Source organism: Methanococcus voltae, from assembly GCF_017875395.1.
GTDB classification, from domain to species: domain Archaea; phylum AGJL01; class Methanococci; order Methanococcales; family Methanococcaceae; genus Methanococcus; species Methanococcus voltae_C.
The window spans coordinates 57,672-173,014 of sequence record NZ_JAGGMO010000004.1; the positions used below are offsets into that span (position 1 = coordinate 57,672).

Annotated in this window: 105 protein-coding genes, 1 tRNA gene and 1 CRISPR repeat array (1 of these 107 only partly in view); of the genes, 55 read left to right on the forward strand and 51 right to left on the reverse strand. The window is 28.6% G+C overall.

Annotated elements, in window-relative coordinates; translation table 11 throughout:
- Positions 1-385: 385 nt before the first annotated feature.
- A CRISPR array of direct repeats spans positions 386-1,539; the repeat unit is 37 nt; unit sequence GTTTCAATCCTTGTTTTAATGGATCATGCACTGTGAC.
- 885 nt (positions 1,540-2,424) lie between these two features.
- Both J2127_RS05410 and J2127_RS05415 read right to left on the reverse strand, forming a co-directional pair.
- A tRNA-Ser gene (locus J2127_RS05410) sits at positions 2,425-2,509 on the reverse strand.
- 138 nt (positions 2,510-2,647) lie between these two features.
- Positions 2,648-3,181, reverse strand: a complete 534-nt coding sequence (locus J2127_RS05415; RefSeq protein ID WP_209732551.1) for a hypothetical protein — start codon at positions 3,179-3,181, stop codon at positions 2,648-2,650.
- A 211-nt stretch (positions 3,182-3,392) separates the two neighbouring features.
- Here J2127_RS05415 and J2127_RS05420 point away from each other — a divergent pair, with 211 nt between their 5' ends.
- A complete protein-coding gene (locus J2127_RS05420; protein ID WP_209732552.1) occupies positions 3,393-3,944 on the forward strand; it encodes an HNH endonuclease in 552 nt (183 codons plus the stop codon).
- A gap of 92 nt (positions 3,945-4,036) precedes the next feature.
- On the opposite strand, the gene J2127_RS05425 is transcribed toward J2127_RS05420, so the two are convergent.
- Positions 4,037-4,912 (reverse strand): DUF2334 domain-containing protein, encoded by an 876-nt coding sequence (locus J2127_RS05425; RefSeq protein WP_209732553.1) that lies wholly within the window; start codon positions 4,910-4,912, stop codon positions 4,037-4,039.
- A gap of 188 nt (positions 4,913-5,100) precedes the next feature.
- Here J2127_RS05425 and J2127_RS08520 point away from each other — a divergent pair, with 188 nt between their 5' ends.
- A complete protein-coding gene (locus tag J2127_RS08520; protein ID WP_281063937.1) occupies positions 5,101-5,226 on the forward strand; it encodes a hypothetical protein in 126 nt (41 codons plus the stop codon).
- Between the two features lie 204 nt (positions 5,227-5,430).
- Here J2127_RS08520 and leuS read toward each other — a convergent pair whose 3' ends face one another.
- Together leuS and J2127_RS05435 are read right to left on the reverse strand one after the other, a co-directional pair.
- Positions 5,431-8,376 carry a leucine--tRNA ligase gene (leuS, locus tag J2127_RS05430; RefSeq protein ID WP_209732657.1) on the reverse strand — a complete coding sequence of 982 codons (2,946 nt, stop codon included), beginning with the start codon at positions 8,374-8,376 and terminating at the stop codon, positions 5,431-5,433.
- A gap of 286 nt (positions 8,377-8,662) precedes the next feature.
- The gene (locus J2127_RS05435; protein WP_209732554.1) at positions 8,663-9,874 is read right to left on the reverse strand and encodes a radical SAM protein; all 1,212 of its coding nucleotides are present in this window, start codon (positions 9,872-9,874) and stop codon (positions 8,663-8,665) included.
- 329 nt (positions 9,875-10,203) lie between these two features.
- Between J2127_RS05435 and J2127_RS05440 the strand changes: the two genes are divergently transcribed.
- Entirely contained in the window at positions 10,204-11,097 is an 894-nt protein-coding gene (locus J2127_RS05440) for a radical SAM protein (protein ID WP_209732555.1), read from the forward strand.
- Between the two features lie 30 nt (positions 11,098-11,127).
- Here J2127_RS05440 and J2127_RS05445 read toward each other — a convergent pair whose 3' ends face one another.
- A complete protein-coding gene (locus J2127_RS05445) occupies positions 11,128-11,421 on the reverse strand; it encodes a putative quinol monooxygenase (protein ID WP_209732556.1) in 294 nt (97 codons plus the stop codon).
- 345 nt (positions 11,422-11,766) lie between these two features.
- On the opposite strand from J2127_RS05445, the gene J2127_RS05450 reads away from it, so the two are divergent.
- Complete coding sequence (locus tag J2127_RS05450; RefSeq protein WP_209732557.1) at positions 11,767-12,777, forward strand: glycine betaine ABC transporter substrate-binding protein; 1,011 nt, start codon at positions 11,767-11,769, stop codon at positions 12,775-12,777.
- A 294-nt stretch (positions 12,778-13,071) separates the two neighbouring features.
- Entirely contained in the window at positions 13,072-13,941 is an 870-nt protein-coding gene (locus tag J2127_RS05455) for a MerR family transcriptional regulator (RefSeq protein ID WP_209732558.1), read from the forward strand.
- 79 nt (positions 13,942-14,020) lie between these two features.
- On the opposite strand, the gene sepS is transcribed toward J2127_RS05455, so the two are convergent.
- Positions 14,021-15,733 (reverse strand): O-phosphoserine--tRNA ligase, encoded by a 1,713-nt coding sequence (gene sepS, locus J2127_RS05460; RefSeq protein ID WP_209732559.1) that lies wholly within the window; start codon positions 15,731-15,733, stop codon positions 14,021-14,023.
- Between the two features lie 245 nt (positions 15,734-15,978).
- Between sepS and taw2 the strand changes: the two genes are divergently transcribed.
- The 4 genes from taw2 (at position 15,979) to J2127_RS05480 (ending at position 19,620) form a co-directional block, all read left to right on the forward strand.
- Positions 15,979-16,797, forward strand: a complete 819-nt coding sequence (taw2, locus tag J2127_RS05465; protein ID WP_209732560.1) for a tRNA(Phe) (4-demethylwyosine(37)-C(7)) aminocarboxypropyltransferase Taw2 — start codon at positions 15,979-15,981, stop codon at positions 16,795-16,797.
- Positions 16,798-16,916: 119 nt separating this feature from the next.
- Positions 16,917-18,146, forward strand: a complete 1,230-nt coding sequence (locus tag J2127_RS05470; protein WP_209732561.1) for a hypothetical protein — start codon at positions 16,917-16,919, stop codon at positions 18,144-18,146.
- A 247-nt stretch (positions 18,147-18,393) separates the two neighbouring features.
- Positions 18,394-19,119, forward strand: a complete 726-nt coding sequence (locus J2127_RS05475; RefSeq protein WP_432442927.1) for an AzlC family ABC transporter permease — start codon at positions 18,394-18,396, stop codon at positions 19,117-19,119.
- 93 nt (positions 19,120-19,212) lie between these two features.
- Positions 19,213-19,620, forward strand: coding sequence for a hypothetical protein (locus J2127_RS05480; RefSeq protein WP_209732562.1), 408 nt, complete (start codon positions 19,213-19,215; stop codon positions 19,618-19,620).
- 311 nt (positions 19,621-19,931) lie between these two features.
- Here the strand turns inward: J2127_RS05480 and selD are convergent, their stop codons facing one another.
- The 4 genes from selD to J2127_RS05500 form a co-directional block, all read right to left on the reverse strand.
- Positions 19,932-21,026, reverse strand: a complete 1,095-nt coding sequence (gene selD / locus J2127_RS05485) for a selenide, water dikinase SelD (protein ID WP_209732563.1) — start codon at positions 21,024-21,026, stop codon at positions 19,932-19,934.
- A gap of 234 nt (positions 21,027-21,260) precedes the next feature.
- Positions 21,261-21,845 carry a pyruvate kinase alpha/beta domain-containing protein gene (locus J2127_RS05490; RefSeq protein WP_209732564.1) on the reverse strand — a complete coding sequence of 195 codons (585 nt, stop codon included), beginning with the start codon at positions 21,843-21,845 and terminating at the stop codon, positions 21,261-21,263.
- 119 nt (positions 21,846-21,964) lie between these two features.
- Positions 21,965-22,963, reverse strand: coding sequence for a ribonuclease Z (gene rnz / locus J2127_RS05495; RefSeq protein WP_209732565.1), 999 nt, complete (start codon positions 22,961-22,963; stop codon positions 21,965-21,967).
- Between the two features lie 180 nt (positions 22,964-23,143).
- Entirely contained in the window at positions 23,144-23,704 is a 561-nt protein-coding gene (locus J2127_RS05500) for an MBL fold metallo-hydrolase (RefSeq protein ID WP_209732566.1), read from the reverse strand.
- A 405-nt stretch (positions 23,705-24,109) separates the two neighbouring features.
- On the opposite strand from J2127_RS05500, the gene J2127_RS05505 reads away from it, so the two are divergent.
- On the forward strand, positions 24,110-24,985 hold the full coding sequence (locus J2127_RS05505; protein WP_209732567.1) for an RlmE family RNA methyltransferase: 876 nt from the start codon (positions 24,110-24,112) through the stop codon (positions 24,983-24,985).
- 136 nt (positions 24,986-25,121) lie between these two features.
- Here J2127_RS05505 and J2127_RS05510 read toward each other — a convergent pair whose 3' ends face one another.
- From J2127_RS05510 to J2127_RS05525, 4 genes are all read right to left on the reverse strand, one after another.
- On the reverse strand, positions 25,122-26,702 hold the full coding sequence (locus tag J2127_RS05510) for an MATE family efflux transporter (RefSeq protein ID WP_209732568.1): 1,581 nt from the start codon (positions 26,700-26,702) through the stop codon (positions 25,122-25,124).
- 247 nt (positions 26,703-26,949) lie between these two features.
- Positions 26,950-27,555 (reverse strand): hypothetical protein, encoded by a 606-nt coding sequence (locus tag J2127_RS05515; RefSeq protein WP_209732569.1) that lies wholly within the window; start codon positions 27,553-27,555, stop codon positions 26,950-26,952.
- A 244-nt stretch (positions 27,556-27,799) separates the two neighbouring features.
- The gene (sucD, locus tag J2127_RS05520; protein ID WP_209732570.1) at positions 27,800-28,663 is read right to left on the reverse strand and encodes a succinate--CoA ligase subunit alpha; all 864 of its coding nucleotides are present in this window, start codon (positions 28,661-28,663) and stop codon (positions 27,800-27,802) included.
- Between the two features lie 181 nt (positions 28,664-28,844).
- The gene (locus J2127_RS05525; RefSeq protein ID WP_209732571.1) at positions 28,845-29,777 is read right to left on the reverse strand and encodes an EF-Tu/IF-2/RF-3 family GTPase; all 933 of its coding nucleotides are present in this window, start codon (positions 29,775-29,777) and stop codon (positions 28,845-28,847) included.
- Between the two features lie 646 nt (positions 29,778-30,423).
- On the opposite strand from J2127_RS05525, the gene J2127_RS05530 reads away from it, so the two are divergent.
- On the forward strand, positions 30,424-30,798 hold the full coding sequence (locus tag J2127_RS05530; RefSeq protein WP_209732572.1) for a 30S ribosomal protein S6e: 375 nt from the start codon (positions 30,424-30,426) through the stop codon (positions 30,796-30,798).
- Between the two features lie 167 nt (positions 30,799-30,965).
- Here J2127_RS05530 and J2127_RS05535 read toward each other — a convergent pair whose 3' ends face one another.
- Together J2127_RS05535 and J2127_RS05540 are read right to left on the reverse strand one after the other, a co-directional pair.
- On the reverse strand, positions 30,966-31,304 hold the full coding sequence (locus J2127_RS05535) for an AzlD domain-containing protein (RefSeq protein ID WP_209732573.1): 339 nt from the start codon (positions 31,302-31,304) through the stop codon (positions 30,966-30,968).
- A 158-nt stretch (positions 31,305-31,462) separates the two neighbouring features.
- Positions 31,463-31,843 (reverse strand): carboxymuconolactone decarboxylase family protein, encoded by a 381-nt coding sequence (locus J2127_RS05540; RefSeq protein ID WP_209732574.1) that lies wholly within the window; start codon positions 31,841-31,843, stop codon positions 31,463-31,465.
- Between the two features lie 558 nt (positions 31,844-32,401).
- Here J2127_RS05540 and J2127_RS05545 point away from each other — a divergent pair.
- The gene (locus tag J2127_RS05545; protein ID WP_209732575.1) at positions 32,402-33,646 is read left to right on the forward strand and encodes an aldo/keto reductase; all 1,245 of its coding nucleotides are present in this window, start codon (positions 32,402-32,404) and stop codon (positions 33,644-33,646) included.
- Positions 33,647-33,688: 42 nt separating this feature from the next.
- Here J2127_RS05545 and J2127_RS05550 read toward each other — a convergent pair whose 3' ends face one another.
- From J2127_RS05550 to J2127_RS05575, 6 genes are all read right to left on the reverse strand, one after another.
- On the reverse strand, positions 33,689-34,069 hold the full coding sequence (locus J2127_RS05550; RefSeq protein ID WP_209732576.1) for a hypothetical protein: 381 nt from the start codon (positions 34,067-34,069) through the stop codon (positions 33,689-33,691).
- Positions 34,070-34,071: 2 nt separating this feature from the next.
- The gene (locus tag J2127_RS05555; RefSeq protein WP_209732577.1) at positions 34,072-36,024 is read right to left on the reverse strand and encodes a hypothetical protein; all 1,953 of its coding nucleotides are present in this window, start codon (positions 36,022-36,024) and stop codon (positions 34,072-34,074) included.
- A 42-nt stretch (positions 36,025-36,066) separates the two neighbouring features.
- Positions 36,067-37,779 carry a hypothetical protein gene (locus J2127_RS05560; RefSeq protein ID WP_209732578.1) on the reverse strand — a complete coding sequence of 571 codons (1,713 nt, stop codon included), beginning with the start codon at positions 37,777-37,779 and terminating at the stop codon, positions 36,067-36,069.
- 77 nt (positions 37,780-37,856) lie between these two features.
- Entirely contained in the window at positions 37,857-38,285 is a 429-nt protein-coding gene (locus tag J2127_RS05565; protein ID WP_209732579.1) for a hypothetical protein, read from the reverse strand.
- Between the two features lie 161 nt (positions 38,286-38,446).
- Positions 38,447-38,623: a hypothetical protein gene (locus J2127_RS05570; RefSeq protein WP_209732580.1), complete on the reverse strand. Its 177-nt coding sequence runs from the start codon at positions 38,621-38,623 to the stop codon at positions 38,447-38,449.
- Positions 38,624-38,627: 4 nt separating this feature from the next.
- The gene (locus J2127_RS05575) at positions 38,628-39,062 is read right to left on the reverse strand and encodes a hypothetical protein (protein ID WP_209732581.1); all 435 of its coding nucleotides are present in this window, start codon (positions 39,060-39,062) and stop codon (positions 38,628-38,630) included.
- A gap of 372 nt (positions 39,063-39,434) precedes the next feature.
- On the opposite strand from J2127_RS05575, the gene J2127_RS05580 reads away from it, so the two are divergent.
- The 10 genes from J2127_RS05580 (at position 39,435) to J2127_RS05625 (ending at position 48,493) form a co-directional block, all read left to right on the forward strand.
- Positions 39,435-39,674, forward strand: coding sequence for a hypothetical protein (locus J2127_RS05580; RefSeq protein ID WP_209591443.1), 240 nt, complete (start codon positions 39,435-39,437; stop codon positions 39,672-39,674).
- A gap of 163 nt (positions 39,675-39,837) precedes the next feature.
- Positions 39,838-40,605: a hypothetical protein gene (locus J2127_RS05585; RefSeq protein ID WP_209732582.1), complete on the forward strand. Its 768-nt coding sequence runs from the start codon at positions 39,838-39,840 to the stop codon at positions 40,603-40,605.
- A gap of 192 nt (positions 40,606-40,797) precedes the next feature.
- On the forward strand, positions 40,798-41,136 hold the full coding sequence (locus tag J2127_RS05590) for a hypothetical protein (protein WP_209732583.1): 339 nt from the start codon (positions 40,798-40,800) through the stop codon (positions 41,134-41,136).
- A gap of 114 nt (positions 41,137-41,250) precedes the next feature.
- On the forward strand, positions 41,251-42,024 hold the full coding sequence (locus J2127_RS05595; RefSeq protein ID WP_209732584.1) for a hypothetical protein: 774 nt from the start codon (positions 41,251-41,253) through the stop codon (positions 42,022-42,024).
- Positions 42,025-42,143: 119 nt separating this feature from the next.
- Positions 42,144-42,440, forward strand: coding sequence for a hypothetical protein (locus J2127_RS05600; RefSeq protein WP_209732585.1), 297 nt, complete (start codon positions 42,144-42,146; stop codon positions 42,438-42,440).
- Positions 42,433-42,771: a hypothetical protein gene (locus tag J2127_RS05605; protein WP_209732586.1), complete on the forward strand. Its 339-nt coding sequence runs from the start codon at positions 42,433-42,435 to the stop codon at positions 42,769-42,771. Before J2127_RS05600 ends, J2127_RS05605 begins: the two co-directional genes overlap by 8 nt.
- Positions 42,772-42,794: 23 nt before the next feature.
- Positions 42,795-43,499, forward strand: coding sequence for a hypothetical protein (locus tag J2127_RS05610; RefSeq protein WP_209732587.1), 705 nt, complete (start codon positions 42,795-42,797; stop codon positions 43,497-43,499).
- 179 nt (positions 43,500-43,678) lie between these two features.
- On the forward strand, positions 43,679-46,522 hold the full coding sequence (locus tag J2127_RS05615) for a phage distal tail protein (RefSeq protein ID WP_209732588.1): 2,844 nt from the start codon (positions 43,679-43,681) through the stop codon (positions 46,520-46,522).
- 146 nt (positions 46,523-46,668) lie between these two features.
- On the forward strand, positions 46,669-47,532 hold the full coding sequence (locus tag J2127_RS05620; protein ID WP_209732589.1) for a hypothetical protein: 864 nt from the start codon (positions 46,669-46,671) through the stop codon (positions 47,530-47,532).
- 10 nt (positions 47,533-47,542) lie between these two features.
- Positions 47,543-48,493 carry a Gp37-like protein gene (locus J2127_RS05625; RefSeq protein ID WP_209732590.1) on the forward strand — a complete coding sequence of 317 codons (951 nt, stop codon included), beginning with the start codon at positions 47,543-47,545 and terminating at the stop codon, positions 48,491-48,493.
- A 168-nt stretch (positions 48,494-48,661) separates the two neighbouring features.
- On the opposite strand, the gene J2127_RS05630 is transcribed toward J2127_RS05625, so the two are convergent.
- The gene (locus tag J2127_RS05630) at positions 48,662-51,028 is read right to left on the reverse strand and encodes a beta-propeller domain-containing protein (RefSeq protein WP_209732591.1); all 2,367 of its coding nucleotides are present in this window, start codon (positions 51,026-51,028) and stop codon (positions 48,662-48,664) included.
- Between the two features lie 658 nt (positions 51,029-51,686).
- Between J2127_RS05630 and argF the strand changes: the two genes are divergently transcribed.
- Positions 51,687-52,613: an ornithine carbamoyltransferase gene (gene argF, locus J2127_RS05635; RefSeq protein WP_209732592.1), complete on the forward strand. Its 927-nt coding sequence runs from the start codon at positions 51,687-51,689 to the stop codon at positions 52,611-52,613.
- 220 nt (positions 52,614-52,833) lie between these two features.
- On the opposite strand, the gene J2127_RS05640 is transcribed toward argF, so the two are convergent.
- The 7 genes from J2127_RS05640 to glmM form a co-directional block, all read right to left on the reverse strand.
- Positions 52,834-53,214 (reverse strand): hypothetical protein, encoded by a 381-nt coding sequence (locus J2127_RS05640; RefSeq protein ID WP_209732593.1) that lies wholly within the window; start codon positions 53,212-53,214, stop codon positions 52,834-52,836.
- A 400-nt stretch (positions 53,215-53,614) separates the two neighbouring features.
- Complete coding sequence (locus J2127_RS05645; protein WP_209732594.1) at positions 53,615-54,250, reverse strand: class I SAM-dependent methyltransferase; 636 nt, start codon at positions 54,248-54,250, stop codon at positions 53,615-53,617.
- Between the two features lie 152 nt (positions 54,251-54,402).
- Entirely contained in the window at positions 54,403-55,305 is a 903-nt protein-coding gene (locus tag J2127_RS05650) for a DMT family transporter (protein WP_209732595.1), read from the reverse strand.
- Between the two features lie 343 nt (positions 55,306-55,648).
- Positions 55,649-55,840, reverse strand: a complete 192-nt coding sequence (locus J2127_RS05655; protein ID WP_209591458.1) for a 50S ribosomal protein L24e — start codon at positions 55,838-55,840, stop codon at positions 55,649-55,651.
- Positions 55,841-55,973: 133 nt separating this feature from the next.
- Positions 55,974-56,204, reverse strand: coding sequence for a 30S ribosomal protein S28e (locus J2127_RS05660; protein WP_013179782.1), 231 nt, complete (start codon positions 56,202-56,204; stop codon positions 55,974-55,976).
- Between the two features lie 85 nt (positions 56,205-56,289).
- Complete coding sequence (gene rpl7ae / locus J2127_RS05665) at positions 56,290-56,643, reverse strand: 50S ribosomal protein L7Ae (protein WP_013179781.1); 354 nt, start codon at positions 56,641-56,643, stop codon at positions 56,290-56,292.
- A gap of 389 nt (positions 56,644-57,032) precedes the next feature.
- On the reverse strand, positions 57,033-58,418 hold the full coding sequence (gene glmM / locus J2127_RS05670; RefSeq protein ID WP_209732596.1) for a phosphoglucosamine mutase: 1,386 nt from the start codon (positions 58,416-58,418) through the stop codon (positions 57,033-57,035).
- A 242-nt stretch (positions 58,419-58,660) separates the two neighbouring features.
- Here glmM and J2127_RS05675 point away from each other — a divergent pair, with 242 nt between their 5' ends.
- Positions 58,661-59,680: a hypothetical protein gene (locus J2127_RS05675; RefSeq protein WP_209732597.1), complete on the forward strand. Its 1,020-nt coding sequence runs from the start codon at positions 58,661-58,663 to the stop codon at positions 59,678-59,680.
- 111 nt (positions 59,681-59,791) lie between these two features.
- On the opposite strand, the gene J2127_RS05680 is transcribed toward J2127_RS05675, so the two are convergent.
- The 4 genes from J2127_RS05680 to J2127_RS05695 all read right to left on the reverse strand — a co-directional run bounded on the left by J2127_RS05680 (position 59,792) and on the right by J2127_RS05695 (position 63,784).
- Positions 59,792-60,877 (reverse strand): M42 family metallopeptidase, encoded by a 1,086-nt coding sequence (locus J2127_RS05680; RefSeq protein WP_209732598.1) that lies wholly within the window; start codon positions 60,875-60,877, stop codon positions 59,792-59,794.
- A 319-nt stretch (positions 60,878-61,196) separates the two neighbouring features.
- On the reverse strand, positions 61,197-61,928 hold the full coding sequence (locus tag J2127_RS05685; RefSeq protein ID WP_209732599.1) for a rhodanese-like domain-containing protein: 732 nt from the start codon (positions 61,926-61,928) through the stop codon (positions 61,197-61,199).
- A 213-nt stretch (positions 61,929-62,141) separates the two neighbouring features.
- Positions 62,142-62,801 carry a selenouridine synthase SelU-like subunit gene (locus tag J2127_RS05690; RefSeq protein WP_209732600.1) on the reverse strand — a complete coding sequence of 220 codons (660 nt, stop codon included), beginning with the start codon at positions 62,799-62,801 and terminating at the stop codon, positions 62,142-62,144.
- Positions 62,802-63,055: 254 nt separating this feature from the next.
- The gene (locus J2127_RS05695) at positions 63,056-63,784 is read right to left on the reverse strand and encodes a HesA/MoeB/ThiF family protein (RefSeq protein WP_209732659.1); all 729 of its coding nucleotides are present in this window, start codon (positions 63,782-63,784) and stop codon (positions 63,056-63,058) included.
- A gap of 95 nt (positions 63,785-63,879) precedes the next feature.
- On the opposite strand from J2127_RS05695, the gene thpR reads away from it, so the two are divergent.
- Positions 63,880-64,527, forward strand: coding sequence for an RNA 2',3'-cyclic phosphodiesterase (gene thpR / locus J2127_RS05700; protein WP_245326475.1), 648 nt, complete (start codon positions 63,880-63,882; stop codon positions 64,525-64,527).
- Positions 64,528-64,693: 166 nt separating this feature from the next.
- Here the strand turns inward: thpR and J2127_RS05705 are convergent, their stop codons facing one another.
- From J2127_RS05705 to J2127_RS05715, 3 genes are all read right to left on the reverse strand, one after another.
- Positions 64,694-65,116 carry a winged helix-turn-helix transcriptional regulator gene (locus J2127_RS05705; protein WP_209732601.1) on the reverse strand — a complete coding sequence of 141 codons (423 nt, stop codon included), beginning with the start codon at positions 65,114-65,116 and terminating at the stop codon, positions 64,694-64,696.
- A gap of 477 nt (positions 65,117-65,593) precedes the next feature.
- Positions 65,594-66,352 carry an ABC transporter ATP-binding protein gene (locus J2127_RS05710; RefSeq protein ID WP_209732602.1) on the reverse strand — a complete coding sequence of 253 codons (759 nt, stop codon included), beginning with the start codon at positions 66,350-66,352 and terminating at the stop codon, positions 65,594-65,596.
- A gap of 165 nt (positions 66,353-66,517) precedes the next feature.
- Positions 66,518-67,279, reverse strand: a complete 762-nt coding sequence (locus tag J2127_RS05715) for an ABC transporter permease (protein ID WP_209732603.1) — start codon at positions 67,277-67,279, stop codon at positions 66,518-66,520.
- A gap of 478 nt (positions 67,280-67,757) precedes the next feature.
- Here J2127_RS05715 and J2127_RS05720 point away from each other — a divergent pair, with 478 nt between their 5' ends.
- Complete coding sequence (locus tag J2127_RS05720; RefSeq protein ID WP_209732604.1) at positions 67,758-68,606, forward strand: PLAT/LH2 domain-containing protein; 849 nt, start codon at positions 67,758-67,760, stop codon at positions 68,604-68,606.
- 237 nt (positions 68,607-68,843) lie between these two features.
- Positions 68,844-69,713, forward strand: a complete 870-nt coding sequence (locus tag J2127_RS05725; protein WP_209732605.1) for a PLAT/LH2 domain-containing protein — start codon at positions 68,844-68,846, stop codon at positions 69,711-69,713.
- A 170-nt stretch (positions 69,714-69,883) separates the two neighbouring features.
- Here J2127_RS05725 and J2127_RS05730 read toward each other — a convergent pair whose 3' ends face one another.
- The 3 genes from J2127_RS05730 to J2127_RS05740 all read right to left on the reverse strand — a co-directional run bounded on the left by J2127_RS05730 (position 69,884) and on the right by J2127_RS05740 (position 72,524).
- On the reverse strand, positions 69,884-70,804 hold the full coding sequence (locus J2127_RS05730) for a damage-control phosphatase ARMT1 family protein (RefSeq protein ID WP_209732606.1): 921 nt from the start codon (positions 70,802-70,804) through the stop codon (positions 69,884-69,886).
- Positions 70,805-71,091: 287 nt separating this feature from the next.
- Entirely contained in the window at positions 71,092-71,799 is a 708-nt protein-coding gene (gene rpiA / locus J2127_RS05735; RefSeq protein ID WP_209732607.1) for a ribose-5-phosphate isomerase RpiA, read from the reverse strand.
- Positions 71,800-72,062: 263 nt separating this feature from the next.
- Positions 72,063-72,524 carry an FKBP-type peptidyl-prolyl cis-trans isomerase gene (locus tag J2127_RS05740; RefSeq protein WP_209732608.1) on the reverse strand — a complete coding sequence of 154 codons (462 nt, stop codon included), beginning with the start codon at positions 72,522-72,524 and terminating at the stop codon, positions 72,063-72,065.
- Positions 72,525-73,331: 807 nt separating this feature from the next.
- Between J2127_RS05740 and mch the strand changes: the two genes are divergently transcribed.
- The 5 genes from mch to J2127_RS05765 all read left to right on the forward strand — a co-directional run bounded on the left by mch (position 73,332) and on the right by J2127_RS05765 (position 78,871).
- Complete coding sequence (mch, locus tag J2127_RS05745; RefSeq protein WP_209732609.1) at positions 73,332-74,306, forward strand: methenyltetrahydromethanopterin cyclohydrolase; 975 nt, start codon at positions 73,332-73,334, stop codon at positions 74,304-74,306.
- A gap of 308 nt (positions 74,307-74,614) precedes the next feature.
- Positions 74,615-76,198, forward strand: coding sequence for a Na+/H+ antiporter NhaC family protein (locus J2127_RS05750; protein WP_209732610.1), 1,584 nt, complete (start codon positions 74,615-74,617; stop codon positions 76,196-76,198).
- A 351-nt stretch (positions 76,199-76,549) separates the two neighbouring features.
- Positions 76,550-77,110, forward strand: a complete 561-nt coding sequence (locus J2127_RS08545) for a winged helix-turn-helix domain-containing protein (RefSeq protein WP_209732611.1) — start codon at positions 76,550-76,552, stop codon at positions 77,108-77,110.
- A gap of 119 nt (positions 77,111-77,229) precedes the next feature.
- Positions 77,230-78,192, forward strand: coding sequence for a DMT family transporter (locus tag J2127_RS05760; RefSeq protein WP_209732612.1), 963 nt, complete (start codon positions 77,230-77,232; stop codon positions 78,190-78,192).
- A 178-nt stretch (positions 78,193-78,370) separates the two neighbouring features.
- On the forward strand, positions 78,371-78,871 hold the full coding sequence (locus J2127_RS05765; RefSeq protein ID WP_209732613.1) for a DUF61 family protein: 501 nt from the start codon (positions 78,371-78,373) through the stop codon (positions 78,869-78,871).
- A gap of 37 nt (positions 78,872-78,908) precedes the next feature.
- On the opposite strand, the gene J2127_RS05770 is transcribed toward J2127_RS05765, so the two are convergent.
- Both J2127_RS05770 and J2127_RS05775 read right to left on the reverse strand, forming a co-directional pair.
- Positions 78,909-79,103: a helix-turn-helix transcriptional regulator gene (locus J2127_RS05770; RefSeq protein WP_209732614.1), complete on the reverse strand. Its 195-nt coding sequence runs from the start codon at positions 79,101-79,103 to the stop codon at positions 78,909-78,911.
- A gap of 53 nt (positions 79,104-79,156) precedes the next feature.
- Entirely contained in the window at positions 79,157-79,609 is a 453-nt protein-coding gene (locus J2127_RS05775; protein ID WP_209732615.1) for a DUF2178 domain-containing protein, read from the reverse strand.
- A gap of 382 nt (positions 79,610-79,991) precedes the next feature.
- Here J2127_RS05775 and tfrB point away from each other — a divergent pair, with 382 nt between their 5' ends.
- Both tfrB and moaC read left to right on the forward strand, forming a co-directional pair.
- Positions 79,992-81,620 (forward strand): fumarate reductase (CoM/CoB) subunit TfrB, encoded by a 1,629-nt coding sequence (tfrB, locus tag J2127_RS05780; RefSeq protein WP_245326476.1) that lies wholly within the window; start codon positions 79,992-79,994, stop codon positions 81,618-81,620.
- A 129-nt stretch (positions 81,621-81,749) separates the two neighbouring features.
- The gene (gene moaC / locus J2127_RS05785) at positions 81,750-82,229 is read left to right on the forward strand and encodes a cyclic pyranopterin monophosphate synthase MoaC (RefSeq protein ID WP_209732617.1); all 480 of its coding nucleotides are present in this window, start codon (positions 81,750-81,752) and stop codon (positions 82,227-82,229) included.
- Between the two features lie 169 nt (positions 82,230-82,398).
- On the opposite strand, the gene purF is transcribed toward moaC, so the two are convergent.
- From purF to J2127_RS05805, 4 genes are all read right to left on the reverse strand, one after another.
- Positions 82,399-83,775: an amidophosphoribosyltransferase gene (purF, locus tag J2127_RS05790; protein WP_209732618.1), complete on the reverse strand. Its 1,377-nt coding sequence runs from the start codon at positions 83,773-83,775 to the stop codon at positions 82,399-82,401.
- Between the two features lie 338 nt (positions 83,776-84,113).
- The gene (gene tpiA / locus J2127_RS05795) at positions 84,114-84,779 is read right to left on the reverse strand and encodes a triose-phosphate isomerase (RefSeq protein ID WP_209732661.1); all 666 of its coding nucleotides are present in this window, start codon (positions 84,777-84,779) and stop codon (positions 84,114-84,116) included.
- A gap of 330 nt (positions 84,780-85,109) precedes the next feature.
- The gene (locus J2127_RS05800; RefSeq protein WP_209732619.1) at positions 85,110-85,940 is read right to left on the reverse strand and encodes a 2-amino-3,7-dideoxy-D-threo-hept-6-ulosonate synthase; all 831 of its coding nucleotides are present in this window, start codon (positions 85,938-85,940) and stop codon (positions 85,110-85,112) included.
- 547 nt (positions 85,941-86,487) lie between these two features.
- Positions 86,488-86,670 (reverse strand): hypothetical protein, encoded by a 183-nt coding sequence (locus J2127_RS05805; RefSeq protein ID WP_209732620.1) that lies wholly within the window; start codon positions 86,668-86,670, stop codon positions 86,488-86,490.
- Between the two features lie 260 nt (positions 86,671-86,930).
- On the opposite strand from J2127_RS05805, the gene J2127_RS05810 reads away from it, so the two are divergent.
- The 8 genes from J2127_RS05810 (at position 86,931) to J2127_RS05845 (ending at position 95,645) form a co-directional block, all read left to right on the forward strand.
- Entirely contained in the window at positions 86,931-88,403 is a 1,473-nt protein-coding gene (locus tag J2127_RS05810) for a NosD domain-containing protein (RefSeq protein WP_209732621.1), read from the forward strand.
- A 201-nt stretch (positions 88,404-88,604) separates the two neighbouring features.
- Positions 88,605-89,864, forward strand: coding sequence for a right-handed parallel beta-helix repeat-containing protein (locus J2127_RS05815; RefSeq protein WP_209732622.1), 1,260 nt, complete (start codon positions 88,605-88,607; stop codon positions 89,862-89,864).
- Between the two features lie 9 nt (positions 89,865-89,873).
- Entirely contained in the window at positions 89,874-91,172 is a 1,299-nt protein-coding gene (locus tag J2127_RS05820) for a right-handed parallel beta-helix repeat-containing protein (RefSeq protein WP_209732623.1), read from the forward strand.
- Between the two features lie 294 nt (positions 91,173-91,466).
- Entirely contained in the window at positions 91,467-92,198 is a 732-nt protein-coding gene (locus J2127_RS05825; RefSeq protein ID WP_209732662.1) for an METTL5 family protein, read from the forward strand.
- 233 nt (positions 92,199-92,431) lie between these two features.
- The gene (locus J2127_RS05830; protein ID WP_209732624.1) at positions 92,432-93,280 is read left to right on the forward strand and encodes an AAA family ATPase; all 849 of its coding nucleotides are present in this window, start codon (positions 92,432-92,434) and stop codon (positions 93,278-93,280) included.
- A gap of 35 nt (positions 93,281-93,315) precedes the next feature.
- Positions 93,316-93,750 (forward strand): Rrf2 family transcriptional regulator, encoded by a 435-nt coding sequence (locus J2127_RS05835; protein WP_209732625.1) that lies wholly within the window; start codon positions 93,316-93,318, stop codon positions 93,748-93,750.
- The gene (gene cyaB, locus J2127_RS05840; RefSeq protein WP_209732626.1) at positions 93,747-94,346 is read left to right on the forward strand and encodes a class IV adenylate cyclase; all 600 of its coding nucleotides are present in this window, start codon (positions 93,747-93,749) and stop codon (positions 94,344-94,346) included. Before J2127_RS05835 ends, cyaB begins: the two co-directional genes overlap by 4 nt.
- 549 nt (positions 94,347-94,895) lie before the next feature.
- Positions 94,896-95,645: an exodeoxyribonuclease III gene (locus J2127_RS05845; RefSeq protein ID WP_209732663.1), complete on the forward strand. Its 750-nt coding sequence runs from the start codon at positions 94,896-94,898 to the stop codon at positions 95,643-95,645.
- Positions 95,646-95,788: 143 nt separating this feature from the next.
- Here J2127_RS05845 and J2127_RS05850 read toward each other — a convergent pair whose 3' ends face one another.
- Positions 95,789-96,277, reverse strand: a complete 489-nt coding sequence (locus J2127_RS05850) for a peptidylprolyl isomerase (protein ID WP_209732627.1) — start codon at positions 96,275-96,277, stop codon at positions 95,789-95,791.
- Between the two features lie 398 nt (positions 96,278-96,675).
- On the opposite strand from J2127_RS05850, the gene J2127_RS05855 reads away from it, so the two are divergent.
- Both J2127_RS05855 and J2127_RS05860 read left to right on the forward strand, forming a co-directional pair.
- The gene (locus J2127_RS05855; protein ID WP_209732628.1) at positions 96,676-98,175 is read left to right on the forward strand and encodes a DUF2193 domain-containing protein; all 1,500 of its coding nucleotides are present in this window, start codon (positions 96,676-96,678) and stop codon (positions 98,173-98,175) included.
- A 309-nt stretch (positions 98,176-98,484) separates the two neighbouring features.
- On the forward strand, positions 98,485-99,204 hold the full coding sequence (locus J2127_RS05860; protein WP_209732629.1) for an MIP/aquaporin family protein: 720 nt from the start codon (positions 98,485-98,487) through the stop codon (positions 99,202-99,204).
- Positions 99,205-99,372: 168 nt separating this feature from the next.
- Here J2127_RS05860 and J2127_RS05865 read toward each other — a convergent pair whose 3' ends face one another.
- Positions 99,373-101,349, reverse strand: coding sequence for a DNA topoisomerase VI subunit B (locus J2127_RS05865; protein ID WP_209732630.1), 1,977 nt, complete (start codon positions 101,347-101,349; stop codon positions 99,373-99,375).
- Positions 101,350-101,603: 254 nt separating this feature from the next.
- Positions 101,604-102,104, reverse strand: coding sequence for a 6-carboxytetrahydropterin synthase (locus tag J2127_RS05870; protein ID WP_209732631.1), 501 nt, complete (start codon positions 102,102-102,104; stop codon positions 101,604-101,606).
- A gap of 316 nt (positions 102,105-102,420) precedes the next feature.
- Here J2127_RS05870 and J2127_RS05875 point away from each other — a divergent pair, with 316 nt between their 5' ends.
- Positions 102,421-102,981, forward strand: a complete 561-nt coding sequence (locus J2127_RS05875) for a cupin domain-containing protein (RefSeq protein WP_209732632.1) — start codon at positions 102,421-102,423, stop codon at positions 102,979-102,981.
- 112 nt (positions 102,982-103,093) lie between these two features.
- Here the strand turns inward: J2127_RS05875 and J2127_RS05880 are convergent, their stop codons facing one another.
- On the reverse strand, positions 103,094-103,729 hold the full coding sequence (locus tag J2127_RS05880; protein WP_432442928.1) for a CatB-related O-acetyltransferase: 636 nt from the start codon (positions 103,727-103,729) through the stop codon (positions 103,094-103,096).
- A gap of 341 nt (positions 103,730-104,070) precedes the next feature.
- Between J2127_RS05880 and J2127_RS05885 the strand changes: the two genes are divergently transcribed.
- From J2127_RS05885 to J2127_RS05930, 10 genes are all read left to right on the forward strand, one after another.
- The gene (locus J2127_RS05885) at positions 104,071-104,631 is read left to right on the forward strand and encodes a KH domain-containing protein (RefSeq protein ID WP_209732634.1); all 561 of its coding nucleotides are present in this window, start codon (positions 104,071-104,073) and stop codon (positions 104,629-104,631) included.
- A gap of 553 nt (positions 104,632-105,184) precedes the next feature.
- Entirely contained in the window at positions 105,185-105,814 is a 630-nt protein-coding gene (locus tag J2127_RS05890) for a helix-turn-helix domain-containing protein (RefSeq protein ID WP_209732635.1), read from the forward strand.
- 414 nt (positions 105,815-106,228) lie between these two features.
- A complete protein-coding gene (locus J2127_RS05895) occupies positions 106,229-106,885 on the forward strand; it encodes a CBS domain-containing protein (RefSeq protein WP_209732636.1) in 657 nt (218 codons plus the stop codon).
- A gap of 210 nt (positions 106,886-107,095) precedes the next feature.
- Positions 107,096-107,941, forward strand: coding sequence for a CBS domain-containing protein (locus J2127_RS05900; protein WP_209732637.1), 846 nt, complete (start codon positions 107,096-107,098; stop codon positions 107,939-107,941).
- 681 nt (positions 107,942-108,622) lie between these two features.
- The gene (locus tag J2127_RS05905) at positions 108,623-109,135 is read left to right on the forward strand and encodes a hypothetical protein (protein ID WP_209732638.1); all 513 of its coding nucleotides are present in this window, start codon (positions 108,623-108,625) and stop codon (positions 109,133-109,135) included.
- A gap of 759 nt (positions 109,136-109,894) precedes the next feature.
- Positions 109,895-110,293, forward strand: a complete 399-nt coding sequence (locus J2127_RS05910) for a translation initiation factor IF-5A (protein ID WP_209732639.1) — start codon at positions 109,895-109,897, stop codon at positions 110,291-110,293.
- A 278-nt stretch (positions 110,294-110,571) separates the two neighbouring features.
- Complete coding sequence (locus J2127_RS05915) at positions 110,572-111,648, forward strand: sodium:calcium antiporter (protein WP_209732640.1); 1,077 nt, start codon at positions 110,572-110,574, stop codon at positions 111,646-111,648.
- A gap of 228 nt (positions 111,649-111,876) precedes the next feature.
- Positions 111,877-112,494, forward strand: a complete 618-nt coding sequence (locus tag J2127_RS05920) for a TetR/AcrR family transcriptional regulator (RefSeq protein WP_209732641.1) — start codon at positions 111,877-111,879, stop codon at positions 112,492-112,494.
- Between the two features lie 421 nt (positions 112,495-112,915).
- Positions 112,916-114,082: an efflux RND transporter permease subunit gene (locus J2127_RS05925; protein WP_209732642.1), complete on the forward strand. Its 1,167-nt coding sequence runs from the start codon at positions 112,916-112,918 to the stop codon at positions 114,080-114,082.
- A 144-nt stretch (positions 114,083-114,226) separates the two neighbouring features.
- Positions 114,227-115,343 carry the 5' portion of a COG1361 S-layer family protein gene (locus J2127_RS05930; RefSeq protein ID WP_209732643.1) on the forward strand. It continues 461 nt past the right edge of the window, so 1,117 of the gene's 1,578 nt are visible here — the first part of the coding sequence; the start codon lies at positions 114,227-114,229; its stop codon lies off the right edge, out of view.

The window sequence follows — 115,343 nt, forward strand, 5'->3', positions numbered from 1 at the left end:
ATTATCCTTGTTTCAATGGATTATACCAAACCCTTTTATTCACTTCGTTCATAAAACAAACCCTTTTTACTCGTTACACTCGTAAAAATCCTTTATACTAAAATCATAGATTTTAGGTATTTTAAAAACCGTAGGTTTTTAAGATGATGGACTCGAAATGTAATTAAAATATCAAATCTCCGATTTGACATGAAGCCGTTCGCCCATCGACAATGTAAGTTGTCGAGCTATAAATCTGAAAGATTTATTTAAAGGCAGTTGGGCTTTCAACCAAACCCTTTTTACTCGTTTTACTCGTAAAAATCCTTTGATGGGAATTTAATAAGAAAATAAAAATATCAAATCTCCGATTTGACATGAAGCCGTCCGTCCTAAGGCAGTTGGGCTTTCAATCCTTGTTTTAATGGATCATGCACTGTGACGGTGAAAAAATGATATATCAACTACATTGCCCACATTGGTTTCAATCCTTGTTTTAATGGATCATGCACTGTGACAGTAACATTTGAAAATTTTGATAATAGTGAAAGTATGTTTCAATCCTTGTTTTAATGGATCATGCACTGTGACATATTTTATAAAACGGTGTAATAAATGCCAAGTGTAGTTGTGTTTCAATCCTTGTTTTAATGGATCATGCACTGTGACATAGGAGATAAATATGGTTCAAGTGCTTTAGCTTGTTTCAATCCTTGTTTTAATGGATCATGCACTGTGACATTTATATGGGATATTGACGTACCTGACAAATGTAGTTTCAATCCTTGTTTTAATGGATCATGCACTGTGACTAGTCGATAGATTATACACTAAAATGTTTAAATAGGGGGGTAATATGGAGTTTCAATCCTTGTTTTAATGGATCATGCACTGTGACCCTCGACTAGTTTGGTCATTTTTGTGTAGGGCTTGAAGTTTCAATCCTTGTTTTAATGGATCATGCACTGTGACTTTACGCTCATGGAACTTCAAGCAATTTCCGGAAGTTTCAATCCTTGTTTTAATGGATCATGCACTGTGACTTTCTTTAAATGTATGCTCCTCTTCTTTGAACATATCAGTTTCAATCCTTGTTTTAATGGATCATGCACTGTGACTTCTTTAATGTTTGCAAGACCTACAATTTGTTCAAGTTTCAATCCTTGTTTTAATGGATCATGCACTGTGACAAATAAGTATCTGCCTCATCGGTACAATGTAGTTCTGGTTTCAATCCTTGTTTTAATGGATCATGCACTGTGACAGCTACTATATCAAATAATAACGCTTTCGATATCAAGTTTCAATCCTTGTTTTAATGGATCATGCACTGTGACTGTTAATAATTTATTTAATACAGTATGATCAATTTGTTTCAATCCTTGTTTTAATGGATCATGCACTGTGACTCAATAACTTGCTTAGTCTTACCTAATCCTTGCTGATCGGAGTTTCAATCCTTGTTTTAATGGATCATGCACTGTGACTAGATGTTAATGCTACCCGTATACTATATAATATAGGTTTCAATCCTTGTTTTAATGGATCATGCACTGTGACACCAAACTAAATTATTACTCATCAATAAGCATTTAAAACAGCTTATGGATAAAACAAAGCTTTATTTAACCGTATCACAAAATTTATTCAATCTGACAATATATAGTTTGTTTTAGGCCCTATATAAAAGTTATCATTTGTATTTTAAAAATATAATTCGGGGTTAGTTGAATAAGTAAAAAGTAACTCATTTAATAAACAGAAAGTAATTACTAATTGATAATCAAAGGATATAGAATTAATTGAGCACATGAATAACACCATAGATTAAACAAAGCTTATAAAGAACTCCAAATTTTATAACCCTAAAAAAAGGAGCTCAGAATGGGCTTAATAATTTTGGATTTTGAAATGCGTTATTACAAAGGTCATCTAAAAATCATACTAAGTATTACTATAATGTTATAAAACTGTCTAAAAATACCCTTTTAGTTATAGGACTAAAATGTATTTTTCTTTTATAGATATATTGCCCCATATATGATATTAATCTATTTTTTTATACGTAGGACCACCCTATTTTACGAGGTCCTGCGCCCGAAAACGTAGGACCACATATATCGAAGGACTTCAATATATTGAAAATTCCCGAAATAGGACCCTAGTCCTGCAACCTGTCAATCAACTTTACGGGTCCTTTTTGCCATATGCTCTTTATAGCCCCAACGGCGGATAGTTTACTTGGTGCCTTTTTGAGATTTTCTTTAAAAACTCTTTAAATTAAAAAATAAGTTCAATAAGCCCGTAGATAGATTTTAAAAAAATAAGCGTATAACGTACTTAAATAAAGCTATAAAACTATAAAATAACCATATTAAAAGAATAACAAACTTAAATAAAACATATTTTAAAACTAAGCTTAAATAAAACTTCAATAAAAGAATACGCGGAGACCGCGATTTGAACGCGGGTTGAGCAGAGCTCAACGGGATTAGCAGTCCCGCGCCGTACCAGGCTGGGCCATCTCCGCACCGTATAATTAATAGTTGACTTCAATTAGTCACAAATATAGGATGGTGATTCTACTATATAAACATTTCGGTTAAATTTATAAATTTAGATTTTTAGAGATTCTATACGCCATAGGATAAAAATTTAAAATTATTTATTATTTATTTTTAAATCTAGATACTGCATATAGTATGAAAAACAAAATTACTCCCAATATAATTATATACGACTGGTAATCTTGGAAATTGTACATATTTATTAATAATTTTGGAAATCCTGTAACTATGAGTAAAAAATATATCAAATATTTTGATAATTTGTAAGTATTGTTATTTTTAACATTTTTTATGTCATCTGCATCATTTTCATTGCTTTTTTTATCATTGCCAATATTATATTTATAATTTTCATGTAATATACATAATATACTGAATAAAAATATAAATTGACCGAGTAGTGCTACAAAAAATCTTAAATCTAGCCCTGCAATTTCATACATTGATAGGTAAGAATAAAAATCATAATAAGCTATTAAACCTAATAAAAACCCCAATGGTAATAATATATAGCTTTTATATGTATATAATGGCTTTATATCACGTTTAATATAATTTCCAGTTATTGTAAAGTAAAAATCCACTATTGCGAAAAGCAACAGCCCTATAATCATAAAACTTGAAATATATTCCATAATTCCCCTCAAAAAATTTTTATCAAAATCCCCGTAATTAGTAATATATTTTTCTTATTTTTTATTAGTATCATATTGCCCTATTAATGGCGTGTAATATAGAATAATTTATATAATATGTAAAATAATATTAACATAATGAAAATATATGTAATTTAATATGTAATTTATAAAGTAATAATTCATGGAAATCAAAAAAGTAAGTGATTAGATGCCAGACAAGGAAGTAAAAACCGTTGAAGATATGATATATTACCAATATGCCAAAATAATGGCCAAAAGTGCCTCTAGAAATGGTAAAAAAATGGGTTATGGCTTTATAAAAACTAAATTTAGGAACTTAAAAAGTGGTAAAATTTCATGGTCCAGTATAATGAGAGAAGACTTACAGTTTGTAGGGTCTGAAAAGAAGTGCATATACTGTGGTTGCACTGAAAACCTGACTAAAGACCATATTATTCCCAAATCCATCAACGTAAATGAGAGATGTAAAGATTGTGACAACGTTCAAGGTATTCATAACATAATTTGGGCTTGCAAATCTTGCAATAGTAAAAAAGGTAAAAAAGGACTTTATGAGGTATATGACCGAATTTATCCCGATGATGATAAATTTTTTGATAAAATACCTTCATTGGTAGAAAAAAAGTATTTAAAACTAGTATATAGATGTTGTAGTTGTGCAAACAAGTTGGATTATGAAATTGATCCAAAAGACGGTTCGGTATTGGATATAGATTACTGTTTAAAAGAATTTAAATAAAATATGGTAAAAATTATAATTTATAATTATATTGTATTATCTTATAATATATTATAATTTTATAATAGCTATATTATTTTAAAATATTACAATTATTGATAGTAATCCAAAATTTCTTTATTTGATTCAGCGAGGAAATAATCCAAAAATTCAATACCATTACCATAATTCACTGCTTTTGGGTGAATTGACAGGGTGAATTGCTTATTTTCTTTTAAACTATTTCTATAATCAATTAATGAAATATTCTTTACCTTTTCGGTACAATTTTCCGGAGTATACCAAGTATATTCCTTATTAGTAATTATAACTTTTTCAAAATATGTTTTATTTTGATTATTTTTAGTTTTTAAGATGTAATAGTCCATAATTATTGTAAAGTTTCTTTTTAAAAAGTTATCTTCTGAATCCTTAGATAGCTTATATCTTGGAGTAATAACGTAATTTATCTTCTTTGTATCAAAATTACAGTCTTCTAGGATTTTAAGAGAATTATCGGTTTTTTCATTTGCTACAGCTTCGCTACAATTGTATTCGCCACCAATATGGTCATAGCCGTGATATTGGATGTGATATCCCCTATCATCCAATTCATGCAGATATTCTACGAATTTGGGATAATTTGACAGCTTATTATCGCCTGCGTGGTTAGTTATAACAAATAAATAAGTCCTAGTAGAATAATGATTATTGTCTAATACTTCAATTATTTCTTCCATTTCTTTAAAATAGACTGGACTTACATCATGTATCAAAACTATAGGTGTTGAAGCGCTATAAATTTGTTTATCATTTGATACATCTTTCAAAGGATCGTATTTTGTGTGATAATTGTTAAAAAACATTAAAGTGGTAAATAATACCAAAAATAACAATATTATACAATATTTAGACGATAATTTAAATTTAGATTTAGAGTTATATTCGTTAGATTCTTTAGGTTTTTTAGAGTTTTTTACTTCTTTCATAGTCCACCCTTATTTTAATATAATGCAAAGGACTATTATAGTAAAATTAGTATAAAAATATATACACATTGAATTAATAAAAAAAGATGTAAAATGTGTAATTTGTTAAATTTGTTAAATAATTTAATTTAATTTAATTTTTACTTTCGTTTTTCGGATGCTTAACACAGCACACTAATCGGAATATGATGTCAACAGTGAATATAATTAATAACAATACGGCAAATAATAACGCAGATATTTCTGTTTCAAGGTATTTGGAAATCAGCCAAGCTATTAAAAGCACGGAAAGAAGCCCAACTACCCTTGCATAGTGTGATTTATCGATTTTGTTCATAATACCCCCTTTATTTCCTGTAATTAAATTATATTTATTATCCTATATATAGTTAAATTATTAAATATATGGATATATAAAAACTAAAAAAATATAAAAAATAAATATAAAATAAAGATAAAATAAAAGCTAAAAACTAAGATAAAATAAAAAAATAATAATAAAAAATAATATGGAAAAATTATTCCATATAAATTGCTATTTTATAAGGAATTGCGAATTTCTTTTTATTCATTATATCTTCGCCATTTACGATAATTTCAGCGTCAAATTCTGAAGATAAAAATTCTTTTGCATTTTCAAGTATTTCTTCTTCATTAATTGTATTTTTAACACCGATTTTCATAAATTCGTTAATTAATTTTACAACTGCTTTTCCTTGTTGTTTAAATTCTACGTTTTGCATTACAAGTGGAATTATCTGCTTAACGTTTTTATCCTGGTTATCGTGCATAAATTCCATTAAATTATATTTCCAGTCGTCTGCAGTATATACGTATATTTTAGATGGCTGAATTTTTGCAACTGATAAGATACTTCTTATATCTTCCATTGTTGACTTAATAAATTCTTCTCCACGTTCTAAATCATTGTTAAGGAATTCTTGTTTAATGATTGGGAATTTTTCGAGAGATACGAATCCTTCATATCCCAATTCTTGCCAAATTTCTTCACACAAGTGTGGAGTTACGGGCATTAAAAGCTTGTTCCATATTACAACTACTTCTCTAAGCACGCTTTTATTTTCTCCGCCTCTTCTCTTGTACCATCTTAAGTCGTTCATCAATTCATAGAATAAGATGCTAATTTTTCTAAGTTGGAAATCGTTGTAGGCTTCGTCTGCGACACTAACTGCATTGTAGAGTTTATGTAATAACCACAAGTCAATTCTTGATAATTTGGTTTCTTCAACTCTAGTATTTATTTCTTTTAAATCTAAAGCCATTTCGTAGAATTTTGTTAAGTTGTCTCTTGCTTTTTCCATTTCTTTAAATTTAATATCTGCGTCTTGTGGCAATTCTGCACAAGTTGTGATGTAGAATCTACCAACGTCAGCACCGTATTTTTCGGCAACTTCCATAACTGGTAAAACTGGTCCTTTTGACTTGGATAGCTTCTTACCCTCAATTGTAACGTAACCGTTTACCTCAATTCCTCTTGGCCATAAACCTTTATTCTGTTCTCCGAATATTGCAGCGTGGTTGAATATCATAAAGGTCAAATGGTTAGGTACAAGGTCTTTTGCGGAACATCTCCAATCTAACGGGTAGAAATAAAGGAATTCCCTTCTCATATCAAGTATTGTCTCTTTTGATATGTTTGTAAGTTCTGAAACGCTTTCAACGTCGCCTTTTCCTAAGAATACATAATCTAATAATTCGGGCTTTAACTGCTCTGTTGATATATTTTGAACGTTTATGAATCTTGCAATTGTATAGTACGCCATGTAAATGGTACTGTCAGATAAACTTTCAATCATCCATTCGCTATCAAATGGCAATCTTGTACCTAAACCTTTTCTTCTTGCACAAGCTTTATCTTTCATCCAGTCAACTTTATTGTGGAATTCTTGCCTAAAGCTTTCAGGTTTAAAGTTCATATCGTCAATACATTCGTGAGCTAGTCTCTTCCATTCATCGTCTGAATAAGTGATGAACCATTGACCTTTAACGGTTTTTATGATACATTTTTGACCGCATCTACATACAACGTTTTGTTCTGAAAACTCATACATCACTTCTGCAAGTCCGTTTGCAATGTGGTCTTTTGTTAATTTTTCCTTAATATCCTTTACAGGGATTCCTTCGTAAATTCCACAGTTTTCGTTTAATTTTCCCTTGTGGAATTCATCTTTATAAATTTTACTTGTAGCTTGTTCTAATAATTCATCATCATCTTGATTTTTAATTCCCATTTTTTCAACGATTTCTTTTGCAGGGAATTTTCCATAGCCATCAATACTAATAAGACCAATTAAACTTACTTTTCCGTTTTCTTCGTCACCAGGTATTTCAGCAATTGCGTCAAGGTCTTTTAATGCGATATAATCGTAAGGAGCGTGAGCTGGTACACTCATAACGCAACCGGTACCGATACCCATTTCTACAAAATTAGCAGGGAATAATGGAACCAATTTTTGGGAAATAGGGTTTTTAAGCATTACTTTATTATCAATAAGCTCGCTACCTTTCATTTCTTTTATTATATCAATTTTTTTGTCTTGTTCTGATAATTTATAAGCACATTCTTTGCCCATTATCCAGTAACCGTTAAATTGCGTGTTTATTTCTTCGCTATCCATTTTTTGGATTTCATCGTAAACTTCGGCGATTATATATGTTTCATTAGGGTTTACCCAGGCGTTAGTAACTCCAAATACGGTTTCAGGTCTAAGGGTAGCCATTGGTACAATACATTCTTTGCCATCATATTGAGTTGTAAATTTGATGAGTGTGTATTCTACGGTTGTAGCTTCCTCACCGTGTAATAAATCGTGGTCTTCAACCGGGTTATCACAGCTAGGGCAGTATCTAACTGGGTGAGAACCTTTTGAGATGTATCCTTTTTCTTTTAAGGTGTAGAATTGCCATTCGATGAATTTAGAAAATACTTCGTCATCAGTTTTGAAATTTCTTCTCCAGTCTAATGAGAAACCCATTTTCTTAAATGCTTCGGTTGCTTTTTCTGAAAAACAATTTACGATATTTTGGGGCGTATTTAATGTTAAAAGCTCTTCCATAGGTATTTTGTGAAGATTGTTGTATGCCCAAAGTGTGTGCTCGTTTCTGTTTTTGATTAATTCTGCAAGTCCCAATATTGGCGTTCCTGTAACGTGATATCCGAATGTCCAGAGTACGTTTTTACCTTTCATTCTGTTGTATCTTGCGAGTGTTTCTGGTATTGTAAATGTCCTTAAGTGTCCTGCGTGTAATACACCGTTTAAGTATGGAAATGCGGCAGTTATAAAGAATTTTTCTTTTGAAGGGTTCCCATCTGCATCTGCGTATCTGTTGTATTCTGTTTCAAATATTTTATTATCTTCCCAGCTTTTTTGCCATTTATCTGCAATTGCTGTAAAATTTAGCTCTTTTCTTTCTGTCGTATTAGTTTTTTCCGTATTCAAAATTTCACCATAATGAACATTTGATAAAAATAATAGTGGTAATAGTAATAATTATTATAATTATTATGGTATTATAGTATTATATTATTATATTATTATAGTATTATAATTATAGTAATCACAATAATAGAATGATATGTCATATATACCATTCAAATAATACGAATTTTCGATTATATCCGATTAATAGTATATAATTCATTAAAATATAAAAATATACCCTTTAAATTTATTTCAATGAAAGGAATTATAAAAGAATTATAAAATCATATCTAAATTAAGAATATGATTATTTTAAATTCTTCTTCCTACGTTTAAGATTTAATTTAGGCTTTTTTGTTACTAAAGGTGTTCTTTGCACCTCTAATTTATCAACGGTAGGGTAATATTCGGATATATATGCCCTAAACTCGCCAAACTCGTTTTCAAGTTCAGCATTGTCTTCATTGTCTTTTAGGTAATCAATAATTTCTTCCAATAAAATTGGGTTTAAGTAAATTTCAGACTTGCAAATATTAATTTCATAATCAATACCTAATTCTAACTCGTTATACTGTAAAAACTGCACGAAAGGATTATTTTCTATATTAGCTTCTACATTACTTTCATCAGTACCTAATTCTAACTCGTTATACTTTACAATTCCCTTAATCAGTAGTCCTTCGTCGGTGATTAGTTCGTACTCTTTTGCTACGTTTTTAGCCCTATTAATTAATCTATTTTTCATCTGCACGCTATCTTTAAGTGTAGAGGGACAGTAGTGCATTTTAATAGCTAAATTATTATTTTCATCAAGGATATGTTTTTTTGCTCGATTAATAGCATTTAAAGCCGTTTCCTGGCTTCCTTCCATACGTGATGAATAATCGTTCTTTTCGTTAAATCCTTTTTCCAATAAATTATTATAATTTGTTTCAGAATACTCTAATTCATTTAAATTAATAAAATCTACAGGTATTTCATTAATTTTTTTGATTATAAGTGATATTTCATCATCCATATTTGGAATAGCAGGAATTTCAACGCCTACTTTGTTTATATATTTTTTACATAGTGTTAATTTTTCAATGAGTTTATTTAATTCTAATTCCTTTTTATTTTCGATTTTATTATTTTTATTATTTTTATTTTCGGTTTTATCTTCATTTTTTAAGTTTTCCATCCTTGGATGAAGTCTTATTTCATCTAGTCCCGCTTCTTTTAACTTTTGAAGGTGTTCTTCAGTTATTTCCAAAGTAGTATATAGATGTGCGTGGAAATCCTTTCCAAAATGGTCTTTTAAAGCTTTTAAGTATTTGCATGTCCTATCTATCTTTAAAATTGGATTTCCCCCGGTTATACCAACTCCCTTACTCCCACATATTTCAGCCTCTTCAATTGCTTCATCTATGCTATTAATCTTCCTCTCATTTGCATAGATTACATCCTTATTCTTACGATTTTCGGAAAGGGGGCAGTAGTAGCACTTTCTATTGCAGGTTCCAGTTATAAAAAGCACCATTTTTTCGCCCAAAATGCAGAATTTGCAACCTTCGGTTAATTCACTACATTTTAATTCGTAATCTTCAAATTTAATGTTTTCAAGATTATTATTTTCAATTTTACTAATGATATCACCAAATAAACAATTAACAAATAAACAATGAATATATGAGATTAATATATTTTTAATATATTTTAATATATTTTTAACTAAATTAGTATAAATATAACTGTTCTAAATGTCCTATTCAATTTAAACCCATATGATATATATAGTTTAAAATTAAAGTAGGAATTAATTGCAATTAAAAATTTCACAAAATAATAAATTGGTATTTAGGTGTTTTAATGAATCAAAAAATGTCAAAATTTGCTCATATAACGAAAGTACATCCTTGTTATAACGAAAAATTGCACGATAAAATCGGTAGAGTACACTTACCCGTAGCTCCAAAATGTAATATTGCCTGCAGATACTGTAAAAGATGTTTAGGTGCAGAATCCCTCTGTGAAGAAAGACCCGGGGTGGCTCACCACATCATGAAACCTGCAGAAGTGGAAGACTACTTAACAGATTTGCTCAAAAAAATGCCTAACATTAAAGTTATTGGTATTGCAGGACCTGGAGACAGTTTATTTAACAAAGAAACCTTTGAAACTCTTGAAATATTACAGGATAAATTCCCTGAAATGGTAAGATGTTTATCCACAAACGGTTTATTACTTCCAAAATACGCAAAAAAACTTGCAGACCTTGGTGTAAAAACAGTTACCGTTACAGCAAATGCTGTAGACCCTAAAATACAGGCGCAAATGTGTGATTGGATATATTACGAAGGTAAAGTTTTAAAAGGCGAAGAAGGAGCAAAAGTTTTAATCGAAAACCAACTTGAAGGAGTTAAAAAGGCGTACGATTACGATTTAGCAGTTAAAATAAATACCGTTCTGGTACCTGAAATAAATATGGACCACATTGTAGAAATTGCAAAAACATACTCTGATTACGCATTTGTTCAGAACATCATTCCACTTATACCAATGTACAAAATGGAAAACTTAAGAAGACCAGATTGTGGAGAAATTAGCAGCATTAGAGATAGCGCTGAAGAATTTATGACACAATTTAGAGCTTGCCAACAGTGTAGGGCAGATGCTGCAGGATTATTGCACGAAAAGAAACATATGGAACAAACAAAAGGAAAAAATTTAGATATATATGATTTAAAGCATTTTTCACATTAATATGTGATTTATATAATTTTAAATCTTATTTTAAATTTCCCTATAGAAATTTACCTCTGCTTTTTTCGAATAATATTTTGATAATGAATCTGTTATTTCTTTAAAATCATTTGAAGCTACATACTTTTCTAATTTATCCATATTTTCCCATTCTGCGGTCATTACTACTATTTTTTCGTCTACGACATCTTGAAAATATCGTACAGATATATAACCATCGCCTTTTTTGGCTTTCTTTTTGGCCTCGTTACATCCTTCAATATACTCATCCAAATTTTCTTTTTTAATATAATGTTTTGCCATAATTTTTATAGGATTTATCACTTGCTCACCCAAAAACTAGTAAAAATTCTAATAGTTAAAATCCAATAGTTAAAATCTAACAGATAAATTATAATATTTATATATTTAATATAATCCATATTTCAAATTAATTTATAAAATTCATTCTTTTTATGGGTGCTTGTTGAAATTTATTCCCTGGATTTCAGAACCATACAAAATCGTTAAATACATATATAAATATTATAATAATTATTATATTATCCATAAATTAATAGATAAATTAATAGATAAATTGACTAAACTATTGATTTACAAAATTATTATTAAAATTATTATTAAAATTTACATAATAAACGCTAAAAAGCATTTACGCGAGGGATTAGTTTGAAATACGGTAAAATTTTACTAATTACCTTACTAAGTTTATTTGTAGTATTTGCAGGTTGTACGACCAAATCAGATTCCAATACTGCAGGGGATTCAAATACGACATTAAACGATAGTATGGGTTTAAATAATACAGATAATTTAAATACCAACTTAAATGAAAGTAAAAACGGTACTGATAGTACCAATGTTGAAAATACCAATGTATTAAAAAATAGAACTATGAATATAGTAACAACCAATTTACCTGTTGAAATAGTCAAAAGGGAAGTTGTAAAACAAATATTGGAAAGTAAAGGTTATACTGTAACCATTTCCCAAAAATCAACTGATGAAATGTACAAGGCAGTATACTCTGGAAAAGCAGACATTATGCTCTCAGGGTCATTCCCTACAACAGATAGTTCATTTGTAAGTAAATACAGTAGTAATTTAAGCAAATTAAAAGAAAACGTGGAAGAATCTTGGAGTGGCGTTGCAGTTACCAAATCTGCATACGATGACGGGGTAACATCCATTGAAGCTTTGAAAAATCACTCTGAATTATTCAATGGTACCATAATATGTCTTGAAGAAGGTACAGGGTTAGCAAAACTTACCAAATCTGCTGTATCACAATATGGATTGTCAAACTACACGATAAAATACGTAACTCCTAAAGAGTTATACAAAATGTTGGATGAAGCTAACGCAGAACATAAAGATTTAGTTTTCGTAGCTTGGGAACCTTCAGCTTTGTTTGAAAAATACCCTGTTGAAAAATTAGCAGATAGTAAACACGTTTATGCAGGTAAATTCGATAAAATAACAACTGTTTCGAGACCTGAAATGTATGTTTGGGACTACGAAGCATACAGATTCTTAAAAGAATTCCAAGTTTCAAAAGAAGATGCTAACAGCTGGGCTGTTCAATATGTTTATGAAGGTAAAACCGCTAAAGAAATAGCATCAAAATGGATTGATTCTAACCAATATAAGGTTGATGAATGGAAAGAACTATTAAAATAAATGTTTGTAGAAATAATTAATTAAAAATACATCAAATTATTTATTTTATTATTTATTTTATTTTTCTTTAGTTTTTTTATATTATTTTTTATATTATTTTATTATTTATTTTATTATTTATTTTATTTTTCTTTAGTTTTTTTATATTATTTTTTATATTATTTTATTATTTATTTTATTATTTATTTTTATTTTACTTTTTTTTATTTATTTTTCAGCCATTAAGTTTTTATCTAAACATTCACATACGTAACTTTCAAATTTTATATATAAAACAGCAACATATGTATTATTATGAGTCGACTCAAAATATCAATAGGTCAATTTTCACACATTACTAATCTTTCCAAGCGCGCACTTCGATATTATGATGAAAAAAAGCTTTTAGTGCCTGAAAAAAATGTTATAACCAATTACAGGTATTATAAAGTTTCAGATATTGAAAAAGGTATCAAAATAAGTAATTTAACTAGATTATCCTTTGGAATTGATGAAATAAAAGAAATACTCGAAGCTGAATTAACCGGAGACATTAACTTTGTGAAAATGAAGTTAAAAAAAAGAGATGTTGAACTTAGAAAAGAGATTAAACTTCTAAGTGAATTTGAAAAAAAATTGATAATTCCCAAAAAAGAGGTTTCAGAAATGAACATGAGTAAATCTATAAATGGGTCTATATCTAATACAATACCTTTAATAAAAGAAATTCCGGAAATTCTGGTTGTTTCAAAATCAAAAATGGGGAGTTACTGCCAAACAATCCCCGAATTAGTTGGAGAATTGATGCAGATTATAATTACAAAAGAAAACCTTGAAAAATGCGTTCAAATGACGGGTTCACCAATGCTAATATGTAGGGACGATATTGAGCATAAAGAAAGTGAAAACGTGTTAGTTGAAGTACTAATACCAATTTCAAAAAGTATAGAAATTCCGGAATCTTCTGAAAACGTAGTTTTAAAAAATCTACCGAAAGCTACTGTTTTATCTATGGTGCATACCGGTTCTTACGAAAAATTGGGAGAAAGCAGTTTAAAAGTATTCGAATATGCAGAAAATCACAACTACGAAGTGGCAGGGAATATGAGGGAGATATTCCACAACGGTTTACTTTACACGCCGGAAGAAGAGCTTAAAACAGAAATACAACTACCAATTAAGTAAATAACTATATATTTTTTCATGCCCTATCTTATTTTTTATTTTATATTTTTAAATAATAATTCTTTTTCAAGTAATGCAATTATTCGATTTTAACACTTGCATTTAAGAATACTGGACCTCTAACGTCCACTACTTTTGAATTGCTCATTATTTGCTTCATTGCCAAGTCATCAACTTTTAAATTAATGTCGCTTAAGCTTCTAACGATTGGTATTTTAATGTTAAACTCTTTTGTGTTGCTTATGAGCGCTTCTTCAATTTTTGAAGCTACTTTTAAGCTAATTGCTTCAATATACGTAATGTTTGTAGCAATTCCCTTATCTTTACCATTTTGTAAAAATTCTTTAAATTCTTCCTTAACTCCTTCAAAACTTTCAGGAATTCCGATAATATTTCCATCATAAACATAAATTTCATTTAAAATTGAAGGACCCAATAATCTTTTCCCTTCTTCTTTTTCAAACACTTTTATGTTTATATTTTTGGATATTTCGCCGAATGTAATTTCCTTTGTAATATTAAATTCGCAAGGTGAAACCGCGTCTTTATTTTCAATACATGTGTTTGCTAATTCTTTAGATAAGTTATATATTTCGTCAATAACTGGCATTTTATCGATATTTACCATTGTAGCCATATCCCTATCGCTTAACTTGTATTCATAGAATTGAGGGTAAACCATTTCTCTAACATCTGTAAATTTACCTTTAATCATTGCGAGCCTTTCAACACCTAAACCAAGGTTCATTACTGGAACGTCTATTCCATACTTACTTAATGCAATAGGTGAATAAATACCGAATGTTGCAACTTCTATCCATTCTCCGAGCTCTTCGTGGTAAGCGTAAACCTCAGTCTGGGTTTCTGGAGTATAGTATTTTGATTTTTTATCATCAGGTATGAATTTAAAATTGGTAAATCCAAATTGTGATAAAAGACTTTCTGCTATTAACTTACCATCATTAATGTCTATATCTTCGCCGACAATTGCACATGAAGCGGAATGGTAGGTCATAAGGTGACTTTTATCTTCTTTTTGCTCTCTTCTGAAACATCTATCGATAGAAAATAATTTAAACGGTGTACTTCTTTTTTTAACTAAATCGGACACTGTTAAAAACCATCCTGATGTCATGTGACTTCTTAATGTTAAACTTGAAGCTATCGCTTTAAGTTCTTTAAACTCTGGGAAAACGTCATCTAAGATTTTTAATCCCATTTCACTTGATATTTCGAGTGCATTTGATATTTCGAGAACTAAATCGTCACCATCGAGTGTTCCTTTTTTATAACCGTGTAATATGTTTTGTAATGCTTCCTTACCGGTTAATGTTTTATTTTTAGTACTTTTAGTATCTGCGGTTTTAACCGCTTTATCTAAATCTATACCCAAGTTTTTGATGGCTTTTATTTTTTCATCGCTTAAGCCTACGTCCGGTCGTGGTAAGCCCGCTAGATAAAAGCATCTATCTAAAACAGCCATTGCTTCAGGTCCAAACTGTTTGTAAATATCTTTTTCATCAACGATTACCGGGTTCATATACTCTTCAAAACCCATTCTTAAATAAGCCTGTCTTAAACTCTCTATAGTATCGTTGATAGGGTGAGTTTTTCCGTAAGTTGGTTTTAACCTAGGGTACCTATTTGAAATCCTTTTAGGTTTTATTAAATCTTTTGTTTCTTTCCAAGCTTTTTCAAAGTCTTGTTCCGCCATTTTTAAAACTTCGGCTTTGTCAAATCGTCCATTATTGGCGATATTTTTATTATTTTTATTATTTTTCTCATTAGCCATTATAATCAATCCTATTTTCTTTAAATTATAATTGATATTATCGTATAATTGATAGTATAATATTTGGTATAATATTAGTATAATTATTGTAAATTGATAATACTATTATCTTATTATAAATAGTACTGAAAATTAGTATTTAAAGTTAATTAATCAAATAATTTATTATATAATAATGTATATTAAAGTTTATAGAGAAAATAGCGTAAATATTAACTAGTATAAATTAATCGGAAGTTAAAATTATGACTGACATTAAAAAATTAAAATATCAAAAAATAGGGGATATATTAATTGTAAAAAATGATTTAAACGAATCAGAAATAAAAGAATTAGTAAAAAGGACCAATTGTAAAACAATTTTAAAATATGAAACGCATATAACTGGCGATTTAAGAGTTCCTACGACCAAAATATTGTACGGCACTGAAACAGAAACAATAAACAAAGAACACGGCTGTTTATTTAGTATCGATGCTTCAAAAATCATGTGGAGTATGGGAAACCTTGAAGAAAGAAAAAGGATTGCAAATAAATCAAATAGCGATGAAATAGTCGTGGACATGTTTGCAGGGATTGGTTACTTTACAATACCTCTTGCAAAATACTCGAAACCCAAAAAAATTTATGCTTTAGAATTAAACCCTAATTCATATCATCATTTGTGCAAAAACGTCAAATTAAACAAAGTTGAAGATATTGTCGTACCTATTAACATCGACAATAGAACTTTCCAATTTGATAATTTAGATACTAACACCAACGATAATGCTGAAAACAAAGTTAATATGAAAGCAGATAGGATTTTAATGGGCTATGTTGTTAAAACAAATGAATTCCTAGAAAAAGCATTCCAATTATTGGGAAACTATGGAACTATTCACTACCACGACACAGTACCTGAAAAACTTATAAATAGTCGCCCTATCGAACAGCTAAAGTCTATCGGAGGCATTTACGGGTTTGAACTTGAAAAATACGAAATAGTGCGCATAAAAAAATATTCGCCAGGAGTTTGGCATATTGTCGTCGATGCAAAATTCAAAAAAATTGATATAGGTTAAGTTAAATAAATTGATTAAATGACTTGATTACAACCAAAAACAACCAAAAACAACCAACAAAAAATTAAATAAACTAACTAATTAAAATATCAACATATATAGACAATAAGGGTGAATTTGTGGAATACGAAAGAGCTTACCACGAATACGATTCAAAATGTGCTAAAAGAGAAGATTACAAGGAAAATTTTATTTCATTCTTAACAAAGCAGATATTCGAAATCAGGGATGAAATTGGCCTTGAAATATTAAATTTTAGTATATTAGACTATGAATTTAAAAAAGTGGATAATATAAACAATGACGGGAAAATTATTTTATATTTATACACATCTACCAGAACCGATAAATCGGGGATTATTGGACCTGGTGGTTGGGTAATCGGCAAGTTACGGGAAAAAATAGTTAATGATAACGATTTAATTAATTACATGATGGATACATACAACTATTCGTTAAATGACAATAAAAATATTAACAAATTTAGAAAAAGCTACAATAAAGAAATTATTATTAAAAAAATAAACAACTCTAGAAAATTAAGAAAATTAGACGAAATAAAAATTAGAAATATGGAATCTAAAACTAATAACAAATGTAAAAGTAAAAATAGAACTAAAAATAGTTTAAATTACGAGTTATTCAAAAATTTAATAATTAGAGTTGAAGATATATCTGATATCGAAAAATTACATAAAAAAACTAAAGAATCTATCGAATTTTTGGAAAAAAGAGGTCTAGATTTTTCAAAATTTGAAAGTAAATTTTTAGATAAGTCCTTATATATAATTCAATGTGAATACGATTTAGCGAGTCTAAATAGTGTTTCAAAGTATTTTAATATCGATTGTGCCACAATAGATACGGGAAATACTGTAATATTACCACATAAAAGTAAAAGTAAAATTAATGAGTATATCGAGACCCATAATTTATCAAACAATAAAAATCTAAATCATAACTATATACAAATGGAAAAAATCGAATCTGATGAAATAATTGGTGCTATAAATGATAATCCTTGCATAAAATTATGTAATAGATATTTATTTACGCTTTTAGACCATTGTAAAAGAGAAGGATACAAAAATCTAATATTCAATCATTTTATGACAGATTTTGATAAGATAAACAATGTAAATATCGTAAATTTCTTGAGTTTGTTCCCAATTAAAAAAAATACACTAATTAATAGTGCAGATTTCTTGGAATGTCCAATGGTTATTCAAGCTTGTAAAAACAATGAGACCTACAAATTTGAAAAAATCGAAGAAATCGTTGAAAAAGTGTATGGCGGAGTTGTGGAGCCCACTGAAGGTTCAGAAGAAATATTGAAATATTTGAAATAACTTAAACTAAATTAAAATAATTTATTTACATTATTTTTAAATAATCTAATTAACTAACTAGTAATTAAGGTATAATAGGGATTCTATGCGAAATAACAGTACAAATAATGAAAATATGGATGGAAATAAAAATAAAAATAAAAGTAAGCATCATAAGGGATATAAAAAATATTTAAATTTTAAAAAATATAAGAATGATGAAAAATATAGTAAATACCATAGCTATTTTGAAGGATTTGAAGATGCAATGCCGATATCTATCGGTTACATACCCATAGCCGTTGCTTTTGGGATATTGGCAAAATCAATAGGGATTCCAGATTATATATGTATATTAATGTCCGTTATTGTATTTGCAGGGGCTAGTCAGTTTATAGGCGTAAATCTAATTGCATTGGGTTCTTCATCTTTTGAAATAGTAATTACAACGTTTATATTGAATTTAAGGCATTTATTACTATCCTCTTCATTATCTCAACAGATGGACTATCAACACAAATCTAGAAAGTTTTTAAGTGCACTATCTTTTGGCATAACAGACGAGTCTTTCGTAGTAGCTTCGTTAAAAAACACTAAAAATAACAAGAATAATAACCATACGGACGATTCAGGCAATACGGTTCCTAAAAAGTTGTGTCCGGAATACGTATTGTCTTTAAATCTAATTGGGTTTATGGCATGGGTTTTCGGAACATTTTTAGGTGTTTTTGTAGCAGAAGGATTGCCTTCGTCAATTCAATCTTGTTTGGGTATCGCACTATACGCAATGTTTATTGGTTTATTAATTCCTGCAATTAAAGACTCCAGAAAAGTCCTAAAAATAGTTATAATTGCTTTACTAGTTGGTTCTTTAATCAATATGATAAATTCAATGGTTTTATTAAATTATCTATCCGTTGGTTGGATAATTATATTTTCTACATTGATATCTGCGCTAATTAGTGCGTATGCCTTTCCAAAAAAAGATAAATAGTCTTTTATAAAATGGAGTAGTATTATTGATAGTATTATGATTATATGTAAAGGTTATATACTCCAAATGACAATATATTAGTGAGGTGAGTATGTGAATTTTAAAAAACTTGTTACTATCCCCATAATATTATTTTATCTTTGTGTTACATTATCATTTTCGGGATGTATCGGCGGTGACGATGAAGTCAACATGCCTCAAAATAGCGGTAAACAGTTAAATTTAAAATATTTGGAAGCAAGGATAAATTCAGACGTTCAGGTATCTATTGTAAGCTATAATAACGATAAAGAAGAGTTATATATTGCATACAATACAGATAAAACTACAAATGAATCAGTAACTGATGAATTAAATGTGGTTATTGAAGATGTAAGAAATCACATTGAAAGTAACGGAATTGCATACCCCAAAACGCTTAAATTTGAAATTAATCTTAAAAATAAAAACAATGAAAAAATTATTGTCTCAAAAAATTATAGTGATTTCTTTAAAAAATAGATAATAACCTATAAATAATAAGATACGGACAATAAATCCCCTAATATCAAATTAGTCATTACTTAGAATAGTTGTACTTTCCCCAAAATATTATTTTTTTACTAATTTTTAATTAATCTTAATTAGTATTCGCTAACATTAATTAGACTTAATTAGACTTAATTAGACTTAATTAGTTTTTAATTGATTTTTAAATTATCATATAATATATTTCAAAAAAGTTAGATCTCTAAAAATATTACTTAAAATCAGTTGTACAACCAATTAAAAATCCTCCAAAAGGTTAGGATAAATAATGGTTGCATGTGCAATTAAACGTTGATTATTTTAAAATCATCAGATAGTTGAGCTTTTCCTTGTTTTATATTATTTAATTGATTATGTTCATTATCGGCATTATTATTTTCGTCACTAACGCCTACTTCAACAACTTTGCCCACTTTAAAAGCATAGCAATCGTTGTCTTGGAGTTTTTTAACTAAATCTTCTGCATATTTTGAATCTACTGAAATTAACAGTCCACCAGCTGTTTCAGCACCCCTGCCAGTCATTAAAGCATGTCCAAACATAGATGCTAATTCATCCGTACCTTTAATGATTGGTAATGCGTCGATTATAATATCTACACCACTTTGCTCCGCCATTTCTTGAGAGTGTCCCAATATACCAAAACCGGTTACATCAGTCATTGAATTAGCTATTTTTATACCTAATTCAGCCTCAAGCTCCCTTAATACTAAAAGTGCCTTTCTGTTGGATAAAGTCATTAATTCAACCGCAAAATCAACAATTCTGCTAATTTCAGCTTTGTCTAAATCTAGCATATCCAAATATTCGTCAGTGACACGAGATAATGCCATAGCAGTTTGATTCCCCAGAGGTTTTGTTAAAATAAGGGCACTATTAGGTTTTGCACCAGATTTCATCAAAACGTCTTCTTCTTTGCCTATACCCGTTACAGAACCGCCGATTATAGGCACTGGATTCAATATGGTGTGACCGCCGATTATAGATGTTTCATTGTCTCTGCAAAAGTCCTGGAAGCCTCTTAGCATTTCCCTTGCGGCTTCGATGGGGAGATTCATAGGTATTCCCATTATTACTAGTACGCCAATTACATCCGTTAGCCCCATTGCGTAAATGTCGCTCGTAGAGTTACAAGCTGCTATTTTTCCCTGCGTATAAGGGTCATCTACAATGGGCGTAAATACGTCAACTGTTTTGGCAATTGCCATTCCGTTACGGATTATAACTGAGGAATCATCGCCTAAACCTACTTTAACATTTTTAATATCTTTTTCATCAACTATACCTTTAACAAGTACTTCAAGCTCAGTATTTGGTAATTTACAAGCTCAACCGTGTAATTCTACCATTTCTGTTAACTTAACGTCTTTAAAGCTCATTGTATCATACCCTCGATAATTAATAAATATAATTTTGATGTAATCTAAAATACAAATTAGGTATAATCCTAAATATTTTAGATATAATTAGATATAATCTAATACAATTATAAAAGATTCTAAATAATATATTGTAAAATTTACTATATAATCGTATTTATCCAAAATATTAGTAATTAAAGAAATATTTATAATACTAATACCCATTAGGTATTTTAATATATTATAAATTAGTTATATAGTTTTCTTTTTATTTTTAGGCTTACAAAGTATTTCTTTTAATGCAATTTCAAAAAAGTTATTCATATTAGCGGGTTTTATAATCACTGCACAGTCTGAACCCTTACTTGAGCCACCCAATGCAATTATATCCTTTTTAGTTGATATGTAGCCAGAATCAGCAGCCATAACCGTTACTTCGTATGCTACTTTCAAGCCTTGTCCAAAAGTCCTTAAAGTTTCTGCGATTATTTCCACAGGACCGTATCCTCCAAATTTTTTGGAAATACCCCTTTCAACACCGCTCAAAGCGTGCGTAGCTCTTACTACCTTTGCACCCTTACTTTTTAACTCATTTTCTGTTTCTTCCGTCATTGGGTTAATATCTTCACCAGAAAATCCCTGATGATAAGTTACTGCAACTAAATTTATTTTTCTAGTAATTCCAGAGTTATTTATCATATCTATTAACTTTAAAGCTGTTTTACCCGTTGTAGATGCCAATACAATGTCATTAAGGGACTCATCTTCTTTTAACCTATCTATTGCACATTTTAAAGTTTCTTCCGTATTTTCCACACCTGGTTGTTCAAAATACATTTGATAAACACCTCTATTTTTTAATAGTTTATAGTAAGCTAAATAAGCTAAATAAATTATAATACGTTAAATTATCCAAATAAATTATAATATGTATAATAACGTATAATATTTTATAATTATTTGTTAGAATTTAAAACTTTCAATTTTTTTAAGTCATATTCCATAAAATCTCTTGCAATTTCTATTTTAATATTTTTGCCATGTACTGTGGACTTTTCCAAATATGTATCAATTTCTGTTTCATATGCTTTAACGGACCTATAACGAGCTGATATGTGTGTTATAATCAACTGCTTAACACCGGAAATTTCTGAAATCTTCAAAGCTTCCTCAAAAGTGGAGTGCATAGTTTCTAAGGCATTTTCTAAAAGTGAACTATCAAAGGTGGCCTCGTGAACTAAAACTTTACAATTTAAATCATTTAAAAATTTTGCAAAATTATAAACTGGTCTAGTATCTCCTGAATAGGCAAATGACGCACCGTCGGTATTTGATACAAGCACATCCTCAGGCATTATGGTTTTTTTAATGGCTTTTCCATCCTCAAAAACTTCTATTTCAACACTATTTCCATCTTTTAAATCTTTTAATTTAGAACCTATTTCAATTCCAAATTCTCTAACCTTATTCATATCCATTTTAGGAGCTTTTAATTCCTTAAATACATATGCAAGTGAAGGCACTGAATGATTAGTCGGATAACAGTATATTTCATAGCCATTACCTGACTTATTGGTTGAAAGTATTTTATTAGGCTTTAATTCTAACTCTAAAACTTCTATGTCATAACTAATTGAATGATAACCTATTTTTAAAATATATTCAATCATTTCTGCCGTTTTTGGAGGCCCATATATTTTTAATGGTCTTTTTCTGTTTGATAATGCCATGGATTGTAATAAACCGCCCAATCCTAAAACATGGTCCCCATGCAAATGAGATATGAATATATTATTTATTTTCATAGGCGATACATTCGTATTCATCATTTGACGTTGAACATTTTCTCCGCAATCAAATAAAAAATATTCTCCATTATATCTTAAAGCTAATCCTGTATGTGCTCTTTCTTTTGTGGGTACTGAAGCACTTGTTCCTAAAAAGGTCAATATCATTATATCCCATCAATTACTACAATTATATCGTAGCATATTGTTTCTTTTTATTTATTATTCTATTTTTTATTATTCTATTTTTCTTTTTATTTTAGTATTGGTTTACATTTATTTAGTATTTTACTTTATTTATTATTATTTATTTAGTTATTCATTAAATAATGGTTAATTCTTAATTATTTAATAATCAGCGTAATCTTCAATATTCAATAAACCATCATGTCCAGTTATTATATTCTTACGTAAATTTTTAATTTTATTTAGGGATTCTGTTGCTAATTCCTTATCTTCATGTACTTTAGGCGGTAAATTTTTAAAAATATTGTTTTTTACAGGTATGGCGTCACCAGAAACTATATAATCCCCATATATTATCGCAATACTATCCATAGTATGCCCTAGAACTTCCATAATCTTTATTCCATATTTTGAGAGCCCTTCTTCAAAATCTTTGTAATTATTGTAGGTTATAATTCTCGCATTTTTAAATAACTCGTTATTTTCAATATGGTCGTAATGATGATGAGTATTGATTACATAATCAATATTTTCAAGTTTTACGCCCAAACTGTTAAATTTATTTATTAAAAACTCCTTTTTATCTTTTGTAGATGTATCAATAACTATTCTAATGGTTTTTCCATTTGCCATTCCTTCTATGTATGTTACCGAGGAAGACGCAGAAAGTGGTTTTAAACTAGAAGAATATGTTATATCACCCGTATAAATTAATTTAATCATGTTTCACCAAATAATTATGAAATTTAATAAATAGTATACTTAAAATATTTATCATACTTTAGTACAATTACTAGAATTTACCATAATTTAGTATAATTTAGTATACTTTATTATATATTTTTTATTTATATTTATATATAATAACAGCTAATGGTTAATGTACGATTAAAGCATACAATTTTGTTGATTTAATATTTATTTATAATTTAATATACGTTACTGTTTTAATTAACATACTTTAAATTATATTTTAAAAGATAGTGAAGAGTATATTCGTATGAGATATTCGGATATACCCAACTTTATACAAATTAATAATAAAATTAAAGATAAAACTTAAAGATAAAACTTAAAGATAAAACTTAAAGAAAATTAACGATAAGATTTAAAGATAAAGGTGTAATCATGGGAAAAAAGGATAAAAGATGGGTACTTCAAAGAAAAAGAGATTTCTACTACAATTTGGCTAAAAAAAATCAATATAGGTCAAGAGCCACCTACAAACTATTTCAATTGAATGAAAAATTCAATTTTATTAAAGAAGACAACGTAGTAATCGACCTAGGTTGCGCACCTGGCGGTTGGCTACAGTCAGCTCGTGAAATAGTCGGTGAAGAGGGCTTTGTCGTAGGTATCGATCTTCAAAAAGTTAAACCTCTTAATTATGACAACGTCATAGCTATTAAGGGTGATATGACCAAAGAAGAGATACTTAAGGAAGCAGTATCTCACTTACCAAGAAACCCTGACGTAATAATTTGCGATGCTTCGCCAAACGTTAGTGGAGTTTGGGACGTTGACCACACCTGCTCATTGATATTAACTACAATGGCACTTATGACATCTACCAGAGTACTAAAAAAAGGTGGTAACTTCGTAGTTAAAGTATTCCAGGGCGATTTATTTAATAAATATACAGATTTAGTCAGTACATACTTTGATAAAGTTATTACTACAAAACCAAAAGCTTCAAGGGGCGAAAGCGCTGAAGTTTATGTTATCGGTAGAAGATTTAACGGAAAATTATTTGATTTAGAATCAGAACATCCACTTGCTAAGTTATTGAAAAATAGCCTTCAAGAATCAGGCGAAAAGATTACTGAAATCAAAAAAGAAAGAAAAATTAAAATAAATAGTTCAAAAGGAACTAATACTGTAGAAACAGCTGTAACTGCCGAAGATATTCAAAATGATGAAAAAGAAAATTTAATAATTAAAAAGGATGAAAAAAATCCTGAATTATTAATAAAACACATCCGAGAGATGAGGAAAAACAAATAATAAATAAATAATAAATAATAAATAATAAAAAATATTTCTATTTTTAATTTTATTTAACGTATTTAACGTATTTAACGTATTCTTTGATTTTTAGATATCCCTGTAATTGCCTATACGATATAGCTTTTTTTATATATTATTCGTCTACGTGTTTAATTTCCGACTTATTAAAGGTCTTAGAGTCAAAGAGATGGCGTTTAACAAGTATCAACGAAACAACCAAAGCAATATACTCTGCGATAGGCATGGCATACCAAATTCCGGTTACTCCATAATATTGAGGCAATATTAGAATTAAAGGTATTAAAAATATTGTAGAACGAGACAACATTAAAAATACGGATGTTTTGTACTTGTAAACGGATTGGAAATAAGTTATAGATATCAACGTAACTCCTACGATTATAAAATATATCGAATGTATTTTTAATCCAAACATGGATGTATTTATGAATAATAAGTCCGAACTATTGAATAAACGTACCAAAAGCTCCGCAAAGATATTTACAATAGCATATATGACTAAACCCAGTGCTAAATTTATTAAGGATGCTTTTTTGAAGATTTCTCTTACCCTCTCAATCTTGTCGGCACCGTAATTGTAACTTATAAGTGGTTGAACACCTAAAGAAACACCATATATTACGAAAAATGCCAAACCTGATACGTAAGAAACAGTACCGAATGCAGAGACATCTAATGAAGTACCATATGCTAAAAATTGTATATTATGAATAAATACCAATAAAGCAAATGCGAACTCCCCTAAAAATCCTGGAAAACCTGCAAATGCTATTTTTTTAACAGTATGGACATTTTTTAGAGAATCCATTATCTCTTCTTTTTTATTTTTATAATTATTTAATGGTTTATATTTTAAATTATCTTTAATGTTATCTTTAATGTTATCTTTAATGTTATCTTTAAAATTATCTGTTATATCTTGTTTATCGTTATTTTTATTATTCTTATCATTATTCTTAGTATTTATATCGTCCTTTACAGAATTAATTGTATTATTTTTCGTTTTATCAAATTTTTCGAATAATTTTAGCCTTAAATTTGATTTGCCACAAAGAAAATGCTCAAGATATATTATAAAAACTACAGATTGAGACAATAACGTGGCAATTGCTGCACCCATAATTCCATAACCTAAGATTGCTATGAATAAGCCATCTAGTATAATATTTAATATGGCGCCCGTAGTCATTGCATACATTGCTTTAGTAGGGAATCCATCATTCCTAACCAAGCTGTCGAATGCTACAGTACTCAAGGTTATTATGGCACCATATATGAATATACTAGAGTAATTTAAAGCCTCTGTAAAGTAAATACCCTTAGCTCCGATAATTTTCAACAAAATTTCAGTTATGGGCATTCCGGTTAACATTATGATTGCTGAAACAATTATCATGTATAAAAAGGTAGTTGATAGGATTTTTTCGGCTTCGTCTTTATTTTTCATACCTAAATTGATTGAAATTAACGTTGCGCCCCCTAAACCGAACATAATACCTATACCATAAATAGATATCAAAAATGGCCAAGCAAAAGCTATACTTGCCAGCCCGTAAGAACCCACGTAATTTCCTACGAAAATACCATCCACTACAGTGTAAATTCCACTAACCAACATTCCTACGGTAGCAGGAATTGCGTATCTTACGATTAATCGGTTTATACTTTCATTTTCTAGTTTATTATAGTCCATATGAATCACTATTTATAAATCATAATTTTATAGTCTATTTTTATAGTCTATTTTTATAGTCTAATTTTGTATAATTGTATAATTGAATATAACGTAAATTAAATTTTTTTAATTTATTATCAAATATACATAAATTATGATATATATAATTAAAGAAATATCGAAAAATTGAAATTGATTAGTTTGAAGTTTGAAAAATGATTAATTTAAAAAGAAGAATAAAAATTTAAATAAACGAAAATGGATGTTAGTAAACTTCCCTGTTGCATACAACTACCAATACATTATCTTGGAAATACTTAAATTTAGTTTCAAGTTCTCTTTTGATTTCTTCGGAAATTTCTTCGTATATTGTATAACTAAAATTATCATTATCTGAATCAATGACGTTATTCAAGATTTTGGAGTTATTTTTGAGATTTTCGGTTTCATTTGAATTCTCGAGATTAATGCTAAGAATACATTTTCCCTGGGTTTCACGGATTCCTTTTTTAATTTTAAAATTTAAAGTTCCTCCATATTCTTTAATCGATTCATTCTGTTGGATATAATCGATAACATCTTCCAAAATTGCACTTAAACTTGCGTTACTAAATTTTTTAGGCGTTAATTTAAATATATAATTGTTTAAATGTAATCGATATAACCCCCACGATAAAACATAATAAAAATCATATATTTTATACTCCAAATACTTATAAAAAAAAGCAAGTAATACATAATGCAACCCGTGTGCATCTAATTTTTTACAAACTTGTTTAGCTTGATAGTATATATAACGTCGATGTGTTTCTCTTATCATGTCTAAAAATATTAGGTACAAGACAATTATTTCAATAGCCAATATGTCCATTTATTACCCCTCACAATCTTAGCGAGTAATGTATACGTTAGATGTATATAATTCTTTTAATTATTTAAATATACCATATGAGTCACGGGTTCAAATAAGATTAAAACTAAATTAAAATCAAAATATAAACTTAAACTTAAAGAATCGTAATTCAAAGTTATAAAACTTATAAATTTATAAAAATATTAATGTTGGGTATTAATATTAATAATTTAATATTTAATAATTAATATTTAATAAAATATTAAATTACTTCATTTATTAAAGTAGGAATTTCTGAAATTTTCTTAGCAACTAATGCGCCAGCTTCTTCGAGTGCTTTCATTTTACTTTGCGCAGTTCCTGCTCCTTTTTCAATTATTGCACCAGCGTGACCCATTCTTTTTCCTTCAGGTGCAGATTGTCCGGCAATGTATGAAATTACAGGTTTTTTCATCTTATGGATTAATTTTTCCGCTGTTTCTTCTTCAGCAGAGCCTCCAATTTCTCCTATCATAACAATTGCGTCTGTTTCATTGTCTTTTTCAAATCTTTCCAATATCTCCATGTATCTTAAACCAATGATTGGGTCGCCACCTATTCCAACACAGGTTGACTGTCCATGTCCATTTTGAGTTAATTGGTTTGCAACCTCGTAGGTTAAAGTTCCACTTCTTGAAACCATTCCGATGTTACCTTCTTTTAAAACACTCATTGGTATGATACCCATTTTTCCAACTTTTGGAGATGCTAAACCTGGAGTATTAGGTCCTATGATATCAACACCGCATTTTTTGCCATAATTTACAATATCGATGGCATCTTGAACAGGTATGTGCTCTGTTATGATTGTAACCAGCTTTAAACCTGCGTCAATAGCTTCAAAAGCTGCATCTTTTGCAAAAGGTGCTGGAATAAATATTACTGAAGCATTAGCGTCATATTCTTCAACAGTTTCTAAAACTGAATCAAAAACTGGTACGCCTTGAACATTTTGACCCTTTTTACCTGGCGTTACACCTGCAACAACATTTGTATTTGCTTCTAACATGTTTTTTGTATGGAATCTACCCTGATTTCCAGTAATCCCCTGAACAATAACTCTGGTATCTTCGTTTAAAAGTATCATAGACACACCCTTATTATTTTGATTATTATTTTAAACTATTATCTTTTTAATATTGGATATATTATTTTTTATTTTAATTTTCATTATTTTATTAATTTATTAATTTATTTTTTTATTTTATTATCTTTTATCATATCTTTTTGGTATGAATTATATTATTTTTTTATAGTATTATTTTATCTTATTGAATTTTTGAAACGCCCATAATTCTAACTTTTGCACTTCCGTCTAAAAGTACTAAATTATCGCCTTTTTCATAAACTACTGGTTTTAACAATTTTAATTTCAAATCATCGCCGTTTTTCTCTTCTACAGTACAGCTTACAGATTGTAAACCAACTACGATTTGGTAGCCTTCGCCTGCGTTTATTTCCTTGTTCATGTATGGGTTCCACTTCATTGTAACGCTTAATTCATCTGAAACGCTTAATTCATCTTTTGATAAGATCATACCACGATCTAAATCTTCTACAGAAACGCCTTTCAATGCAAGTCCTACTCTTGAACCTTTTGGAGCTTCTTTAACATCTTTATCGTGAACCTGCATACTTTTAACCATTGCTTTCTTTGTTGTTGGGTACATGGTTAAATTATCGTGAACAGCGACTTCTCCCTTATCCACTTTGCCTAATATCACAGTACCGACACTTTTAACGGAGAAGAAATGGTCTATTGGTATTTTTTGAATTTCTTCGCCTTCAGGTTTTACTTCAGGCAATGCTGCCATTTTTTCACGGATAACTATGTAATCTTTTTCGATTATTTCAAAGTCTTTCATTGAAGTAGCACTTAATATTGCTTTTAACTGCTCTAAATCAATATATTCACCAGCTACGATAAATCCTCTTTTAACTCCACACATGTCAAGTGCCAATAAGGTTTCCGCAATATCCTGGGTTAATTCATCGATAAACAGAAGCGCATATTCTGTCATATTTATTGCATAAATTAAAGGATGAATTCTTTCAGGATACCTTGTAGGCTCAATATATACTACAGAATCATCGTCTTTTTTATAGTTATAAAGAGTTATATCGGTTGAAGTTCCTTTTTTTCCAATTTCCTTTCCTGCGTCTTTGAAATTGCCGTATAAACCAATTGAAACGTTTTTCATAATTTACCTCTTATTAAAGTATTATAACGTATTATAACGTATTAAAATGAATTTTAATAATATTGAATTTAATAATATTGTATCATAGTACTCGTATTAATATTTGAAAAATGAATATTTATATTTAATGTATCATTCAAATAATATTGAAATAATATTGAAATAATTATTAATTGATAATTCTCGATTAAATAATCAGATAATCAAATCGTAATAAGTATAAATAACGAATTTAAGTATAATAAAGTTTTCATCATATATTTAACTTACATACTAAATTATAACAAACAATTATAATAACAAACAATTATAAATTCAAAAATATAGTTTATAATATAATTTAATTAATTAATATAATTTAATATAATTTAATATAACTAATATACTTCAAAAATGCAAAAGTATAAAAATAATAGTACAATATATTATCAAGACGGGTTATCAAGAGAAAATCGGAAACACATAAATGTAGAATAACGGCCAAGGTAAATTAGTTACAATATTGCGGAAAAGGAGTAACTAATTAAAATTTAAAATTATATGGATATATTATATAATAAAATATCATATAATAAAAAACGTAAAAATAAAAAATAATACAAGATATATATCTAAATAATCAAAAAAAACTAAAGAGAGTGAAAACATGGCATTTAAAATTGTTATCGCAGACCCTAAAGAAGGTAAATCATTCCAAAAAGAAATAGAAAGCAGAGCTTTAATCGGTAAAAAAATCGGTGATGAAATCGACGGTTCAATCGTAGAATTAGAAGGATTCAAATTAAAAATTACCGGCGGTAGTGACAAATGTGGTTTCGCAATGAGACACGATGTACACGGTAACGCAAAACAAAAAGTATTATTAAGACAAGGACCTGCTTACCACCCAAAAGACGATGGAATCAGAAGAAGAAAAAGCATCAGAGGAAACACAATCTCATTAGATGTTGTTCAAATCAACATGAAAGTTATTGAAGGTCCTAAACCATTATCAGAAGTATTCGGTGCAGATGCTGAATAATTAAATTCTATAGATTATAGAATTATATAATTTTAAATTTTATTTTTTTAAACTATTTTAAGCTATTTTAAACCATATTAAAAAGTAAAAAGTATTTTTTTATTTTTAAAATTTTAAAAAAGTATTTAAGTATTGAAATATTTAAGTATTGAAATATTTGATTTAGTTCATAACGCCAATATAGAAGATAGGAAATTTTGGAAAATATAAACTCCCAATATTGCTCCAAATATAACAATTATAACATTTACACGCTTATATGCCAATATTATAGCAATACTAGTTCCAAATATCGCTGAAGCCATACTATCTGTGGAGTATAATACATTAGGGAATATTAATGCACTTAATGCACAGTAAGGCATATACTGAAAAAATGAATTCCAAAAAGGACTCAATTTAACCTCTTTTAATAAAACAATTGGCAAAACTCGGGGAATGTAAGTTACTAAGCCCATAAATATTATTATCAGTATTAAAGTCGGTTCATCAAATGTATTTATCATAAATATCCTCTAATTAAAATTTATCTTCTATATTTGTTATTTTGTTATCCTAATTGTTATTTTAGTATTTTAGTATTTTATAGAGTTATAATTCTATAACATATATTTTTAGTTATGTTAATTATTTGACGTTTAAATCATTTGTTATTATATTGGGATTATTCTTCCCCGTAAAATTGATTTATCTTTTGCATGGAACGTGTAGCTTTTGATAAAACTGCAGAATTTGCAAGTGAACCTGCGACCATAACTGCGGTCATGATTTGTTCATCAGTTATTCCCATTTTTTTACCTGCGTCGATGTGGAAATCTATACAGTGTTCGCAACCTAAAGCAGCCACTACAGCTATTGAAATTAATTCAACGGTTTTTGCGTCAAGATGTTTGTAATCATCGACTACAGCTTCGTCGTAATTAACTTTTGAAACCAAAAGTTTTGGATTTTCCGCCATTCTTTCTATTATGTAAGGGACTTTACCATATCTCTTTTTAACAACTTCTTCTATTTTATCCATATCTTTTTCAGTTAATAATTCCATTACATCACCTTTGGTTTATATTATAAATTTAATTTATTTTATAATTATATTCTATAATATATTCTACACAATATTCTATAATATATTCTATAGTATCGTCTATAGTATATTCCCTATTTTACTGCATATTTAAATTTATATTTTAAGCCTATATCTTAAAGTTATATTTTACAATTTACATTTTAGATTTATTAAACATGAATGGGGTAAATATGTTAGTAGTTTAACAAATTATATAATCATATCGCTTTAAATTATTTTTAATACAAAATATAGTCTAAATATATGGTAACATGGCTAAAAATATAATTTATATTGTTAATCACATGTGGTTAATTAGATATCTTAAATAATAATGTATATAAGTATATTAAATTTATAATAATTTATGTATGCTATTGTTAGATTCATTATTATTTTTTTCTTAATTTATGGGGATGTATACAATAAAAAATATAACTATAATACTAATCATAATACACAATTATAGTATAATACACAATTATAATATTAAATTATCTTATAGTACATTATTTTATATATATAACGGGTGGAATATTGAATTTTAGAACATTAAACAAAACAGGCGAAGAATTATCAATTTTAGGCTTCGGAGCTATGAGATTTCCATTAAAAAACGGTAGAATTGACAAAGCAAAATCTGAAGAAATGTTAACCTACGCAATCGATAATGGGGTTAATCTCATTGACACAGCTTTTCCTTACCATTTTGGAGAAAGTGAGATATTTTTAGGAAATTTCTTATCAAAATATCCCGAATATCGAGATAAAGTGAGTATATCTAACAAATTACCCCCTTGGGATGTAAAAAAATCAGAAGACATGTATAGAATATTGAATACTCAATTAAACAAGTTGCAAACAGATTGTATTGATTATTACTTCATACATAGTTTAACGAAAGATGTTTGGGATAGGCTTTTAGACCTGGGAATATTAAAATTTTTAGATGATATAAAAGAATCAAAGAAAGTAAAATACGTTGGATTCTCATTTCACGATAATTTAGAGGGATTCAAAAAAATAGCGGATTCTTACAACTGGGATATGTGCATGGTACAATATAACTACCTTGACGATGAATTACAAGCAGGGACTGAAGGAATATTATATGCAGCTCGCAAAGGTATGGGTATATTTATAATGGAGCCCCTAAGAGGCGGAAATTTAGCAAATAATGTCCCAAAAGAAATAACGGAAATTTTTGACGAATATACCAAGAAACACAAATATTTCCAAAAACCTTCAGATTGGGCATTTAAATGGGTATGGAATAATCCAAATGTTACATGCGTTTTATCAGGCATGGGTTCGTTAGAACAGCTTAAAGACAATATAGGATTAGCCAATAGCATTTCAAACCCTAATTTTTTAAATATAGATGAATTAGAAATTATTTCAAAAGCAAAAGAGATATTCAACAAAAGAATGAAAATAAAATGCACAAGTTGTAATTATTGCATGCCTTGTCCTGTAGGCGTCGATATACCCAGATGTTTTGAAATATACAATTCAAAATACTTATTTGACAGTAAAAGCTCCAAAATGGAAGCAGATTTTAAATACACTGCTCAGCTAGGGGGCGTCCTTTCAGAACCTAGGGTTGCATCAAAATGTATTCATTGCGGAAAGTGTTTAAAAGAATGTCCTCAATCGTTGCCGATACCGGATTTACTCGATGAAGTTTCCAAAGAATTCGAAAAAACAGGTTTTAAGTACAAAGTAAAATTATTTAAGACAGTTGCAGGCTTGCAAAAATTCGTTGAAAAACTTTTTAGATGAAAATAGGGAATTTAGATAAATTTGGGTAATTTTAGATAAATTTTATAAAAATAAATCTTCTAAATCATTATTTTCATCATTTTTAGATTTGTAATTTATTATTTCATACTTTATTTTTAATAATTTAGATACTGAATTCGATATTAAATTATAATCTTTTGAATTAACCTTATTTTCCAATAATAGAATTCCTTTATCAACCATATAATTTAATTTTACAATATCAGTATTGTATTCAGATTCTAAATCAGTTTCATTCGATAAATCTTGTTTAACAAGGTTATCTTGGTCATTTTGTGTAATCTCATTATCGACATTGTTGTCAGTATTGCGCTTATTAAAAGTATGATTAAAAGTATTTTTAGATGAAAATGAAAAACAATCAAGCTTTAATTGTTTATATCTTTTATTTTCATCAATCATATTTAATCTCCAAAGTATGTTATACCGCATTCACAATTTAAGTCATATGGCGGTAATAATTCAGGATATTCGAAAGGTAAAAAGGTTAAACCATTTAGTTTAAAGTGTTCATCCTTTGAAACTATCATTATTCGTTTTTTCCAGTACTTTTTTATCATTGCTATGTTATAAGCCCTTAAAATATTTCTAAATACGATATTTTGCAATATAGTTATTTCAGTATCTTTGCTTAATTCTTGGATATTTTTAATTTTTTTACCATTTACAGCTTTTAAATAAATTTCCATTTCTTTTTTGAACGTTTTGTTAATTTTTTCCAACGTATCATAGTCTAAAGTTTCAAATAAATTCAAAGAATTTAATTTGGGAATCAAATATTCTAGAAGTAAATTATCACAAATTTGGCTAAAATTATCTTGACCATATGAATCACACATATTTCGTGAAATAAGTTTAAATTCATCCACTAAATTAAAATATTTATCTCTTTTGGCAGCAGCGTCATTTAAATTTTGCTCTAAATCTATTTTTTTACAATTAGGGAAATTAATATCATTTGATTTTTCACCAACTCCATTTTCAATTTTTTCAATTTTTTCTTCCCCAATTAGCTCTAAATCATTTACTATGGAATCTATTTCTTCACTAGTGTAATAATTGGAATTTGATTTCTCGTAGGACGCCATCATCTCTCCGTATTCATTACTTGGGAATATACGCTCTACGAGGGTAGAGTAATCGTGACCAGTTTCTGATTCCGATTTTTTAAGTTCTGCAACTTCTTTAGCTTTTTCGATTATCTCTGACTCGAATTCAGGGTCGGGATTTGCAAATTTAATCCAAATGTCAGGATAACCCATTTTGGTCAATTGGTCATTGACCCACCTTTCAACATCATCTTGATATCCTCGAATAATACCCATTAAATTCCGATATATAGTCCTTGAAGTAGTTAATTCCTGACCTGAAGCTTTTATTATGCTTATACTTGTTCCTAAACCCATAAAAATCCCTGATTCGTAGTGATCCAACATTAAACTTAATAAATCAACTGGTATGTCTTTTCCAATTGAAATTGTTTCAGAGTGGAATTTTTCAGGACTGCATGGTATAATAATCCTTGTTCCATTCTGATAATTAGATAAACCAAGTTTAGCAGTCTTTAAAGCATTCACATCGTCAGAAACTGCTATAATTGTAGGCACTACTGATTTTTCAGCCATTTTTGGCATAATACTACAGCCTAACGAATACTTATGATTGGACAACTCCTGTATAGTATCGTGAATTGGGATTGGGTTATTAAAAACAGACAAATAGATATCGGAATAATATTCGTCAGCTTCTACTTGATTCCAAACGTATTTTGGTGCAATAACCACATTCACGTCACCCAAATCCCCGTCCCACCAATTACCCTGTGCTTTTGTCGCAGAATATTTTATAAAATATTCTTCTTGCTTATTCAAATATTTAAATTGATTAATAAGTTTAATTTTATCATTTTTATCATAATTAGAGGGATTTATATCGTTATTTATCCTTAACTCAATTCCTTGAGGATCAATACGATTAAGTCGGTATAAAATACATTTCCCCCTAAGTAAATAATCAGATAAGGCTTTTTTTAACTCATCTTTTTTTGAATCGATTATATTAGATATATGGGATATCTCTTTATCCGATAATTTAAAGCTGGATGTAACAGTATACGTTGTAAAAACTTGAGAATAAAGTTGTTTTAGAGCCATATTTACTGCTACATCTTTTGATATATCTATGGTATGATTTCCATTTAATATTATCGAATCTTTATCATATTTTTCATTATTTTTGGATTTAGCAATAGTTTTAATGCTTTTATTACTATTACTATTACTATTACTATTACTATTACTATTATTGGTAATACTAGTGTTACTAGTGCCTTTAATTTGAATGCCGTTTAATCTCATAACCACCATCTCGTTATTTTAATGATAAACTTTCTCATTTCTCTATAGTATTGTGATATCATAATTATTAGAATGCTTAACATCCTCGAATATCTCATTTAACACATCTGCAGGTATAATTTTTGAATTATTCAAATAACAATTATATACTGCAGGGACAACGCAATCTGCTAGATCCGGGCTATTTTTACCATAATAAATTACCTTATTTTCATTAATCTGATGTTGAAGTATCTGTAAATACAATTTTTCCCATATTTCGGGCTTACAATTTATTAAAAGTTCATTATTTTCCACCAATTGCTGAAAAATTTTCCAATTATCTATACTTTTTGATATTCTTTCTCCACCAAATTTTTGAATAAAAGCTTGGCTATTAAATTGGTCAAAACTTAATTTTAGGGAGAAATTATTTTTTAAATAGCGTATAAATTCTTCTAAAGAATTATAATCTACGATGTGATTATTTGTGGGCTTTAATTCAATCAAATTTGCCAAATTCACGGTATTATTGGTCTTATCATAATACGCTATTGCAATCCCTGTGCTATCATGTTTAATCGATAAATCAAAATGAACGTATAAATCGATACTTTTTTGTAAATTATTATTTAAAAATTCATTATTTTTTGTATTAGACAGTAATTTAAAGTTTAATTTAACTTTGCCATCTTTATCATCGTAATTTGGAGACCAACTAAATAGGGGTTCGCACTTGAACGTTTTAGTTGTTGTTGTAGCCATGGTTGTAGCTGTAGTCATAGTTGCAGAATCTTTGTGTATGCGATTGGTATAGCAATTTTTTAACTTCTCTGCGTTAATAAAGTAATTACTTAATTCAGGAGGTTCACATTCGTACATTTTCTTTGCAAGGCTGTTATTACGTTTATAATCATCATCAAAATCCGATTTATTACGATAAGTATTTACTTCCCAAGTAGCACCTTTAAAGCTGTATACATCACCCATACCCAAATTTTCGGAGTAAATTTTATAGCCAACGTCGTCTAATGGATTAGGGGTGGGAAAACGAGTCCAACTAATCATTACAACCTTTCCTTCTTTTCCCCATCGCGTTTGAACAGAGGATTTAGCTTGATAAAATATTTTCTCTGCATTTAGGAAATTTTCATCAGAAATCTCATCAATTACAATACATTTTGGATTTGTACCTTCAAAACTAGCAGAACGGCTGTGTCCACTCGTAATTTTTACGATTTCACCTAGTTTAATAGATGTGTTATTGACTTTTATGGGGGATTTATCACTCTTTTTAAATATTTTCCAAAGCTTACAACGGTTAAACCACTGTTTAAACTCTCTAAAAAATACATTATGTGCTAAATCTGCATTAGGAGCAATATTTATAAAATCTACTCTTGTATAATTCACTTTTGATAATACTAAGTCAATAAGTTCGTCATTAAACAATAATGAAGTCATGAAATCCTTACCTCCACCCTTACCCACTAAAACGGTGCTTAAATAATTTTTTTTCATGTTTTTTAGAATTTCAGCTTGTTTAGGAGTTATACTGTCCAAATCTAACAAGTATTTACATCGTGCTATAATATCCATATTTTTAATTGTTTCTAGAAATTCGTCAAAAATATTCTTAAAATTTTTTTTAAGGTCTTTTTTTGTTTTAAAAAGTGTTTTAAAGTTAATATCTAAGTCCAAACATAATTTAAAAAATTCTGATGCGTTGAAAGTTTTAGTAGCAATTGCATGATTTACTAAATTTTTTAAATACATCTATTCACCACATTTGAAAATTTGAAAATTTGAAAAGTTTATTTAAGGTATTTATTTAATGTATTGCTGTAAATTACCTACAATTCTTTAATAATACGACATATTATCCGCAAATCAATGTTTTTACCGAATAATACTACATTATAAGTACAAAAACTTAAAATCTGGATCATATATGTGTATTCTACCTCATCTATTTGATTATTACATAATAAATCGTGGATAGAGTCCAGTATCCTCAAATAATCTAACTCGCCATCACTAGTGTGAGTACCAAATAAATCATCTAAAATCTTTACTAGCTCAATTTTACGGTTTTTTTGCATAATATCGTTGGGATAATCCAAATAAGGTAGTAATCTTTCTTTAAAAAGATTCACTGTAGCTTCAGGTGAATTTTCAGAAGATAAATTATGTAAAACCTGTAAAATTGTAGAATTTTGCTGGTTTTCGATATTTTCCATATTTTGTTCGTTTAATTCATTTTTAGGTTTGAATAATGCCATAAAACACCTCTATTCGTATTATTATTGTATTATAGTATTATCGTATTATCATATTATCATATTCATTTAGTGTACTAAGTTATTGTATTATCAACAGTTTCAAGATACTGATATCGGATATTCTATAGCGATATTCGTTATTTAGTATTCATTATGTAGTTTTAACGCAATAGTATATCGATAAGTAAATCTATGAAAAACTTTAATAATGGGGTTAAAAGTATGCTAATACCATAATATCGCATAACCTGAATTAAAAGGGCTTCAAAACTTTTTTTAACTATATTTTTGAATATAATTCCTAGTAAGAACCCGCTAGAGACTTCTAATATTGCCATTACCTTAGCCCTGTTGAAACGATTCAACATCCGAAGTACACTTTTTAACGGCGTTACTGGGTCTAATGGGCTTAACTCCCGTAATTTTAGAAGAATTTGGAAATTCAATTTTATTAAAGTTATTTAAACCCTTAAAAATTTTGTAAGAACTGTTTGCATGAATATTATAAACATTTAAGATTTTTGAACCTGCTATTACTATAAAATTGAATATAACGTCTGCATAAATGAAATTAAGTACTAATATGTTGACTATAAAAAAATTTAGAAATGATTTAAAGTCTTTTGAATAAACTGCATAAGAAATCATTGTTAAATTTATCAAAATTTGATAGATTACTCCCTTAGAGCTCTTAATATTTTTATAATTCGTATGCTCATTATGGGTTGTATATTCGTTAGCACCTATTTTGCAATTATTTTTTGATTTAACTTTCATAAATCCACCACTTTGAATTAAATAGTAATAACCTACGATTTAGTTTAATTTAATATTGTAATCACAGATATACCATAAAAATAAATACTATTTAATCTTTTTTTTTAATTTTAGTGTAATTATTTAATCTATATATTAATTAAATTAGTATATATGCTTTATTTCTTAATTAAGAAATATATAGGGCAGTATTCAAAGATAAAATAGTAAACTATAAAGAGTCTTAAGGTATCTCTTGGATGTGTTACATTGGCTAAGTCGGTGTTACTGGAGGCATCAATGTAACGGATGAAAAATAAAAATAAAAAAAATAAATATAAAAAATAAGGAAATAAAGAATATAACGCATAAAAACAAAATCAAAGGGATAATATGGCTTTATTTAGCAGAAAAGATGACGGAAGCGAAATAAAATCAAATGCGAGAGATGTTGTAAGGTCAATAGCCAGAGACGAGGCTGAAAATATGAAAAAAGATCTTAGATTTGAAGCAGTTCAGAAAGAAGTTTTAGAACTTAAAATGAACAAAATTGCGACTGAAGTCGTTGAAAAGGATAATGTTTACGAAGAATTAAAAGACTTAAAAAGCAAAAATTCAAATGTTAGAGTCTAAAATATCAAAATTAGAGGGTAAAATTGATGTAATCGTAAAAATCCTATGAATATAGGATAATACAGTATATAAAGAATTTAGAAACCCTCTTAATAACTTTTCTTAAAGAAATTTTAATAAAGATACTTATCACTAAATTAATAAAATGAGTTAAGGTTATAAAATGCAAAAATTATTCTTGCCCGTTCTAAATATAACCAACATAGATGGCTTTGAAATAACTGAAGAATGGCTATCTAAAAACTATGAAACATTACGGGGTAAACCGGTTAATATAGACCATAATTACGATAAAAAAAGTAATTATGCAGTAGGGCATGTTTCTGAGATAATACTTTCAAAAACGAACGAACTTTATGCAATTGTTGAAGTTTTTGAAGAAATATATGATTTAAAAAGTAATTTGAAAGGCTGTTCAATAGAATACAATGAAAATACATCTGGAAAAGAAGGCATTATTCGAGCTTTGGCACTTTGTTTTGAAACGATACCTAAAGTTGAATTTGCCAAATCTTCTGGAAATATTGATGTTGCAGAAATATTGGCGTCATTGAATGATAAAAGCAAAAAATCTGACGGTAATAAAGAAAATAATAAAGAAAATAATAGTGAAAGTAAAGAAAATAAAAATAAAGATAAAAATAAAGATTTGGACAATTTTCAGGAACTTTCATCTAAAATAAACAATATATTGTCAGAATTAGAAGTTTTAAGAGATTTTTGTAATAAAAACAATTCGTTATTAAAAACAATTATAAAAAAATCTGACGAAAAAACAGAAATTATGGCATCAATGTATTTTGATAAATTCAACAGTTCGGCAGATGATTTAAATAATTACAAATTAAAATCATTTAAAAACAAAATTAAAGAAGATAATTTGCCAAATCCAAATTCTAAAAACATAAAATCTCTCAATATGGATTTTTAAAATAAAAAAATTCCAGATATTGAATTTACAAGTATTTTATATGGATATTAATTATTTAGCACTACTTAGGGCGTTACTAGTATTATTGGCATTATTAGTCTTATTCGTATTATTACCCAATATTTTGGTGCTATTCATAAATATTCAATAAATATTACAAAAAACCCAAAATTACACTTTTAAGGTGATTATATGGATGTAATCTCTGTAAAATTAGCCGAAAGCATTGAACCAAACACTTTTGTTACTATTGGTCAAAATGGCGTGTTAAAAGCTAGCGGTGCCAATATAATCGGTATATTATCTAATGAAGGTAGCTATGACACAAAAACCAATAAAATAGAAGCTGAATCCATTGGAAACGTTTACGTATTGGGTATTCAGCGCGTTAAAACTAATGAGTCTTCGTCATTACATATGGGGGATTATGTAGTCTCCAATGTGGATGGTTATGCCATAAAATCAGAAACCGGGTCAGGATTTAAAGTCACCCGTGTTTCAGGCAGTTATGTAGACGTTTTATTGAGATAATTGAATTAATTAATCAATTAATAGCTATTTGATAATTGAGATAAAATAAGTTATAAAATAAATTACAGTAAAAATTACGGTAAAATAAACGATGAAAATAACTTGGGTGATGGTATGACCAATGGTTTAACACCTGAACAACAAAAAATAGTCAAACAAAGGTTTCAAAACATTAAAGATTCACAAGACATAGTTAAAAAAGTAATGCCTGAATCAATAATCGATTCTGCAAGTAGGAAGTATATTACTGAAACCATTAACATAGATGATACCACCATATTAGATAAATCAGATATGGAGGTTATAAATATACCTTATGGTCTTTCTGACGATGTAAAACGTATATTTGACTTAAATGCTAAAATAGTAAGGCCTACCAGGATGATGACAAACGAAGGAATATCCAAATTTTCGATAATTTTGGCTAAAATAATAACTAAATCGATAAATTATCACGGAATAAATGAATTAGTAGCTAATGGTACTGAAAAAGTTACTACGAATACTTGGGACGCTTGTACAATCAATAAAATGGTTGAAGATGTAGAAGATGGAGTATTTGAGATAATGGAATACAGTTCTGCGCCCATTAATATGATAGTACCCACAAGTAAGAGGAAATACCTTAACAAGCTAAATGACTATGGTTTAAAAGCAATTAGGGAATTGGATGGTACAATAGCTAATATATACACATCTAACTTTTTAAATCCGGATACGGCTGTTTTAGTACCTTATGATGCAAGTATTGTAACATTTAACAAAGCTACGCCATTATCTGTAGATTTAGAGGTTTTTGAAAAAACTCAAACCAAACTGATTGCTACGCAGGCTATTTGCCCATCTGTCGATGATAAAAACGGAGTCATAGTTTTAAAAGGTATCTAAAAGTTAACGGCTTACTTTAGCATACTATTGATTTAATATTAGTTTAAGATTAGGTTAATGGTAGTTTAAAATTAGTTTAAAATTAGTTTAAGTTTATAAAAAGGTAATCATGGGATAAAATGACAGAAATCCTATTAAGTGACGTAATTTCCAAAATGAAGATATATTTAAATTTGGAACAGTTTTCCAATATGGAATTCGCTGAAGAATGTGCAAAAACCGCCATAAATGTATGCTCTGTTGAAAATTTAAACATAGTAACATTTTATGCTTGTTATTTATATATGCGACCATACGATGAAAATTCCAGTGCTTATTTGGAAATATACAAGAATTCTGTGGAAGAAATAAAAAATGGAACTATAGATATTGACCGTGGATTTAAAGAACTTACGGGAGATTGTTATAATGATTAAATATTCTGAATATTACGATTTAATGGATAAAATAAATAAAGAACTTGTTAATAGCAATATTGAAGTTAAATCACAATTTAATCCCAAAATTTCAGATTATTTATTTGAAATGTATGTATGTGCAAAACCAAATTTTCATAAAAACATATGGAATATTGAATTGAAATTAAAAATTAAACAGTTTAACAGTTTAAAATTAAATGGTTCTAAACTAGACGATATAAATTCTAAAATAGGTATTATAGAAAATATTTTGCAAAAATATGATTTAATACTGGAAAATATCGAATATGAAAATTCGGAATTAAATTTGATATTTAAGACAAAGTAATATACTTAAAAAAAGGTGAATGAATGGTAATTGCAATTCAAAAACCTGACCAAAAGACCATATCCGCAAGTGGAAAACTTGCTATCCTATTAGCAGACTCTAAAGAGGAGATACTTACTACAGACGGTATAAAAACAGAGTTTTCACTTTCAAATAATGAAGTTCTTTCGGGTTCCGAAATAGTAACTAAAAATGGTTTAAAGCTAAAAATAGGTACGGATTATAATATAAACGATGCTTTAGGCATTTTTAATAAAATAACATTTAATATTGCTCCGAGCAGTAACGATGTGATATCTATAGAATATAGTTACGCAATCAAAGGTTTGGGCGGTGCAAGCGAATTGGAAGTTAAAGAAGAGATAGAAACTGAAGAAAAAACAATAGATTTTAGTTATGCAAAAATACAGATTGAAAAAGGTAGCTCACTAAGTGCAAGCTTTAAAGACCTTATAACACTTGGAGATATTGATACAATGGTTGAATTTGGGGGCAATATTGAAGTTACGCCCAAATATCGTAAGTATATAAACGGTAGCTCCAAAACTGCCACCATTGCCATTCAAGTTTATGGGGAACAGGCTGACGTAGTATACGGTGCGGCAGGTCCAAAACGACTAATTATATTAAAAAACGTTAAAAAGAAGAGTTCAGGTTTAAAGTTCTCATCTGCAGAGCGTAGCTTTGATTTATCAGTCCAAAAACTTGAAATAATTGAGTACCTTTAAATCTAAAGATTATATGCGCACTATTATATTCGTATTAATTATATTCGTATTAATTAATTATACTAGAATTTATTTTAAAATTCTTTAAAATTTCTTAAAATTCTTTAAAAATCTTCTTTTTCTTAAATTTAATCATATGTGCAGAGTAATTTATATTATTAAATTTTAAATGTGGTAAAATGGCATTATATTATCATAAAGAAACAAACAGTAATAATATAGCAGTTAAAATTCCCGTTATTCCTGCAAATAGTACCAAATATCTGACATTAGAAGAAAATTCTGAGTATACTATGTTTAACGACCCAAAAAATGTTTATACATATTTTTGGAAGTTTTCAGACATTAATTCACTTGCCGATTGGAGTGTGGAAAGCGGTTCGAAAAACAATGCTATATTTGAAAATGGAATCATGAGACTTAACGCGACAAACGTATATAGTAGCTACGTTGAATTGCCTGAATCTTACAAGTTTATATCAAGATTTAGACCCGATCATATTTATTGTGGAATTATGTTGGGAAAAAATTACGGGAGTTATGCAGATATTATCCACTACGGGGATGGTACAAATAATTCTTCGACCAACCAGGAGCAATATGTCAGATTAAATAATGTAGATATAGCCAATACACATAATTTGTTAAATTCTAACTGGTACGTTCAGGAATATAGGGTTACGGACTCAAAAGTAGGTTTTTATGCAGATAACGAACCAATATTCGAAAAAAACATTAGTTATAATGTTAGCGTTCTTGATAAGATAACTATCTCAAGTAATTCTTCAGGCGGTGGAGATGGTATAATATACGTTGATTACATCGCAATTGCTGAATATTATGATAATATTCAGGTAACCTCTACCAATTTGGATAATACGTTGAAAATTACTGTAACGAATAATAACAACTTCGATTTGGTGAACTACCCTATTAACATCAATATATCAGAGCTGAATTTAACAACTGAAAGTTTAAAAATTTCAGATGTTGATAATACTGAAGTATATATTGTATTCAACAATCAACAGCTGTATACTAGTCAGGATAATTTACAAGTTTACGCTGAAGTATCCTGCGGAATGGGTTTAAAAAGCGTAAAAATTCAAAATAATCAGCATATGGCTCAAGATATGATAAAACTGGATAATTCAAAAAATACATATGGTTCAACCATACCGCTTTCAGATTCTATCAATAATTTGAAAGTCATTGCCACGAGTAAAGAGGATATAGTTTCAAATTCGGATGTTAAAATTGTAAATAAAATAGCTCCTGTTACTGAGGACAAACCCATTGTAACGATAATTAAAACGCCCCCAATTCCCGAAACTACGAGTGAAAATTACATTACACTGCAATGCGATGTTTCAGATTCCGATGAAATACTCTATGTTAGGTGCTATAGCAATAAATTAAATGGTTATATCGAATTAAATAAAGTTGAAGGCACTATAAATCGGTACAGTTGTAATATGCCACTATTTTATGGTGATAATCATATTCATATCATTATTTCAGACGTTAAAAATTATTTGGGTACATCTGAAACTCTTGTTATCACCAAAAACGATACAACAGCTCCAAAAATTATTTTTGATACACTTGATGTCAGATGTATAGATGAAGCCTATAGGGTTCTTGCTAAAGTTTACGACGATGAAAGTGGCTTAAAAGATGTAAAAGTGGTTCATTACGGCAATGAAACGAAAATACAATACATGGATTATATGGGGAACGGAATCTATGAAAAGTTAATAAATTTGATAGACGGGGAAAATAAAATAAGGGTAATTTCACTGGATAATAACGGTAATGAGTTAATTTCAAACACTAAAACCATTATTAAAGAAAATAAGGAAACAATTAATGTAATTAAACAAGAATTAATTCCCCAATTAGATATAGTATTTGAAAAACCGATTAATAAAGTAACAAATTCAATATATGGCGTAGAATGTTTTATAAACACGAATTTACAGCTTGACGGAGCTTATGTTATTTTAAATGGAAATTCTATTAGATTAGATTGTATTGGCGACAAAAAATATGGTAAAAAAGTTAAATTAGATGAAGGACTCAATAATTTATATTTGCAAGTCAAAGGGCAGGGTTTAACAAAATATACTGAGAAATATTCAATATATTATTCTTTAAAAAATACTTTGAAATACATCAATAATGATAACGAAGTCATTGTTTTTGAAAAAAATATTGATTATGAAAAATTGAATAATAACGTTGATACATTGATATTTAGAAATATTGATGGATTAAATTATTCAAAAATGAATTATGAGACTAAGCAATCAAATAATGGAATAATTATTAATAATGGTACGTTAAATCCGTATAATTTAAAAATAAATGGATTGATTATTTCTAAAAATCCCGAAATTCTTGAAAAAAAGATTACAAACATATTTTCGCCGACTAAATCAGGTGTTTTGTATTTGCAATACGATGAAACTTATGAATGTCCGTGTAAAGTATGCAATATAAATATAAACTCTAGTCCCGACTCTAAAACCGATACGGTACGTGAATTCTCCATAGAATTAATAGCAGAAAAACCTTATTGGTTATCCAGTGAAAAATCTGTTGAATTTTCAAAAGGTTCCTTGGGCTTTAAATATCCATTGAAGTTACCTTTAAACTTTGGACGTGTTAACAACCATAAAATAATTATAAATTCTGGTTATGTCGAAACTCCATTAAAATTAGAAATTAATGGACCCATGAATACAGCCGATGATTGTTTAATTGTTAATAACAGCACTAATGAACATATTAGGTTGTGCAAAAAGCTTGATACTTATGAATCGCTTTTTATAACCACTGAACCTATTAACGTTGTATATATGAATAAAAATACTGGGGAAACCAAAAAAGCTTTTGATTACGTTACAATGGATAGCAAATTCTTTAATTTAAAAACAGGTACTAATGATATTGAATTAACAACTTCAAATCCTGATTTAAATGTAAAAATGATATACAGGTTTAGAAATTTGACATTATAATTATTAAAATTATATTTTATAATTATTAAAATAGCAATATTCTAAATCCCATCAATTTTTACTAAACTATTACTAAATTTATTTTATGATTCTTTAAATTAAATTATACAAATATGATAACTAAATAAGCTAATATAGGTGAATTTATGGAATGGAGTGGATTTTTTAACGATAATAACGGCGATAGACAGTACGATGCAGTAGACTGGGCCAAATTTATTACTAAATTGGTTAGTTCAGGTTTATTGTATTTGGGAGATAATTTGAAGGTTGGGCATATTGCTAATTCGGATATTGTCGTAAAAAAAGGTTCTGCACTTATTGAAGGTTATGGTTACGAGCTTACCGAAGATAAGGTTATTACATTAGACGTGGGAGGAGGCTCGACACGTGTTGACAAAATAGTTTTAAGACTTGACCGTAGTGAAAATGTACGAAATGTAAGCTTGAAGGTTATCAATGGCGATATTGTACGAAATGAAACCATTTATGATTTACTACTTGCAGAAATAACCGTAAATGCAGGTCAAACGTTTGTAATTCCTGAAAATATTATAGATATGAGGGAAGATTATTCCGTTTGTGGTGTAGCCCACTCTACAAACCAAGAAGCACAAATTGACAGTTGGTTTAACCACGTGAAAGAGAAGTATCGTTTACCCCTCGTTGGTGAAATAACAATTTATGAATCCACGGATACGGTGCAAACATACAATGATAATATATTTTCAATCCCGAATTGGCAATTGTACGATAATATCCGCTTTGAATTTATTTGGGAGGGTAAAAACGACTACTACACGGAGTTAGACCTTAGATTAAATGGTGAAATGTATGGGGTATATATTGAGCGTTCAAATTGTAAATTATTCTCTAAAAAATTCCCGGCTTCTGAGTCGATTAGTTGGAAAATAAAGCCACTATTTCCAACAGATAGCTATAGACCAGGGAGCCTCGTTTATTTAAAGATAATCGGGGAGTATGGGACAAGTTTTTTAACTCAAAATTAAATGTGATAACATGCTAAAAATACTAAATAAAAATTTTGAATATGTCAATGCAATAAAAATAAACGAATTATTAAATTTAAGATGGGATAGAAAATTTTATTCTTCCGATATTTTTTCATTTAATTGTAAATATGATGGAGATATTAATGTTGGGCAATATGTCCTTTATAATGGTTACTTTGGTATCATTGAGTACATAAAAACGACTCTTGACGGGTATATGCAAGTAAATGGCAAAAGCCCTTTATCGATACTAAACAGAAGAGTGGCAATTAATGAAAACTATATAGGTAATATGGCAAAACCATTTAAAGCAATTATCTTGGAATTAATTAACGCAAATGTTACAAATCCCGTGGATACGACCCGTAAAATAGATGTTATTGATATTTCAAACATTGTCGCAGACGGCAATATTTACGAATGCAGATGTAAGGGCAAAAATTTAGGAAGTATTTTAAATTCGATTTGTAAAGATAATAATGTCGGTCAACGAATGATTTTTGATTATACGAACAAAAAATTTCTATACGAACTTTATACTGGTAAAAATAGGGGTATAAACCAATCTGAAAACGAATGGATTATATTTTCCCCAGAAATTGGCAATATATATAATCAGGAATATATTAAAGATACAAAAATACTAAAAAACGTAGAATACGATATAAATTATAATAAATTTAGTAAATCGCCTTATTCTGCAGAAATTACTTCGGGAATAGACAGATTTGAATTTACAGACGATAAATTTGTTGAAACAATAATAACCCTAAATACGGAAGTTAGTGATGACTGCGGATATAAAGATTTATGGGATTTAGGCGATATCGTAACCTGTCAAAGTAATAAATTTAATTTTAGTATCGATTTACCGGTTATCGAAGTTTCTGAATTGATTAAAAATAATAATTTTAATTTAAGCGTTAAATTTGGAGATATTGAAGGTTTTAAAAAATAATAAACCGTATAAAAATAAAATACTAATCCAATGAAATATAATTAAATAAAATATGCTAAAAAAATAAAATAAAATAAGATAATAAAAAAAGAATAAACAAATAAATAAAATAATATATGAGATAATATAAAATAATAAAAAAAATTATTTATGTTATTTTTTTATTTATTATTTAACTTCAAATTCATAAATAACTTTTTTAGTTGTACTACCTTCTTCCCAGCTTCTAGCGTATTCAAATTCAACTGTGGCAGTACCTGCTTTTAAAGCGTTTAATTTCCATTTGTGAGTACCTGACGCCCCCACTAAGTCTGTTTCTGGTGCGAAGTAGTTATCCGTGATTATTTTTACCACATCGTCGTTTTTGGTGTAATTGTAGTCCCAAGTGTAACCGGTTGAAGGGTTTTCTTCAAGTTCTATTTCATAGGTTTCGTTTACACTTAATTCTACGTTTTTAACGATTGTTTCGATGTCTTTGTTTTCATCTGGTGCAATATCTACTATTTCAGTGTTATTTTCAATTTTTATGTCGTCTTTATTGTAGATTTTTACAATTGTTACATCGTTTTCATCGTCATAAATTTTTATGTCATCGTGTACGATTTTAATTTTTTTAACGACGTCCCATGTTTTTTGATTTATAATGTGAATTTCTTCGTATGAGAATGTAAACAAGTAATCATTTATGTACAATGACCTTGAAACATAGTTTTCGTGCTTATCTTGCTTTTTCATTGTTATTTTGTAATCTTCTGTTGCTTCTGCAATTTTTAAAACATACGCACTGTCGCCTGCTGGAAGTACAACAACCCTATTTTTATTATCCCAAAGGAATGCGTGAGGTTCGTAAAGTGCTGTAGACCATTTTTGACCAGCTATTGCGTAACTATTTAATTCTTTTGGATTTTCAACGTCACTTACGTCGAATATTGATACTTTTACGTCATTGTATTCGTCTTTACCTACTCCTAGAACTATGTTTTCTTCGAGTGGGTGTAAGTATGTTGAATATCCTGGTATTTTCAAATCGCCTAATAAAGTTGGTTTCTCTGGATTACTTAAATCAATTACCATGAATGGGTCAATATCTTTGTAAGTTACGAGATATAGTCGTTCTTTGTCAAATCTTGCGCTGTAAATTCTTTCATCTAAACCAAGGTCTTTTAATTCTCCAATTACGTTTATTTTATCGTTTTCAATGTTTGTTACATCGAGCACATAAACTGAATTGGTTGATTTAGTTTCAGAAGCCCAATATCCGATTTTAGTTGTAGCAATTCTTAAATTACCATCGTATTCATCCATTGAGTATTTATTTAATAATTTACCTGGCACACTACCAGATGAAACGCTTAAATTGTCGAGTTTAACTTTAATTATTCCCGTACTTTCTATTTCATCCCATTGTTTAGTCATGTATTTGTCGAAATCTTTGTTAAATTCTTCTCTTAAATTGTAGCTTTCCTCACTTGGAAGGCCATTGTAGTATTCTTCAATTGTAGTTGTTATCTCGAGATATTTTGCAGGTTCTCCAAAATCCTCGTTAGCGTAAACTCTTTTGATTTTATCCATTACATCTTTTGGGAAGTAATTGTTTCCATTTTCAAGTATGTATTCCATCATTACTTTGTTGTATTCTGGAGTTACATGGTATGTAAAGTATAGATTATCTTCGGAGAAATAAGCTGTTGAATCGTAGGTACCAACTACACTGATAGAATCTTCGATTTCTCCGCTGTTTACATCCATTTTAGTTATAATGTAGGTTACTTCGTCATTATAATCTACAATTGGAGGTAATATTGGGTAGTACATTTTTGCATATGGTAAATTATAGTTTTCATAGAATATTGGACCATATCCTTCTGAAAGTATCATGTACAATTTTCCATCGATTATTCTTGAATCAACGTATCTTGTATCGTTAATATTTTTGTACCAGCTTAAATATGGTTCTTTAATATCTTTAACGTTATAGCATGAAATTTTATTGTATTCGATTATTAATAAATTATCGCCTTGAAGGTATAATTCTCCGCTTTTACCGATTTCGCCAATTAATTTTGCAGTTTCAGGAGGTAAAGCGTCAATCATATAGGTTTTACCATTGTATCTATTTGGAGAGTAGAATATTTTTTCCCCATCGGTTTTAACAATGTCCGCTTCATCTACGCCTTTTACTTGAACGTTAGTTTCAGAATATCTTGACGCACTGCCATAGGAAGTAGCGGTAGTAGCTGATGTATCGACATCCATACTTTTGGCATTCTCATTTGTTGCGTAACTAATACCAATACCATCCTTTAAACCGGACATAGCACCAGATATGCTAGATTGGGAATTTTTTAATTCCTGTCTTTGTTCTAGAACCTCTTTGGAACCTATTGGAACCATTTTGAAGTCTAAACCATTCCAATTTTGTAATTTAGTATCCCCTTGACTATCAGTCACATAATTTTGACTGCTAAATCCTATAATTATTGCCCCCACGGCTACAATTATAAATGCAAGGATGCTAAATCTTTTTAAATCCATTTTAACACCTTTTAGTATCTTTTTGTAAATTTAATGAGTAAATAATAAATATAAATAATAAATATAAATAATAAATATAAATAATAAATATAAATAATAAATATGGGTAATAAATATGAGTAATAAACAATATATATGATATTAAATTATAAAATATTAAGGATATGAAATAAAGTAATATATTAAGTATATTAAATATGTTAGGCATATTTGTATATTTAATAGAATATATAGGGCATAATATTAAATTATTAAATTATAAAATATTTTTTTGTAAATTTAGGTTATTTTTACTTATTTTTGACATTAACTATTGAAATATATTATAAATCTAGTTTAAATTTGTACCAAAGTACTGGCCTTTAAATTCGGAGGTTTGTATAACTATATTTATCGAGTTAATGGATTTTTTAACTCTTAATATAATATATTAGTGTACTTTATTAAAACAATGCGTATTATGTAAGGTACTCACCGAACATTATTTAAGCATGCTTAAATTAAAAATATGTACATTTGTATCCTTAAATAATCAAATTTATATATTATGTGTAATAAATAGTATAACTTGCCAAAATTATCGAAATAATGGAATTATATCAAAAAATTAAAAAAATTGAACAAAATAAATTCTTTATTCAAAATATGGGTGAGTAACATGGATTTACTAACACTTTGGGATTTGGAACGTGAAGATATTTCAAAACTTATGGATTATGCAGAATTTTTCAAAAAAAATAGGTATGGTCACGACATACTAAAAAACAAGAATGTTGCATTAATTTTTGAAAGTCCATCGACAAGAACTAGAATAAGCTTTGACCTTGCAGTAAACGAATTAGGTGGACATAGTCTAACATTGAACCATAATGAGATACACCTTGGTAAAAAGGAAAGTATCGAAGATACAGCAAGAGTAATGGAAAGATTTGTTGATGCAATTGTTGCCAGAGTTAAAAAACATAGTACCCTTGAAGAATTATCTAAAAATAGTAATATACCGATTGTAAATGCTTTAAGCGACTTAGCACATCCATGTCAAATATTAGCAGATATATTGACAATCAAAGAAACAAAAGGGTTTAAATCAATTGAGGAATTTAAAGGTTTAAAACTTTCTTACTTTGGAGATGGAAATAACATTGCAAACTCTTTGATGATAGCTGGTGCAATTCTTGGAATGGATGTATTTATTGCTACTCCTAGAAGTTACGAACCTAATGGGATTTTCGTAAAAAAAGCACTTGAAATAATAGAAAAGTACGGCGAAGGTAGTCTTACATTGACTGATGATGCGGAACTAGCTGCAAAAGACGCAGATGTTTTATATACTGACGTTTGGATTAGTATGAGCGATGTAAATAAAGACTTGGACACCATTAAAAAAATATTCCCACCATACCAAATAAATAGTGCATTGATGAAACTTGCAAAAGATGATTCGATAGTTTTACACTGTTTGCCTGCAAATAAAGGCATGGAAATTACTGAAGAAGTATTCGAAAGTAAAAACTCGTATGTATTTGATGAAGCAGAAAATAGATTGCATGCTCAAAAAGCAGTTTTAAAATATTTATTCGAATAAATAAAAAATGAATAAAAAATGAATAAATAATTAAAAAAATAGAAAATAAATGCTAAATACTAAATAATAAATAAATCTTAGAGACATTTTTATTCAATTTTCTTTTTTACTTTTATTTTTACTTTTAATGTTTTATTCTTTTTAATTTTTTATTTTATTTTATTTTATTTTATCATATGCCCTATTTAAAATTTAAAAAAGTAGAAGTCAATATTTAAAATTATTCAGATGTATTTTCCAAATCTATAACTTCATTAGCTTGTATTATTTTAACTCCCTTTTTAGAAGAATAAGTACACATTTGACTATTATCTAAATAATAATTAACATTTAATTCGTCATTATTCTCTAAAAGGTGTTTAGTTTTTAAAGCACTATTTAATTCCACACCTATATCATTAGCAAGGATTTGTTGTTCTAGGGATGATTTTCGAAGCCATTCACTAGATAAAAATACGTGTAAGGTATTTGAATTTTTACCAAATTTAATCTGTGACACTGTACCATTGTGATTATCTTGTATAATTCCAAAATCATACTCGATAGTATATTTGGGGGTGTATGTTGGTACAACATCGTATGCAGATTGGGAAAAGACCATAAATAGCCCGATAATCAATATTACTAAAAAGTAGGATAGGTATAACTTAAAACGCTTTCTGGAGACGTTCAAACAAATCCCTCCGAATACCTCATTTAGTTAAAATATATTTCATAGTTATGCTAGGGTTGTATTTTTCGCCATGTACATTGTCATCATATGCCATAATGTCAATATATTACTTTAATACTGTTATTATTAAGTTTAGTAATTACGTAATAGTCATAAATATTTTTGAGTATTATAGTATATAGTATTTTCGATATGTGTTATCGTCCTTATCATATAGCCAATATAATAATATAATTTATTAAAAAAGTAATATTAAATAATATAATTAATATAATATTTATTAAAATATAATATAAATTTAAAATATTTATTAAAAAAGTATGATAAATTAATTAGTGTCCTCATCATCTGCAGTATCTTGAGTATTTGAGTTATTTACACTGCACAAAACCCTATATCCAGATTTTATTTTAACAATTTCCACATTGCCGTATGTTTTTTCCATGAAATCAGTTAAAGATTTTGCCCCGTGTTTGGTCTTAATAACCACATAAATTTTACCATTTGGCTTTAAATAATCTAATCCTTCAGATATTATTTGATGAATAATTGCCTTACCTGCTTTTATAGGGGGGTTACAAATTATTACATCAAATTTAGAGTCTTTTGGGACTTCCTCATATAAATTACCTTGTAAAACTGTTATGTTTTTGTTTTGGACGTGGTTCAATTTTATGTTTTGTTTTGCTAAACTAACGGACCTTTTATTAATATCTGTCATTACAACGGAATTAACGTCGTCTGCTAAAGATATTCCAATAGCTCCGTAACCACAGCCCATATCTAAAATATCATCATCTTTTTTGAATTCTGAATAATTAACAAGGATTTGAGAACCTTTATCTACGTAATTAGGGGAAAAAATACCTGCATCTGTATTAAATGACAATACTTTGTTATTTATGGTACCTTTTATTGTTGTTTCATTGTGTTTAGAATTCGGGTTCTCTGAAAAATAGTGCATATTCTGACCTTTTAAATTTTTAAACTTTAATTTTAACTTTAATTTTAACTTTAATTTTAACTTTAATTTTTAATTTCTGTTAATATATTGTAAGAAATTATAATATAAAAATATAGTATAAAATATAGTATAAAATATATTTTATAGTTATACTATAATGAAGTAGCTAATTCTACTTTTTTTCGTTTTTCTGTGAGTGTTAATAAACCTACGGACATGAGTACTAATAAGGTACCTGAAGCCATTGAGAAATTTAAGGATTCGCCCAATAGTAAAATTCCGATGACTACACTTACAATAGGTTCCATAGTACTTAATATAGCAGCATTAGACGCTCCAATTTCACCAACTCCTTTTAAGAATAAAATTAAGGAGATTGCCGTTGAAAATATGGCTACAAAAGCCATAGCTCCCCAAGCCATAGGTGTTAAATTCAACACAATTCCATTTGTGAGGAATCCATATATTAAAAGGATTGCAGAAGCTGAAACTGTTAAGTAATAGGAAGATACAATAGCATCGGAACATGTTAATTTGCCTTGTCCTGCTGCTACGATGTAAACTGCATAGAGTACACCAGAAATTAAGCCGAGGAATATTCCATAAGGGTCTAATATTCCACCTTCACTATTTGCTAACAATATTACGCCAGCTATAGAAAGTAAAAGACAAAATACCTTTTCCTTGAGTACTTTTTCTTTAAAGAGTGTAACCATTATTATAACCACTGAAGCTGGGTATACGAAATGTAAAACCGTAGCGGTACCCGTTGGTATATAGTAATACGATACGACTAGAGATAAAGCGGCTGCTACGTAAAATAAAGCCCCGTACAATGCTATATCAAATATTTTGGTTGTGGTTACTTTTTTATCTACTTTTTTGATATTCAAATATGCGCCTAAAAAAATGGCTGCAATTAAAAATCTAAACAATATAACAGTTGTGGCATTAGAACCGCCGTCAAAAGCAATTAATGCAAAAAATGGCACCATACCATAAGAGCCAGAAGCCAATAAAACATAAAATATCCCTTTTAAATTAGATGCAGACATTACATTACCTTTTTAATTTTTATCGTTTATGTATTTGTATATTTTTTATATACTTTTTGCATATTTTATTTTTAATATTTTTTAATATTTTTTAATAGTTGTATTTTTTAGCGAAATATGTTTTAAGTTTAAACTAAACTAAACTAAACTAAATATGGTATAGCATAAGCTGTAAATTATAAAAACAATTCAAAAATTCTTAATTACTTAAGATTAATCAATAAAAAACAATATTTAGTTAATTCAATCAACGTATCGTCAAATTAAATAAAAGGAAAAAAACTAATAATTTAAATTTAAAATTAAGTTAATTAATTTAATTATTCAACTTAAATTATTATATTTATTGTTGTCCTTTTGTTATTCTTCTGAAGATGTTTGTCCATCTTAATCTTCTTCCTACTCTACCGAGTTTGAAGTTTTTTTCACATTTTGATGAGCAAAAGTGCATAACTGAACCATCTTTTTTAACGTATTTTTTTCCGCATCCTGGTTCAATTTCACCTTCGCAAAAGCTACATGTTTTCCATTCCATTTTCATCACCAAGTCGGAATTGTAGGTAATTTTAATTATATCATATATTATAGTATATTATGCCATAGTATACAATAAATTACAATTACCGTATGATATCCGATTATAAGAATATGTTAGGATTGTCATCCACTTATCTTCTTCTTTTTCCTAAAGGTTTTGCTTCTCTCTCGGTTTCTCTTAACATAATGATGTCGCCGAGTTTAACTGGACCTTTAACGTTTCTTGTTAAAATTCTACCATTGTCTTTTCCGCCTAAGATTTTGCATCTTACCTGGAAAATTTCGCCAGTAACTCCTGTTTTACCATTTACTTGAATGATTTCAGCAGCTACTGCCTCTTTGTATACCATTTCATCAGCCATTGCTAATCACCTAATTTGTGCTTATGCTTCGTGTTTCTAATAATATAAATAAATTTTCGAAAGCAAATCAAATTTTTAAATCAAATTATGCTTTTAAAGCGTTAACTTTTTCAACTAACTCGTTTAATCCTTCAGCATCTTCGGTTTCAATAATAGCAATTGCTGATGTAGGAACTTCTAAGTTTGCAGCTTTTCCTAAATCTTCTTTTGTAGCGCAGTATGTGTATGCGATACCTTTTTCTTCACAGATAGCAGGTATGTGTGCTACGATTTCTTCAGGTTGAACGTCCTTAGCAACAACTACTAATTTAGCTCTACTTCTTTCTACTGCTTTGGTTACTTCATTAGCTCCCTTTTTAATCATAGTAGCTTTTGAAACTACTTCAGCAGTTTTCTCTTCTAATTCTTGTGGTACTTCAAATTTTACATAAACAGCCATATTATGACCTCCTTCACTATTTAAAAAAATTTTTTTATCCGGATGGCACCCACTCATATCATCATGGTATTAAAAGAGTGGTACTCTACTATACTATACAATAGTATATAATAGTTACGGTCAATGTACTTAAAAAATAGAAATAATTTTAGAATAATTTAAAATAATCGGCATATTTCAGACAATTAAATTAAATAAGTTAAATTAATAGATGGATAACCATATTAAGATTAATAGGTATCTTAAATTATTTTTATTTATTTTATAGGTACAATATATCAGATGTTAGTTATCCTATATTATTTTATTTTATTTTATTTTATTATTTTATTTACTATTTTAGTAATTAGTTTATTATTTTTTTTTATTTTTTATTTTATTTTTTATACTTATTTTATTATTTTATCCAACAATTCTTTTGATTTATTAAATAATTCTTCTGCAATTTTCTTATCCTTTGCTTCTACCCTAATTCTAATGTATGGTTCAGTACCTGACGGTCTAATTAATACCCAGGCGTCCTTATCTGCAATATCGAACCTTGCACCGTCAAGCGTATTTGGAACGCAGTTGAATATTGCCTCACCTTCTTTTACAACAAGTTTCATTGCTTCACTTTTACAGCCGTCATCGCAAGGTATTTTCTCACGCATATTGTCATAAGCAGGTATTTCATCCATTATATCACATAATTTTTTATTAAAATGCTCCATCATTTCTAAAAGTCTTAAACCGGAGAGTATACCATCAGGAGTCATATGTATTCCGCTATGAATCCAAGTTCCTGAAGGTTCACCACCAAATTGGATATTTTCTCCGTTTTTAGTTAATTCCTTAATTTTATTGGATACTGCAACGTCCCCAACTTTTGTACGTACTATTTCTACCTTTTTACCTTTTGAATTAGCATTTACATACTCATCTAATGCAATTGAAGCGTCTATTGTGGTTATAATAGTTTTTGTGCCCGTAGTTTCTACTATAAACCTAGAATATGCAGTCAGTAGTTTATCAAAATCTGTTATCCTACCTTTTTCGTCGATTGCGATCATTCTATCTGCATCACCGTCGTGTGCAATTGCAATGTAATCCTTATTAGGTATGCTATTTAATCCTTTTACCATATCCATTGTTTCTGTTAGGTTTTTTTCATTTGGTTCAGGCATTCTACCCACAAAACGACCATCAAAGTGAGAATTTACGGAAATTACCTTACAACCTACTTCGGTGAATAAATAAGGGGATAATTCGCAAGCTGCAGCGTTACTGCAATCTACTAAAACGTTATGTTTTTTGTGTCCTTTTGTAATTTGGGTCAAGTTATCAATTATAAATTTACAGTATTCTATTATCGAATATTTGTCATCTGCCACTTTACCGATGTTACTCCAATTAGTTCGCTCATATTCCTTATTTACAATTATGGATTCAATAAGGTGCTCCTGTTCCTCTAAAAATGCCGTACCATCGCTATTGAATAGTTTTATACCATTATATTCTGGCGGATTATGTGATGCAGTAATCATAATTCCTGCGTCGTAGTTTTTTGAAGCAAAACCAAGAACTGGGGTCGGTACAATACCCAATTTACTTACTGTAGCACCGCCATTTAAAAGACCGGTTATGATGGCACTTTCGATTAACTCTCCAGTCGTTCTTGAGTCTCTACCGATCACTACATTTTTATAATTCTTTGCGATTGCGAAACCCACATTGTATGCTATTTCGGGGCTTAAATTTTTCATTCTAATTCCTGATGTTCCAAATAATTTCATAATATCCCGTTTTGTATAACTTTATTATATCTTTATTATATCTTTATTATAAATTATTTTTAAGTTAATTTATAATTCTTAATCATTTTAAATATTACATTATTTTATATATTTGTATTTATTTAAATTATAATATGAGATAATAAAATAATAAAATAAGTATAAAAAATAAAATAAAATAAATAATAATGTAATAAATATTGTTAGGATGTGAAATTTAGTTTGTTAGATTATAATGTAGTTTGAATAATTCAACGAAAAAGGGTAAAACCATGCGTAAAATTCTAAAAATGGTTGAAAATGATGGGGAATTAAAAGATTTTGTAGATATACTGTTTCAATATTACAAAAATAAAGAAATTAATTTATCAGATAATAAATTAAAAAAATACGGCATTATTCGAGAAATAGACGAACTTTTGATATATGATAAAAAAGGACCTTTATACATTAGTTTACATGATTTTAATGAAATACCACTATTTAGAACCGAATTAGAAGCCATAAGTTATTTAAAATCAATGAATATAACTCCTGAAACTTCATATGATGAATTAAACGATTTTGAAAAGGGAGTTCTTATAGAAAACCTTTTGCAGAAAGCTAAAAATTGGGTACCCTTAGGGTACAAAAAAATTGTAGAAGACGTTTTATTAGGTAGTGATTATTGGTTAACCAATAAAAGAGGCGAAAAAATACATTTGTGCAAATATGTGGCATACTTAAATTCATTGGCGAAAATGGGAAAATTAAAAGAAGTCGAATATGCTTTAGTAAATAAAACTATGGAAAATCATATGGAAAATTTAATGGAATATAGGCTATTATTAGCCAAATCAATATCGATTTTTGACACCATGTTGGACAATAATATCAAATATGCCAATATAGACTATAAATTTCTTGGTAAAAGACGTAAGCATGAAGAATATAGTATGCTTTGTCAATATATTCATCTAAATAAAAGTCTTTCAGAAAATTTAATGTCAAAACTCGGACTGAATAATAATTCGCTCTTAAGGAAATACTATCCTGTATTAGTACATACTGCATATACCAATCCTAATATAAGTTATTTAATGCCGTTCTTTATATTTGATGGCATCGAAGAGATTTCTGTTTATGCCAAAATACCTAAATTATTGAAAATAAAGTATAATCTTGATTTCAAAGGAATGGATTTAACTGGGAATAATACTTATTTCGGTAATTGGTCTAAAAGACAGTTAAAATCATACTTAAGACCTGGAGAACGAGTATAATCGATTAAATATTATAAAAATAGGAAAAAATTAATTAGAATAAAATATTTAATTAATAATTAATTATTTTATTATTTGAAGAAATATCAATTGAAATTCTATTTTAGAATCTTAAAAGTATTTATGTACATTTTCTAAACATTTTAATATTAATTTGGTGGTATTTTCTAAATCTTCAATTTCTATAACTTCCACTGGTGTGTGTATGTATCTTGAAGGCACTGAAACAACCCCTGTTGGTATACCGTCTCTTGTTAAGTGAATAGCTGTTGCATCAGTCGTTCCGCCATCTCCTACTTCATATTGAACAGGTATTTCAGTTTCTATTTTTCCTTCAACTTCTTTTTTATTGATTTCTCTTAACATTTTTAAGACTTTTCCACTTACGAGGATGCCTCTTCCTGAAGCATCTGCGATTGTAACAACAGGCCCTTTGCCCATTTCTACAGGTGCGTCCTCTAATTTAATTCCTGGGTGATCTCCACAGATTGTAACGTCTAAAGCAAATGCTATGTCAGGGTTTATCCCAAATGCTGATGTTTTAGCACCTTTTAAACCAACTTCTTCTTGAACAGTACCTACTGCGTAAAATTGGCAATCTAGTCCTTCTTTTTCGCTTGATTCAGAAATCTGCTTCATAGCTTCTAAAAGCACGGCACAACCTGCTCTGTTATCAAATGATTTGCAAGTTACCCTTTTATCTCCGAGCATATCGAAGTCTGTTCTAAATGAGATAGCAGTTCCTATTTCGATACCCATAGCTTCTGCTTCTTCTCTGTTTGAAGCACCTACATCGATAAACATTAAATCGGATTTTATTAATTTGTTTCTTTCGCTTTCATCCATTTTGTGAGGTGGTTTTGAACCTAAAACACCGATTATGTCACCTTTTGTAGTGTGAACAACTACTTTTTGGTTTAATAACATTTGATCGTTTATTCCGCCTATTTTAACGAATTTTAAGAAACCTTTATCGTCAATGTATTTTACCATTAAACCTATTTCATCCATGTGTGTTGCAATCATTACTTTAGGTCCTTTTGAACCTTTTTTTGCGATTAAATTACCAAAATTATCCTCGTATATTTCGTCAGCATATTTTTCTAATTCTTTTCTCATGTAATTTCTTACATTATCTTCATTTCCTGAAATACCTTTTTCAGTTGCTAAATCTTTTAAATAGTCCAATGTAGACACTTTTTCACCTTATTTTGGCGTATTTGATATATTATTTATTTGATTCATTGTATGTATATTAACTAATAAATAATAAATAATAATTAATACGTAATTGTGTAATTTATTGTCATAACTATTATTTTATTGATAATTTATAAAGATATCTTTTTTAATTTAATTTTCATTATAAATAATGATATAAAATAGCCGAATAAAAAGAATAAGGGTCTAGATAAAAGTAAGATAAAATAAAAAAAATAATATAAAATAATATAAAATAATATAAAATAAAAAAATAAAAAAAATAAAAAAAATAATATGAAAATTTATTTAAGTTTTATTTAAGTTTATAAGCTTTAAAGCCCCCTACTAATCGCCTTGTTTTAAAACCCATTAATTTCAAGAGTGTAGTTATTGTTTGGCTTCTCATACCGCCCCTTGCACAATATACGATTATTTCTTTGCTTTTATCCAATTGTAAGAATTCATCAACTAATCTTGGAATTCCTGCCTTCATATATTGCCCTGCAAGCTCGATAGCTTTTTCATTACCTTCTTTTTTGAAAACAATGCCCATATTTTTATGTTCATCATCCATAAAGAGAGGTATGTTTATTGAATGAGGTATTCTTTTTTCATGATACTCATGAGGCGACCTTGCATCAACTAGTATATAATTCTCGTCAAAATCATTAATAGTTGCATCTTCATCACCTATTAGGTACATTCCATCATATTCTAGGTCATTATCGGGTAAAAGATAGTTTAATTCCTCATTTGTTATTAAAGATTCATCTAATTCCTTACCTATTGAATTCAAGAAAGATTTAATGTTTATAGGCTCAAAATAAATTAATTTATTTTCGCTTTCAATCTTTTCAAATGTAAAAACTTCTGGTTTTTTGATTCCTTTTGAAGTTTTTAATATGAAAGATGCCAATTCTCCACTTAATTTACCTGCAAGTATTTTTTTCCCATCGGTTATTACTTTTGAACCGTTATGTAGCATAATTACTAATACCACATCTTTTTTAAAAGTTAGTAACCTTGAAAGTATTTCTTCGTCCATAAAATCACATTAGTTCAATAATCCTTTTTTTCTGATAAATAAATATCGACATACTAAAAATATTAAAATATTAAAATATTAAAATATTAAAATTATATTTGTATATTAAAATATTAGTATATCAATATATTAAAATAAATTGTACAGTAGTGTTGTTAAATCCTAAATTAAAGTAGTAAATTAAAGTAATAATTAATAAAGACTTAAAAAGACTTAAATTTCTAAATTGTTTTCTTTTAAAACTAAATTTATAAACTTCTCCACATCTCCGAAGGATTCTTTCGAATTTATATTGTTTATTTCCAAAGCACAGTCGACTTTTTGAATATGTCTTAAATAATGATCTGCATAAAGGTTTTCTTCAATCATTTCGGAAGCTTTATAATACTCATCATTTTTAATTAGCCCTTCAATCTCTTTAAGGACGTCAACCATTTTATGTTTAAAAAAACTTTGTAATAAGTTAATTTTACCTATTAAAACCTCTTTTTCTTCTTCATTTTGAGGTTCATACCATTTTAAAAGCCTTTTCATTTGACAATCGTATGGGCAATCGATTAAAATATTATTGCTATAGTTTTTCAAATCAGAATACGGTTCGGGGATTTTAACTTTATCTTGTCCGCCTATGTACCTACCTTCAAATTCTACGATACAATAACCTTTTTCTAATGCTTTTTCGTGTTGCTCTTTTATTAATCTGTCAAAAGTTTCCTGATCATTCTGTTTTAAATGATACAAGTCCCCTAAAACGCTCCCTTTGGTGTTTGCACAGCCTTCTATATCTACTACGGAATAGTTATTTTCTTTTAATAATTCTAATATTTCGGTCTTTCCACAACCCGTTTTTCCAAATAATCCGATAATTATCATTTATGCACCCATGTATTTCAGTTTTAGTACTGTAAGTACATATGACGTCGTAGTATAAAAACCCTATTAAAAATCCGATACCTATTAAAAAAACTAATTGTTTAAATACATCTAAATATAGAATTGTATAAATATATAAATTTATTAAAAAATAATAAACTAATTACTAAAATAATAAAATACTATTAAAATACTATTAAAATAAGTATAAAATAAGTATAAAATAAGTATAAAAATAAAATAATATTAAAATATTAGTTAGTACCATTGCAACTACAATTTGGATTTTTCTTAATTTTAAATGTCAAAAACTCATTATTTTTTAAATTTACAGATAATAGTTTGTTTTTTAAAGTTTCCCCATATCCTGTGATATATTTTATAGCTTCTCCCACTTGTATGGATCCAATGACACCCGCAGTAAATCCTAAAACTGGTACTTTATCCTTATTTTCTTTTGTTTTAAAGGTACATCGTAAACAAGGAGTTTCCCCCGGTATCATTGTTGTAACTTGTCCGTGCATACCCTCAATTGCGCCATGTACCAATGGTTTATTGTATTTTAAAGCCAAATCATTTAAAATATACCTTGCTTCAAAGTTATCAAGACAATCAATTATTAAATCACTTTCGTTTATAAATTTTAGATTTGAATCTAAATCTTTTTTTTCTAACTTCTGATTAAATGTATTTATTTTTACATTGGCATTTAGCTTTTCTAATTTTTCCTTTGCTGAATCTACTTTTAATTGACCCAAATTAGTTTCATTATGAATTATTTGACGATTAAGGTTTGATAATTCTATATCTTGGTAATCCAATATGTTAATTTCGCCAATACCTGCAGAGGTCAAATATTGCAAAACTATCGAGCCTAAACCACCCGCTCCAATCACTGTAACCTTAGAATTCAGTAATTTGTCTTGTGACTCGCGACCAAATCCATCTAAATTAATTTGTCGAGCATATCTTTCGTAATCCATATTATCCATAATTTCACCGAATTTGAGAATATCAATAATTTATCAAATTTATCAAATGTAAAACGTATCATATATATGTCCTTACACTATATATTATGACTATTAAAGTTATTATACAAGGTTATTACAGTAGTGACTATCGTGATAAAATGAGATGTTTTTTAGCAATCGAATTGGATGAAGAAATCAATTTAAAGATTAATGAATTTAAAAAAGATTTGATAAATGAATTAAATAGTAAAAATGAAAATAATGGTAACAATACGAATAATACGAATAATAAAATAAAATTTGTAGAAGATGAAAATATACATATTACCGTAAAATTTTTAGGAGATATATCAGAAAAACAACTTGAAGATTTAAAAAAGGTTAAACTGAATATTAATAAAAATATAGAAGTAAAAGGTTTGGGAATATTTCCTAATAAATACGAACCAAGGGTTTTATGGATTGGAATTTCTGATTTAGAGGAGGAATTTAAAGAAGTGGACAAAAAATTGTCTAAAATTGGATTTAAAAGGGAATATGGTGTTAATTATACTAAAAAAATAATTGCGCACCTAACTATTGGACGAATTAAAAATATTAACTACGATACTAAGAAATGGATATTGCAACTTGTTAAAAATAATAAATCTCTCGAATTTGGAAGCTGTAATATTAATAAAATTTCTTTGAAGAAAAGTACCTTAACGCCAAATGGGCCAATATATGAAACCATACATGAATACAAAAAATAAGTAATAATTAACTAGTATTTGTTAACTATTGTTATTAATTACTAGTTATTGGTTGTTAATTATTTATTAATTATTATTAATATTATAATTATTAATTATTACGATTAATTATTACTATTATCATTGTATATCATGTATATTCAATTTTATTTAGTATTTGTGCGTATTATTTTAATTGCTCGAGGATAATTGCAGGGCATATTTTTTTAATACCCTTAATAGTGCCCAATTTATTAAATAAGATGTCTGATAGTTCTTTACCATCTTTTGCCCATATTTCTGTCATAATCATGTGATCGCCAGTTGAGGTATACACTTTTTTAATCTCCTCAAACTCGCATAAACTTTGTGCAACAGATAAAAAATCTTCAGGGTTTGTGTCAAAACCAGTTAAAGCAACTACGCCGTATCCAAGTTTTGAGGTATTTATGTTGGTTGTATACCCCTTAATAACCCCTTCATCTTCCATCTTTTTTACTCGCTTTCTAACAGAACTTTCGCTTGTTTTAAGCTTTTTTGCAATTTCGGTAAATGCCATTCTGCCATCATCCATAAGCATATTTAAAATATCCATATCTTTATTATCCAAATTATCACCCAAACCCTGTGGCATATAATTTTCTTGGTAAGATTGAAACAATTATGCCTATATAGACATGTGTTGAACAATTTCTATAAAATAAGTAATAGTAGTATTTAATACATCTCTATTAAACCCATAATTTTTACATAACTATATTACCAAATGTAGTATAAAATATTATGATTATTAGCCATCGACTATTAATCATTTTATAGATTATTAAAATATACCAAATAGTTATTACGATATTGTTTATAATTATCTATTCGCAATTACAAATATGGCATACTTTAAAAAAATATAATTATTAATGTTTAATATAATTATAAAAATTTAACTATTATTTATTACCCTTTATTATTTAAGTATTTAACGGGTCATTTATTTTTTTAGAATAAGTAATAAATTTTACAGAATATTTAATAATTATTGATAGTTGTAAATTAAATATTTAATAATATTTAGTAAATTTAAATATTTTAATTATTTGTAGGATTTTAAAACTTCTTCTTTTAAACTATCGTATATTCTTTTCTTATAATCTAAAAATTCAGAACTAATCCTACTCCTTGGTCTTTCAATATTTATATCGACAATCTCTTTAATTTTACCGGGTCTTGCACTCATAATGACAACTTTGTCCGATAAGTAAATTGCTTCGTCTACGCTGTGAGTTATAAAAAGTATTGTTTTCTTATCTGTTTCCCATATTTTTAAGAGATGATTTTGTAACATGGATCTAGTTTGAGCATCTAATGCACCAAAAGGCTCATCCATAAGTACAATTTGGGGATCATTTGCAAGAGTTCTAGCTATTGCAACTCTTTGTTGCATTCCGCCACTCAATTCGTAAGGGTATGAATTCTCAAAATCTTCTAAACCAATCATTTGTATGTACTTTCTTGCAATAGTTAATCTTTCTTCTTTTGGAATGTTTTTAACTTCAAGACCAAAAGTGATATTTTGTAGCACAGTTCGCCAAGGCATAAGTGTATATTGTTGAAATACCATACCTCGTTCTGCATTTGTGCCTTCTACTTTGTTTCCATTGAATATTATTTCCCCGTCGGATATTGTTTCGAGTCCTGCAACCATTCTTAAAAGTGTTGATTTTCCGCAACCACTAGGGCCTACAATTGATATAAATTCACTTTCACCGATTTCCAAGGAAACGTTATCTACTGCAAGTACTTCATTTTTACCCGTATATCTCTTTGTAACGTTTTTAATTTGCAAAGTCATGAAGTACACCCATTTATTAATTTTCGGTTAATTTGTATATTATTTGTTTTAATTATCTATTTTATAATTGCATTAGTTAGATTAATTATCTTAATTATTTTAATTATCTTATCTATTGTAATTATCTTATTTTTTTATTTTTCTATTATTTTTCTATTAGTTATCTTATTTAACCATGGATTTCCATTTAAATTTCTTATCTTCTATATATCTTAATCCACGGTCTAAAACTATACCTATAATACCAATAACTATCATAGCGGCCACAATAATATCCATTCTACTTAATGAGTATGCGTACATGATTAAATAGCCCAATCCGGAATCGCTCCCGGGCAACATCTCTGCTGCAACCACACACATCCATGCAATACCTGCTCCGACTCTTAAACCTGTTAATATGCTCGGAGAAGCTGCTGGTATGATTACCTTTTTCAAAACGTTAGCTCCTGTACAACCTAACGTTTTTGAAGCCTCTATCAAAATTTTTGGGACTTCTTTTACACCTGCGACGGTATTTATCAATATAGGGAAAAATGCACCTATGAATATGATAAAAATTATTGAAACACCGCCTACACCAAACCAAGCTAAGGTTAAAGGAACCCACGCTAATGGTGGTATTGGTCTTAAAAGTTCTATAAACGTATCAAAAATGTCATTTATGGGCTTGTAATATCCCATCATAATACCCATAGGGACTGCAACTGCAAAAGCTACCAAAAATCCGGTTAAAACTCTTGTAATGCTTATAATTGAGTTATCGATAATTGTACCAGTACCTAACAGAGTCATTGTAGGGTTTAACAATACTGCAATTATTGCTTCCAATCTGGGAATTACAGTTGGTCTTCCCACATAAATTGCAAAAACCTCCCAAGCAACGACTATTAATGCAGGCAATAGTATACCTTTTAAATTCTTCACGAATGACACCTATTTATTATTAAAATTAAATTAAACTAAATTAAATACGATATTAGAATATAATATATGTTTAATTGAATTAAAACTAAATTTAAATGTATTTTAAATAATATAATATGGAATATAGTATATAAAGATTAGACATTAATGGAAAATTTTTGAGATAATTAGTGCGTATACGAAAAATAATAATATAATAATAGACTATAAGAAACATACTAAAAAGAGTAATAAAAAACTTCTTAAGATATATAAATTAGTAATATTTGCCAATATTCAATAATATTTAGTATACGACAGAATATTTTAAAAATAAATCCTGTTCCCCTGTAAATTACAAATTAGCTTGTAAATTAGTTGAATGAATGTAATCATATATTCGAATATCTAATACAATGAATATATACTTAAAGAATTAATTTTAAAATAATATCTATGGTTAGAAAACCATGAACTCAAAAATAATAAAGGGGAGAAAATGGGTGTAAAATATAAAATAAACATAAAAACAGAAGATAGAAGATATGCTGGCACTGATTCAAATGTGTTCTTAAAATTATATGGGGAAAGAGGAATTAGTGAAACCTACAGGTTAAATAAATATATTAAAGGAAACGCTTTTAAAAGAAACGCGACAGACCACGTTGAATTAGATGTTGGACAAGATATTGGGGATATATATAAAATAAAATTATCTACCGACGGTAGATTTGCAGGTTCTGGCTGGTTACCTGACTTTATAACAGTTATAAACGATGGTTCCGATAGGCAAGAAACTAAATTCTTCGTTAATCAATGGCTTGATGGTAACGAAGTTGAGAGAAATGCGGTAAATTACAATAGTGCTTCAGTTGACCCTATTGAACAAAATTCGATATCCGTGGCGGGAGAAACTAAAATATTTGACAATAGGCAAGGTAACGAACCTATAGACTATAGCTTTAGATTTTTAAGTAAGTTTACGACTGAAATAGATTTTTTAGAAAAAACAGCTTCGACTATTTCGACAGGTACTGAAATAAAGGGTTCATTTTTAGATTACTTTGAAATGTGCGTAAAATTAGAAGCTACTGGGGCGGTTGAAAATCAGATTGCGAAAAAAATAGGCACTGAAGAGTTGATTGAAGAAAGCGTAGCTATGACAATCCCTGCAAAGGAAATGATTGAATTAACGCCTTATTGGGTAACAAACTATTATAGGGACATGGTTAGTATGGGCGATAGCTCTATAGAACTACTTGTACCTTATCAAAAGGAATTTGGCGGTTATAAGATAATTAGGATAGATGCTCAAAACAACCAAAATGTTATGGTAAATAAAAGGTAAAAAATAAAAATAAAAAAATAATTTAAAAATAATTTAAAAATATTTTTAAATCTATATTTTTCATACACCTCTATTATATGTTAATTATTTTAATAGATCATACAAAATTATCGGCAAATACACAAATTACTCGTTAATGTACCATATTTATCAATTTAAATCCAATTTAACAAAATAAAAATAAAAATAAAAAAATAATTGAAAATTGAAAAAGTTAAATTGAAAAATGGTGAAAATATGCCGGAAGATGAACATAAAAGATATATTGTCCAAATAAAGACTCAAGACCGTAAATATGCAGGTACTGATTCGAATGTTTTTTTAAAACTATATGGTGACGTTGGAGTAAGTAAAAAATACATATTAAATGAATATTTAGCGGGTAATCCTTTTAAAGAAGGTTCCCTAGTTCAATTGGAATTGAATAACGGTAAGGATATTGGAGATATTTACAAAATAAAATTATCCACAGATGCGACAGTTGGAAATTCAGGATGGTTGCCAGAGTACGTCACTGTTAAGAATAAACATGGAAACAGTGCGGAAAATAAATTTTATATCAATGAGTGGTTAAATGGAAAAGAAATAGAAAGAAACTCGATAAATTACAAAACACTACAAATTCAAATTACGGATGAGCAGTCTTTTTTAATTCCTGGTCAATCTAAAACTATAGACAATAGGGATGGTAGCCAGTATAACCATCAAGAAATTGTTTTTACAAACAAATTCGTATACAATATTGACTATATAGGCAATGAGGTGTCCGGGATAGTCGATACTGAAGAGGATAGATTCAAAAATTTTGAATGGTTCAAACATAGGTTAGAAACTGAAGGTAAGGGTGCTTTGGAAAATCAAATGGGGAAAAAACTGGGATTTGAAGAAACTTTGTACAAAGAAGCGGATTTTTCACATCGTGAATATCAATATGAATTGTATGAATTAACCCCCTATTGGGAAACTAAGTACCATAGACAGCTTATTGAGATGGGTAGTTGTTCATTGAAAGCATTTGTACCATACTCTTGCGAATATTGGGGTTATAAGTTAACAATAACCGATAAAGAAAATAATCAAAAAGTTGAATGGCATAAAAAACCATAATCTCGGGATTAAAATAAAAAATAAGAATAATAAGAATAATAATATTAAAAGTAAAAAATAAAAAAGTAAGAATATAAAAAAGTAAGATATAAAATAATTTAAAAATACTTTTAAATCACATATCTTCTTTTAATTTTCTTTTTTAAATTAATAATTTTAAAATTAATCTTTTAAAAGTTATAAAAGATTGTACCTTTTAATAATACATTTGCACCGACGTGTACGTTGTTATATTCTGCAATAGGCTCACATTTTGCTTTGAATATATAGTATATTGGTTTTGAACTACTATTTTCATTTTTTAATAGCTCATATTCGGTTAAACTCTCGTAGTTACCCATACCTTTTGAAATAACAATGTCAGCGGTTTTAAATTCATTTCTAAACTCTTCGGAAGATTCTTCAAACCTTGTACCAATTACGTCTGTACCGCTGGTTATAACTTTTGTTATGTCAGTAATACCTGCTTCTATGGCATCTTCCATTGTAGCATCGTTTAAAATTGGTTTACCTTTTACTGCAACTGTCACATCTGCATAATTCATCAATTCTTCAACTAATGGTCTATCAAATACTATTTCGCCGGCATTGTCACAGATATATATTATTTTTGACTTTTCATTGCTTTTTTTGTTTTTTAAATCCTCTAAAAGTTCCTTTGAATAGTCAATATCTAAAATTCCTTCTATTGTTTGCTCAACCTTATGTTCGATATTATCTTTAGTCCCATAAGGTCCGAAATCAATTACATTTCCCGCAATTGCTAATTTTGCCTTATTTTGTAACCGTTTTAATTCGTCCCCTTCGTTTACTTCATCGAGAATGGTTTTTGTGAGGTATTGCTTTGCATATACGTTTGCATTTCTCTTTAATTTCTCGTAAGGGTCTTTGGAATTGCTGATGTCTTTTATATGTCTGTGTACATGGGTACCCATCCACGCAGGGACAGCTTCAGCACCATAAACATCGGTTATTTTCTGCATGGTGGATTTTATTAACTCGAATTTCTTGGCGTCGTCGTCCGTTATTTCGTTTATTGCGTCAACTATTTGTCTACTTATACATATTGAGCATGATGGTTTTATTTTCAAAATATCACCTTTATTAATATCAATTTATATTAAATTATATTAAATTATATTAAATTTTAAATAATTCGCTAATTTGGATAAACCCCATTTGTGGTAATATATTATTAGCTAAAAAGATATAATCAATATAATAGTATAAGTGATTTATTATAAAAAAATAAGTTGGAAATTAAAATTTAAAAATAAAATAAAGTAAAAATAAAGTAAAATATAATATAATATAATATTAATATAAAAAATAAAAAAAATTATTCATATTTTATTTAATTAATTAGGTAATTAGTTAATTATTTCTTTAAAACTTTTACTTTTTTAGTGCTGTTACCTACGAGTACTTTGTCACATTTTGAGAAAATACCGTTTTCCACAACTCCCACGATGTTGTTTAACTCTTTTTCCTTTACAGCTGCTTCATCTATTTTTGTAAATACATCGATAATCATGTTTCCATTGTCTGTGATAACTGGACCCATTTTACCGCCTGAAACTCTAATTGAAGGAGCGGTGTTCATTTCTAATAATGTGTTTAAAACTGTTGAGTATGCGAAAGGTAATACTTCTAAAGGTACCGGTGTATTTTCACCTAATGAAGGCACTACTTTACTTTCGTCAACTAAAACTACAAATTCTTTAGCGGAATAATCGATAACTTTTTCCATTGTATGGCAACCGCCACCGCCTTTTATGAGTGCTAAGGTTCCTTCTTCTACTTCATCTGCACCATCTACTGCAAGATCGATTTGACCTGCTTGGTCGAGTGAAACTAATGGTATTCCACATTGACTTGCTAACATTTTAGCGTCAAAGGATGTAGGTACCCCGTAAATGTATAACTCTTCTTCCACTATTCTTTTTCCTAATTCTTTAATAAACATGTTTGCGGTTGAACCGGAACCTAAACCGATAACCATTTCATCTTTAACTAATTTAGACGCTTCTTGTGCTACTTTTAATTTTAAATCATCCTGTGTTTCTGCGGATTTTTTCTTAGCCATTTTTTTCACCGTATTGGAACCAAATAATAAGTTTTAATAAATTTAATAATTTAATAAGTTTAATAAACATAAATATTAATTAAATAATTTTAATAGGTTTGATAATTTTTAATAAATATTTAAAAACAAGATAATCAACTAAACAATAAAAATTAAATTAAATAGTAATTGGTATATTGCTAATTAATTCATAATTGGAAAATTATTAGAAAGTTATATTGTTTAATTGTTTATTCATTTACGTATTTATTCTAATTATTTACTTATTCTACTTCTTCTAATAATTTTATTGTAAATACTAATGTTTCTCCTGCTAATTCAGGGTTGAAATCAATAACAACTTCTTCTTCTGTAACTTCCGCGATAATTGCTGGCGGGTACATTTCTCCCAACATGATGCACATACCTTCTTCAGGTTCAAATTCTGCATTTTCAAACAAATTTCTTGGGATTTTTTCAACTAATTCGTCATTTCTTTGACCGTAAGCTTTTTCAGGTGGTAATGTAACTGTGATTTCTTCACCAACACTGAGGTCTAATACTGCTTCTTCAAAGCCTTGTATCATTTGTCCTTCGCCTACTACAAATTCTAAAGGTTCGTAAGGTCTGTTTTCGTCGTATAAACCTTCTTCTTTTGCTACTGCTTCAATAGAGGTGTCAAATATCCCTCCATCTTCAAATCTACCGATGTAGTCTACTTTTATTCTACTTCCTTTTGAAACCATTTTATCACACATCTCTCGTGTTATGTTTAAATTATGTATTTGTACATATCTTAAATATTCGTATGATAGTAACTAGTGATTATTATAAAATTATGAAATAATAAGTCTAAATTTTTAGAAATATTTTTGAATATTTTTGAATATTTTTGAATACTTTCGAATATTTTTAAAATATTTTAGTACATTATTGTACTTTTTTTAGTACATTTCCATTTTATTTTAAAACATTATTTTAACATTATTTTAAAATAAGTTCACCATAATAAATTCATACACGCTAATTATTTTTATATCTATTGATAAAAAAATTTATAGCTACATTTTGATATACATATTGAAGTTATAAACATATATCCGCATCATTATATTATATATATTTTATTATTTATCAAGAACCTGGGTAAACTCCGTAATTAATATCACTTAACAAAATACCGATTTATGAGCGGTTAATCGTAAAGCTATTAATTATCAAATATATGTTTTATTTTATTTTTTAGTTAGCTATTATTTAGCTATTATTTAGTATTTATTTTATATAGCAAAGTTTTTAAAACAATTTTTTTAAATCAAATCAAAACATATAAAAATTAAAAGAGATTAAACTTTAAAGGAGTAATCTTTACAGATTATTTCTTCGTAAAAAAATCTTTATTATTTAATTTGAATATAATTGTCATAATATAATACAATATAATAGACATATACTATAGAAAACTATAGAAATATACTACAAACTATCAAATATATATTGTAACATAAACGATGTAACAATAAAACAAAACTAATATCGACTAAGGTGAAAAAATGATTAGTGTGAACAGAGCATCATTACCTATCGTTGAAAAAATGATAGAAAATGCCGAAGAAATGAAAATCGATGTTTTAAAATTAGAAAATGGTGCTACAGTTTTAGACTGTGGTGTTAATGTTGACGGTAGCTTCGAAGCTGGTAAATTATTTACAAAAATCTGTTTAGGCGGTGTTGCTCACGTTGGTGTTAGCATTGCTGGAACCTTAGAAAATGGTATAGTATTACCATGTGTAAAAGTTAAAACCTCACAACCTGCAATCGCTACATTAGGCGCTCAAAAAGCTGGATGGAGCATTAAAGTTGGCAAATTCTTTGCTATGGGTTCAGGACCTGCGAGAGCTTTAGCAAAAATGCCAAAAGCTACATACGAAGAAATTGACTATGAAGATGATGCAGATATTGCTATTTTATGTTTAGAAGCTTCAACATTACCAAACGCAGAAGTAGCTGAGTTCGTTGCTGAAAAATGTGGCGTAGCTGTTGATAAAGTATACTTATTAGTAGCTCCTACTTCATCATTAGTTGGTGCTATCCAAATCAGCGGTAGAGTTGTAGAAAACGGTACATACAAAATGTTAGAAGCTTTACACTTTGATGTAAGAAAAGTTAAATTTGCAGCAGGTATTGCACCAGTAGCTCCTATTGTAGGAGACGACATGAAAATGATGGGTGCTACAAACGATATGGTTTTATACGGCGGTAGAACATACTACTACATTGAAAGTGATGAAAGTGATGATGTAGAAGCTTTATGTAAAGCTTTACCTTCATGTTCAGCTGAAACATACGGAAAACCATTCTTAGAAGTATTCAAAGAAGCAGAATACGACTTCTACAAAATCGACAAAGGAATGTTCGCTCCTGCAGTTGTTACAATCAACGACATGAGAACCGGCAAATTAGTAACAGCTGGTAAAATGAACCCTGAAGTTGTTAAAAAATCATTAAAATACACAGAATTAGAATAATTGATAAAATAATAAATATAATTAATTTCTTTTCTTTTTTCTTTTTTTAGTAGATTATTTTAAATCAAAAATTATAAAAATATAGTATAATAAAATTAGTTATGTATTAATTTAAACAATTTTAAAGTTTAATACTATTATGATATATAATAATCTGATATATAATCGAATATATACTCGAATATAGGGTTATATTTAAATTAAAAGCTTAATTAAACGTTAAATTCATTAATTCACAGTAATGAATTAAAAAGTTTTATATAGTTTGTATACAAACGTTTTTAAAATTACTTATTTGGAGGTAAACAATGGATTTTGGACTATTATCGTTAGTTCCGCCTATTGTGGCGATTGGATTAGCACTTTTGACTAAGAGGGTATACACATCCTTATTTTTAGGTATTGTGGCAGGTTCCTTAATATTTAATATGAGTAACTTAGGTAACATTCCTATGCACTTAATTGATAGCTTTTTAGGTAGTATTGAAATTATGTCAATTACAGGCGTTTCTTCATTTACCGAAGCTGGTAACTTATGGAATTTGTTAATTTTGTTGTTTTTATTTATGTTAGGTTCTTTGATAGCTTTGATTACCAGAGCAGGAGGAGCCCTCGCTTATGGAAATTGGGCAGCACAAAAAATTAAATCAAAAGAGGGAGCATGCGTTTCCACATCAATTTTAGGTTTATTGTTGTTCATTGACGATTACTTTAACTGTTTAACTGTAGGTACAGTTATGAAACCAGTTACCGACAAATTTAACATTTCAAGGGCTAAATTAGCTTACATTATTGACTCAACTGCTGCACCTGTATGTATTCTTATGCCTGTTTCAAGCTGGTTTGCTGCTGTTTTGGGTAACTTAAAAGATGCAGGTGTAGGTAGTGACGCTTTAGCACATATGACACCTTCAGATGTGTTTATGTCAGCGATTGCTTACAACTCATACGCAATAGTTGCTTTATTCATGGTTTTAGTAATAATATCAAAATTAAAATGGGATTTTGGACCTATGAAAGACCACGAGAAAGTTGCAGAAGAAACTGGTGATTTATTCCACGGTAATGTAGACAAAGCTTCAGCAGAATCAGAAATTGAACCATTAGGAAACGGAAAAGTAAGTTACTTAGTAATTCCAATATTAGTTTTAATTGTTTCAATCGTGTCAGCTATGCTTGTTTCAGGTGGAATATTAGGTGGTGCAAGTTTATTTGATGCTATTACCAGTATTGATGCTTCATGGGGTTTATTCTGGGGTGGATTATTATCATTAATCTTCACTACAGTTTACTTCATAGCTACAAAAGCTGTTCCAGTTAATGAGATTGCTAAATTATGGGGAAAAGGTGCAAAATTGATGATACCTGCTGTAAGTATCTTAATTTTGGCTTGGACCTTAGGTTCAATCATTAAAGGAGATTTGAACACTGGTGTGTTCCTTGCATCCGTAATTCAGGGTTCAATACCTGTTGAAATAATCCCTGCATTATTATTTGCAATTTCAGGATTTATGGCATTTGCTACCGGTACATCCTGGGGTACTTTTGGTATAGTATTACCTATTGCAGTTCCTATTGCCGTAAGCTTAGGCAATATAGAATTAGTTGTTCCATTCGTAGCAGCTACATTGGGTGGTGCAATATACGGTGACCACTCATCCCCTATTTCAGATACAACAATTATGAGTTCCGCAGGTGCTGGTACAAACCACGTTGACCACGTTAACACACAGTTGCCATACACAACTTTAATCGGTATGTGCGCATTCTTCGGTTACTTGATAGTTGGTTACACAGTTAGCATGGGCTACTGGGTTTCAGTACTCTTAAACTTAGGATTTGTAGGTTTAGCAGTTGTAGGACTCTCTTACTTACTCCATAAAAGATTATAATACATATAATCTTTTTAATTCCAATTATAATTTTTTTTTATTGTTTATTTATTGTTTATTTCGTATTTTTTTATTGTTTTTTTATTGTTTATTTATTGTTTATTTCGTATTTTTTTATTGTTTTTTTATTTCGTATTTATTTTTTCACACACTATTAATTATTTTTCTTTTATTATTACTCCAAAATAATCCCCACTAAATTAGTTAGTAATTAATATATAGCAAAAAATTCAATAAATATAATAATATATGGATTAAAAAAACGGCGTATAAATTAGATTGATACATACAGATATTTATTTACGACATAATACAAAATTATGAAAATGGATTGGCATATGCGGTGGAATTGTGCAGGAAAATGACGAATATTTATCTGAATTAAAATCAATAAAGGAAGAATTAAAAGCATTGAAAAAATGTTTAATTGAATACATCAATATTAGCATAAAAAATAACCCCAAACTAAATTATGAAAATTTTTCAGAATTAGAATTTGAAAAAAATGAAATTACATTGGAAAACCGATCTAATGAATTTGAAACAGTCACCGATGTAAATTTTAAAAGTAACGAGACTTATTTTAAAGATAATGGATTAGATATGGATAATGAGTATAAGATAAAAATCAATGAAATATCTGAAAAGGAAGTAATAAAAGTATTTGAACCATTATCCAATGAAAGAAGATTAATAATACTAAACTCGCTTTTAATGTCAGATAGGACATATTCCGAACTATCAAACATTACTGGAATACGAGGGGGCAATTTATTATTCCATTTGCGAAAACTTCAGTACTCCAAATTAATATCTCAAAATCATGAACGAGGGGACTATTTTTTAACTTACAAAGGACAAAAGATTTTGAGTTTGATATATCAAGTTTATTACATAATTAGGGAAGACTAGATAATAATAAACGAATAAACGAATAAATGGCTGAAAATAATTAAAAAATAACTAAAAAATAACAAACAAAATTTAATTTTTAAAATTAACTATTATTTAAAAATTATGGCGGGGATATAGTGGTTAATCTAAAAAAAATGGTTAAAAAAGACGTTAATAAAGCGTATATCGCTGCTACATTAAACGCCACGTTAATCGGTTTGACATTCTTATTTACCAAATATGCCTTAGTATATGTAGAGCCTTTTGAAGTATTGTCCCTTAAATTCATTATAGCGTTTACTTTTCTAGCATTTATATTAAAATTAGGTGTAAAAAAGGTTAATTTTAAAAAATTATTGGAATTTAAAAAAGAAATGTTGGCTTTGGGAATATTTCAACCAGTGTTATTTTTTGGTTTTCAAGTTTTTGGACTTAAATATTTAGGTATTGCACAAGTCGGTATATTATATTCGATAGCTCCTGTAGTAACCACCATTTTCGGGATACTAATTTTAAAAGAAACCATAAATTTAAAACAAGCAATGTTTATGGCAATTTCTATTATTGGGATAATATATATTTATATTATGAGAGGTATGGGTGGTTATTTCAATCCTGCGAATGAATCTAGCATATTGGGTGTTATATTTATATTAATTTCCATATTTGCGACTTCAATGTATGCCGTATCTAGCAGGAAGCTTTCTAAGAACCTTGACCCAATAACAATTACCTATGGTATGATGTTAATAGGCGCGATTGTTTTTACAGCGTTAAATATCGGAATTTCGGCATTTTATGGCGTTCCAAATATATTTACTAAATTATATGTTTTAGGTCCCGAACTATTAAATGTTAACTTTATATCATCTATATTATATTTAGGTATTGTAGTATCAGTTATTACGTCATTCCTGGTTAATTATAGTTTAAGTAAGATAAAAGCTGCAGAATATTCAATTATATCAAAATTATCGGTTGTAGTATCTATAGTTTCGGCAATTATATTTATGAATGAGATGGTTGCCTTATATCAAATTATAGGGGTTTCTGCAGTGATATTGGGCGTAATAGGGGCTAATTATTACAGTGAACACTAGGAAATAAAAATAATAATAAAAAATAGTATTAAAAATAATAATAAAAATAATAATAAGAATAATACTAAAAAATAGTATTAAAAATAATACAAATTATTTAAAAGTACAAAATAATATATATTAGATAAATATGGTTAAATAGGGTTAAAACAGGAATAATAATGTAATTGGTGAAACAATGGATAAAAAAACTAATGATATTGTCAATAATAATACCAGTAATTTTATCAATATAAATATTAATAAAAATAATGAATTGGGGAAAACATTAAACAACAGCTCTTTATCTAACAAACATATTTACGGACTTATTAGTGGGATAAAAACAAATTCATTTACCAAAAAAACTTTAGGGGAACTTTTAAACGAAGATAAACCTGCAGTTATGGTAAATGGGGAAAGACATAGGATAAAACAGAGAGAATTAGATTATCTAAAAGATATTGCTTCAAAAGATTTGAAAATACCAATTGTTTTACAGGTAGATTCTAATTTAAACGAAGGTACTATTAAAATAGAAGGAATAGATGAAGTAAATGTAATTTCTAAAATATTAAAGAAAGAAATTAATAAATTTGAAGAAAATAACTTATTATACATATATAAACCAGAATTAAGAATCGTTAGGCAAAAATTGCCAACTACTACAACTTATTTGTTCAGAATGGGTATAGATTAAATTTACATTACCCTTTTGTAAATTTTAATTACGTTATTTATTCGTCGTATGTAAAAATTTCTTCAATCGATACATTAAATAATTTTGATAATTTAAACGCAATAATCAATGAAGGGTCATATTTGCCCTTTTCTATCGCAGAAATGGTCTGTCGAGTAACCCCTATTTTTTTGGCAAGTTCGTCTTGCGTTAAATCATTCATCGCTCGAAAAACTTTTATTTTATTGTCCATATTATCACAATCTTTTATTTTTTATTATTTAAATATCTCTTATAAATACCCTATTAATCACACCGTCTTGAGCGACCGATTAAACCGTATTTTTTACCGAAATAATATTTAAATCCGATAAATGAAAGTAATAAAGCCATAGCTGACCAAGAAAGTGCTATACCTGTAGTCACGTGCCCCTCCCAAGGTTGTGCATAAACAGGCGCTCCGTCAATAAAACTAAGTATAGAGACTATATTCATTAGTATTAAACCAACTACTGCAAAAACCACTGTACATAAACCCAATGAGGCATTAGCTGCTTTTTCACTTACTTTTAAAACTAGTTCATCTACAAGAACTTCTTCTTTATCTAAATTTCTTCTCAATAAGAACATAAATAGCATTCCAGACAATACTGCTCCAAATACTACTAAAACTTCTTTTATTGTTACACCGTACATTGTCAATATTGCCACGTAAGCCATAACAAGTAATCTGTACTTCTTATATGATTCGTAATTCATAATATCACCGATTTTAGGTCGTATAGGTTAAATACACATAATAAAATTTATATTGTTTAAATTAATTTAATTTTTTTATTTTTTTTATTTTATTTTTTTATAGTAGTTTTATATTAATTCGTAAATTAATGTAGTATTTTGTGTAAATTTATTATTCCATTTTGTAGTAAAGTATTTACAAAATGTAAAAAATACTTATAATTATGTAAAGTATCTTTTACATTATGATATAGTATTGATGTTATATATAAAGTTTTTGTATAATGTTTTTGTAATAAGTTAAAATATCATCTGTTTAAAATTTGGCATACTTTAAAATAGTTAAGATAGTTTATATATAATCAAGATAATTATTATTTAAAACGTAATTATGTGTGAAATTATGAAAAATACTGACGATTTATTGATTCCGATATATATTATGCGAAATAAAATATTTAAGAAATACATGGTACCGAGTGATTTAACCATTATAGAAGCTTTAGAATATTTAAATAACAATGGTTACGAGATAAAATATCGTTCATCTTGTAAGGCTGGGCAGTGTGGTAGCTGTGCGGTTACAGTTGACGGTTTGCCAAAATTAGCTTGTAAAACTAAGGTAAAAGAGGATATGAAAATAGAACCTCTTAGAAATTTTGATTTAATTGAAGATTTGGTAGTAAATAGGGAAGAATACTATAAAGCTCAAAAAGAATTTGAAAATTGGATTCATGAAACTTCTGAAGTTGAAGAAGAAAAAATTGAAAAAATTGAAAAAAATAAAGAAAATAACGATAAAAAAGACAATTTAAAAATTCTTAGTGATGAAGATTTATTTAAAAGTATTTCAGATATTGGGAGCGTTAGAAACTGCATTGACTGCATGAGTTGTATGTCTACTTGTCCGGCTCGAATGTATTCTGACTACATGGGACCTACATTTATGCGTTTATTGGCAAGATATGCCAGGGATGCCCGAGATAATAAAGATAGGGTAAAAGAAGCTTTTGAAAAGAATTTATACAACTGCACAACCTGTGGAAGATGTATAAAAGTATGCCCCAACAATATTGATACGGTGCATAATGCCGTTGAAAAATTGAGGGAACTTTCATTTAAAAAAGGCTTATATTTAGAGAATCATCTCGATGTTAGGAAAAATATCACCGAAAATCCTGCTAAAAGAACTGTTACAAAACCTGAAGCTCCAAAAATTGGATTCCTCGAAGATGTGATTAATAATCCTAAAAAATTTAATAATGAATTCACTGAAAAAATTGTTATTGAAAATAAGGATAATATCAATAAAAGCGTTGAATATGTGGCAAAAAACTCAAAAGTTACTGTTGCATTATTTACGGGCTGTTTAATGGACTATAGACTTCAAGAATTGGGAATGTCCGGGATAAGGGTGCTAAATGCTCACGGTATATCTGTAATAATTCCGATTAATCAAGTTTGCTGTGGTTCGCCACTTATAAGAACCGGTCAAACCGATGTAGCAAAAGAATTAAAAAACATAAATCTTGGTATATTCGATAAGTTATTTGCCGATAAATCACTTGATAGCATCGTTACACTATGCGCAGGTTGTGGCAGTACCTTAAAAAACGACTATGGTGAGAAAGAATTCGTAGTAAAAGATATTACGGAGTTACTTGTTGAAAAAGGTCTATTAAATTACAAACCTTGTAAGTTAAAAGTTACATATCACGACCCTTGTCATTTAAAAAGAGGACAGGACATATTCGAACAACCACGTATCATATTAAATAGTATCCCCGAATTAGAGTTCATAGAAATGGAAATTCCCGACCAATGCTGTGGTGCAGGTGGCGGTGTTAGAAGTGGAAAACCTGAAGTAGCCTACAAAATTGGTGAGAAAAAAACAGAAATGATACTAGAAACTAAAGCGGATTACGTAATAACCGTTTGTCCATTCTGTAACTACCATATTGCAGACTGTCTTAGTAAAGTTTCTAATATACCAGTTATGAACATCGTTAAATTACTTGATAAGGTTATTTAATAAATTTAATTAAAAAATTTATTATAATATACATTATTTATCTTAAAATAATAAAATTACATAAAATGGTAGTATTAAAAATTATAATGGTTTAAAATCCAATGGTTTAAAAATTATAATGGTGGAATTATGGAACAACTTACACATGTTGATGAAAATGGCGTAAAAATTGTAGATATTTCTAAAAAAAATGATGTATATAGGGAATGTACTGCTAAAGGACTTATAAAATTAAAAGATTCTACAATTAAAGCAATTGTAAAAAATGAAATTGCAAAAGGAGATGTTTTAACAACTGCTCAGGTTGCAGGAACAATGGCAGTTAAAAATACGTCAAATATGATTCCAATGTGCCACCCAGTACCCATTACTTCAGTGAAAGTTAGATTTGACGTTAATGAAGAAGAAAATACTGTTGAAGCTACTTGTAATGTAAAAAGCACTTATAAAACAGGTATTGAAATGGAAGCACTTACTGGAGTTAGCGTTGCTCTTTTAACCGTTTGGGACATGGTTAAAGCTGTAGAAAAAGACGAAAATGGTCAATATCCTGATACCAATATTTTTAACATAAGGGTTGTTGAAAAAATTAAAAGAGATGTTGAATAATCAATAATTGATTATTAATTATTCTTTTTATTATTCTTTTTATTATTCTTTTTATTATTCTTTTTATTATTCTTTTTATTATTCTTTTTATTATTCTTTTTATTATTCTTTTTATTGTTATTTTATTTATTAGCACTTTAGTATTATTTTAATTCTATTTTTTATTTATTTATTCTTTATTATTTTTACATAATTTACAAGATACATCAGTAGGGTATTCACCATTTAAACAAGCTAAACATAAATCTTTTCTACCAATAGCTTCCAATAGACCTTCAATACTTAAATACTGAACTGAATCGGCGTGTATTGAATCAGCAATTTCTTTATCGGTTCTTGTACTTGCAATTAACTCGTCTTTTACCGCCATATCGATACCATAGAAACAAGGGGATACGATTTTAGGGGAGCCTATTTTAAAGTGTATTTCTTTAGCACCGGTTTTTTTAACCATTGTAACGATTTTTTTAGATGTTGTACCTCTTACGATACTATCATCAATTAAAATTATCTTTTTATCCTTTATCATATCTTTTACAGGGTTTAATTTTAATCTAACAGCTAAATCTCTTTCTTCTTGAGTAGGTAAGATGAAAGTTCTTCCGATGTATCTGTTTTTGATTAAAACCTCTTTGTAAGGAATACCTGCTTCTTCGGTGTATCCTTGTGAAAAAAGAATACCGGAGTCGGGAACTGGGGAAACTACATCTGCATCGGTTTTATTTTCTTTTGCAAGGATTTTTCCGATGTTTCTCCTTACTTCATGAACGCTGATTCCATCGATAGTTGAATCAGGTCTTGCGAAATAAACATATTCGAACATACAGGTTGAAGATTTTTCGCTCTTGTTTGGCAGATCGTATGATTCTAAACTGTTTCCTTTTACAACAACCATTTCACCAGCTTTGATATCTCTTTCGAGGGGTACATCTACGATATCTAAAGCACAGCTTTCTGAACTGAAGTATATTTCACCGTTTTTCATTCCCATACATAATGGTTTAAACCCTTTTGGATCCCTTACTGCTATCATCATGTCATTGTAGACGATAAGCATGGAGTATGCCCCATTTAACTTTTCAGAAACGTTTTTCATAGCCTGAACAATGTCTTCAGTTTTTAACAATTCTCTAACCAATAATTGTGCAATAACTTCTGAATCGGTCGTGGATATGAATATATGTCCGTTTTTTTCTAATTCTTTCCTTAATAATGCCGAATTTACAATATCACCGTTGTGAGCTATTGCAAAATTTCCAAAAGAGCTGTTTACTACGAAAGGTTGGCAATTATCAATGTTATTTCCACCGGTTGTAGAGTATCTAACATGACCCATACCGATATGGCCATAAAGATTTTGAAGTTCTTTGTTTGTAAAAACTTCGGGAACTAAGCCAACGCCCTTATAACTACCGATATTTTTGCCGTTTCCGACTGCAATCCCTGCACCTTCTTGTCCTCGGTGTTGCAAAGCATATAATCCATAGTAAACTTTTTTAACGATATTATTTTTAGTTGGTGAGTATATACCAAATATTCCGCACATTTTATCACAAAATCGATTAAAACTATAATTTTATTTAGTTTTGTTGTTTATTTAGTGTTGATTAATTAATAATTTTAATATAATAATTTAATAGAAATGATAATTTAAGATAATATAATGAAAATATGAATATTAACTATCTGATATATTAAAATATCGATGATTTGAGTTAATATTTTTAAATTTATATGAATGTATATAAAAAACAAATATATAAATTAAACTGAAAATCGATACATAAGGGATAAAAATAGGACTCTATTATAAGCACTAATATAAAATTATTAAAGATAATACTAAAAAAATAAAAAAACTAAATCAAATATGAATGAAATAATTTATAATTCACTTATCAAGTCTCTAATTGACTTTTCGACATCTTTTGCTTTTACAACTCCTGAAGCAAGTAAAACTCCTTCTGCACCTAGATCTAAAGCTGATTTAACGTCTTCCCCTTTTGAGATGCCCGCACCGCATAGGACTTTTACATTTTTGTTGATATCATGTACTGCGCTAACTGTTCCCTCAACAATTTCAGGGTTAGCTTTTGAAACCGGAGTACCTGAACCTATTAATTCCGGGGGTTCAACTGCAACATAATTCGGAGCTAATGCGGAAACTGCCTTTGAAACACCGATATTATTTGTACAGACAACACTTTCGAGTTTTAACTCTTTTGATTTGGTTATGAGTTCTTCAATATCTGACAATAATAAACGTCTTTCAGAGTGATTTATGAGCGTTCCAACCGCTCCTGTACTTTTTACGGCTTCTGGCAATATCTTACCTGTGTTACTGCCGGGTTTTATCGCATCCATATGTTGAGCGTACACTTTTATATTTGTTTTTTCCATGATTGTTCTTAAATCTGTGAATTGAGGGGCTACTGAAATTTCTATCCCGCTTTCTTCACTTACTTTTTCAGCGTATTTGGCTATTTGCAATCCTTTATCCCCTATACTTTCCAAATAGGTCTTGAAATTAATTATAACAACTGGTTTAATACTATCACCAATACTAGTTTTTTAATTTGTTCTAGGTTATTCTAGATTATTCTAGATTATTCTAGATTATTCTAGGTTATTTTCATTACGGTATAATTTTATAACATTACAACTTTATAATATTATTATTTGTAATATTGTCTAATTCATATATTTGGTTTAGTTTTCAATATATTCTATAATCAACAAGTTATATAAAATTTAGGCAATTATGGTGAAGTCTTAATTAAAAAAGTTGAAAAAAAGTTGAAATTTGGTATTTTTATTTCTTTATATTATTTCTTTATATTTTATTATTATTATTATTATTATTATTAGTTATTTAGTTTATTATTTTTGTGCTTCTGGCGCTATTTCTTTTAAAGCTTCTTCAACACTTGCGTTATCGTGAACTATTTTACATATAGCTTTTGTAATACCTGTAACATCCCTATGCTGGAAAACGTTCCTACCTGATGCCACACCGATTGCACCTGCGCTTATGGCGTCTTTAACCATTTGCAAGAATTCTTCGTCAGTGTTGGTCTTAGGACCGCCTGCTATTACAATAGGTACTGGGCAACCACGTACAACCTCTCTGAAAGAGTCAATATCTCCAGTGTAGTTTGTTTTAATAATATCTGCACCTAATTCAGCCCCCAATCTTGCAGCATGTGCTACATATTCCGGGTCTCTTTCATCAACTACCTTCTTACCTCTAGGGTACATCATTGCTATTAAAGGCATTCCCCAGTATTCACAAGTTTCAGCGATTTTTCCTAAGTCCCGGTACATTTGGTCGTCAGTTTCTGCACCTACGTTAACGTGAACGGAAACAGCGTCTGCACCAATTCTAATGGCTTCCTCGACCGATGTAACAATCACTTTTTTATTTGGGTCGGGCGAAAGGGATGTACCTGCAGATAAATGGACTATCAATCCGATATCCTTCCCGTATCCGCGATGACCGTACCGTACAATACCTTTATGTTCCAATACGGCATTTGCTCCCCCTTCTGCTACTTTATCTACAGTTTTTGGCATATCTTTAATACCATCTAAAGGACCGGATGAAACACCATGATCTAAAGGTATTATCACCGTTCTTTCACTTTTTCTATTGAATATTCTTTCTAATCTGATTAATTTTCCTACATTTTTAAGGTTTCCGAATCTTTCCATAATTTCACCATTATTATCATTATTATTTTGTTTGTCATATAATTTAAAGTATTTGGTTTTAATTTTTATGAATTAGGCATATATATTATCGATAATGAATTAAAGCATTTATAATAATACTTCATTTATTTAAATGGATAATACACTATTTTTTAAGTTTTTATTGAATATTTGACTATCTTATTTTTTATGGGGGTTAAACTTTACATTTAAATATAATTATATTTAAATATTCCATATTTTCAATTATAACATCAAATTCAATAAAAATTTATAAATAACTACATTAAAATCTTAATAGATTATATCTTATTAGACGGTTTACCGCAAAATTGACTCATTATAAAAATACATCCTAATTACTAGTATACGGGATAGAATACTTAGAATACCTGGAAATACCCATATGGGGCACATAGATATACGATTATCTACTTTATCCTTAATTATAGGTTTGTATACCATAAACGGAGTATAATCTTAAATTTAATAAATACAACAATTTCACGTAATACGCTACTAACAAATATACACAGAGATATCTAACTTAATACCACTGGAAGCTAAAATAACTAAAATAACTAAAAATACCAACATTTGATTTAACATTAACAATACTATCTGTTATATTATTCACTAATTTGTCCATGCTGTTAGCTAAACTGCTCTTGCTAACCCTACTATCCGGTAGCATACACTTGCTATTGCAATTATTTGCAAGTTCGTTCATTTTTAGTCACCTTATTGTTTTAATTTACTTAATTATATTTTATAATTATTAACACACTTCTATAGTATATATAGTTTATGTGTTACCCAATATTTTAAACCATATTTCAATTACAATTTGAAAAATATATATACGTATATATATTTTGTAAAATAAATTTAAACATATAACTCAATTAAAATAAGATATGATGGGTCAATGTAAAATTTAGGTATTAACCTAAATCAAACTACTGCCGTATTTGAAATGAGAGGTGAAATATGGCATTTGCATGTAATGGGAAAGGGAGAATATGTTTAATATTTTTCATATTTTTAATGTTATTTTCCAATTCCTCAATTGCCAACACTAATGAACAAATGGATAATTGCTTTTTATCCAGTGAATATATTTGTATTGACAATCTTGACGATATTAAATTAGCAAATAATAAAATGGTTAATTCAATAGATGACAAAACTTTTGAAAAAAGTGCTGTAGTAAATTATGTAGAAAATCTATCATACGATGGATTTATACGCAATACCACTAATTTAGACAATTTAAATGTAAGATATTCTAATGAACAAGATATTCAACCTATAATAAATGAATTTTACCTGTCTAATGAAAACTTCAGTAAAGATAAAAATTACTCTACAGTTATTATCAACGCACCGGGTAAATACTACATAACTGAAGATATCGATACATATACAGGTATCTGTTTAAATACGAGCGATGTGCTTATTGACGGGATGGGACATATACTTACAAGTAACCGTTCTAATTCAACCATTGCAAATGCAGGGATTACAAATTTAGTAGCGGTACATAATATTACAGTTCAAAACTATCACGTCGTAGATAATAACGCAGGTTGTGCTATTCGATATGGAATATATGATATAAAATTTGTAAACTGTAGCACTATCGATTGTAACACCGGTTTTTTGTACCAAGGTGCTAGAAATATGACATTTATAAACTGTAATGTTACAGGAGCGGTTAATTACGGATTTGCGGGTATAACCACAACTTTGGCATATCATGAAAATTGCTACTGTAATAAAGATTTTAATCAAGCTTTTATGTTTCTATTAGTTGATGACATCATCATAAAAAATACAGTAATTGAAAATAGTGGTGCAGGGGTTTATGCAGCTTACTGTGAAAATTTAACACTTGAAAACTGTACTGTATTGAATAACGATTGGGGAACATATATTCTTAGAACAATTGACATTATAATTGATAATTACGACGTTAAAAACTCTAGTAAGGGTCTTTTTCTTATAATTACAAAAAATGTGTCAATAAAAAATTCTAAATTATGCCATAATTCAATAAATGCACATTTAGCTTGGATGGAAGATGCAAGGATTAAAAATAATTCGTTTAGCCATGGAGAATATGGACTATATAGTGGCATAGTTAAGGGAGACCCCGATACACACTTTAAAAACATAACGATTGTGCAAAATAAATTTGTAAATAATTCAATGTACGCATTATCTGCAGGAGGAACTTCCCAGACAAATTGGGTTTATTTAAATGATTTTAATAAGAATAAAAAACTTGTAGATAGTAATTTCTTAAAAGGTAATTATTTACATTCACCTATAATCAATTATACATACGAAAATAAGGAATATACGGGCAGACTTGGAAACCACTATGGAAAAGGTTGTGGAAAATGCTCTTGTGGTGTTTACAACCATCCAAAATGTACATTATGTGAAATTGACTTATAATAGTTACCCGTTAAAGAAAATTAAATAAAATAGAATATATAATATGACAATTAATACCTTAAATTATAATATTCTAATTAATAAATTTTTAAGAGACATATATAGAATAATAATAAAATAGTAATAATAAAAAATAATAATAAAATATAAAGAAATAATATAAAGAAATAAAAATAAAAATAAAATTTAAGGGGTTAAATAATGAAAAAAGATTCAAAATATCTTTTATATTTGATAGTATTTTTGTCTTTGATATTTTGTATAAATACGTGCAGTGCAGTCACAATTTACACATACGTAAACGTATATAATGAAACGAACGACACGATAATTAATACTAGTTATGAATTAGGGAGTGGCAAGATTTTTGGAAAGATAAATTCAAGTAATTTGGTAATTGATTTCCAAAATAATACATTAACTGCCACAGATGACACTGCGAGAGCTTTTGTTAGTCCAGAGGGCGATTATAATTATACAAATGTTACTATAAAAAATTTAATACTACGTAATTTTAGTTCTCATCCCATTGAATTATCTTATATTGATAATTTAAATCTTGAAAATATTGTATCTGAAAATACAACCGGTGAGTATGTCATAGATATTACATGTTCAAAAAATTTATCCATTAAAAATTGTGAATTTTTTAATTTTTCCAAGGTTGGTTTCTTTGAAAACATATCCAATTCAAAAATTAAAAATTGTTACTTCAATAAGGGAACTGTTTGCATATATATGTATGGGCATATAAACGACAGCCGAATTGAAAACTGCGTGATGGAAAACTGTTCCCAAGGTATTATGAGCTACAAGGATATAGGGACTAACTACAATTTTATTTATAAAAATAATACTTTTAGAAATAATACTTTTAGAAATGTAAAAGAATATTCAATATATATTGAATATTACGAAGTCCTTGAAAATTGTACAATTGAAAATAACAAATTTGAAAATTGTACGAACTATGGAATTTATATGGATGGGGGAAATTACACGAAAAATTTCATAAATAACAACACTTTTAAAGATATATATAATAAAGATGACAGTTATTCGGGAATAGCTATTTTTATGGCAAATGAATACTCTAAAGATAGTGAAATTAGCAATAATCATATTAACAATTGTAGCTATGTGGGAATCACCCTTAGTTCGGAATACACTTCAAACACCACCGTATTCCTAAATAACATTAGCAATTGCAAAGAATATGGTTTATCGACAGAGATTTCACATGTTTACGTTTATTTAAATAGCTTTGAAAACAACGGACACCATATTTCTCCAGGTACTACGATGGGATGTTATATGAATTCACCAACAATTATGGAGTATGAATATGGTGGTGAAACATACACTGGAAGACTTGGAAATTACTATGGTGAAGAATTAGGCGAAAGTGAAAATGGAATATATGTAAAACCATATGGTGTAAATGTACGTCCAAAAGAGTAGGGTGAAATCTTGAAAAATTCAACTTTAAGTATATTAATATTATCTCTCCTATTGTTTGTTTTAGGCGGATGTAGTGGAGTAGGAGTACCCGAGCCAGATGTAACGTATCATATAACAATAAATGAACCAGGGATACATACCTTTGATGAAGACTTAATTTTATCAGAGTATAAACATGGTATATTGATAAATGCAAGTAATGTTACAATCGATGGAAATAATTTTAAATTAATTGGTTATAATAATCATAACAATATAGGAATAGGAGCAGCTAGAAGTTACAGATTCTCAAATATTGAAATTAAAAATTTAAATATATCAAATTTCTCAAAAGGAATATTTATTGAAGATGGTTCAAATATTTCAGTTCACAACTGCGAATTGTTCAGCAATACGGATGGAATTATCGTATATTATGCAGATGCTTATATTTATTTAAATACTATTGATAGTACGCAAGGTAGTATGACAAATTTAATTGCATCTTCCCCAAAAGCTGTTTACGAATACAATGGAAAAGAATACACATATAGACTTGGAAATTACTATACAACTGCTCCTGATTTAAATGACACTGATAACGATGGAGTTTTAGAAGGTATGGCATATCTTGGGCGTATGTATGACCCTTATTCATTAAAAGAAGCTCCAAGTAATTACATTATTAAAGAGCTATATTATCCTACAGTTGAAAATAGTTCCCCTGGAGTAACTACAATAATAGATATCTTTGCATTAGCACAGCCTCCTGAATACTATAATGGTAAAGTTACGCCAGAACCTACCCCTGAGCCTGAACCTGAACCAACACCATCGAGTGGAGGAAGTGGGGCAGGAACAATATATAAAGCTCAAGCAAGAGAGGGTACTTCAGAAGGATTCACTTCACAAAAAATTAAGGATAGAGTTACATTATCAAAAGTAATTGCTGATGATCCATTAGATGCAGATTTAGCGAAAAAACAATTAAAAGATAATATAATCGGTTCTGATGAAGATATGTCATTAAATGAAGATGCTGTTATTATCGGCGGACCGGTTTCAAACGCATTTGCTAATAAATACAATCATATGTTTGAAAAACCTGTAACAAATGACTACCCTGGGGAAAATACGGGAGTTATTCAAGTTCTTAAAGTACAAGAAGAAGCAGGCGGTATTGTTCAAACGCATTATATCGTATATATTGCAGGTTCCGATAGATATGGAACACAAGCAGCCGTTGAATACTTTAAAACACTTACGGAATTACCTGACGAACCTATTTTAGTTAAATGGGTCGATGGCAAACCAGTACTAGTGGAATAACTTACTTAAGTTTTGATTAAAACAAAAATATATTTCTCTTTTTTATTTTTATTATTAAATTTAAAATTAAAACAACAATTTTATAAAATAATATTAAAATTATAAAATAATATTAAAATTATAAACTAATATTAAAACAATAAATTAAATAGTAATAAAATCTATTTTAATCTACAGTATTATATATACAATTTATATACAATTTAACATTTGATTAACTTCTAGTTATCATCAGTTAATATTTATTACGATATGACATAGGATTTATATAATTTATAATTTGGTGGAATTTTGATAAAAAAGAAGCATCTTGAAATGGTATTGGATAATTTAAAAGCTCACCCTAACCCAAAAGTAGAATTGGAACAATATTCTACCGAAGGAAACCTTGCAAGTGAACTATTAATGTTTGCAAGAGATGACATAAAAAACAACATCGTTGTTGAATTAGGTTGTGGAACTGGGCGATTTTCAATCGGTTCACTATTACTTGGCGCTAAAGGTGCCTATGGGGTAGATATTGACGAAGAATCGGTTGAAACTGCAAAATATAATTTAGAAAACATTATTGGAATATTAGAAAAATTTAATCTAAAATATGTTATAGAAAATTTAGATGAAAACAAGGATAAATATGGAATTAAAGAGATAAATGAACTCTGTAGCTTTGAAACAATGGATATAAAAGAATTTTCAAAGGAAAAAATATTTGAAACATTTGAAATTAAAAATATGATCCATATTAACGGCGATGAAAAAATTATTGTTATTCAAAATCCCCCATTTGGAGCTCAAACAACTAATAAATTCGCGGATAGGGTTTTCCTTGAAAAAGCTTTGGAAGTTGGAGATGTAATATATACAATACACAATACTCCGTCCCGAGAATTTATAAAAAAGTACGTTGCAGATAATGAACGGAATATAACGCATATTTTCCAGGCTTATTTTAGAATTCCGGCTATTTACGAATTCCATAAAAAAAAGTTTGTTAATGTGCCTGTTGATATATATAGAATTGAATAAATACTACTCTTAAAAATTAAATATACTACTAAAAGTAAACATACTTTAAAAATATATTAAACATACTTTATTTAGAATATAATTATTTTAGAATATATTATATATTAGATTTTACAAATAGTTTTTATAATTTTTAAGGCTTGAATTTAGAAATTAAATATATGTTAAATAATTTAAAAATATGTTAAAAATATGTTAAAAATAAGATTGATAATGATTGATAGTGATTATATATGCTAAAAGGAATAATTAAGGGAGAAATCGAGAAAAAAACCATAACACAAATTTATGGACCTCCAGGAAGTGGTAAAACCAATATCTGTATTATTGCTATGATAAAATATGCTAAAAACAATCAAAAAGTAATATACATAGATACAGAAGGCAGTTTATCCACCGAAAGAGTTAAACAGATATGCCCCCAAGATAGTGATGGTATTTTCAAAAATACGCTACTTTGCGAACCTTACACTTTTGAAGAACAGTGTAACATTATAGAAAGTCTAGAAGCGGTTGAAAATATCGGTTTGATAATTGTTGACGGAATTTCGTCATTATATAGGCTAGAGCTATCAAACAATGTATTTCATAATACTGAATTAAACCGTAATTTGGCTAAACAAATACATATATTGAATAAAATTGCTAAGAAAAACGATACTGCCGTACTTTTAACCAACCAAGCGAAAGATAGTATAAATTATAAAATTCCAGATACGGATTACAAAAATAAAGATACTAGTGAAAATGAAGGAAAAAATCATAGCTTTGGAAATTCTAAAGTTAAAAATTCGTTTGATGATAGTTTTGAACCTACAGGCGGTAAACTATTAGCATACTGGAGTAAGTCAATATTAAAATTGGAAAAGTTTAAAAATTTTAGAAGATTAACACTTGAAAAACATAGATTCCATAAAGATGGTGAATATATTGATTTTCAGATTGTTCAGCACGGTTTAGAGGAATTATCTAACTTCAATGAATCAGAAAAGTTTAAAAATTCCAAAAACGATATAACTAATATAAAAAATGATATAAAAAATGACATAAAGAAAGAAATTTTATTAAAAAACGACTTATAAAAAATATATACGTTAATCGTTATCAAAGGGAAATCATGGAAGTTACTGGGAAAACTCTTGAAATTATGCAAGCTATCGAAGGTATATGTACTACAAAAGAAGTAGCGGAAAAGTTAGAAACCCACCCTAAAAATATTGATAGGCATATTCGAGTATTAAGGGATTTAGGACTTGTAGAAACACGTAAAGGTAAATTCGGAGGTATTTGCCTTACAAATGAAGGAAAATATTTATTGAAGAAAAAACATATAAATTTAATAAGCATTAAAGTTAGAATTGTTGCAAATGACAAAATCGGATTATTGGCGGAAATTACGTCAACAATTTCTGAAAAGGGCGGTAATATCTTAGCTACTACATTGGAAAAGGAAGATGAAAGAGTTGTAGTTTGGTTAAGTCTTGAAAATCTAGATTTTGACGATTTGAAGAGAATATTAAAAGATAAAGTTATAAAGGTGTCGTTAGTATGATTGAAGTAGAAATAAAAGTTTCTCTTGAAAACAAAGATATTGAAAAGATAATAGCTGATTTAAAGGATATGGGATTCAAAAACTCGGGAATCAAGGAACAAATCGATGTATATTATAATGGAATCGACAGAAATTTTAGAGAAACTGATGAAGCTCTTAGAATTAGACGTTCTGCTAATTTAAACGAAGATTTATCAGTTATTGATGAAAATACCTATGTAACATATAAAGGTAAAAAATTAGATAAGATTTCAAAAACACGTGTGGAGCACGAAACTGCAGTTGAAGATATCGATACGATGGACAACATTTTTAAAAGCTTAGGGTTTAAATGCGTTAAACCAGTTCGCAAAGTTAGAAAATTGCTTAGAAAAGTAATTGGTGCAACAGAAGATGAATATATAGAAGCTTCTATTGATAAGGTTGATGATGTAGGTCAGTATTTAGAATTAGAGATTACTGTGGAAAGCTTTGAGCAAAAAGATGAAGCACTTGAGAAATTATTCTTAGTTTTGGAAGAAATTGGAATTGATAGGAATAATCTTGAATTAAAATCATACTTAGAATTAAGGGATGAAAAATTAGGAATTAATTAATGAATAAATAAATAATGGATAAGCAATGAATAATTAATTCTTTAAATTTAACTAATTAATTGCCTAAATAAGTCAGTTAATTCCGGTTAATTCGATAAAAATCGATATAATAAACTATATATATAAAAAACTTTAAATATTAACTAATTAAATTAAAATGTGACTTAAACCTATATAAAATTAAGTAAATTTAGAATCAAGTAAACTTTATTTGGAGAGGATATTGTGGATAGCAGGAAGTTGGTTGCCATAATCGTTGGATTAGCGATGATAGGCTCGACAATACCGTTATTTTTAATGAATTTTTAAGGGAATTCTACAGTAATTATTGGCATATAATATGCGTATATTGACATACTACGCATAAGGGAATATAGGGCAAAATAAGATAGTATGTACTTTAAAAAATGTTGGCATTGTTAGAGTGTATGCTATCTAAACTTTTTTGATTAAATTTTAAATTTTAAATTATTTGTTTATTTGTAAGAAACGTTAGTAATATGTTATTCAATATCTTTTATAAAAGTTATATGTTAAAAGGGGGATACTATCAGATTAATATCTTGGAATGTCAATGGAATTAAGGCTATATTACAAAAAGGGTTTGTTGAATTTGTAAAAAACAAAAATCCTGATATAGTATGCTTACAAGAAATTAAAACAAACACGCCATCTCAAATTCTTGATTTATCAGAATATAAACAATATTGGAATACGGCTTCTAAAAAGGGTTATTCGGGGACTGCAATATTTACGAAGGAAAAACCTGAAAACATTACCTATGGAATGGATAACTTTCCAGATGACGAAGGTAGGGTAATTACTGCAGAATACGAGAATTATTACCTTGTAAATGTATATACGCCAAATTCTCAACGTGGTTTAACTAGATTGGAATATCGTATGTCGTGGGATTCCAAATTTTTGGAGTACTTAAATAGTTTAAATGAAAATAAACCAGTTATCTTTTGTGGGGACTTAAATGTAGCACATAAAGAAATTGATTTGAGAAATCCTAAAACAAACAAAAAACATGCAGGATTTACCGAAGAAGAAAGAATGGGTTTTGATAAATACGTTGAAAATAATTATGTGGATACGTTCAGAATATTCAATAAAGAACCCGATAACTACACTTGGTGGTCCTACATGCACAATGCACGTGCTAAAAACATTGGTTGGCGTATAGATTACTTTTGTACGTCCGATTCACTTGTAGATTACGTAAAAAACTCTATAATTATGGATGAAATTTATGGTTCAGACCATTGCCCCATACAATTGGAATTGGATTACTAGATACTTGGTAAAATATGTCAATTATATAATATATACGAATTATAATAAAATAATAAGATAATAAAAATAGAATAGAATAAAATATAATAGAATAAAATAGAATAAATTAATTTAATATTAAATGAATATTACTTAATATTAAATTATTCAATTGTTATTTTTTCAATAATTACATCTTCAACAGGCCAATCTTGGAAGTAGCTTCTAGTTCCTGTTTTAACTTTTGCAATCACGTCTAAAACTTCAAAACCTTCGGTTAATTCTGCAAATACTGCGTAACCGTAGTTCATATCGTTTTTGTAGTCTAAAAATGAATTGTCAATGTGATTTATGAAAAATTGGCTTGTAGCGGAATCTACAGCGTTTGTTCTAGCCATTGCTAAAGTTCCTCTTTTATTTGATAAACCGTTCTTAGCTTCGTTTTTAATAGGGGCGTGTGTTTCTTTTTGAACTCCATCTTTTGTAAAACCTCCGCCTTGAATCATAAATCCATTTATAACCCTATGAAAAATAGTATTGTCATAAAATCCTTCTTCCGCATATTTTTTAAAGTTTTCTACGGTTATAGGTGCTTCTTTTTCGAATAAATTTACTTTCATTGTACCTTTGTTTGTAACGATTGTTGCAATCAAAATTTCACCATTTTAATTTTTATTTTAAGCCTAAAAATTCTTTTATTTTAATTTTTATTTAATTTTTATTCATATTATTAATATTATTAATATTATTACTATTTTCATTACTAGTATATTCATTACTATTATTAGTATTATTAGTATTATTGTCTAATATTTCATCATTTTATAAAATTGTTTTCATTTATAAACCATTAATTAACTTACAATTTAATATAATTAGATACCATACTATATAAAGAAGTATTGCATTTAAATTTTATCAATACGATAAAATGACCTTAGGTGTAGGTCATATATATAGATAATAGACTTAGTTCATATGAAAAGTATATAATATGATAATAAACATATTATATCATATACAGTTAATAATTAATTTGAGGGGTGCAAATATGAAAGAACTGTATGAAAAGATGGTAAATGAAGCAATGGCTGCTCAATGGGCAGATGTAGAAGTTATTAAAGCCAAAAGAGGTACAGAATACAAATTAACAGATGGTAAACCATATGTTGACGCAGTTCAAAAAATGGAGGCAATCGGTGACCAATGTAAAGAAGTAATTGACTTACACAAAAATTCAGTACAGACTCATTACGATACATTGTGTGATTTAACAGATACGGTACGTCCAGAAGACGACCCATTTGTAGAACACTACCAAACTCCTGCAATATTGGAAATACTTTATAAAGAAGACCCTAAATTTAGAGAAGCCGTTGAAAAATTCATGGAAGCTATTGAAAACAATCGTGCATTAATCGGGAAAGAATCAGTGCGAAGATACGGCGGATTTTATGGACCTACTTGCGTAGTGGACTTTGCACTTATACCTGGCAGTACAAGTAATATTGTAAATCAGATACTTAGAAAAACTGATATTCCCGAACATTATAAACAAGCTATATTAGCATCCAAGTCTTGGGGTATGAATACATCATACGGGATAGGAGATAAATTTGCCCACGGGATAGAAGATGGATTAACACTTAATGAAGCTATGGATAGGGAAATAGACACCATAAAGATGATTTATGATACACCCATACAAGCACAGACAAAACTAATGGAAGAAGCAGGACATACAAGCTTTGATGTATTTAAATATATGCAAGACTACAAGAAAAAAATGGATGGCACAGTTAAAAAAGCTTTAGACGCTGAAGTAAACTATGCAAACATTGTTACAGTGCCTGCTTACTGTGTAGGGGATATTTCTCACCACATTGCACAATCTACATACAACATGTGTAAAGATGATGTAATAATGGCTGTAATAGAAGCTACATCTAAGGTAATGGACAATACATTGAGAAGTAACATTGATAAGTTCAAAACAGAGTTTGATGTACTATCATTAGCAACCGGTTCCACGGCTGCTGCTGTTGAATATATCTTAGAACTTGACGGATTTAACGCTCCAACAGTTGTACAATTACTTACAAGAAGATTCCACAATTATGTACAGTTATATCCAAAAAGAGGAGCTGCTGCAGAATTGCACAACCACGATTTTATGGACATGATATACAGAGGCTGGAAGACACTTGATAAAGCAAGAAGAATGAAAAATGGTTCAGGGGTTAAATTAGTACCAATGGTCAATGATATGCCAGTTGATTTAGACCCAATTGCTGAAAATGAAGTTTTAATGAACCCACAAAGATACGCATACCCTGCCTGTGCTATAACAGTTAGATTCTCATCATTAATGAGATTAGCAGACTATCCTTGTTTATTAACAAGTGAGCCAGTTACTGCTACAATGATGACAAACGTAATTGCCTTACACAAAAATAACCCAGGAGCACCTGCTAGAGTATGTAAAAAATGTGCTTCATCTTGCTTAGTAGATTTCAGACACGAATACTGCCAGTGGAGAGAATCCGTTTAAATGAGTGGCTACGATAAATAAATAAATAAATAAATAATACGTAAATAATACGCAAATAAAAAATAAAAAATAAAAAAATAGATTAATATATGGAATAAAAAATAAAAAATAACTTAAAATACAGTAATAAATTAAATATTTTCATACCAACTCTAATTTTTTATCGGTTGTTTAGATAAGCTTTAAAATAAAATTTAGGATAAAGTTGAATAAAGTTGAGTAAATTAGATTAAGTTAATAAATCGAATAGACTTTAAAATAACTGATAAACAATATTTTGATTTTTTAATAATATAACGAGGGGGTATTATGAGCATTGTTAAAAAATCTGTTGCAGAATTGATTGGAACTTGCTTTTTAGTGTTTTTTGGTACAGGTTCTGCAATTATGGCACTATTAATATCAAATAGCTTGGGTACAACAGGTATCGGGATACTTGGTGGAATTGGAGAATGGTTAGCAATTGGTTTGGCATTTGGTTTGGCAATAGCGGCATCTATTTACGCCGTTGGTGCTGTATCGGGTGCACATTTAAACCCAGCTGTTACAATTGCCTTGTGGGCAGTTAAGGAATTTGAGACAAAAGATGTTGTACCATACATTTTAGCACAGTTAGTGGGTGCTACACTCGGTTCGATACTTTTAATCGGCTGTATAGGTGCTTCGGCCGCTACTATTGGTGGTTTAGGTGCTACGGCTCCGTCAGCAGGATTTACCTATATGCAGGCTATGCTTGCGGAAATAGTTGGTACATTCCTATTGATGATAACCATAATGGGTGTGGCAGTCGATAAAAAAGCTCCGAATAAATTTGCAGGACTTGTAATTGGTTTGGCAGTTGCGGGAATTATTACCACCATTGGCGGTATCTCTGGAGCTTCAATTAACCCGGCAAGAACCTTTGGACCTTATTTAATGGACATGTTCTATGGAATTAATTTATGGGTTTACTACCCAATTTACGTTATTGGTCCAATATTAGGGGCATTAATCGGTGCTTTCATCTATCGATACATAAGGGAAGAATAAATCTAAAAAAATATTTAAAAAAATATTTAAAAAATAATTATTTCTATTTTTACATTTTTTTAAAATAAGTTTAATTTAAAAAGTTTAATTTAAAAAATCAAAAAGAAAGAAAAAAGAATTCATATATTATTATTAGTATTTTATTAGTATTTTAGTAGTATTTTATTATTATCTAAGCAAATAGATGATATTTTCCTCAATTTCATCTTTAGGTTTCTGCGTTATGCTTGATAAACCTTCTGCGAATACCATTGCATATTTCATAACGTATTTTCTCTTTTGTTCTTCTTCTTTAGCTTTTCTGATTCTTGAAATGTAGTTGTTTAAATCTCTACCACAAATCATTAAAGCTTGTCTTATTTCGTTAAATATCTCTTCATTATCCTCAGTACCAGTTGAAATTGCTTGCTTACCTGCTGAAGTATATGGTATGTGTGTTGAGATTAAGTTAACAAATATGGTTATTGGTGCGTCTTCGTCGCTTCTTAAACCATATCTTCTCCAATTAACACTTTTAACAGCATTTGTTAAACCACAACCTGTTGTATCGAATAATAACGGTACGTGGTTTGAATTTCTCATAATTTCCATTTTTCTACCGCTTTCTCCAAGTCTTCCTGAATTACCGCCGTATGCAATACCAACTTCAACCGCGAAAGGAATTCCCCCTTTATAGGTTTTAGGTTTTCTTGTTAAAGTCTTTAAGAATGATGGTTCAAGTGTTTCGAGTGACTTTAATATGTTTTCGTCACCAATAGGTCTTAAACCTATTGTAGATGGTGCCATAAAGTCCATATCTTGGAGAACTGAAACCAATAATTCAGCTTCTTTCCAATCAATTTTTTTAGGGTCACTTTTTAATAATTTCTTAATTCCTTTCTTGTATTTTTCCAATTCTTCATCTGAAACCATTGAAAATTCAACCAATGAGTTGACAAAGCTTTCCGGTCTTTTTGTAATATATCTTATTTTTTTCCTGAAATCATCCATTTGTGAAGCATTTAAGTACTGTTTGCTTACATATTCCACAAAATTCTCTGGTTTCTTTTTAAATTGGTTTCTAATTTCTTTAATTTCTTCTTCATCCAATTTACCGAATAAATAATCAGTAATTATATATTTTAAGTAGTATTGTTTTAATTCGGATAAACCTTCAGGCAATCCCAAAATTAAATTGTTTACTTCTTCAATTTCTTTTTTATCCAAGTATTTACCAAATTTATCAAAGTAGTACTTGAAATCAGCGTTTAAATAACATTCGATAACGGTGTCCCAGAAAAAGCTATCTCTGTACTGTTCCAATAATTTATCCCTTAAAATGTATAATTCCAATTCTTTAACTCTTTTAGTAGTTACTCTTGATAATTCAGAGCTTAACATACTTGAAAGTCTTGAACTTTCTGTTTCTCTTGCAATGTGTAACATTTCATCGGTTGTTATACCGTGAGGGTGTGGTTTCATTTCTTCTGGCTTTTCAGGAACCTGATAAACGGTTCTATCAAATAAAACTTCTTCTTCAGGGTCTTTTAAAGTTATTTTAGAGTGTGGTGTTGATAAACTAATTCTCCTAAGGTATTCGAAAGGTCCTTGCTCTCTTCTACTGTAGGTTACGTCTTTAAATTCACCATCTACCTTTGTACCCCTGTACATTCCTTCACGTGTTTTGTGGCTTACTACATCCCCTTCGTTCTTAGAGATACTCATTTGTATCTCCATTTCGTGGATAATACCATCGCCGGTTGAAGTTGTAATTTTTAAAGGTTTTCCTGTGGTCATTTGTGAAAATAACAATACACCTGCTGCACCAATACCTTGTTGTCCTCTTGATTGGATTTGCCTGTGTAATTTTGAACCTGCTAGCATCTTACCAAATACTTTTGGTACGTATTTAGGAGGTATACCGGAACCGTTATCCTCTACAATAAGCCTGTAATATTCATTGCCCAATCTTTCGATTGTTACATTTATGTCAGGCAATATTTCAGCTTCTTCGCAAGCATCCATGCTGTTTGTTACCAATTCGTGTATGATGGTGGTCATACTTCTTAATTTACCACTGTAACCTAACATGTGCTTGTTTTTTCTAAAAAATTCGGATATTGAGTGTTCTTTAAACTCATCGAATAAATTGACTTCATCAGCCATAATATCACCAACATTAATATTAGTAAATGTAATAATTCTTAATTTTCATATTTTTCATATTTTTCATATTTTTCATATTATATCAATTGTAGTATATTTATTGTAGTATATTAAACATATAGTATTAAATGCTAAAATTCAATTGTAAACAAAGATAAATAACTAGCAATTCTAATTAAAAATACTAATTATTTATTAAAAATGTTAAGGATTAATTAAATTATTGGTTAAATTATTTTATTATTATTTCTTTATTATTTTACGAGAAGGTTACTTCTTGCACCTTGTCCAATGCCTTCATTTACAGTTGTTTCTATCCATTCTATACTACCCAAAAGCCCTAACTTGTCCAAACCATTTTTAATGTGTTCTCCGAAGTATTCTGACATTTCTTCAGCAGTTGTGGATTTTAAAGGCAACATTAAAACGTCACAACAAGGGAACATATATTTTTTAAGCGTTCCGTTATGGTTGTACTCCATAAACAAGTAATCGTCTTTTATTTCGTATTTTACTTCAGGGTGGTATTTTGGAACTAATAATTTATGGTCCATTTCATTTGCAAGCTCTTTTACAATGTTTTTAATAACTTTAAAATCGCATACAAAATTAAACTGTCCTGTTTGTTCTCCTGACAATTTAACATCAATATAATATGAATGACCGTGAATTACACCGCAACTTTCGTGTCCAAACACGATGTGAGCTGCTGAAAATCTCAAACCGCCATAAATTCCATTTAATTCGATAATCATCTTATCACCATTATTAATATTATTAATATTATGTTATATTGTTGTATCATACTTTTTAATTTTTAATTTATTTTTTTATCTCATATTATAAATTACATAGTACATGTTATTCTAATTTTATCTTGTTTGAAGTTGTTGAAAATGTTTAAGTTACTACATGGATATACCAAATATAAATATATAACTTAAAATGTGTTAAAATATAAATTATTCAATACACAAGTATTTTATAATAAATTAATTTAAAATAAATATTCGTTATAATGTATAATATACTATTGCATAATGCTATATAAACTTTTATAAGTGTGAAAAAATGAGTAATGACTTAAAAAATTCAAAATACTGGGTTGATAAATTAGACTTAGAACCCCATATTGAAGGTGGGTATTTTAAAAGAATATACCAATCTTCAGAATGTATACATATAACTCAACTTCCCGACTACTTTAGCAATGATAATGAAAAAACAGACTTAGAATATAGATATTTATGCACTGCAATATATTATTTATTGGAAAAAGGGCAAGTTTCAAAATTCCATAGGATAAAATCTGATGAAACTTGGCATTTTTATGCGGGAAATTCACTCAATATTTACACCATTCAAAATGGAAAAATTGTGACAAATAAATTGGGGAATAATTTAGAAAAGGGTGAGAATTTCCAAATAACAGTGCCAAAAAACACATGGTTTGCTGCCGAACCTTTAGGTGACTATACATTAGTTGGTTGTACGGTTTCACCGGGTTTTGAATATGTGGATTTTAAAATGGCAACTTTACAGGATTTAAAAAATAGTATTGATGAAGTTAATTTAAGTGAATTAACTGAAGAGACATTTTTAAAATTTGTTTCAACTGATTCTAAGGAATAAATTTTTGTTTTATCTTTATTTTATTATATATTATTTTATTATATTATTATTTTATTATATTATTATTTTATTATATTATTATTTTAGCATTTTACTATTTTATTATTTTATTTTATAATTTTTCTAATCCGTTTAATGCTTCAAAATTATCACTCATTAATATGGGAATAGAAGCTCTTATTTTTTCGATATCCCAATTCCACCATTTTATATCTAATAAAAGTTCTATTTTTTCATCGCTGAACCTTTTTTTAATTACCTTTGCAGGGCAACCGCCTACAATCGAGTATGGTGCTACATCTTTGGTTACGAGGCTTCTAGTACCGATTACGGCACCGTCTCCAATTTTTACGCCTGGCATGATGAGAGATTCGGCACCTATCCAAACGTCGTTACCGATTATGGTGTCACCTTTTTTTACAAAAGTTTCAGGGACTTCAGTATCTAAATCAACGGGGTTATTTGATACGATAGATAGGGGATAAGCTGAAATATAATCATAACGGTGTCCTTGATTGCCCCCCATTATAAATTTTACACCCGACGCGATACTACAAAACTTACCGATTATTAGTTTGTCTACATCTTTATCCTTGTCTTGTTCATCTAAGTACATGATACAGTCCCTAAATGAATGACCGTGATAGTAGCCGGAATAGTAGGTATATTCTCCGATTTCTACCAAAGGGTTGTCTATTTCCTCGATTGTAACGTTTTTTCCAAAATCGTGAGCACTTGAATTATCAATATTCATAATTTGAATATCCCGGTATGAATTAAATAATTTTTTAGCCATAATTTCACCATTGTAATTTATTTAGCTTATTTGGTCAATATTGCAAAAATATATATTATATAATGTCTATAAATAAGCTTTTAAAAACTTAGTTACATATACTATGATATTATATATTATAAATACAAATTTAATAAATTACAAAGTTATAAATTAGATATTAATTTATAAAATTATAAGAGTATATTATTATAAACTGTAAATAAATATAAAATTGTAAAAATTGTAAAAATCAACTAAACTTATGAACCTATGCGAAAAATTCACATATAAGGACTAAACACGGTGAAAATATGCTTGATTATGAAAATATCGAAGTTGTGAAAATTCCAAAAGAAAGAACTGGTGTCTTAATTGGAAAAGGTGGAGATACCAAGAAAAAAATAGAAGAAACTCTTGGTATTGAAATAGAAATAGACGAAGAAGGGGAAGTTACAATATATTCAACTGATGAACAAAAAGATGCCCTTTCTTTATGGAAAGCTAGAGACATTGTAAAGGCTATCGGTAGAGGATTTAGCCCAGAAAAATCTTTAAAATTACTTTCTGACACATACATGTGTGAAATAATGGATATTTCAGAATATGCAAATTCAGAAAAGGCTATGATGAGATTAAAAGGTAGGATAATCGGCAGTGGTGGAAAATCTAGAAGATATATTGAAGAATTAACTGGAACTTACATTTCAGTTTATGGTAAAACTGTTTCTATCTTGGGAGAATTTGAACAAGTTCAGATATCAAAAGATGCTATAGAAATGATATTAAAAGGTACTTCACACGCTAAGATGTACAAATTCCTTGAAAGACACAGACAAAGTGTAAAAAGAAGAGAATTAGAATTATGGAAGTAATTCGTTGATACTTAATTGTATATTCTATTATATTCTATTATATTTTATTATATTTTAGTGTAGTATCAAAATAATTTTTTAATTTTCTTTTTTATATTATTTTATTCTATTTTACTTTAATTTATTCTTATTTTTTTTAATACACTTTATTATTTTTTTATAGTTTCAAATTGTTGTTCTTTTTAAAATAGTCCCATATTTTAGGAGTAAATTATTACGACATAATATATACTCCACAAACAAAATGCTAAATTATATACTTAATAGATAATTAAACTTCTAAAAATGTAAGGATATATTCATAAATATAGCGTAAATAATATTATTATGTACGATATTTTGAAAAAAAAGTACGTTGTACATAGTATATTGATACTTATTTATAATATTTATATATTGTAGATAGAATACTTATTATATTATTACGTACAAACTAGTAGTAAATTTAAATAAGTATGTATCAAAAATTAAAGTTGTGTATCTAATTAATCTATGTATTTGGGTCTAATTCTTAACCTAAATCATAGCATTAATGCAAGTTGGAGTGGCTAAAATGACGAAAGAGGAGTTCACAGAAAGTAATCTTAGTAAAAGCATAGACCCCCCTAGTAATTTTAATAATAATGAATATAATAATCACGACCGAAACGAAAAAACAGCTATAAACAAGGAATGTAATGAACCTAAAAATGATATCGAGAATATTCAAAATGTAAATGAAACAAGCATTTCAAACATTTCTAGTGAAATATATGCCTCAGATTTTGAAATCTTTAAATCAAAATGTAGGGTCTGTAGTTTAGAAGAGTTTGATCCCAGCATATTAAAGAAAATATCTGCTCTATTTTCAAGCGAAGTAAGGGCTAAAATATATATATTCTTAAGAATGTGTCCAGAAAGTACCGTGGAAGAAATAGCTGAGGGTACCAATATATATTCATCTACGGTTAGAGACTATATTGTCGAAATGTATCGAAACGATTACGTAATTAGAAAAAAAATCAAAAAAAGCAAATTTGGTAAAAAACCATACGTTTATTGTGCAATAGAACCTACAATGATGGCTAGAAAGGTATCTCAATCATTCCAGGAGAAAATAAACTTATTGGCAAATATAGATATGTTCTTTAATCCAAAGCACGAAGCAAAAACAGTCCTTGTAAATATTAGTAACAAAAAATAGACTCCTAAAATATTATTTAATTTTTTTATTTTTAATTTTTTATATTTAATTTTACATTATACATTATTTTATTATTTTTATTATTTTTAATTTTTTATGTCCCGTACTGTCTCATCCCTATTCCATATTATATGGCAATGGTAATATTAAAATTGCATACTCTTTTTTAAAATATTAAAATAGTAAGTTAATTCCTTTTAATCTAAAAAAAAGCAATAATTATTCGAATATCTAAAATCAAATAAAAAATTATATAAAACAATAACGTCATAAATTAATTAAATTAATATATAAAATTATTTCTTTAAGTGATACTTAAAATCATTAATATTCCTAATAAGCAATATTTATATAAATTTATTAGTATTTTAGTATTATTTAATTAAATAAATATAATTACCAATCGGTGATACTATGAATCTCGAAGTTTCAGTTACGGAAGCAATGAGTGCTCCTGTAAAAACCGTAGGGTTGGATACTACACTATATGAAGTGGCCAATACACTAAAAGAACACGGAATCGGTTGTTTAATTGCTCTCAACGATTTACAAAAACCTGTAGGAATAATTACTGAAAAAGATTTAGTTTTAAACGTAGTTGCTAGAAACTTAAAATCAAAAGAAATAACAGTTAGGGAAATAATAAGCTCTAAAAAATTGATATCTATCTCTCCAAGATCCACAGTTATGGATGCAGCTAAAAAAATGGACGAATTAACAGTTAAAAGATTACCTGTTATCGATGGAGACAAATTATTGGGCATTATCACAGTTAGTGATATAACAAAAGTTTCGCCAGAGTTATTTAACTTACTTTTGGAAGCTTCGATAATCCACACTAATGAAAATGAATATGATTTCGTAAAAAAAGAAGAAATGAATGGTATTTGCGAAGTTTGTGGAGCTCAAGACAGTGTAAACTTTGTAAATGGTAAATACGTATGTAGAAACTGTTTAGAAAGTGGATTCCAAAGCAAAGAAGAAGAAATGAACGAATATGAAAAGTATTCTGAAAATTATGAAGATTACGAAGAATACGAAGAATACCAAAATGAAGATTTAAAAGAATAATTACTAACATAAAAATCAATAATTCAATAAATATACTAAATTCAATAAATAATTTACATTTTAATTTTTTATATGCTACCAACATATCGAATTAGTCATTTGGCTAATTATTTAGTTAGTTAATTACCCAATTTACTCATTAAAATTAATTATTACATACATTTTAATAAAAAAATGTAACGCATAACCAATGAAGATTAGAGGGATATTTTGAAAATAACTTCCGTAATTAACCCTGAAAAACAAATAATTAAATTATTCCCTACCACATCTATAATAGACGCATTGACCATCATGAATAATAAAAATATAAGAAGAGTAACGGTTGTTGATGCAGGAACCAATAGACTAGTAGGTGTTTTAACAAATACGGACATAGTTAATCTATTTGGTGGCGGTTCAAAATATAACTTGGTTAAATCCAAACACAATGGAAACTTTTACGCGATGATAAATGAACCAATTAAGGAAATAATGACAGAAGACCCGATAAGTGTTAAAGAAACAGCATTAACAAAAGAATTAGTTTCTTTATTCGTTGAAAGATACGGTGGTTTACCAATTGTTACAAAAGAGGACATATTGATAACTTTGGTTACAGAGCGAGATTTATTATTAAAATTAAAAGATAAATTAGATAAAAACTTAAAAATTAAAGATTGTATGACTGAAAATCCTGTATTGGCATCCTTAGGTCAAACTTTAGGTGACGTAGCAAAGGTAATGTTAAGAAATGGATTTAGAAGACTCCCTGTGGCTTCAGAGGGTAATTTAAAAGGAATTATTACATCTACGGACTTCATAAAGCTAATTGGTAGTGATTGGGCATTTGAAAAACTTAAAACAGGAAATATTGAAGAAATAACGGATACAAGAATTAGCGAACTTATGAACAAGGATGTTAAAACATTGAATCCAGAAAATAGCATCATGGAAGCGGTTGACTTAATATTAAACAACAATTTCGGAGCAATTCCTATTGTAGATTCTGAAAATCCTGAAAAAATAGTGGGTATTATCACTGAAAAAGATATATTATCCTGCTTTTGTAAATAAATATATTAAATAATCTTCTTTTTAATTTTTTAATATTACTTGTTATTCTTTTATTCTTTTATTATTTTATTCGTTTATTCTTTTATTCTTTTATTATTTTATTCTTTTATTTATTCGTTTATTCTCTTATTTTTAGTTATTATATCAATTTATTTTAATAAGATAGGTATCAAACTATTTTGTTTATTTGTTGGTAAAATATAGTAATAATGTAGTAGACCCATTTATTTTATAAATTCTCATCATATCGACATTTATAGCTAAAAATATATATTGTATATTAGTTACAACCAAAATCCAAGGATATAATCCGTTAAATCAATAAATTATATATAGATAAATAACAATACATAATAATACTTTCAATTCCGCATATTTTTTAATAAATATGGTAACTTACCCCTAAATTCTGACAATATCATCCACAAACGGAAATATCGGTCTTATGTATCGGTAAATTGAATTGAAAATAACTTAGAAATAGAAATAAATTAGCTAGATGTCCCATAAATTAAGTATCAAATATGCAATTAACTATTTGGTTATTTGTTATATGATGCCAAATTTTAATTGCAAAATAGAAAATAGAAATGACACCCCCAAATAGCATATATCTAAATATGGCTATAAACGTGTCCGTAATCTTAAATCATAGCTATTAAATTAGATAGGTGGACTATAATGCAATATAGGTTAGATATTGTAGAAACAGATTATTATTTAGGTTTAATAGACAAATACGATACTTTTGTAGAATGTATCATACGAAATCCTGAAATTAAAGAATACTTTTCTGAATTAATGACCAAAATTGCAAGTTGCATGAAATTATTTGAAAACTTGTCCTTGCTCTATAAAGGTCATATTACAGATTTCAAAGTTTCTAAGAGCAATAAATATGCTTTATATTATTTAGAGACCTTCGAAGGCTTAACGGATGAAACAAGCCACACTTCAAAAATATTGGAGTATAAAAAGGTTGAAGAAAATACTCATTATATTATATCTGGAAAATTTATAGAAAACACCCCCCAAACTCATAAATTCCAAATATTAAATCACATTGCTAATTATTTGATAAAAATAGTTTGTAAAATTAATAAAATCAAAGAATTTGATGAAAATGGCTTTGAAAATTTGAAAGAATTGTGTGATAGTGGCAAGTGTAAAATTTCTATGGAATATATAATATAACTAATTATATACTAAAATAATTAAACCATATATAATTAAAAATATAATTAAAAATATAATTAAAAAATTACTATATGTATTATAATAGTGTTGTACACAGTTATTGCATATTAATTTGCATAATGGCGCAAATCTTGCGTATTAATCTAATAAATAGAAATTAATAACCGATACGTACTTAATATATCAAATACTAGTAAAATTTACCCCCTAACTATTTTTAACTTTAGGAATATTTAAAAATAATTTGATACCAAAAATCCACCTATTTTTATAAAATTTCACTCTTTGCCAAATATTTTAGTAAATATAGTGAATATCTAATCACAAGTAAAAATAAGATAGTTACATATAAATATTATAAAATATTATATAGTAAAAAAGTTAAAAAATTAATCAAATAAGAGTCTTTTAATAATATTTGCTTTTAAAAATTCAACGAGCTTTATTAGGTAATAATTTATTAATAAGTACATTATTAATCAATAATTAATAAAGATAAATGAATTCGTTGCACACTCATTATTTGAAATGATTTGCATTTCAATAGCTTGACTATCTTATGCGTTTATAAGTAGATTGACTAAAGTAAGCTTCTTAGGGGCTAACTATTGTTGATTTATAAATATACACGGATATGTTGGCTCTTTTATGATAATAAGAAAACACTGGTAGATACATCTATCAAAAAATATAGAAACTGTAATAAAATACGTAAAAATACAATTAATCAAAAATAAACACTATTAAGGTGAAAATATGGCTGGAACAAAACCATCTGAATTGGGAGCATTGAAAGAAGGACAATACGTAGTTATTGACGGTGTAGCATGTAGAGTTGTAGGTACTGCTCACTCAAAACCTGGTAAACACGGTGGTGCAAAAGTAAGATTAACCGCTATGGGTATCTTTGAACCTACCAAAAAAGAACACGTTGGACCTGCAAGCTCAAGAATCGACGTACCACTTATTGACAAAAGAAAAGGACAAATTTTAGCACTCGTTGGAGAAGACCAAGTTCAATTAATGGACTTAGAAACATACGAAACATTAGAATTAGACATGCCTTCAGATGTTCCAGGTATTGAAAGCGGTGTAGAAGTAGAATACTTCGAAGCTATGGGTAGATACAAAATCACAAGAGTTATCAGCAAATAATTGGGTATATTCGTATAATAACCTAATTTTATACTTTTATATTCTCATACTTTTTTAAAACAAGTTATTTTTAGATTTATATTGCAATGTTAACAATGTTAATATTCAATTTTATAAAGAATTTATAGTAATTATTAATAATGTTTTAATAGTATAATTTTATTATAGTGTAATACTTTAGAATAAAAACAATTTATTAAAATATCTAAAACATTTAGAATAAAATAGTTAAAATGTTTATTTAAGTTAATTAATTACTTAATTTGCGAGAGGATTAAATGTTTGAAAATATAATTACTGACTTACCATCTTCTTTAATGGCTTTGGTAATTTTAACCCTTGTTATAAACTGGGGCTCTTCAAAACTCGGCGATAGTTTGCATACGTTAGGTGTTAAATTACATATTCCAGATTCAGTTAGAGGTGCAACTTTCGATGCAGTAAGTTCCTCATTTCCTGAATTAGTAACTGCATTAGTTGCAGTTTTAGTATACAACCAATTTTCAGATGTTGGTTTATCAACGGTAGCAGGTTCTGCTATTTTTAACATATTAATCATACCAATGTTCTCAATATTCTTCTATAAAGCTGCTGTAAATAGTAAAAACAGTAAAAATAATAACAATAGTGATAACGATACGATTAGTGTTGAGAGAAAAACAATTTTAAGAGATACATTATTCTACGTATTATCCATTGGTGCTTTGATATTTTTCACATTGCAGGGACAATATACTGCTTTTTCAGGCTATATTTTAATAGCTATATATTTAGCGTATGTAGTAGTATTATACTCACAGTATAAAGCTCATAAAAAAGAAATGCAACAATTAATACAAACTGGGGAATATTGCGATGAAGAATGTGAATTAGAAGAAGATACGACCTATTCAGAAATTATGTTCTGGATAACTGCGGGAATCTTTATAATTTGGTTTGCTATTGATGGATTGGTTCAAGCTGCAATTACACTATCGGGAATATTGAGCATACCTGTGTTCATTACCTCGGTTATTATAGTGGCTGCTTGTACATCAATACCTGATACGATATTATCTGTCAATTCCGCTAAGCGTGGGGATGCTGACGGTGCGATAGCTAATGCGATAGGCTCCAACATATTTGACATTTGCATTTGTTTGGGTTTACCAATGATTATTGCGGGAACGGTTTTACCTGTCGATCCATCGGATAGTTTAGGAGTTTTAACCTTTGTAGTACTCTCAATGGTGACTACCTCAGGACTTTTGTTGAAAAAAAAGGTAACAAAAAAAGACGCATATTTGATGTTCTTTGTATATTTGGTATTTATTGCATATATCGTTGCAAAAACTTTCGGCATAATTCAAATTTAAAATACCATAATATAATCCAAACTAACCTAAACTAACCTAAACTAATCGAAAATAATTTAGAATAATCTAAAATAACAATTATTATTTAATTATTATTTAATTATTATTTTAATTTTTTTAGAGTTTAATATCTTATTGGAATATAATATTATTTTGAAATATTGAATATGAAACTATTATATAATAGTACTAACATATAGATACATACCGGACGGTAGGTAGATAGGCATGAATAATATTAAATTAGAAAAAGATCAGAATATAGATACAAGAGAACTAATACTACAAAATGCTACAGAATTATTTTTAAACAATGGTTATGATAGAACTTCCTTAAACGAGATTGCAAAATCTTCAGGAATTACAAAAGGAGGCATTTATCATTACTACAGTAGTAAAGAAAAATTGCATGATGCAGTTATAGAATATATTTTTTCAAAGTTATTTGACCCATTGGTAGAAGATGTAAAAAAAGAAAAATCTTTTAAAAGAGTTATTGAGATAGCTTTGAATTTAGAAGAAGAATATGAAGAACCAAAAACTCTTAGGGATAAATACAAATATTTAAAACTTTTTATTGATTATTTGGAGAAAACTCCTAAATCATTTAAAGAAATTGATAGTAAATATAATGAACTTCACAAAATAGTGGAATATAAATTTATTGAAGCTCAGAAAGAAGGTCAAGTTAAATCAGATATTGATCCTGTGAAATTCACAATAAAGTTATTTTCAGTGGTTACGGGTTTAAGACACGAATCAAACCGACCCGATATTGAGAAATATGTTAGCGAATTAAAAAATGAATTTGCAACTGAATTATGGGACTATATAAAAATCAAATAATTTTCTAAAAATATAATTAGATAACTTACAATTAGCATATGTATTCTTTTAATTATCTTTTTTATCTTTATATTATATTATATTATATTATAGTATATTATATTATAGTATATTATTTTATTTTTATTGATGTATTATTGTATTTTATTTTAATTTCGTAATAAACCCTGCTAATGTTGGGTAGAATTGTATTAATATGTTTTGGATTAAATTAAATTGTCAAAAGTATATCTATTAGTACATACTATTTTGTAATCTGTTTCATTAGCAAACTTTAAAATAAACTTTAAAATTTACGCAAAATTTAAAATTTAATATATGGGACAGTTTTACATACCGGAAGGTCGGTAGGTTTATATAGTAGATAATACACATACCTACTGGTAGGTATTACAATATCACATTTGATATTGGTGATTAAATGATAAAAAAAGTACTTGGCAAGATAGCCCATATTTCGGAAAAGAGACCGTTCTTGGTTGTTGCTATCGTAATGCTTATAACAGTTTTTATGAGCATCATGGCAGGAAATGTCAAGACTGAAACGGGCTATGAATCAATGCTACCAGATGATAACCCCGTCATACAAGCACTTGATGATGTGAGGGATAAATTTGGCGGTAGTAGTGTCATAAACGTTGCAGTTAAACTGACACCATCGGATAACTCTAATCGGGTAAATGATATCCGAGACCCCGAAGTTTTACACGCTGTCGATTATATAATTAAAGACATAGAAACTATGGATTCTATTACGAGAGTTTCAGCTACTTCTGATGTCATTATTCAAAAAAATGGTGGAATAATACCGAATGATATTCAAACGGTTAAAAATATCCTTAAGGAATTACCTGAAGACTCTAAATCAAAAGTATTCGGTAATGACTACACGATGATATTAATTTCTGCAAATACGAATGCAGATTCCGCTAGACAAAAAGAACTTGCAAGGGATTTAATGGATAGAGTTAAAGAAGCTCCATTACCACCTGGAACTGTAGCAGTTGTTACAGGCTCCCCTGCGATTAGCGAAACAATGAATCAGTTGATGGACGAAGGAATGGTAGTCACATCAGTATTTGCGATGGTTATCATATTCCTTATATTATTACTATACTTTAAAAGCCCAATAAAATCATTATTGCCCCTTATACCAGTTGTTATAGCAGTAATATGGTCACAGGGTTCTATGGGTATCTTAAACATACCAAGAGATATGGCGAGCTCATTAGTTTCATCTTTATTGCTTGGTTTAGGTATTGACTATGGTATACACCTTTACCACAGATATAAGGAAGAAATGAAACTTGGAAACTCACTTGAAAAATCAATTGAAACTGCGGTTGTATCCACCGGTAGTGCTGTATTGGTAACTACTGCAACGACTGTGGCAGGTTTTGCAGCTCTTACAATAGCTCCATTGCCAATGATGGCTAACATGGGGATTACATGTGCATTAGGTATTGCATTCAGTATGATTGTGGTAATTATTTTATTACCTGCATTGATTGTGATAGATGAAAAACACACGCCAAAATTATTAAATGGACTAAAATTCTTAAAAAATAAAATACTTAAAGAAGATTAACTATTGAAAATAAATTAACTATTGAAAAAACTATTGAAAATTGAAAATATAATCTATAAAATAACTATAAAATAAGATTAAAATAACTATAAAATAAGATTAAAATTTATTTACAAAAGTAAATTAGTAAAGTTAGGTGAATTTATGAATAATAAAATTCTTAAATTATCACTTTTGGGTTTAATACTCACGCTAACTGCTATCTCAGGAGTAAGCGCTCTTCAGATAGATGACCCGCAATACAATCCATCAGTTATAAAACCGGGGGATGACGCGGACATTTGGATTAAATTTACAAACGATGAAGGAAACGACAGGATAGTTAAAAATTTAATCGTAGAGTTGGAAGATGGGTATCCAATAGAGATAAAACAAACTAACCCTACAAAGGGAATTTACACAATATCCAATTTAAATAAAGGTGAATCGGATTTAGCACACTTTAAAATAAATATTGATAAAAATGCTCAAACTAATGACTTTAAAATTAAGGTAAAATATACGTATGACATCTATGATGATGTAGACGATAAATATCCGACACACGAATCAAGAGAAAGAGAATATTACTTACCAGTTAAAGGAGAAGCAGACTTTGAATTAACCTCAGAAGATGTTCAATTGATTCCTGCTTCAAATATGGAATACCCCATAATAATTAAAAACGTTGGTACAGGAATTGCAAAAGATATTGACGTTTTAGTGGGAAGTTCCGCATACATAAACCCTGTTGGCGGGGTAAAATATAATGTAAAAGTATTAGAACCATTTGGAAGTACTGAGGTAGTTTTAAATTTACACGCTGATTCAAAAACTACAGAAGGTTCATATATCGTGCCAGTAACTTTAGTTTGGACCGATGAAGATGGTACAAAACATAACGAAACAATTGAATTTGGAGTAATTGTAGAAGGAGATGTTAATTTAGGTATCTCCAATGTAATTACAGAACCTAACGAAATAAAACCTGGAACAAATTACATTAAATTAAGCGTAGACATTACAAACAACGGTCACGGTGAAGCTAAAAACATAAATTTAAACTTAAAAACCTCCGAACCATTCAGTGACAGTGGAAGTAATGTAAACTTTAAAAACGTAGGAATTTTAAATAGTGGGGATACAAAAACTGCAATATTTTACGTTGATTTAAACAAACATGCAGATGCTCAAACTTATGATATACCTCTTGAAATTACGTACTTAGATGCGTACAATAAAGAGCATGTGGAAAATGAAAATGTAACGGTACTTGTAAAAA

Bases quoted from the DNA above. Each gene is read 5' to 3' on its own strand.
- J2127_RS05415 (WP_209732551.1), bottom strand. From the start codon at position 3,181: ATGGAATATATTTCAAGTTTTATGATTATAGGGCTGTTGCTTTTCGCA.
- J2127_RS05420 (WP_209732552.1), top strand. From the start codon at position 3,393: ATGCCAGACAAGGAAGTAAAAACCGTTGAAGATATGATATATTACCAA.
- J2127_RS05425 (WP_209732553.1), bottom strand. From the start codon at position 4,912: ATGAAAGAAGTAAAAAACTCTAAAAAACCTAAAGAATCTAACGAATAT.
- J2127_RS08520 (WP_281063937.1), top strand. From the start codon at position 5,101: ATGTCAACAGTGAATATAATTAATAACAATACGGCAAATAATAACGCA.
- J2127_RS05435 (WP_209732554.1), bottom strand. From the start codon at position 9,874: ATGGTGCTTTTTATAACTGGAACCTGCAATAGAAAGTGCTACTACTGC.
- J2127_RS05440 (WP_209732555.1), top strand. From the start codon at position 10,204: ATGAATCAAAAAATGTCAAAATTTGCTCATATAACGAAAGTACATCCT.
- J2127_RS05455 (WP_209732558.1), top strand. From the start codon at position 13,072: ATGAGTCGACTCAAAATATCAATAGGTCAATTTTCACACATTACTAAT.
- sepS (WP_209732559.1), bottom strand. From the start codon at position 15,733: ATGGCTAATGAGAAAAATAATAAAAATAATAAAAATATCGCCAATAAT.
- taw2 (WP_209732560.1), top strand. From the start codon at position 15,979: ATGACTGACATTAAAAAATTAAAATATCAAAAAATAGGGGATATATTA.
- J2127_RS05475 (WP_432442927.1), top strand. From the start codon at position 18,394: ATGCCGATATCTATCGGTTACATACCCATAGCCGTTGCTTTTGGGATA.
- J2127_RS05490 (WP_209732564.1), bottom strand. From the start codon at position 21,845: ATGTATTTTGAACAACCAGGTGTGGAAAATACGGAAGAAACTTTAAAA.
- rnz (WP_209732565.1), bottom strand. From the start codon at position 22,963: ATGATATTGACCTTTTTAGGAACAAGTGCTTCAGTACCCACAAAAGAA.
- J2127_RS05500 (WP_209732566.1), bottom strand. From the start codon at position 23,704: ATGATTAAATTAATTTATACGGGTGATATAACATATTCTTCTAGTTTA.
- J2127_RS05505 (WP_209732567.1), top strand. From the start codon at position 24,110: ATGGGAAAAAAGGATAAAAGATGGGTACTTCAAAGAAAAAGAGATTTC.
- J2127_RS05510 (WP_209732568.1), bottom strand. From the start codon at position 26,702: ATGGACTATAATAAACTAGAAAATGAAAGTATAAACCGATTAATCGTA.
- J2127_RS05515 (WP_209732569.1), bottom strand. From the start codon at position 27,555: ATGGACATATTGGCTATTGAAATAATTGTCTTGTACCTAATATTTTTA.
- sucD (WP_209732570.1), bottom strand. From the start codon at position 28,663: ATGATACTTTTAAACGAAGATACCAGAGTTATTGTTCAGGGGATTACT.
- J2127_RS05525 (WP_209732571.1), bottom strand. From the start codon at position 29,777: ATGAAAAACGTTTCAATTGGTTTATACGGCAATTTCAAAGACGCAGGA.
- J2127_RS05530 (WP_209732572.1), top strand. From the start codon at position 30,424: ATGGCATTTAAAATTGTTATCGCAGACCCTAAAGAAGGTAAATCATTC.
- J2127_RS05535 (WP_209732573.1), bottom strand. From the start codon at position 31,304: ATGATAAATACATTTGATGAACCGACTTTAATACTGATAATAATATTT.
- J2127_RS05540 (WP_209732574.1), bottom strand. From the start codon at position 31,843: ATGGAATTATTAACTGAAAAAGATATGGATAAAATAGAAGAAGTTGTT.
- J2127_RS05550 (WP_209732576.1), bottom strand. From the start codon at position 34,069: ATGATTGATGAAAATAAAAGATATAAACAATTAAAGCTTGATTGTTTT.
- J2127_RS05555 (WP_209732577.1), bottom strand. From the start codon at position 36,024: ATGAGATTAAACGGCATTCAAATTAAAGGCACTAGTAACACTAGTATT.
- J2127_RS05560 (WP_209732578.1), bottom strand. From the start codon at position 37,779: ATGTATTTAAAAAATTTAGTAAATCATGCAATTGCTACTAAAACTTTC.
- J2127_RS05565 (WP_209732579.1), bottom strand. From the start codon at position 38,285: ATGGCATTATTCAAACCTAAAAATGAATTAAACGAACAAAATATGGAA.
- J2127_RS05570 (WP_209732580.1), bottom strand. From the start codon at position 38,623: ATGGCAATATTAGAAGTCTCTAGCGGGTTCTTACTAGGAATTATATTC.
- J2127_RS05575 (WP_209732581.1), bottom strand. From the start codon at position 39,062: ATGAAAGTTAAATCAAAAAATAATTGCAAAATAGGTGCTAACGAATAT.
- J2127_RS05580 (WP_209591443.1), top strand. From the start codon at position 39,435: ATGGCTTTATTTAGCAGAAAAGATGACGGAAGCGAAATAAAATCAAAT.
- J2127_RS05585 (WP_209732582.1), top strand. From the start codon at position 39,838: ATGCAAAAATTATTCTTGCCCGTTCTAAATATAACCAACATAGATGGC.
- J2127_RS05590 (WP_209732583.1), top strand. From the start codon at position 40,798: ATGGATGTAATCTCTGTAAAATTAGCCGAAAGCATTGAACCAAACACT.
- J2127_RS05595 (WP_209732584.1), top strand. From the start codon at position 41,251: ATGACCAATGGTTTAACACCTGAACAACAAAAAATAGTCAAACAAAGG.
- J2127_RS05600 (WP_209732585.1), top strand. From the start codon at position 42,144: ATGACAGAAATCCTATTAAGTGACGTAATTTCCAAAATGAAGATATAT.
- J2127_RS05605 (WP_209732586.1), top strand. From the start codon at position 42,433: ATGATTAAATATTCTGAATATTACGATTTAATGGATAAAATAAATAAA.
- J2127_RS05610 (WP_209732587.1), top strand. From the start codon at position 42,795: ATGGTAATTGCAATTCAAAAACCTGACCAAAAGACCATATCCGCAAGT.
- J2127_RS05615 (WP_209732588.1), top strand. From the start codon at position 43,679: ATGGCATTATATTATCATAAAGAAACAAACAGTAATAATATAGCAGTT.
- J2127_RS05620 (WP_209732589.1), top strand. From the start codon at position 46,669: ATGGAATGGAGTGGATTTTTTAACGATAATAACGGCGATAGACAGTAC.
- J2127_RS05625 (WP_209732590.1), top strand. From the start codon at position 47,543: ATGCTAAAAATACTAAATAAAAATTTTGAATATGTCAATGCAATAAAA.
- J2127_RS05630 (WP_209732591.1), bottom strand. From the start codon at position 51,028: ATGGATTTAAAAAGATTTAGCATCCTTGCATTTATAATTGTAGCCGTG.
- argF (WP_209732592.1), top strand. From the start codon at position 51,687: ATGGATTTACTAACACTTTGGGATTTGGAACGTGAAGATATTTCAAAA.
- J2127_RS05640 (WP_209732593.1), bottom strand. From the start codon at position 53,214: ATGGTCTTTTCCCAATCTGCATACGATGTTGTACCAACATACACCCCC.
- J2127_RS05645 (WP_209732594.1), bottom strand. From the start codon at position 54,250: ATGCACTATTTTTCAGAGAACCCGAATTCTAAACACAATGAAACAACA.
- J2127_RS05650 (WP_209732595.1), bottom strand. From the start codon at position 55,305: ATGTCTGCATCTAATTTAAAAGGGATATTTTATGTTTTATTGGCTTCT.
- J2127_RS05655 (WP_209591458.1), bottom strand. From the start codon at position 55,840: ATGGAATGGAAAACATGTAGCTTTTGCGAAGGTGAAATTGAACCAGGA.
- J2127_RS05660 (WP_013179782.1), bottom strand. From the start codon at position 56,204: ATGGCTGATGAAATGGTATACAAAGAGGCAGTAGCTGCTGAAATCATT.
- rpl7ae (WP_013179781.1), bottom strand. From the start codon at position 56,643: ATGGCTGTTTATGTAAAATTTGAAGTACCACAAGAATTAGAAGAGAAA.
- glmM (WP_209732596.1), bottom strand. From the start codon at position 58,418: ATGAAATTATTTGGAACATCAGGAATTAGAATGAAAAATTTAAGCCCC.
- J2127_RS05685 (WP_209732599.1), bottom strand. From the start codon at position 61,928: ATGGACGAAGAAATACTTTCAAGGTTACTAACTTTTAAAAAAGATGTG.
- J2127_RS05690 (WP_209732600.1), bottom strand. From the start codon at position 62,801: ATGATAATTATCGGATTATTTGGAAAAACGGGTTGTGGAAAGACCGAA.
- J2127_RS05695 (WP_209732659.1), bottom strand. From the start codon at position 63,784: ATGGATTACGAAAGATATGCTCGACAAATTAATTTAGATGGATTTGGT.
- thpR (WP_245326475.1), top strand. From the start codon at position 63,880: ATGACTATTAAAGTTATTATACAAGGTTATTACAGTAGTGACTATCGT.
- J2127_RS05710 (WP_209732602.1), bottom strand. From the start codon at position 66,352: ATGACTTTGCAAATTAAAAACGTTACAAAGAGATATACGGGTAAAAAT.
- J2127_RS05720 (WP_209732604.1), top strand. From the start codon at position 67,758: ATGGGTGTAAAATATAAAATAAACATAAAAACAGAAGATAGAAGATAT.
- J2127_RS05725 (WP_209732605.1), top strand. From the start codon at position 68,844: ATGCCGGAAGATGAACATAAAAGATATATTGTCCAAATAAAGACTCAA.
- rpiA (WP_209732607.1), bottom strand. From the start codon at position 71,799: ATGGCTAAGAAAAAATCCGCAGAAACACAGGATGATTTAAAATTAAAA.
- J2127_RS05740 (WP_209732608.1), bottom strand. From the start codon at position 72,524: ATGGTTTCAAAAGGAAGTAGAATAAAAGTAGACTACATCGGTAGATTT.
- mch (WP_209732609.1), top strand. From the start codon at position 73,332: ATGATTAGTGTGAACAGAGCATCATTACCTATCGTTGAAAAAATGATA.
- J2127_RS05750 (WP_209732610.1), top strand. From the start codon at position 74,615: ATGGATTTTGGACTATTATCGTTAGTTCCGCCTATTGTGGCGATTGGA.
- J2127_RS05765 (WP_209732613.1), top strand. From the start codon at position 78,371: ATGGATAAAAAAACTAATGATATTGTCAATAATAATACCAGTAATTTT.
- J2127_RS05770 (WP_209732614.1), bottom strand. From the start codon at position 79,103: ATGGACAATAAAATAAAAGTTTTTCGAGCGATGAATGATTTAACGCAA.
- J2127_RS05775 (WP_209732615.1), bottom strand. From the start codon at position 79,609: ATGAATTACGAATCATATAAGAAGTACAGATTACTTGTTATGGCTTAC.
- tfrB (WP_245326476.1), top strand. From the start codon at position 79,992: ATGAAAAATACTGACGATTTATTGATTCCGATATATATTATGCGAAAT.
- moaC (WP_209732617.1), top strand. From the start codon at position 81,750: ATGGAACAACTTACACATGTTGATGAAAATGGCGTAAAAATTGTAGAT.
- purF (WP_209732618.1), bottom strand. From the start codon at position 83,775: ATGTGCGGAATATTTGGTATATACTCACCAACTAAAAATAATATCGTT.
- J2127_RS05800 (WP_209732619.1), bottom strand. From the start codon at position 85,940: ATGGAAAGATTCGGAAACCTTAAAAATGTAGGAAAATTAATCAGATTA.
- J2127_RS05805 (WP_209732620.1), bottom strand. From the start codon at position 86,670: ATGAACGAACTTGCAAATAATTGCAATAGCAAGTGTATGCTACCGGAT.
- J2127_RS05810 (WP_209732621.1), top strand. From the start codon at position 86,931: ATGGCATTTGCATGTAATGGGAAAGGGAGAATATGTTTAATATTTTTC.
- J2127_RS05815 (WP_209732622.1), top strand. From the start codon at position 88,605: ATGAAAAAAGATTCAAAATATCTTTTATATTTGATAGTATTTTTGTCT.
- J2127_RS05830 (WP_209732624.1), top strand. From the start codon at position 92,432: ATGCTAAAAGGAATAATTAAGGGAGAAATCGAGAAAAAAACCATAACA.
- J2127_RS05835 (WP_209732625.1), top strand. From the start codon at position 93,316: ATGGAAGTTACTGGGAAAACTCTTGAAATTATGCAAGCTATCGAAGGT.
- cyaB (WP_209732626.1), top strand. From the start codon at position 93,747: ATGATTGAAGTAGAAATAAAAGTTTCTCTTGAAAACAAAGATATTGAA.
- J2127_RS05855 (WP_209732628.1), top strand. From the start codon at position 96,676: ATGAAAGAACTGTATGAAAAGATGGTAAATGAAGCAATGGCTGCTCAA.
- J2127_RS05860 (WP_209732629.1), top strand. From the start codon at position 98,485: ATGAGCATTGTTAAAAAATCTGTTGCAGAATTGATTGGAACTTGCTTT.
- J2127_RS05865 (WP_209732630.1), bottom strand. From the start codon at position 101,349: ATGGCTGATGAAGTCAATTTATTCGATGAGTTTAAAGAACACTCAATA.
- J2127_RS05870 (WP_209732631.1), bottom strand. From the start codon at position 102,104: ATGATTATCGAATTAAATGGAATTTATGGCGGTTTGAGATTTTCAGCA.
- J2127_RS05875 (WP_209732632.1), top strand. From the start codon at position 102,421: ATGAGTAATGACTTAAAAAATTCAAAATACTGGGTTGATAAATTAGAC.
- J2127_RS05885 (WP_209732634.1), top strand. From the start codon at position 104,071: ATGCTTGATTATGAAAATATCGAAGTTGTGAAAATTCCAAAAGAAAGA.
- J2127_RS05890 (WP_209732635.1), top strand. From the start codon at position 105,185: ATGACGAAAGAGGAGTTCACAGAAAGTAATCTTAGTAAAAGCATAGAC.
- J2127_RS05895 (WP_209732636.1), top strand. From the start codon at position 106,229: ATGAATCTCGAAGTTTCAGTTACGGAAGCAATGAGTGCTCCTGTAAAA.
- J2127_RS05905 (WP_209732638.1), top strand. From the start codon at position 108,623: ATGCAATATAGGTTAGATATTGTAGAAACAGATTATTATTTAGGTTTA.
- J2127_RS05910 (WP_209732639.1), top strand. From the start codon at position 109,895: ATGGCTGGAACAAAACCATCTGAATTGGGAGCATTGAAAGAAGGACAA.
- J2127_RS05915 (WP_209732640.1), top strand. From the start codon at position 110,572: ATGTTTGAAAATATAATTACTGACTTACCATCTTCTTTAATGGCTTTG.
- J2127_RS05920 (WP_209732641.1), top strand. From the start codon at position 111,877: ATGAATAATATTAAATTAGAAAAAGATCAGAATATAGATACAAGAGAA.
- J2127_RS05925 (WP_209732642.1), top strand. From the start codon at position 112,916: ATGATAAAAAAAGTACTTGGCAAGATAGCCCATATTTCGGAAAAGAGA.